The sequence below is a fragment of the Rufibacter roseolus genome, from assembly GCF_017916365.1.
In the GTDB taxonomy this organism is placed as follows: domain Bacteria; phylum Bacteroidota; class Bacteroidia; order Cytophagales; family Hymenobacteraceae; genus Nibribacter; species Nibribacter roseolus.
On sequence record NZ_JAFMSU010000001.1, the window covers coordinates 1,698,699 to 1,814,041 of the forward strand.

The window sequence follows — 115,343 nt, forward strand, 5'->3', positions numbered from 1 at the left end:
CACCGAGAAAAACGGCGGCCGGAACGGGCTGCACTTTGCCTGGAGCCGCGACAAGGAGAAGTGGTTCAGTATCGGGAGCGAGTATGGCTTCGTGCGGTCAGACTACGGCAGGTGGGGCGCCGAGAAGCGTATGCATACGCCGTATGTGTTCCGCAGACCCAACGGGGTCTGGCAGGCTGTGTGGAGCCTGAACGATCGGGAACCGCTTTTCGCGCACAGCGCCTCTCCGGACCTGGTGTATTGGGGACGGCAGAGCTACCCGATGGTGCAAGGAAGCGCCAATGTGCTGCGACCGGTGGTCCAGTATGAGGCCAAATCAGGGAACTACGCCATCACCTACGCAGACGCTTGGGGTAAGTATTACCGGGTCACCACCAAAGACTTCAAAGCCTTTTCGTCGGCCACGGAAGTACCGGCAGCCCAGTACCGGGACAACAGCCAGAAGGTGACCTTGCCGGAGGGCAACGCGACCGGGCAGGTACACCGCGTGGCCTGGGCGGAGGTGGACAGGCTGGTAAAAACGTATGAGCAGAAGCAGTTCAAAAGCAGCCAGTACAGTGAAACCATGGCGCAGGATGCACAGCGCTTTGCCGGGCTCAAACCGGTGGAGGCTAAAATCACGATAGAGGCGACCAAGGCAAAACCCATCAGTGATCTGCTGGTAGGCGTCTTCTTTGAAGACCTGAACTACGCGGCCGACGGCGGACTGTACGCCGAGTTGGTGCAGAACCGCGGGTTTGAGTACTCGCCCAACGACAAGGAAGGTCACGATAAAAGCTGGACCAGCACCCACTCCTGGAGCCTGAAAGGCGAGAACACCTCGTTCACCGTGGAGACCGCCGCCCCGGTGCACCCCAACAATCCGCATTACGCGGTGCTGGAGACCAAAGCACCGGGGGCGGCGCTGGTCAACGCCGGGTTTGATGGCATCTCCGTCAAGAAAGGCGAGCGCTACAACCTCTCCCTGTTTACGAGGCATTTACAGGGAAAGAGCGCCAAACTAGAGGTGCGCCTGGTCAGCGAAAAAGAGGGTGTTTTGGCAAAAACTACCCTAAACGCTCCTGCGGGCAATTGGAAGAAACTCACCGCGGTGCTGACGCCCAATAAGACCGCCGCCGATGCGCGCCTGGAACTGCAGCCGCTCACCGAAGGAAAGCTGGCCCTGGATATGGTCTCTTTGTTTCCCCAGCAGACCTTCAAAGGCCGGAAAAACGGCCTGCGGGCCGATTTGGCGCAGACCATCGCTGATCTGAAACCGCGTTTTGTGCGGTTCCCAGGGGGCTGCGTGGCCCACGGGGACGGGCTGGAGAACATCTACCACTGGAAGAACACCATCGGGCCGCTGGAGGCCCGCAAGCCGCAACGTAACCTGTGGGGCTACCATCAGTCCCTAGGCTTGGGCTACTTTGAGTACTTCCAGTTCTGCGAGGACATCGGGGCCCGGCCGGTGCCGGTGGTCGCGGCGGGGGTACCCTGCCAGAACTCCGGCAGCGGTCCCCACGGCGGTGGCCAGCAGGGCGGCATCCCGATGAGCGAGATGGACGAGTACGTGCAGGATGTCCTTGACCTGGTGGAGTACGCCAACGGCGATGTGACCACCAAGTGGGGCAAGAAACGGGCCGAGGCCGGCCATCCCAAACCGTTCAACCTGAAATACATTGGCGTAGGCAACGAAGACCTCATCACCGATGTGTTTGAGGAGCGCTTCGCGATGATCTACAAGGCGCTGAAGGAAAAGCACCCCGAGATCACGGTCATCGGCACAGTAGGGCCTTTCTCCGAGGGGACCGACTACGTGGAGGGCTGGGACATCGCCGATAAGATGGGTCTGGCCATGGTGGATGAGCACTATTACCAACCGCCGGGCTGGTTCATCCATAACCAGGACTACTATGACCGCTATGACCGGACCAAGTCAAAAGTTTACCTGGGCGAGTACGCGGCCCATTTGCCCGGCCGCCCCAACAACCTGGAAACCGCCCTCTCCGAGGCCCTGTACCTGACCTCGGTGGAGCGCAACGGCGATGTGGTGCACATGACCTCTTACGCGCCGCTGCTGGCAAAGGAAGGCCACACCCAATGGAACCCCGACCTGATCTACTTCAACAACACCGAGGTAAAGCCCACCGTGGGCTACGAAGTGCAGAAACTCTTCGGCCAGAACGCTGGCAGCGAGTACCTGCCCAGCACTGTGAGTTTGTCCAACACCCAGGAGGCGGTGACCAAACGAGTGGCAGTATCGGTGGTGCGTGACCCCAAAAGCAAGGACGTGATCCTCAAAATGGTGAACCTGTTGCCGGTGACCGTCACCTCCTCAGTAGACCTGAAAGGTTTAGGTTCCTTCAACGGCAAGGCCACCAGAACCGTGCTGCAGGGTAACCCAGCGGATAAACTCCTGAAGCCGACGAAAACCATTGTGGCTCTAGCCGATCTGTCAAACACCGAGTTGCCGGCTTACTCCTGTACCATCATCCGCCTGAAGTCTAAATAGGCCTGGTAAGCCAGAGCCTCCGATCTAGAAGCAGCGCATCCTTTTGGGTGGGCTGCTTTTTTTATGGTTTTGGTATGCGGCATATGGAAGACTGTTCCGTTTCAGGCCTGATTTTTCCAAAATATCCTAAAACCGGGTAAGTAGGAGAGAGGAAGGCGGCTTCTGCATTGAGAACCCAAGCGTAGGAGTGGCTCCATGGAACGTTTTGAGCAAGACGTTTGCAGGCTACCTTAAAGACAAGCCATTGAAGATGGACAGGCATTTGAGGAAAGAAATTGTTGGGAAACCTTTTTCAGGCTGCTTTTCCAAAAACACCTCAATAACAGAGAAAGGGTGCGTAAGGTTGGTGCTATAAAACGCTGGTCAAGAGGTAAATCGGCTTTCGCCTCTTGCATGAGGGCGCCGTATATAAACTAAGTCTAAGGCGAATATATCCTCATTATCTAATACCTACCCAAGATGAAGAAAGTACTCAGCACCCTCCTGCTCCAATTGCTTGTGCTTTCCTGTTTTTGCCAGGATAAAGCCTCCATCGGCGGCACAAGTGGAACCACCAGCGGTCCTCCGGCCTGGATCATGCAGGGCAACATCTATGAGGTGAATGTCCGGCAGTACACACCGGAAGGCACCCTGAACGCTTTCGCCAAACACCTTGATCGCCTGAAAGGGATGGGGGTACAGACGGTGTGGTTCATGCCGCTTCACCCCATCAGCAAGGTGGACCGGAAAGGCTCGCTGGGGAGCTACTATGCCGTCTCTGACTACACCGCCGTCAACCCGGAGTTCGGCACGATGGCAGACTTCAAGCAGGTGGTAAAGGCTATCCATGACAAGGGAATGAAGGTCATCATCGACTGGGTACCCAACCATACCGGCGGAGACCACCGGTGGCTAACCCAGCACCCTGATTTCTTCGTGCGGGACAGCACCGGGAAGGCGGCCATGGCGGTGGACTGGGCTGACACCCGGCAGTTGGATTACAAGAACCCGGTGATGCAGGATAGCATGATCGCCGCCATGAAATACTGGGTCTCCAGCACAGGAATAGACGGTTTCAGGTGCGACGTGGCCTGGAACGTTCCTGCCTCCTTCTGGCGCCGGTGCATCCCCCAGTTGAAGGAGATGAAGAGCCTTTTCATGCTGGCCGAGGGAGACAGCGCCTATCTACCGAAGAGCGGCTTTGACGCGGTCTACCCGTGGCACATGTTCAAGATGATGGAGAAGGTGGCCAAGGGCGAAAGACCGGCCTTCAGCCTGGATAGCGTGAAGCAGGAGAGTGACCGGATGTACCCCGCCCATACCATCCAGATGTACTTCACCAGCAACCACGACGAGAACAGCTGGAACAAGGCAGACTACGGGACTTTCCCCGGCCCGGTGCATGCGCCGTTCGCGGTATTCACCCAAACCATGGCCAGCAGTGTCCCCCTGATCTACGGCGGGCAGGAAGAACCGGTCCTGCGGGCCTTGAAATTCTTCGACAAGGACCCCATGACCTTCGGCAAACTCCAAAGAGCCTCGTTCTATAAAACTCTGCTTAACCTCCGGAAAAGGAACGCCGCCCTATCCGCCGACGCGTCTTTCCAGAAAGTAAGTGCGGGGGATGAGAGGGCAGTGTATGCCTTCGTGCGGGAAAAAGGGAAGAAGAAGGTATTGGTGATTCTTAACTTTTCCGGTACCCCACAGCCGATCACCATAAAGGAGAAATCGTTGATCGGGAGTGCCTATAATGTTTTCAAGGGTGCAAAGGAGCCTGTAAGCAGCAAAAAATGGAATATGCGACCATGGGGTTATGCGGTGTATGAATACAATTCCAAATAAGCCATTGAAGGCCCGTTTATTTAAGCCAATGGAAAATTATAAGCACTTGAGGCTGCAGGCAGCTCAAATAAATTAGTTTATTGGTGGAGAGATTATGATTTGCTTTTAGAGCCTATTTTCCTAAAAATGATACAAAAACAGAAGTTGTAAGTCAGCAGTATTGCCAAAGAACAAACACCTGAACTTCAGCCTCGGCTGAGGGAACTCCGGAGCCTTTAGCCCAACAGTAAGTTAGCAGCAATTCATCTAATGATCATAATCTTAATGCTTGTTGCATATGGCAAAGACAATTAACCAACGCATGACTGTTAATCTGGAGGGCGATTTTGTGGTGTTCCTGATTGGAATGCGTATCAATCGCTTTTGGAAATTTCATAAATGGTTACCAGTGGCAAGAGCCATGCCTAAGATGCTGAAAGAGCTTTCTCAGAAACCGGAGAGGGGTTTTTTGGGCTTTCAATTTAACGGCGGCATTCTGCCGGTGATTGTTCAGTACTGGAAATCGTTTGAACAACTGGAGGCTTATGCCAAAGGCAGAACGGGTTACCATTACCCCGCCTGGAAGGAGTTCAACACCAAAATAAAAAGTAATGGTGATGTAGGCATCTGGCATGAAACCTACAAGGTCAGGGCCGGAGAGTACGAGTGTATTTACAACAACATGCCCAGATATGGCTTGGGTAAAGTTGGTGACTTAGTGCCGGCTGTTGGTAGTAGAGAATATTCTGCCCAAAGGATTTCCCTAAAAAGCACTGGCAGCCGCTAACGTATTGGCGCTTTATGAGTGCAAGCCTTATGTACCTATTTTCAACCGGGAACCGACATTAACAGGAGAACTAAATTTGAACTGAGATTTTCCCGATATGCCACCTTCACAAAGTGCTTGTCCAGGAGCTTGGCCTTCTACTCCCAGCCGTGAGGGAAAGGCCATGCTCCTGGACAAGCACTCACCTCAGAATTCCAGCCTCCAGACTTGGTTTGAAAGGGAAAATAGATTCCCTCCAAAGGTGGCACCCCCCGCCAGGTAGACTTCATTGCCAGCGGAGACGATAGTTTCATATTGGATCGCATCTTGGGGCAGTACCCCGATCGACCAGGTGCGGGTCCCCAGATCGTAAATATCGAACCGGTGGGTATCTTGCCCTATATTCCGGAAGAAGAGTAGCTTGTTATTCTTCAAAACGGCGTTGTTCGCCATAAACCCGGGAAGGGCGGGCTGGAACAGCGGGGCGAAGGAGATTTCCCCCGAGGTCGCGTTCCACTTCTCCATAGCGCAGCCTCCCAGCCAGTAGACATCGTCCGCCACGGCAAGGCCGGCCAAATGCCCCATAGTATAGTTCAGGGAGGCCGTGGACCAGGAGCCTGTGGCACCGTCATACACATCCACCTTGTTTGAGGGGGTTGGCTCCCACATGTTATCCTTGTACCCACCCGCAAAAAACACTTTCCCGCCCCCAGCTACGGCGGTGATAAGCCCTCGGGGCTCGCTCAGGGTGGTTGTGGACCATTGCTCGGTGGACAAGTCGTAGATGTCCACCCGGTCAGAAGGAGTGAAATTCGCATCCTTCTCCCCACCCGCGAAAAACACCTTGTCGCCAAAGGTCGCCGCCGAGACGTACGCCCGGGGCTCGCTCAGCGTGGCCACCGACCAGGCACCCGTGGCCGCGTCATAGATATCGACTGTGGAGAAATAAAGGTCGGGGGTGCCAATATCGCCACTGGACAGCCTGCCTCCGGCAAAAAACACCTTGCCACTGACTGCCGCCGCAGCAATGGCGGAGCGCGCCTCGCTCAGCCGAGCCGTCGACCACCGCCCAGTGGACGCGTCGAAGATATCCACCCGGGAGGAGCCTTGGCCGTTAATGCCCGCGGCCGACCATGAGGCGCCCGCAAACATTATCTTAGTGCCAACCGTCACTCCTGCCATCATGGCCCTCGCCTCTGACAGGGTGCCGAAGGGTACTAGCCGGGCGGTGACTAAGGGCCGGCCGGTGCTATCGCAGGAGATATCTACGAACCCTGAGTTCACTGTCACCTGCACGGTGTCCCTGGCCACCCTGCCCGCCGCGTCCCTCACGGTCAGGACAAATCCGTAGTTGCCTGGGACAAGGTTGTAAACCTCAGTTCTAGCGGTATTTTTGGATTCTATCCGGAAATAGTCTGGACCGTAGGTTTTAGTCCAATCATAGCCTGTGATCTGTGAGTTGAGGCTGGTGGAGTTGCTGCCGTCAAGAACGACACTGTTCGGCGGGGGGGTGATGGTTTGGTCCGGGCCGGCGTCTGCTTTCAAGACCATATCCGGTCCAGTGCCTTCGTCATCATCATTGCAGGAGGCAAAGGGAAGGATCGCCAGCAGCAGGGCCATGGATGCTTTCAAGAGTGGTTTCATAAAAGCGGCTTTTTAATGTGCTTCGGTTGAGGAGAATGGCATGAAACAATCCGCCTTGGCGATGCAGAATGGCATTTCAGGGAGGCTGAAGGGTACTCAATAGGCAAGCCAGAAGCGGAGCTGGTTGCCGATATATCCGTCAAACTGGGGTAGTCCCTACTTTGTGCCGGCTACTGCTTTTGCCGGTTTCCTGTCGGCCCTCTGGTAGGTCGCACCCCACTCATGCACCTTGCCGGCCAGTGTGGTGACAATGAATTTCATCACATACCTGTCTCCCTGGATTCTGGTGGTTACGTCTATTTTGTCTGTCTCATTTGCCGGTGGGTGCGCCAAAATGAACTTAGGCACCATCTTTTTCCCGGAGAGGGTGTAGGAGCCTAGGATCACTGCTTTTACCTCTTCCCCGTTTCTCCCGACCAACATGAAGTGCGTGGGGGTAATAAGCTGAAATTCCTTGCTGACCGGGTCGTTCACCCTCTTGCCGTTCTCCATATGGTAGGAGGAGACCAGGTTCCATGCCCCCACCAGTGACTTGTCTGCGTTGGGGGTGCCGTTCACCTTCCGGTACACCTCGTGGAGTTCCACTTTCTTGCCATCGGGCAGCAGGATATGGCCGTCCTGGAAGAGCCTGTCTCCCTCGACCCGCATGGTGAAGGCGGTGGTGGTGGGGTCGTCCAGTTTCTCGACGTACTTGTTGCCTGTCAGGGTGTAGGTTCCATAGCCACCTCCCATCCGCAGGGTGTCTCTTACCATGCCCTTCACCACGTACATCCAGTGGGTGGGGGTGATGACCTTGTATTGCTTCACCGCGTTTACGTCCCGATTAATGGGTTCGCCGTCTTCGTTCTTCCCGGTCATGGAGAGCATCTCCCAGGTTCCTACGATGGAAGGGGAAGTTTGGGCTTGCAGCTGTGCTACGAAGACACAGAGCAATACCACAGCGAGAATGGTTGTCCTTTTCATGATACTGCTTTTTTTAACTGTGAATGGATCCTGTGATCCCTTATATAATTTACAGATAAGATTTGACAGATGAAAGGTAATTGTAGGCTATCTTGTCTGCTATTCAGTAAGTTATAAGGTGGAACCTTTGCGAAAGGAAGGGGGCGTTGCGAATGTAGGTAGCGGGTGTGTTGATGTAAGGGCGGAACAATGGGAACCGATTCCTGCAGGGATTGCGGAGCCGCAATCAACTGAATGATAGGATTGGTTTGTGTGCAAAATGTGTGCAAACAAAAAAGCCACTCACAAGTTTGTTCTCGTAAGTGGCTCGTTCTTAAGTGGTCGCGTAGGAACATCACCTTTCTGTCAGTAAGCGTAATTCCTGCTATCCACGATTCTTCTATCTCAGAACTCAAGCCTCCAAACCTGATTTGAAAGGGAAATTAGATTTCCTCCATAGGTGGCGCCCCCCGCTAGGTAGACCTCGTTGCCGGCGGAGACAATGGTTTTATAATTTATCACATCCTGGGGTAGCACCCCGATGGACCAGGTGCGGGTAGCCAGGTCGTAGATGTCGAACATGTGGGCGTCATCCCCGGCACCCCTGAAGAAGAGTATTTTGTTGTCCTTCACCACGGCTTGGTTATTCATTGGGTTAGGGGTGGCGGGTTTGAACAGCTGCTCAACAGAGGTTTCGCCCGTCCTCACGTTTCTCCTCTCCATCGTGCAGCCCCCCAGCCAGTATACCTCATCCGCCAACGCAAGGCCGTTCAGGGACCCCATCGGATACGTTAGGGAGTCTGTGGACCAGGAGTCACTCGCCCCATTGTACACATCGATCCTGTCGGAAGGCACGGAGTCCCATAAGCTCTCCTTTTGCCCACCCGCGAAGTACACCTTGCCTCCGGCCGATACGGCGGCGATAAGCCCCCGGGGCTCACTTAGGGTGGCGGTGGACCATTGGCCTGTGGAAAGGTCGTAGATGTCCACCCTGTCTGAGACTGAATAGTTTGCACCCCTCTCCCCACCCGCGAAGAACACCTTGTTCCCCAGGACCGCAGCCGAGACAAACGCCCGTGGTTCGCTCAGTGAGGCCACTGACCAAGTGCCCGTCGCCGTGTCATAGATATCCACCGTGGAAAAGTTCAGGTCAGGGGTGCCGGTGCCGCCGCCGTGCAGCCTGCCTCCGGCGAAGAATACCTTGCCTCCGGCGGCGATGGCCGCAATAGCAGAGCGCGCCACGCTCAGCCGGGCCGTTGACCAGGTGCCGGTGGCAGCGTCGTAGATATCTACCCGGGAGGAGCCGTAGCCGTTGATTCCGGCGCCGGAAAAGGCGGCGCCCGCGAACAGTACCTTAGTGCCGGCCGCCGCCGCTGCCATCCCTGACCTTGCCTCCGAGAGGGTGCCGAAGGGAACGAGGCGGGCATTGACGACGGGACGGTCCGTTTGGTCGCAGAGGGGCTCGACGTCCCCTTGATTCACCGTCACCTGCACAGTGTCGCTGGACACCCTGCCTGCCGCATCCCTGACCGTAAGCGCGAATCCGTAGATACCCACGACAAGGTTGTATACCTCAGTCTTGGCGGAATCTTCGTATTGTATCCGGAAGTCGTCTGGACCGTAGGCCTTGGCCCATTCATAGCTAGTGACACGCGAGTCTGGGCTGGTGGAGTTGCTGCCGTCCAGGCGGGCAGGGCTGAATAAATTGATGGTTTGGTCGGGGCCGGCGTCCGCTTTGAGCATAGTTTCAGGAACGGTGCCTTCGTCGTCGTCATCGCAGGAGGCGAAGGGGAGGGCCGCCAGCAGCAGTGCCATTGATGCCTTTAGGAGTGATTTCATAAAAGCGGCTTTTAAATGTGCTTCGGTTGTGGAGAGTGGCACGGAACAAGCCGGACTTGGGGGAATGGCTTTCCAGGGAGGCCGACGGGCACATAAGAGGCAAACCGGGAACTGAGGCGGCGCTGTTTGCCGATCTGCCCGTCAACGGGAAGAGGAGACGGCAGCTATATAGCTTGAATTTTGATTGAGGAATTGATAGGAGCTTCCTATTACATATACGTTTTATTTAATACAATATACTAAATAATACCAAAATATGCTATACTCAACATACCATCCTCAAAGACCAATCCCTCAGCAGGACCCATACAACCGAGCCTGCCGGAACTTAGGCCCACCGGCGTATACACCCTCTCCTAATTGAATAGACGCTCGCTGGAGGGTGGCTACTGTCATGTTCGGCCAAGGTGATGAAGGTAAATCCTCCAAGTGGTGCAAAGGGCTGCCTGATCTTGTATGCACTAATGTGTCAGCGGAGTAGCAGAACATCCGTTTTTCCTTTCTAGCGTACATCCATTAAAGGTCGGCCTACTCTTTCCATGAAAATGAACTGCCCTGCCGAAATCCGATCTACCAGTCTGACCCAAAGCGTTTCTATCGGGGAAACACGCCCACCCTCAAATACAAGCTACCGGGGTATGTCACTATGCTGCGTAAAAAAGGGAAGATGCGTAGAAAATTATGCACTCTAGGACATAGCTTTTTAAGGGATGAAATGCCGCAGGGAAGCAAAAGTTGTACGTGTATGTGTACGCACTAAAAGAAAAACGCCTGTAATGCATTGCAGAACAGGCGTTTATAAATTTCTATGTGGTCGCGTAGGGAGTCGAACCCCAAACCTTCTGATTCGTAGTCAGATGCTCTATCCAGTTGAGCTACGTGACCATCGTTTGATTTAGTGTTGCAAAGGTATACCCTTCTTTTGGTTTGCGCAAGTCTTAGGGTGAAAAAAACTTCAGAAAAATGCTATCTGCTTCTGTTTAAGGCTTTTTTAATTGCGTTGTTCAGTAAAAAATATAGGCCTGCCAGGGAAATCACCACCAAACCGCCCAGTAAAAGCTTGCCCGAGGTGCCGGCATTGGGGTCTTTCAGGAGGGCCAGCAGGTCCTGGGCCTGGGTGCCCATCCAGAAAAAGAAGATGGTGCGCGGCAACATCCCCAGCATGCTGGCCAACAGGAACCGGCCGCGGGGCACTTGCACCAGCGACAAGACAAAGGTCATAAAGGCAAAGGGTAGCACCGGCGAGATGCGCGTGAGAATGATCAGGCTGAGGCTGTGCTCCCGCAGTTCGTTCATCACCCCCTCGGCCTTGGGGAACTGGTGCAGGAAAGCCGTCATCTTGCCATGGTCAATGAGCCTGGCCACCGCATAGCCAATCAAAGCCGCCACGCCATAAGAGATCACCACCCCCGGGAAAGAACCCCATCCGAAGAAGAAGCCGGTGGCCAGCGCCACAAACGTGGTGGGCGTGATGGCAAAGGCCATGGTGAGGGAGACAACCAGGAAATAGAGGATCTGCTGCAGCGGGGAGAGGGATTGGAGCAGTTCCTGGTTATGGTAAAGCCAGAGTGCCAGCCCGGAACTGGCCAAAACCGGGATCACCACCAGCAACAGGGAATAAAGAAGCGTACCAGTATTTTGTTTCAGGAGTTTCTTCCACATAAGCGCCGAATATCGGGTATTTTCTGGAAAGTACGGGAAAACCGCCTCGGTCGCCGAACAAACCCGAACTGGAAACTTGCCTTCAATTCTCTAACTTGCGCCGCTACTACCGTATAAGACTTCTATGAAATTCGGAACCAAGACCATACACGCTGGCGTGATGCCAGACCCAACCACCGGCGCCATCATGACGCCCATCTACCAGACATCCACCTACGTGCAGCGCTCCCCCGGCGACCACCAGGGCTATGAATATTCGCGTACCCACAATCCCACCCGCAGCGCCCTGCAAAGCTCTATCGCGGCGCTGGAGAACGGAAAACACGGCCTGTGCTTCGCCTCGGGTATGGCTGCCACCGACTGTATTATCAAGATGCTGAAGCCCGGCGATGAGGTCATTGCCACCAATGACCTCTACGGTGGCACCTACCGCATCTTCACCAAGGTATTCCAGGAGTACGGCATCAAGTTCCAGTTCGTGTCCATGGCCGATATCAGCACCATTGAGCAGTATGTGACCGAGAAAACCAAGATGGTGTGGGTAGAAACGCCTACCAACCCGCTGCTCAATATTATTGACATCAAAGGCGCCGCCGAGATCTGCCAGAGACGCAACCTGCTGCTGGTGGTAGATAACACCTTCTCAACGCCGTACCTGCAGACCCCACTAGACCTGGGCGCCGATATTGTGATGCACTCCCTTACCAAGTACATGGCCGGTCACTCAGACGTGGTGATGGGCGCCATTGTGGTAAAGGACGATGAACTGGCCGAGCGCCTGGCGTTCCTGCAGAATGCCTGTGGCGGCACGCCCGGTCCGCAGGACTGCTTCCTGGTGTTGCGCGGCATCAAGACCCTGCACATCCGTATGCAGCGCCACTGCGAGAACGGTCGCAGGATTGCCGAGTACCTGCGCCAGCACCCCAAAGTGGGCAAAGTGTTCTGGCCGGGTTTCCAGGATCATCCTAACCACCAGATCGCGCAGGACCAGATGCGTGATTTCGGGGGGATGATCTCCTTTGAGCTGAAGGACGACCAGATCCAGGCTGCTATCCAGGTACTGGAGAAACTGCACTACTTTGCCCTAGCCGAGTCACTGGGCGGCGTGGAGTCGCTCTGCGGGCACCCGGCCACCATGACGCACGCCAGCATTCCGCAGGTAGAGCGCCTCAAAGGCGGCCTGTCTGATTCGCTCATCCGCCTTAGCGTGGGCATTGAAGACGTAGAAGACCTCATCGCCGATCTGGAGCAAGCGATTGGGTAATGGTTGAATGAGAGATTGAATGATTGAGTGAATTTGGGTGACTGAATTCCTGTCAATAGAGAGAAAAGCCTGTCTGGTGTTAATGCCGGGCAGGCTTTTTCGTTTTAAGCCGATTTTCTGAAAAACAGACTTGAAGCAGCCGCTGTTTGTGTGTCTTGTAGGGGCAATCCCTTGTGGTTGCCCTTGCGCAATTTACCGCAGTTCTGGTTATTGGTGAGAACACGCAACAACGGCGGCAACCGTGGTGCGCATTTCGTCCCCTTTGAAGGGGGTAGGGGGATGATTGCTCGTGCTGGTTTTGGCGTTCCCGAGTTACATTATGAATCGTTTCATGGCTGATGTAGATGGTTCTTCAAACGGCCTTGTCATCCCCCTACCCCCTTCAAAGGGGGACGGAATGCGTGAACATCGGATGCCGTTGTTGGTGTTATCATGGGCAAACGAAACTGCACTCAGCACCGAACAAAGGCAACCACAAGGGATTGCCCCTACATATCATCATTAGACACTGAAATAGTTTTTGGGCCGGCTTTCTGAAAAGAGGGCTAAAACAGCTAAGGAGCCAGATTACAGCTTCTGGTGGATAACCTTCCAAAATTCAATCCCGTTTTTATAAGGAAAGAAGATAAGGACTTTCGTGCTTATCAGAATTCAATTTTGTATATTCAGTTACCCAATGGAAAGGAGCGTGACCGATGGTATTAGCCAATTGCCGAGCTCAATTCACTGCCAATGATTTTGATTTCGTGGCCAGCGTGTTGTCCAGCCAAAAGGGGCAGCGCATCAGTCTGGTAGAACTGCTCAGCGACCCTGAGTGCCGAGACGAGATGCTGGACCATGAGGCCCTGCCCAAAGCCCTGCTTTCCAGGGAAGGGCAAGTAGCGGTATCGCAGCAGCTGTATTTCTATGTGCTGGCCCGCACGGTACTGCGGCGGCAGGGCATAGAAGACCGCGAACTCGCCGATTACATTGGCGCGCTGCTCTGGCAATTCTCCTCGGTGCAGCGCATGCACTCGCCCCACGAGAAAATGCCCCAGCAGTTCCATTACATCGTGGAGATGCTGGAGGCGCTGTCCAAGGCCTCGGCCGCTGAGGCCTTTCTCATCAGGGTCCACATCGGGAATTACGCGCTTTTCCTCTCCGGCATGTTCCACGCCTGGATTGAGAAACGGCAGCAGCGCGGTGCCCCGGATTCTTCTTTCTATGAATCGGTGGGCAGGTCCAGTTTCAAGACGGCTGCCAACCATAAACTCGCCTACCAGCTGGAACTGGCGCAGGTGTACGCCCTCCTGGCCGAAGGTTTCAGAGGCACGCGTTTGGCTTTGAACGAGCTGGCCCAAACCATCTGGAGAAACCAGGAGAAACCACCGTTCACGCTATAAAGGAAGTAACTCCATCCTGAAGGTTACGTCTTAGGTAGGCCGATCCATTCTGTAGTGAAGCTTCCTTTTCCAAATCGGCGGAGCCAGTTTGAGGCCGTCGCCTCACGAGATTTGCAAACTTCCGGGCAATGTAGGTCCAAGTTGAAAACTTGAACCAGGGTTTGTGCTTGAACCAGGATTTCTACTGGAGGAAACAGCCAGAGCCGCTTCTGTTAATCTAGTCTATCCCGTAGGTGGCGTGACAGGTGCTGCTGAAAATGATGAGGTCCGGGGTCATGCGCAGCCCGGTAGTGCCTATGCCTTTGGCCTCCAGCCGCATATTGGTCTCCTCGGCCATTACCGCATCGCCAACCATGGAACGGCCTCTTGAGTTGTAATTAGCCATTTCCAGCAGTTGGCCCTTGCTCACGTTTGAGGTGCGGCACAGTTGGTCGGCGGTTTTGGAGGCTTCCTTGAGGGCCAGTAAATCGGCTTCTCGCTGCAGGCTGTCGGCTTGGGTGTGGGAGTACCGGATGTGCTGGATGCGGTTGATGCGGGTTTTCAGCAGGCCTTCCATGAAAGACTCCAGCCGCTTGAGGTTGGTAAGTTTGATGGTGATGGACTGCGAGGTGTTGTAGCCGATGAATTTCTGTTGGTCCCGCAAATATTGGTATTCTTTGTTTGCCGAGACACTGCTGATCCTGATGTCCTCGGGCTTGGATGTGAATTGCCGGGACAGGGCCAGCACCTCCTCGGTCACCAGCTTCATCTCCTGCACGGCATCTCTCATGGCGGGTTTGGTAAAGGAAGATTCCACGGTGATTTCGGCCAGGTCTGGGTAAGAAGTAACGCTGCCGAAGCCCAGCACCTTTACGTTCCGGGGCGGAGCCGCCGCCTGCGGACTGCAAGCTGATAGTAGGGCCAATACTAGAAGAGGCCACACCTGGAGTGCGGCGAACGGTCGGAGAAGATATCTTTTCATATGGCAGGGAGAAAGAGGTTTAGATCAACCACCATGATGCTGGTTTGCGCCGTTTTCCATAAAAACGATGAAGAAATGTTTAGCGGCGCCACCCCCCGCAAAGGAATTCCAAACCAGCAGAAGGGTGCTACAAGAAGAATGGCTATCTTTAGATACACCAAACCCCTGAGCCAATGAATCGTCACGTGAGCAGATGTCTGAGCCTCCTGAGTATTTTCCTGATGGGCTGTTTGGCTTCCGCCCAGGCGCAATCCAAGGATGAAAAGCAGGTGGCCGCCGCCGTGGAGCAATTGAAAAAGGCCATGATCACGGGAGAGCGCCCGGCGCTGGAAGCGATGGTGGCGGATGCCCTGAGCTACGGGCACTCCAGCGGGAAAGTAGAAAACAAAGCGGCCTTCGTGGAGGCCATTGTGAGCGGTAAGTCTGATTTCGTGACCATGGACCTCACCGAGCAAACCATCCAGGTGACCGGCAAGACCGCCATTGTGCGGCACAAGCTCTATGGGCAGACGAATGACAGCGGCACTCCCGGAAGCGTGAAGTTGGGCGTGATGCAGGTGTGGCAAAAACAGGGCAGTGCCTGGAAGCTCCTGGCCCGCCAGTCTTACAAACTGTAAACCGATTTTTCTGATCAAGCCATAAAAGCAAAAACGCCAGCTACTATAGCTGGCGTTTTTGCTTTGTTTTCCTGAAAAGAGCCATAAAACTTAAGGCTTGGTTCGGGCCTTCAAATTAGTGTCTTCTACAGCGAGGAGAGGTTACAGGAAGCTGGTTTGGTTTTCACGGTCTTGACTTTAGAGTAGGTCTCACCTTTGTGCTGGACTTTCTCCCGCACCTTGCCGGGTTTCTTGCCCCAATTGATGACTACCTCCGGAGAGTTCTGCCTGCTCACCAGGGTTGCTCCTGAGGGAAGTTTCCAGTTGTAAGTGGCGTTGGCCAGGCGGCTGGCTCTGAAGGTGAAAAAGATGACCTGCCTGCAGCCGGAGGCCAGCGCAAAACCAATCTCACCTGGGTATTGGCTAAAAGAATTGAGAAGCTTTTCTTTCATGAGCCGTCACTTTCAGGTGGTTTTATTTGCCGCCTGTATAGGTAGGCAGGCTGAACGGATACGCTACGCAAGAGGCTACATCAAATGGGCCTGGGCCACTACATCAGAATAATACAGGCAGGGAAGAAAGGCATTTTGGGTGTAGTTGTGTTGGTTTATTAAAAAACTTAAACTTATAATTAAATATCCATAAATACATCATTACATTTATAGACTAAAATTCTAAAGTTGCATTAAGTATGCGAAGCAAAGGGGTTCTGTTACGGTTAGTTCTGGTCTGGCTGATGATGGCGGTCACCTCAACAGTCCAGGCCCAGCATTACTTCTTCGGCAATCCTATCATCCGGAATTACAAGCCCGAGGAGTTCAAGGGAGGCATCCAGAGCTGGGGCATTGTGCAGGATGACCGGGAGGTGCTGTACATCGCCAATAACTTTGGTTTGCTGGAATTTGACGGTGCCACCTGGCAACTGCATTCTTCCAAAAACGGCATTAAAATGCGGGCTGTGTATGTGGGCAAGGATAACCGGGTCTATGTGGGCAGCCAGGCCAACTTCGGGTTCTACAAGCCCAATAAGCAGGGCATACTCCAGTACTTCTCTCTCGCCGACAGCCTGCCCCAGAAGTACCGCAACTTTGACGAGGTCTGGCGCATCTATGAGCAGGATGGCCAGGTGTACTTTTTCACCTTCAAGAATATCTACGCCTATACCCCGGGCAAAAAGCTTCAGGTCATAGCGCCGGGCAGCCCCTTGAGTTTCTCCTACCAGGTAAACAAAGAGATCTATACCCTCATGGTGGGCAAGGGACTGGGTCTGTTAGAGAACAATAAACTGCGTCTGCTGCCCGGCACAGGCTTCTTCGCGGAGAAACCCATTGCCTCCATTCTGCCCTTCGCCAAAAACCAGCTTGTCATCTTCACCATCCGGGATGGGGCTTATCTGTACGACGGTCAGTCCGTGACTCCGTTCCAGATGGCGCCGGACCTGACCGGGGGCGGGCTCATCATCAACCAGGCGCTATTGCTCAAAGACGGGAATTTTGCCCTGGCCACCCAAAACAAAGGGCTGGTGCTGGTGAACAACCAGGGGCAGTTGCTCTTGAACACCACCATGCAGGAAGGCCTGCTGGACAATACCATCCACACCGTGTACCAGGACACCCAGGAGAACCTTTGGCTGGGCCTGAACAACGGGATTGCCATGGTAGAGCTGAGCTCGCCCTTTAGTCGGCTGGATGGCACCACAGGCTTGTCTGGAACCGGCTATGCGGCCCTGCAGAAGGGGAATGCCTTGTATGTGGGCACCAACAGCGGCTTGTATGTCTCTGAGGTATCAACCAATAAGAAGCGTTTTTCCCTGGTGCCCAACAGTACCGGACAAGTCTACCACCTGGACCAGGTGGGAGGGCAGGTGCTCATGGGCCACCACAACGGGCCTTATCTGATCAAAGACGGGCAGGCTACCCTGCTGAATGCGGCCACCGGAATAGGAGCCTGGGAGTTTGTGCCGCTGCCCAACGCACCGGATAAAGTGGTGATGGGTGGCTACAATGGCATAGGCCTGCTTTCGGCCACGGAGCAGGGGGTAAGTTTCCTCCGGAACCTGCCGGGCCTGGATGAGTCGTCCAGGGTGCTGGCCTTTGACAAAGACGGCGAACTCTGGATGGCCCACGGCTACAAAGGCATTTTCCGGATAAAGCTGGACCAGAAACAGGAGAAAATCGCCTCCGTTAGGTTCTACAACTCCAAAAACGGTTTGCCCTCAGACCAGTTGGTGAACATGGAGAAGATAGGCAACGAGCTCATCTTTCCCGCGCTCGTTGGCGTGTACCGGTTTGACAAGGCCAAAGACCGGTTTGTGGAGGACAAGCAGTACTCAAAGTTATTTGCCCCCAATGAGCACGTGATTGAGATGGAGCAGGACGTGCAGGGCAACATCTACTTTATCTCTAACCAGCGCGTGGGCAAGATCACGTTTGATAAATTCGGGAAACCGACGCTGGAGGACCAGCTGTTCAAGAACCTGCGCGAGCAACTGAATGATGACCTGAGCTCCATCCAGGTGCTGGACATCAACAACGTGCTTTTCGGGGCCAAGGAAGGATTCATCCATTACAACGCGGCCAAAAGCAAGCGCATGGTGCCGTTTCATACGCGTCTGGCCCGGGTGTACACCATCTCCAACGAGGCAGATTCGCTCTTGCTCTCCGGGCGCCTGCTGGACAACGCCGCTGATACCGAGCTGCCTTTCGCCCTTAACTCGCTGCGATTTGTGTATGCGGCCTCTTTTTACGAAAAGCCCGAGAAAACGCAGTTCCAATATTTCCTGCAGAACTTTGACACTGGCTGGTCTGAGTGGACCACCAAAACCGAGAAAGAATACACCAACCTGCCCGAGGGGACCTATGTTTTCCAGGTGCGGGCGCGTAATATCTACGGTACCGTGAGCCAGGCCAAAAGCTTCACGTTTGTGGTGAATCCGCCTTTTTACCGTACCACCTGGGCCTATATGGTATACACCATTGTGGGGCTGCTGCTGCTGGGAGCGGCGTTCTACCAGTTAGACAAGCGGTTCAAGAATGAGAAACGCCGCATTCTGCTCGACAAAGAGCGCAAGTTGGGCCAGAAGGAAATTGAGATCAGGCACATCACCAACCAGAGCGAGCAGGAAATTGACCGCCTGCGCAACGAGAAGTTCCAGGCCGAGCTGGACCACAAAAACCGTGAGCTGACCTATTCCACCATCCACCTCATCAACAAGAACGAGCTGCTGAGCAACGTGAAGCTGGAACTGCAGGAGATCCTGAACAACGGCGGGTCCGTTGCCCCGCAGGAGGAATTGAAAAAGATCATCCGAAGCATTGACCAGAACATCACCAGCGAGGTAGACTGGAAGCAGTTTGAACTCCACTTCAACCACGTGCACGGCGATTTCATCCACCGGCTCCAGGACCAGTTCCCCAACCTCACCCCGCAGGAAATCAAGCTTAGCACCTACCTGCGCCTGAACCTCACCACCAAAGACATCGCGCAGTTGCTGAACATCTCGGTGCGGGGCGTGGAAATCAGCCGCTACCGTTTAAGGAAACGTCTGTGCCTGGACCGTAGCGAGAATCTCACCGATTTCATGCTGAAGTTTTAAGCCATTTCTGGTTTTCGCGTTAAACAAACCGCCCTCGGTTTCAGGCCTGTTTTACAGAAAACAGGCCTGAAACCGAGGGCGGATGCATATTACCTACAAGGTAAAGTCTTAGGTAGGTTTTAGTCACGGGCTCTTTGGTATTGCGGCGGCCACTCCAGGTCCACGCCCAGCTGTTTGGCGGCCCTAAGCGGGAAGTAGGGGTCTCTGAGTAATTGGCGGGCCAATAGTACCACATCGGCCTGGCCGCTGGCCACTATGTTTTCCGCTTCCTGCGGGGTGGTGATCATGCCCACCGCACCTGTCATGATACCGACCTCTTTCCTGATTTTCTCCGAGAACTGCACCTGGTAGCCAGGCCCTACGGGAATGCGTACCTTGGGCACGTTGCCGCCGGTGGAGGTGTCAATGAGGTCCACCCCTTTGTCTTTGAGAATGCGGGCCAGTTGCACAGAATCATTTTCGTTCCAGCCGTCTTCTACCCAATCGGTGGCCGAGATGCGGACCCATAGCGGGTAATCCTGCGGCCAGACTTCCTGCACGCTGGCCACCACCTCCAGCAACAGCCGGATGCGGCTTTCAAAAGAGCCGCCGTATTCATCGGTGCGGTGGTTACTTAGCGGGGAGAAGAACTGGTGCAACAGGTAACCGTGCGCGCCATGAATTTCCACCACCTTGAAACCAGCTTCCAGTGCCCTGGCCGCCGCGGTTCTGAAGTCTGTTATCACCTTTCGGATGCCTTCCTGGTCCAGTTCCAATGGCGTGATGCCACCTTCCTGGAAAGGGATGGCACTGGGCGCCACGGTGGTCCAGGCGCCTTCTTCGCCGGGGTGCAGGGCAGAGCCTCCTTTCCAGGGCGAGCGGTAGCTGGCCTTTCTGCCCGCGTGCGCCAACTGAATTCCGGCCACCGAGCCGTTCGCCTCCAGGAAAGAGACAATTCGTTTCAGGCCGGGCACGTGATCGTCTTTCCAGATGCCTAGGTCGTCTGGGGTGATGCGGGCCTCCGGCGAGACGCCCGTGGCTTCCAGGATGATCAGGCCGGCGCCACCCACGGCCCGGCTGCCCAGGTGCACTAAATGCCAGTCATTGGCAAAACCATCCTGGCTGGAGTACTGGCACATGGGTGAGACCACAATGCGGTTTTTGAGTTGTATGCTTTTTATCTGCAGGGGAGAGAAGAGAGTGCTCATAGAAATGTGAATTGGCAAGGTTGATTTATTCCCAGTGCTTACGAGTTTGATGGCGGCTTGTGTATGCAGGATGAACTTTTAATGCCCGAAAAGGGAAATCCGTTTTAGGGTTGTTTTGTAGAAAACAACCCTAAAACGGATTTCCCAAAGGTGGACACTCGGCAAGTTTAGCCTACGTATTGTTCCAGTTCGCCTTTCTCAGAGGCCTTGATCACTTTCTTCAGCTCGCCGGTTTGCTTCACCTTGTAAGTGGGGTTGGTGCTGTAAGTCACCAGGGTTTTCAGCGCATTCAACTTGACGGCTTTGGCGTCTTTGGCCAGGCTGCGGTTCTCAATGCAGAATTTAGAGGCACAGGCCAGGTACAATCCCAGTAGGTCAGAGTTTCCGCTGGAGATCTTTACCGGGGTTTCGTCAATCTGGAAGGTGAAATCCGGGGTGCCTTCCATCCACTTCAGAATAAACTGCATGGCCCGGAGCCGTTCCGGATTATTTTTGTCAAAAGGCGTTGAGATAAGGTAATCGGTGGCTTGCAGGACGGTGCTTTCGGCTTTGGCGTAATCTTCTTTGGCCGCCAGCGAGACAGACGAGTAGTTGGGTACTTCCTGGGCAAACACGGTGAGGGTGCAGACACTTAGCACCAGCAGGAGGAAAAGTTTTTTCATGAGGGTTTGGGTTTAGTAGGGGAGGTAAAATACAAAACGGGAGGAGAAGTCTGATAAACCGGAAAGAAAAATTGCCGGAAAAGCAATTAAGGCGCTTCGCCGGCAATTTTGTTACAACTTATCAGAAAATGTTCTGATGGCGTTTCCTCTTTCCAGGGAGTGGTGTTGTTCCCACTGGTCCCGGGCTAGCAGAGCCGCCTGTTGGAGGTGCCAGTGCCGAAGCTTTTCCTGCAGGCGCTCGCGGGCCTCGGTTTTGTTCTGGTGCTGAGAGCGCCTTTCCGAGGCTACCACCGCAAGTCCTGACGGCAGGTGCCTGGCCCGCACCGCAGACTCGGTCTTGTTCACGTGCTGACCGCCTGGTCCCGAGGCCCGCATGCTTTCATATACCACATCCTTCTCCTGCCAGGTGAAGGCCTGTGCGGCGTCAATGGCCTGAATACCTATAAACCAGTTCTTGCGCTTGTGATACTTCCGGAAGGGACTGGCTGATATCCACTGTACGGTGCCTTGCCACTGCTTCAGGAATTCAGTTACGCCTGGCCCTTTCACCAGAATAAGCGAAGACAGCAGCGTGTTGGGCAAATGGCCCGGCACAGATTCCAGTACTAGTACCTGCAGCCCTTGCGCGCGGGCTACTTTGAACAGAATTTCCTGCACCTGGGCTACCACGCGCCAGCATTCTTCAGGCCCTCGGCCCGAGGTGATTTGCATGATCATTTCCATCTCTCTCATGGGTTATTCTTTGTTCATGCGTACCACCTTCGGTAAAAACCTGCCCTGAATGTCTACCAACTGGGTCTGTGCCTGTATCACCGCTTCAATGTCTTTGTAGGCCAGCGGGAACTCTTCGGTACTGCCCCCAATGAGGGTGACACCCGCGCCCGCAATCGCCTTCTTCATCGCCGACATGGTAAAGCTCTCTTTGGCCCTGCCCCTTGATAATCTGCGGCCTGCGCCGTGCGAGGAAGAATACAGCGCATCGGCGCAGCCTTTGCCGCTGACCAGGTAACCTGCCGTGGTCATGCTGCCGGGGATGATGCCTAACTCACCCGCGTGGGCCGGTGTGGCTCCTTTGCGATGGATGATCACCTTCCGGCCATCGGGCAGGGTGTCTTTCCATGCGAAGTTGTGGTGATTCTCTACCCGCGCCAGCGGTTTCTCACCCATGGCTTTGGCTAGGTTCAGGTGGATGCGGTCATGGCAGGCTCGGGCGTAATCACCGGCCAGGTTCATGCTGAGCCAGTACTCCTGTCCGGCCTCGCTGTCCAGGGAGAGCCAGGCCAGTTGCTGCGCCTCGCGGGGAAGTTTGCAGGTATCCACGGCCAGGTTGGTGTAATGCTTGGCCACCGCAGCGCCCAACCCACGGGAGCCGGAATGCGACAGCAGCGCCACGTATGTCTGGGCCGGTAAGCCCAGACTGTTGTTCTCGGCCATCTCAATCAGGCCGAACTCCACAAAGTGATTGCCTCCGCCTGAGGAACCCAATTGTCTCACCGCTTTGCCGTGCAGTTTCCGGAGCAACTCGGTTTGCTGAAATTCCTTTCGGTCCAGCACCTCGTGTTCCTGCGCAAATTCCAGTCCGCCGGTAATGCCAAAGTGGGTGAATTCCTTCAGGGCTTGCTTCAACTGGTAAGTGTTGCTCTGCAGGTACCGCTCCGGCAGATCGAAAATGGAAAGCGCCATGCGGCAGCCGATGTCCAGCCCCACCGCGTACGGCAGCACCGCATTCTCCACGGCCAGCACGCCGCCAATGGGCAGTCCGAACCCGGCGTGCGCATCGGGCATGAGGGCACCTTGTACCGCCACCGGCAAGCGCATGGCCAGCTCCATCTGCTTTTTGGCCGCGGCTTCAATGCCCTGGTTTCCGTAGATTTTCACGGGTCCGGCGGTGGGCAGTAGCGTGTGCGACGTTAAGGATTTCTGTTTCTGAGGCGGAGCCAGTTTCAAGGCCAACGGGGCCAGGAACGGATGCTCCTGATAAGCATCGGGCTGCAGCAGTACCTCCTGCAGCACCTGTATTACTTCTTCTTTGGGGGCATGCTTGAAATGACGGGCGGCTAGGTTCATAGCCAATCCTCTTGCCACATCATCGCGGTACCCGATTTTACTTAAGTCCTTCGACTTGATAGAATATTTGCCCATAGGCGATGTTTGATTCTTCCGTTATCTGTTTCTTTTGATTGAACAGCCTTTGCATTTTGCGGCTGTTTTAGAGAAAACAGACCGATTTCTGAAACCAGGTCTGCCGATTTTTGAGGAATGACCAACATAGCGGTAAGGTGTTATAGGTTAAACAGGATTGATAAACAGGTTTGTTAACCGGCATTTTGAAAAGCCCCGTTGCCGGTAAATACCTATCAAGATAGACCACCTGATGCGCTGAGATAAGCACAAAAGTGCGTAGCCAGGCTATAAGCAAGTAGGGAGAGAGGATAGCTCTATTGTAGAGTAAAATGAGATGTGCTACCTGGGCGATGAATTAACTCATCCGTTCTTTTCGTAAAGAAAGGCACAGAGGGCCTGTTTTCTTGAAAACGAAGAATTAGTCATCTGCCTGGAAAGCAGCCGGCAAAGCACACGGAGGCTATTAGCTAATCAGAAAAGGTCTGAAAATATAGGTAATAGAGGTTGCCTTGCTGTTACTAAGCAATGAGCAGGAGGGGCGATATGTTGCGTACTTCTAGCATTGTTTTTCCTCCTGTATTTATAAGGGTTGCACTTAAGAGAGGAATAATAGGAGCGCAAATCTAGACTTACGGATTTATATTGGCAAGTAATTATCAGTTTTTAATTGAGCAGATACTAGCGTATAAAAGAGGGGCATGTGCAAAAAAATAGTGCGCAACCATAGCTGCGCACTATATAAAACTTGTAAAGGGTTTGCCTTAATTGAAATGGTACAGGAACGTGATGATGCCGTTGAAAGCCGGTTTTTTGCTGCCTTCAATCTCCATGGTCACTTCCAGGCGGGCCTTGATCACACCCCTCAGGTCTTTGGCCGAGAGCAGTTTCACGCGTAGGCGCAGGGCGCTGTCTACGGTTACGGCCTGGTTGAAGCGCAGGCTCTCAATCTCATAGTTCACCTGCATTTTGAGGTTCTCAATGGAAATGATCTGGCCCCAAAGGAAAGGCAGCAGCGATACCGTGAGATAACCGTGCGCGATGGTGGTTTTAAACGGTGATTCTGTTTTCGCCCGCTCAGTGTCCAGGTGAATCCATTGGTGGTCTAAGGTGGCGTCGGCGAAGAGATTGATCTGCTCCTGGGTAATGGTGTGGTAGTCAGACACACCTATTTCAGTTCCTTCGTACTGCTGTAAGTCCTGGAAACTGCGGATGGTAATCTTGCTCATGAAATCTCTTTTTCTTACTGGAATTTGCGGGGATGAAGGACTAAAGGTAACCTCTTTTATGTATTTGTGAAAGTTTAGCCGAAGAACCCCCTGAAACTAACGTTCCCAGCTGGGCAAATAGCTAAAAAGGAAGAGCCAAAACGCCAGTGAATGTTACCGGCGTTTTGGCTCTCTTTTCGGGAAAACGACCTTTAAGCGTCCTTCCAAATGTCCTCCTGTTCTACTTGTCATCCTGAAAGGAACTTGGTCGCGAACGGTAAAAGCGTGTATTCTCTGCTTTTCTAGCTTGCCCACAAGATCCTTCCAGGATGACAAAGGGAAAGAATGGACAGCCTACCTATTAAAGCAATTTGAGACCTTTTCGAAATTAGTTCGCCTCCAGAATCTGGAAGAGTTCATCCAGCTTAGGCGTGAGGATGATCTCGGTGCGGCGGTTTTTCTGGCGGGCATCGGCGGTTTTGGCTACATCCAAAGGCACGTTTTCGGCGCGGCCCGATGGGGTAATCTTGGTTCCGGCCAGTCCGGCGGTGGTCAGGATGCGGGTAATCTCGGTGGCGCGCAGTACGCTCAGGTCCCAGTTGTCCTGCATGCCGGCGGTGCCTCTAGCCACGGGTACGTCATCGGTGTGGCCTTCCACTACCACGTTCACGTCCTGTTGGTCTTTGAGGGCGGTAGCCAGTTTGCGCAGGGCGTCCTGTCCTTTCACGTCTACTTTGGTGGAGCCGGATTTGAACAGCAGTTGCTCAGAAAGCGACACGTACACTTTACCGTTGCGCACGTTCACCGACAGGTCTTTGCTGTTGAAGCCCAGCAGGGCGTTGCTAACCTTGGTGCGTAGGGCGTTCACCGCTTTGTCTTTCTCGGCCAGGATGCGCTCCAGTTCATTGAGGCGGTCTTCGCGGGTTTTGAGGTCTTTGCTCAGTTGGTCCAGCTGCGAGCGGTTCTTGCTCAGGGTTTCGTTCAGTTTGTTCAGTTCTTCATCGCGGCGCGAGAGGTCTTTAGAAAGTTTGGAGGACTCCAGCGCACTGTTGGCCATGAGGCGGTCATGGTTTTTGATGAGCTTGTCATAGGTGCTGCTCAGATCTGCGTAGAGGCTCTGCGTTTTCCTGAGGGTGCTGCCCAGCAGGGTGGTGTCGGCGGCCAGTTGGGAGCGGTACTCGGTGAGGTCAGCCACCTGCTTGGAGAGATCGGCGCTTTCCTTCTTTGATTTGGAGAGGGCACTCTGGCAATCGGCTTTGTCGCGCTCCAGCTTTACTTTCTGGGCCAGCACGGCGTTGTATTTCTTGGTAGTGGTACACGAGCCTAACAGGACCGTGCTCAGGAGGGCTACCCCGGCGTAGCGGAGCAAGGGTTGGTGAAACATGACAGGGCTTTGTAAAGTTAAAAATGCAAATTCAAGGGTTGTAGTGAGTTTGGGCCAGACGGTGAGGAGCAAAGAAACAAGTGCCTTGCCATCCAGATGCCGGCAGATACCCAAAGATAAGCAGGCAGGGATGTTAGCCAAAGCCGAGGCTCCGTTTTTAGGCTATTTTCCTTAAAAAGGGCCTAAAACGGAAGAAGCCGGACTTAGCGCCCGGCTTCTTTGATTAATGCTGTTTTGCAGCTTTCGTCTGTCTATTATAATAAAATCAGGACTATGGCCAGAAACTTAGTTGTTCTGGATCAGTTTCAGGATTTTGTCAAAGTTAGGCGCCAGGATGATCTCGGTGCGGCGGTTGCTTTGGCGGGCCTCCGGCGTACGGGTCATGGCCACAGGGGTGTACTGGCCACGGCCGGCAGGCACTACCATCTGGGGCGGTACCCCGTTGTTGATAAGCAGGCGGGTGATCTCGGTGGCGCGCAGCACGCTCAGGTCCCAGTTGTCTTTGTAGGTCACGTTGTCGGCGGCTACTGCTACGTCATCGGTGTGGCCTTCAATCATGATCTCGGTATCGCGCTGCGAGCGGATGGCGTTGGCCAGTTTACCCAGCGCACTCTGCCCGTTGGGGTTCACCTTGGTGCTGCCCGAGGCGAAGAGCAGTTTCTCCGGCATGGTCACGTACACCTTACCCTCGCGGATGGCCACCGTCAGGCCCTGCTCCTTGAAGCCGGCCAGCGCCTCGTTCACAGATTCGCGCAGCTCGTTAAGGATTCTTTCTTTCTGGGCTATCTGCTGTTGGTACTGCGCCAGTTTGGCGTCACGGTCACGCAGATCGGCGTTGGCTTGTTCCAGGCTGCGCTGAGCAGCGGTTTTCTCGTTTTCCAGCGCATTTTTACTTGCTTCCAACTCCTTGTACTTCTTACTAGAGACACAGGAACCCAGGACAGCTACTCCCAAAACTAAGGCGGCGGCGGATGAGGCGAAACGTGTTTTCTTCATAGGTGCTTATTTTATACTAATGGTTTGGTGACGACGTAAAAGAGCCCGGCGGGGGCTGGTTGGCTACCCCCTGAGACCCGGCTTTGAAACGGACGCAAATAAATAATAATTGCCTTAAGTATTCTAATTTACTTTCTGTTCGTTGTAAAGTATTAAGTAAGTGAGGTTTATGGAAGACGCATTCCGGAACCCGGCAGAAGCTTAGGCGTAAACGGCAATTCCAGGAAGACGGGCATTCCGGGGAAGACCCGGACAATGCACTTTCTGTTTTCAGGGTGGTTTCATGAAAACAGCCGCAAAAGAGCGCGGGTGCCAGGAGGGATGAGGGGGAGAGCGAGGCAGAAAAACCCAATCCGTGGAAAGCTTATTTCTTCTGGCACAAGGGAAAACAAATAGGACGGAAAACGGGTACAACTTCTCTGCACAGAGAAAGAGTTGGTTTTGGATGGTAAACTAGGGAGCTATCTTTTCTTTTTTATCTTTGCACGCGTATTGTAACTGCTTGCGGTTTCCCCACTGGAGGCTTCATTGTTGATAAAAACCTTTAGAGCATCATATGGCTTGGTTTAAAAGAGTAGAAAAAGGGATCGTCACCCCAACGGAGCAGAAAAAAGAAACCCCAGACGGTCTGTGGCACAAATGCCCCGAGTGTAAGACCGTCATCAGCACTGCCGAGCACCGGCAACAGCTGTATACGTGTGCCAAATGCGATTACCATGACCGCATCAACTCACAGGAGTACTTTGAGGTGCTGTTTGACGAGAACGAGTTCCAGGAGCTGGATGCCAACCTGAGCTCCTCAGACCCGCTGCACTTCGTGGATACCAAACCTTATCCAGACCGTATCAAGGCCACTCAGCGCAAAACCAACCTCAAAGACGCCGTCCGTACCGCCCACGGTACCATCAACGGCCTTGACCTGGTGGTAGCCTGTATGGACTTCAACTTCATTGGCGGGTCTATGGGCTCAGTGGTGGGTGAGAAGATCGCCCGCGCCATTGACTACAGCCGCGAGAACAAGATACCGTTCCTCATGATCTCCAAATCGGGCGGCGCCCGGATGATGGAAGCCGGTTACTCGCTCATGCAGATGGCCAAGACCTCTGCAAAGCTGGCCTTGCTTTCTGAGGAGAAGGTACCTTATATCTCTCTGCTCACCGACCCAACTACCGGAGGGGTAACTGCCTCTTTCGCCATGCTGGGAGACTTCAACATCTCAGAGCCGGGTGCCCTCATTGGGTTTGCCGGGCCGCGCGTGATCAAAGAAACCATAGGAAAAGATTTGCCCAAAGGCTTCCAGAGCGCCGAGTTTGTGCTGGAGCACGGGTTCCTGGATTTCATTGTGCACCGGAAAGAATTGAAAGACCGCATCCATAGCCTTTTAACCCTGCTTAAGCCCGAGGAAATTCCGGCGCCGGTGGAGAATGAAAAGAAAGCTGTAACGGTGAAATAAGCCTTTCTGGGCCCAGAAAATCAGAGAAGACCCGTCTCCGGAAGAGGCGGGTCTTTTTATTTCAGGTCTGGCACGATTATTATTGCACTCCCAATAGACAGGGGATGATTGGGAACATTTTATTTAAAATTCAGTATGTATCCCCGATACTAACCAACTTTAAGCTTACGTTTACAACCAAAAACCAAGACTATGAAAATTTTAAAAGGAACATTCACCGCCATGTTAGTAGGAAGTTTGCTTTTCTCTTCCTGCAAATCTAGCCAGACGGCAACCACTGATACGACCACGACTACCCAGAAAAAGGGCATGAATAAAACAGCCAAGGGCGGTATCATTGGAGCTGGTGGCGGTGCTATCTTAGGAGGTATCATTGGTAAAGCCACCGGGAACACTGCCCGTGGTGCTATCATTGGGGCTGCCGTAGGAGGTGCCACTGGTGCTGTGATCGGACGCCGGATGGATAAGCAAGCCGAAGAACTTGAGCGCGAGATGAAAAATGCCCAGGTAGAGCGTGTGGGTGAAGGTATCAAAGTAACTTTTGACGCTGGTCTTCTTTTCGCTACTAACTCTGCAGAGCTGCAGGCTTCTTCTAAACAAGACATCCAGAAACTGGCCGAGACTTTGAAGAAGTACCCAGGTACCAACGTACTCATTGAAGGTCACGCTGATAACACTGGTACCGATGCCATCAACCAGCCTTTGTCTGAGCGCAGAGCTCAGGCCGTTGCCAACTATGCTACTTCCCTTGGCGTAGAGCCTAGCCGTCTGCAGACCCGCGGTTACGGTTCAACCCAACCAGTGGCTGATAACTCAACTGCCGCCGGCCGTCAACAAAACCGCCGCGTAGAGGTTGCCATCTTCGCCAGCGAAGAACTGAAGAAAGCCGCTGAGCGTGGCGAGATTAAATAAGGAAACTGATCTCTCTTTATAATAAAGGCTAGCCAAACGGCTAGCCTTTTTCTTTTTGCTCAAGCCAAACAGCCGCCAAGGCAGTTCCAGCATCAATAGCGCTGCTAAGCGAATTCTCCCTCCCTGGAGGGGCAGGGGGTAGGTCTGTCCATTCTTGGAAATGAGCCCAATCCGCAACCATCATCCCAAACCCATTTTCAGCATGTTTTTCCTAAATCAACGCTGAAACGGCTTGGTAGCCAGGCAAGGCGGGGCTAACCTCGCGCGGTTTTCCGCGTTTAGGGGAGGAAACCAACAAAGCGAAGAGAATGGGAAAATTAACGAACGGGCTTTTTCTGGTGCTTTTTCTTTCTGCATTGGGGGCCTGCGACCGGGTCAAAGAAAAGGAAGCGGTAGCCGATCTGCCTAAAACCTCAACGGAAGATACGCTGGTTCTCACCCCGGATACCCTGGAAGTGGATACTGTCTTGTCAGAGACCGACACAGCCGACTATGCCGGCACAGGGGACTACGAGGAGTATGGAGAAGAGGAAACAGCCTCCGGTGCCGTGGCCAATAGAGGAACCGCAACGGCTACCTCCGCAAATTCTTCTTCCGCAGCTCCCGCTGAGAGCGGAGTGGCCAGGTCTTCTTCAGCCTCTGGTTCTGTCCCAAAGGCCACCGCCAGCAAAGGAACTACCGCCAAAAGAAAATACGTAAGGCCTACCCGGGCGCAGTTGCAGCAGGCCCTGGCGCGGGATGCCCGGCGGTCAAACCAGATGGATCTGCCCCAACTGAGAAACTACTGGCTCCGGCGGCAGCACTATTACCGGCGCGCCTCCAAAGACGTGAAGTACGTGGCCGGTGACACCAAAATCAAAATATCAACCGAGGAAACCAAGATTGAAACCCCGCGCGGGAAAGTGAAGATTGAGGGGAACGATATCAAGATCAAGTACGATGATTAAGCTCCGCTGAAGGCGGCAGGCTTTCTGCGCCGCTGATTTGTTTTGAAGCCGTTTTAACAGAAACAGGCGCAAAACAGATCAGCGGCTTTCTTTTTTGCGGGAGAAGCGCACCGCAGACATGGTAATGGCAGCGCCCAGCAGCGCCACGGCAATGTCTTTCTGGGCATCCCAGACATCGCCCTGGGTGCCCAGGTAGGCCATGCCGCGGGTAGGGAAAAAGACATCGGCCACGGCCCATTCAATCAGTTCATAGATGGCTCCCAGGCTAATGGTCAGTTCAATGGGCAGAATGTAGCTGAAGAAGGGACTCACCTTGGTTCGGGTCTTGAAGATCTCATGCATAGGGTAAGACAGGAGAAACCCGAACCCGAAGTGCACCAGACGGTCATAGTGGTTGCGTTCCAGGTGCAGCTGGTCTTTGACCCAGTACCCGAAAGGGTTCTCGGCGTAGGTGTACTGGCTTCCGTAGACGTGCAGCATCATGAACAGAAACATGCAGGTATAGCTAAAATCTGAGAACTGGAAGTATTTGTAGTAGGCCACCAGGAAAATGACCGCACTCAGGGTAAGCGTGTTCTCCAGCCACCAGTTCTTCAGGTCTGGGGTGTTAAAGCCGGTATAGGTCCAGAAAGCTCCAAAAAGGACAGCATACAGGATAAGGAGCGGGTTTCTAAGGAAAGAGGTATGGTGTTGATCGGTCGCGAAGGTGAAGGCCATGCCGAAGGAGGTCTTTTTCTGTACAAGATATCAGAAGCGGCCTGACAGCAGGGGCCGGCTCCTGGGGAATCTCTTAGGTGAACGATGAAGTTGTAAATGGGTTAGCCTACCGCTTCCTCCAGCCGGGAAGAAAGCAGTAGCTCCGGCCGGTGATATACCAGGGGCAGTGGATTGTCCTCCGGGTTCTGGGTAGGGTCACAGTGGTAGCCCAAGATGTGGTAGTCCTGCGCCAGCGGAATCAGTTTCTTATAGTGCGTGTGGGCGGGGTTCCCCTCAGAGAAAGTGATGTCATGGAAAACCGTGGTGGCTTTGGGCGGCATGCCCCGAAGAAACGCAAACAATGACTCGGGTTGACCCAGGTCTCCTGAGAAGACAATTCTTTCTCCGTTTTCTTCAAATATGTAAGCGTATGATTGTAGCCGCTCCGCGTGCTGGCCAAAGGTGTCCACGGCGGTGATGCCCGGCAACTCTGATAGCGGGATAAAATCGGCGTACTTCTCTGGTTTTTGTATCTGGAGCCGCAGGAACTCATAGATCTCATCCCGGAAATCATCATCGGGGTAAAGAATAGAGGGCCGGCAATGGGTGTTGAAGTAGTGGCAGTGCAGCAGAATATTGGCCAGGCTGCCTGTATGGTCATTGTGCAGGTGCGTGAGCAGAATGTATTCAAGGTTGCGGGTGAGCTGGTGCTGCCGTAGCGTGGGGTATACGGTAAAGCCACAGTCCAGCAGAATGGAGTGCCCTTTAAATTCCACAATTGCCGCGGAGTTGCCGTAGACCACGTCAAAAGCTCCGCCTGTCCCTAAGAAGGTGAATTTCATAGTCGTTTGTTCTTCAAAACACGCATTTGTACTCAAAGTGGAAGAGTATTTGACGCAAACCTTACCACCGGGGGACCGTTTAGAGGAGAAAATAAAAGATTATGGCTGAAGCGCATCAGCAACTTTCTCCTGCTGAAAAGATATGGCAAGTTCATATACGGCTGAATGAAGTTTTCGGTCATCTTTCCGGGCATCCGCGCCGCGATCCCATGCGCGAGCTTATTTCCACCATGCTCTCGCACCGCACCACCCATGCTAACGAAGAGAAAGCCTATTTTCAGATGCTGGAGAAATTCCCTTCCTGGCAGCAGGTGATAGACGCGCCGGTAGAGGAGCTCACCCAGGCCCTGGCGCCCGCCGAGTTCCCGGGGGCCAAAGCGGTAAACATACAGAAAGCGCTGCGCCTCATCCAACAAGACCACCCAGACTTTTCCCTTGATTTTCTCCATGACCTAGACGTGCCCGAGGGCATGGCCTGGCTTATGTCTTTGCCTGGGGTCGGGCTCAAAACCGCTACCCTGGTGCTTTTGTTTAATTTCCATAAGCCGGTGTTCCCGGTAGACACGCATGTGCACCGCATCAGTCAGCGGGTGGGGCTCATTGGTGCCAAGGTCACCCATGACAAAGCCCACCAGATTCTGCTGGACCTGCTGCCCAAAGATGCGCTGGTGCTCTATAACCTGCACCGGCACATGCTCAAACACGGCCAGAAAATCTGTACCTGGCGTGCGCCCAAATGTGAGGTCTGCGTGCTGCAAGACCTCTGCAACTACTACCATGACGTGCGCCTGAAAGGTCTGGATTAAGGAAGAACCTACTTCATCTTGATGGCAAAAAATGGATAAGGCTTACGTTGTTTTCTAAGCCCCTGTATTTATTGGCTGGTTTTCAAAAAGTAGTGCCAAAGGGTTTTGCAGTACTGCGCTCTATTCGTTTGGGCCTTTTAAATACTGGGCAAACAATTACCTCCCGTTCTGGTTTGCCTTCTAAAGGCTCCTGCTCTTCTTTCACATCACCATGCATAGATTTTACGCGCTCTTTTTCCTGATTTCCTTTTTCCTTGTTTTTCAGGCGCAGGCCCAAAACACCGGCAGAATCACCGGCGTGGTGCGCGATAGAAACACCCAGGAACCGGTGATTGGCGCCACGGTGACATTGGAGGAAATTACTCTTGCCGTCGCCACTGATGCGCAGGGCCGGTACCGGCTGGAGAATGTGCCCACGGGCAACTACAACCTCAAAGCTTCTTACCTGGGCTATGAACCGGTGACGCGGTATAACGTGCCGGTGACCTCGGGCAACGCCCTTACCCTCAACTTGGAGATTACCCCCAGCCAGAATAAGCTGCAGGAGGTGAACATCACGGCAGACCGGTCCATTAGGGCCGCAACGCTGGAGACCCCGCTGTCTATCCAGAGTCTGAGCAGCGAGGAAATCAAGAGCAACCCGGGCGGTAATTTTGACATCTCCCGCGTGATTCAGACGTTGCCGGGCGTGGCCGGGGCAGGTAGCACGGGCGCCGGTTTCCGGAACGACATTGTGATTAGGGGCGGCGGACCCGGCGAGAACGTCTTCTTTCTGGACGGGATTGAGATTCCGGTGATCAACCACTTTTCTACGCAGGGCAGCAGCGGGGGGCCGCAGGGAATTTTAAATGTGTCCTTTATTGAGGATGTGACCCTGAGCACCAGCGCCTTTGATGCCCGCTATGACAATGCCCTCTCTAGTGTATTTCAATTTAAGCAGCGGGACGGCAACCCCGACCGTCTGCAGGGTAACATTCGCATGAGCGCCACCGAGCTGGCTGGTACCCTGGAAGGTCCGCTCGCGCCTAAAACCACGTTTTTGGCCTCAGCGCGTCGCTCTTATCTGCAGCTGTTGTTCAAAGCCATTGATTTACCTATCAGGCCTAACTACTGGGATTTTCAGTACAAGGTCACGCACCAACTGGATTCCAAAACCACTCTCACGGCCTTGGGTATTGGAGCCATTGACGAATTCAGGTTTGGTATACCCAAAAAATCATCACCGGAAAATGAGTACATATTGCGGTCTAACCCACTCATTGACCAATGGAACTACACCGTGGGCGCCAGTCTGAAGCGCTCACTGGAAAACGGTTTTGTGCAGGTGGCTCTGAGCCGGAACGTGTTTAAAAACGGCCTGGACCGCTTTGAGGACGCGCAGTACGGAGATGAATCCCGCAGGGTGCTCAAGGCCCGGTCGCAGGAAAAGGAGAACAAACTGCGGATAGACGTGAATAAGTTCGTGGGCGGCTGGAAGTTCTCTTACGGGGCCATCGGGCAGTACGTGGGATATACCAATGACTTCTACAGCCAGATACGGCAGGAAGTGCGCGACCAGAACGGCAACGTGGTGCAACCCCGCGTGGTTCTGGATTTTGATTCCGATTTGAATTTCTTCCGCTACGGCATATACGGGCAAGCGTCCAAAGGCTTTTGGCAGGACAAACTAAGCCTTTCCCTGGGCGTGCGCACCGATATGAACTCGTTCACCTCTGACGGAAATAACCCGCTCAAGACGCTTTCACCGCGGATGTCCGCATCTTACGCATTAGCCGAGCAATGGAAACTGAACGCCTCCGTGGGAACTTATTACCGTCTGCCCATCTACACGGTGCTAGGCTACAAAGATGCCACCGGCGCTTACGCCAACAAGAACAGCGATTACATCAGATCCACGCATTACGTAGCCGGTTTTGAGTTTCTGCCTACCATTGCCAACCGCCTTACCGTAGAAGGTTTCTACAAGCGCTACGCCAATTATCCGGTTTCGCTGCGCGATGGGATTTCCCTGGCCAACCAAGGAATTGAGTTTGGGGCGATTGGGAACGAGGCGGTGGCTAGCGTCGGCAAGGGACGTGCCTACGGGGCCGAGTTCTTTTTCCAGCAGAAACTTACCCGCGGCCTCTACGGCTCGATTTCCTACACCCTGGTGCGAAGTGAGTTCACGGGGCTGAACAATGATAACTACCTCGCCTCGGCGTGGGACAATAGGCATCTTGTATCGGGGTTGCTGGGTTGGCAGTTCGGCAGGAACTGGGAACTGGGCGCCAAATACCGCTTCGCCGGAGGCTCGCCCTACACGCCGTTTGACCTGGAGGCCTCGCAGCGGAACTATGCTTCTTTGGGCACCGGCCTGTTGGATTATGATCGGCTCAACACCCTTCGGCTGCGCTCCTTCCAACAGCTGGACGTGCGCCTGGACAAGAAGTGGAACTACAAACGCACTACCCTGGACCTGTACGTAGATATCCAGAACATCTTCCGGTTCAAGGGCCCCTCGTTGCCGCAATACACTTTTGAGCGCAACGCAGACAATACCGGCTTCGCTACCACAGACGGTCAGCCGCTCCAGCCCAACGGCGCCAATGCCATTCCGCTGATCCTGGATGAAGACGAGGTGACCTTTCTGCCTACCATCGGGTTTGTGCTGGAGTTTTGAGTTGAAGCCCTCTGGGTGTTGAGGCGTTTTAAGTCGTATTTTCAGAAAACAGGTCGAAAGCGGATCAGGCAAGAGTAAGGGCTGGGCACCGCCAGTAAGTTAAATCCGTAAGCAATGCGTACCTTGCAGGTGCTAAGGCAGCCGTTTACCAGAATATGCGCTTAATTTCCCACCCCGTCCTGTGCAATTACTACGTTACCTACCGGTGTAACGCCAAATGCTCATTCTGTGACATCTGGGAAAAGCCATCGCCCTATATTCAACTGGAGGATGTCAAAAAGAACCTGGCTGATCTGAAGAAACTGGGCGTGAACGTCATTGACTTTACCGGCGGCGAGCCTTTGCTGCACCGGCAGATAGATCAGTTTCTGGAGGTGGCCCAAAGCATGGGGTTCATTACCACCCTTACCACCAACGGCCTGCTGTACCCCAAATGGGCCGAGCGCCTCAAAGGCAAGGTAGACATGCTGCACTTCTCGCTGGACTCAGCGGATAAAACCGAGCATGACACCGGCCGCGGTGTGGCCTGCTTTGATTTCGTGCTGCAGTCTATTGAAGTAGCCAAAAGCCTGGGTGAGCGCCCCGATATCCTGTTCACTGTTTTCAAGCACAACCTGGACCAGATTGAGCGGGTGTACGAAGAGATTTGCCTGCCCAACAAGCTCATGCTGCTCCTGAACCCCGCCTTTGAGTACAACCAGGTAGAAACCGGGGATCAGCTTTCCCAGGAGGAACTGAATTACCTTTCTGCGTTCAGCAAAAAGAAGTGGGTGTACCTGAACGAGGCCTTTGTGCAGTTGCGCAAAGACGGCGGCAACCACATAGACAAACCCATCTGCAAAGCCGCCAGCTCTACGTTGGTTATTTCCCCGGAAAACGAACTGGTCCTGCCTTGTTATCACCTGGGCGCGCAGAAGTTCCCGGTGCAAGGAAACCTGTACGAGCTGTACAACTCCCCCGAGGTAAAGAAACTCATTGCACTGGAAGGTCGCCTGCCTGCCTGCGAAGGCTGCACCATCAACTGCTACATGCAGCCCAGTTTTGCCGTGGAAATGAACAGCTACTGGTGGAAAGCCCTGCCCAGCACCCTTAAGTACAGCCTCCGGAAAGGCACCTGGAAACGCATGCTTTCCTGAATCTCGTTTTCAGCCTATTTATTCCAAAGATGGCCTGCTTCATTTCCGGATTTGACCTAGAGAATTCCTCTATTTTCCCGTTTGAGGGCTCTTTTTCAGAAATATTCTAGAAACTGCAAAAGCGTATGGGGGTAAGCCGTGGTTCAACTGTCCTATAAAAGGCGTGGCTACACCTTGCCCGATACTTTTTTGCCTTTTTTCTGGCTTAAAGGCTTTGTGGGTGGTAGAACACAGGACGCTGGCGCAAACCAGAAGTATTGGCGTTGCGTCCCTAGACCTTTAATGATGATCCTAGTTTGTATGATGTTAGATTTACCAGACTAATTCTTTTTAAAGCACATTGCTCTAGAAAGGCAGGCCAAGCGATGTTGCCGGATTTAAGACTGCTGCTGTTTTAGGCCTTAATTCTTTAAACTGGTGTTAAAGGACAAATAAGTGTAACTTTCTAAAGCTCAGGTGGCCCGGGATTTTTCTTAACTAGGACGCATGAGTATGTGAACAAAGCCTGTGTATATAGGCCGTAGCATTCTTTTCAGGTATGATCCGGTTTATCAGAAAATGATGTTTTTATCCTGTATGTTTAGGGAGATATTCAGCTTTTGTTCCATTTAAACTTAGAATATGTCCTACATTTTACCTGTTAAAGGGGTTCACCCAGTTATAGGGGAAAATTGCTTTGTGGCTCCTAATGCAACTGTTGCCGGAGACGTGGTCATGGGTGACCAGTGCACCGTTTGGTTCAATGCCGTGGTACGCGGCGATGTAAACCAGATCCGCATCGGGAATAAGACCAACATTCAGGACGGTGCCGTCATTCACTGCACTTACCAGAAGACCGGCACTTTCATAGGCAACAACGTGAGCATCGGGCACAACGCCATTGTGCATGGCTGCACCATTGAAGACAACGTGCTTATTGGCATGGGGGCCATTGTCATGGATAATGCCGTGGTGCAGGAGCACTGCATTGTGGCGGCCGGCGCAGTAGTGCTGGAGAAAACCATCTGCGAGGGGGGCTTCATCTACGCCGGGGTGCCCGCCAAGAAAGTGAAAGCGCTCACCCAGGAGCAAATCTCGGGCATGGCCCAAACCGCCAGTAACTATGTGATGTACGCCAGCTGGTTCCAGGAAGGGGAGGAGAAGAAATAAGCCGGACTGAGGTGACCGGCCTGCTTCGGTGAGCTAGTAGAAGCGAGTGAGTTCAATAAAAATTAACAAGCATATACCATTTTGAATATTTAAATTGTCCCGTATTGGAGTTTTCCTCAAGCTTGCCCCTTACTCTATGATTATTCTCCCCCGCCAGCTATGGCTCTTCGTGCTGACTTTTCTTTTCTGCCTGCGGGGCTATGCCCAGGCACCCACAGAAATCCTTTTCACGGGCAGTTACCAACAGGCCCCCCTCACCCAGGTCCTGCAGGAAATCCAAGCCAAAACCCCGGTCAGGTTCTACTTCAAGCCAGAATGGGTAACCAACCTTAAGGTGACCAAAAATTTTGAGCGAGAGAAAGTGACCACCGTGGTGGAGGCGCTGCTGGAGAACACAGAACTGGAGGCGGCCTGGTACCATGATTATGCGGTGATGCTCTTCCCATCGGCGGCCCACCATCCGGCCATCGTCTACAAAGACAATGAAGGCAAACCCCTGAACCGGTTGCTCTTCGGGTTGCCTAAAAACGCCCAGGACGATAAAAAAGTGGCTCTGCGGGGCAGGGTTACCAGTGCCAAAACCGGAGAGCCCGTGGTAGGCGCTACCGTTTCTGTGCCGTCTCTGGCGATTGGCGACCAAACCGATGCCAATGGCGAGTACCGGCTTTTGCTGCCCATGGGCGAGCACTTGGTATCATACAAATCCATTGAGTTATTGCCCGAGGAAAGACAGGTGGGCCTCTATGCCGCCGGTACCCTGAACCTGCAGCTCTATCAGTCGGTGGTTGCCCTGAATGAGGTGGAGGTACGCGCCGATGGCCTGAATGACCGCAATGTGAATACTGTGCAGATGGGCATGAACAAACTGAACATAGGGGTGATCAGGAAGATGCCTACGTTCATGGGCGAGGTAGACGTGGTAAAGAGTGTAATGCTGCTGCCTGGGGTAAGTTCTGTGGGCGAGGGCTCGGCGGGCTTCAACGTAAGGGGCGGCGGCTCTGACCAGAACCTGTTGCTCATGGGCCAGATTCCTATCTATAACCCTTCGCATCTTTTCGGCTTTTTCTCGGTCTTCAACCCAGATGTGGTCAAGGACCTTAACTTTTACCGCGGCGGCATTCCTCCAAAATACGGCGGGCGCTTATCATCGGTGCTGGAGGTGCAGCAGAAAGAAGGCCAGAATACCAAACTCAAAGGCAACGGAGGCGTGGGGCCTATCACCAGCCGTCTGGCCCTGGAAGGCCCATTGTTCTCCCCAAAGACTACTTTCCTGGTGGCAGGCCGGGCTTCTTACCCCAACTGGGTTTTGCATAGCCTCAAAGACAAACAGTTAAGCCAGACCCACGCCGCCTTCTATGACGGCAACGCCAACGTGACCCATACGTTCAGCGCCAAAGATAAAATCAGTTTCAACAGTTACGTGAGCCATGATGCCTTCGGGTTCACCCAGGACAGTATCTATTCCTGGCAGAACATAGGCGCCTCGTTGAAACACACCCATTCCTTCAGTGAGCGGTTAGTGGGTTCCTTGAGCGGGGTGTTCAGTAAATACCGGTTCGGGATCGAGGACCAGGACTCTACCAATGCCTCTAAGTTCAGCAACGGAATATGGTCGGCGAGTATAAAGGCCGAAGGGAACTACGATGCCCGTCAACACCAACTTGCGTTTGGCGCGGAAGGGATTTACCATACCTTTCAACCGGGCAAACTGGAGCCGGCCTCGGCCAATTCCGGCGTGAACCCCATTGCCCTCACCCAGAACCAGGCCTTGGAAGGCGGCATCTTCGCCAGTGATGAATACACCATTACCCCGCAGTGGACCGTCATGCTGGGGCTGCGCTATTCTTTTTACCAGAACCGTGGGCCAGGGCAGGTGTATGTGTATGCGCCGGGCCAGCCCAAACAGGAGCGTACCATCATAGACACGCTGTCTTACGGGTCAGGGGAAGGTATTGCGTTCTACCATGGCCTGGAGCCCCGCGTATCCCTTAAGTACAGCATCACAGAGGTTAATTCTATTAAAGCCGGTTACCAGCGCATGCGGCAGTACCTGCATTTGATCTCAGGCGCTATGGCCGTGGCGCCCATTGATTTCTGGCAAACCAGCAACACGCACCTGAAACCGCAGGTAGCCGATCAGTGGTCTATTGGGTACTTCCACAACTTCTCGGGCAATTCCATTGAATTCTCAGTGGAGCCTTACTACAAGCGCATCCAGAACCAACTGGACTACAAAGAAGGCGCAGAGCTTTGGCTGAACCCCACCATTGAAGCTGATTTGTTACCCGGCAAAGGCCGCACCTACGGCGTGGAGGTGCAACTTGCCAAAAAGCAGGGCGATTTAACCGGGTGGGCCAGCTATACCTATTCCAGATCAGAGATTCAGGTGAACGGGGCTTTCCCAGAGGAGCAGGTGAACAAAGGGGCTTTTTACCCTACCAACTATGACAAGCCGCACACCGTGTCTGTGGTGGCCGCTTACCAGTTAACCAAACGCCTGGCTTTTACCTCCAACTTCATCTATAGCTCCGGACGGCCTACCACGGCCCCCATCGGGCTGTATATGGTTGGAGGGGTAGAGGTGCCGGTTTACGGTGACCGGAACCAGGCCCGCATCCCGGATTATCACCGCCTGGACCTGTCCATGACCATTGAGCCCAATCACCGGAAAGACAAAAAATGGGAGGGCCGCTGGAGCGTTTCGGTGTACAATGTGTACGGCCGGCAGAACGCCTACTCCGTCTTCTTCCGCCGCGATGTGGGCGCTCCGCCCCAAGGGTATAAGCTCTCTGTGGTGGGGGTGCCCCTGCCTTCCATTACGTATGACTTCAAATTCTAGTCCCCATGGCAACGTATAAATTTGGTTTGAAAAACAGCTTTCTTTGGCTTCTTGCGCTCGTGCTTATCTCCTGCGTAGAGCCCGTTGATTTAAAACTGCCTGCCAACGTGAGAAGTCTGGTGGTGGAGGGCTTGGTGACGAATGAACCCGGCCCATACACCGTGAAACTCGCCATGACCTCGCCCTACGGAAGACCAACCGGCCTGAAGGACCAGGAATTAGATAAGGCGCAGGTGGAAATAACCAGTAGTGCCGGCGAACGGGAAATATTAATGGAGCACGGATTGGGCATCTTCAAGACCTCTCCCAACGGATTGCGGGGGAAGGTAGGCGAAGCGTACACCCTGCGCGTGAAACTCAAAGATGGCCGGTCCTATACCTCTACCGCGCAATTGCTCACCGCCAGCCCTCCGGTAGAAAACATCCAGCTACAGTTCCAGAAGTTGCCCGTGAAAGAGGGAGAAGAGACGCCCAACTACCGCTACGAGGTCTCAGTGGATGTGACCGACCCCGCCCGGGAAAAGAATTACTACCGTTGGGAGTGGCAGGGAATTTTTGAAGTTTCCACCCAACCATGGGATTATGAGTACTGGCCACCGCTGGGCAATGGTCCTATTCCTATGCCCAAACTCTGTTGCAAGACTTGTTATGTTTATGATACCACCAAGGTCACCGAAGTGGGCGAAGACCGCTTGTTTGACGGCAACCGTTATCGCCAGATCATTGGGTACCTGCCTTTGACGGCCGAGAACATCAATGTGCGGTATCATCTGGAGGTGGCCCAGTACTCGGTTTCTGCCGAAGCCTATGATTTCTGGCGGGTTTTCATCAGCCAGACCCGCAATACCGGTTCTGTGTTGGATCCGCCTCCGGCCAACCCTAGAGGCAACCTGTCCAGCACCACTGATCCTGATGAAACGGTGTATGGGTTCTTCGGGGCTTCGGCGGTTACCAGAAAAGCAATCTTCATCAATCGGTCAGATGTGCCGGTGGTACCGCCCCTCTTGAAGTACCCCGATGATTGCCTCACCATGAAGTACAGTACTACCATTCGACCCCCTTTCTGGTAAAAGTATGAGCCCAAGCATTGCCTATAAAAAGTGTATGGAGAAGTCTAAACCAGCACTGTTGTTCCTGTTTCTTTTGCTCCCCTTAATGGCGTTCACCTGGCGGTCAGGTTCCTGGAAAGGGATATTGGCCGGCAGAGAGGGAGAAGGACCGGAACAGGTCCACGTGCGCTTTTCCCAGCCGTACTACGCCAGCGGCGATACCGTCAGGTTCAAAGCCTACGTGTTCGCGGCTGCTTCCCTGCAACCATCGTTTCAGAGCCAGATTCTGGAAATTGAGTTTAAAACGACAGCTCCGGGTACTACCCAGCACCTGCGGTTCCCCATTATACAGGGGATGGTAACCGGGAGCTTTGTCTTGCCAGACACCTTGTCTCGCGGCCAGTATGCCGTAATGGCTTACACCCCAGCGATGATTCCGGCGGGGAAGAAAGACGCTTTCCAGACCAGGTTAAGGATTCTGGGGCCTGCCTCCGCTAAAGCCAAAGTTGATCCTGAGGCTTTGAAAAAACAAATCTCCGTAAACTTGCAGGCCTACCCCGAAGGCGGGAAACTGGTAGCGCAGGTAGAGAATAGACTGGCCATCAAAGCCACAGACCAGGAGGGCAACGGCGTAGCCACCAAAGGCCTGATCATGGGTGCTGCAGGAGCCGCAACGGTATTCCAGACAAACCACGAAGGAGTGGCCCTGGTGCAGTTTACCCCGCAGGAAGGCCAGCAGTACCAGATGGTGCTGGAAAACAAAAACACCACGGCCGTTCTAAAGGGAAGCAAATTCCCCGCGGTAGAAGCCCAAGGCATCAGCCTGCGGATGCAGTCCCCAACCGATAGCGCGCTGCACATAAAATTACTCTCGAATTCGGCCTGGATTCAAAAAAGAGGCGATAAACGGGTGCAGGTCAAAGTGCTTGCCGGAAACAGGACGGTTCTGGCAACAGAAGAAAAGCTTAACCGCGCAGAAGGGGTTGAGGTCATGATTCCGCACGGGAAATTACCGGCCGGCTTATTAACCTTATCCGTTGCCAACGCAGAGGGACAAGTAGAGGCGCAGCGGTTCGTGCTGGTACAACATCCCAGGCAACTGCGAATCCAATTGAAAACAGACCGGATCAGGTATGGCCGCCGGGAGCCCGTGCGCGTGACTGCCCTGGTGACAGATGCAGCCGGCAAACCGATAGAAGCCTCCCTGGCTTTTGCGGTGCGGCCCCGCGCGCAGTCACAGGAACTGTATGCCTCATCCCTGGAACGGGAGATTTTCCAGGGCGTGGCGCCAAGGCAGAGTTTGACAAAGGCCATGGCGCCGGCGGTGGATTCTACCCTGGAGGTTGCGCTGCTGGCCCTGACGCCGTTTCGCAACTTTGTGGCTGGTCCAACCCAGCAGACGCCGCCAGATACTGCCCTTGCCTTGTCAATTGAAGGGAAAGTAGTAGATGACAAAGGCGCCCCGGTGCCTACTACCACCCTGCTGATGTTTGGCCGCGGCAGCACCGAGCCCATGCTCCAGACGCCCGGGCCAGAGGGCAGTTTTGTGTTTCAGTCCCCTGATTTCGTGCATCCAGACCAGTTCACGTTTGAGGTGCTGCGCTCCGGTGAAAGGGTCAAAGACGCAAACCTGGTGTGGACCAACCTGCCTTCCTTCACCAAGGCCACAGTCTTGCCTTTGGTTTTAACGGAGCCTGAGGCTCAGTACCTGAGACAGACCGCCCTGCGCAAACAAGCCACTGCGCTTTTCGGGGTGAAGGGAGGCATTGCCCAAGAAAAGGATAGTACCGCGGCCTTGCTGGAAGAATTGGGCACGCCAGACCAGTCTTTTGACATGAGTCAGTATGTGACCTTCAAAGATCTGGCCGAGGTGATAAAAGAAACCATTCCGCTGGCCAGTGTGGTGGAGAACGATAAAGGACGCAGCATCCGGATTTTCTCCCCCGAGCGGAACGGTGCCCGCTACAAAGAGCATCCGCTGTATTTCATTGACGGAGTACCCACCTTGAACAATGACTGGATGCTGCAACTGCCCGGCACCGCCATCAAGAAGATAGACCTGTTTTATGCCCAGCGCAAACTCAGAAACCTGGGTATGATAGCGCGCCACGGGGTGCTGTCTATCACCACCAATGCCCCGCATCCAAAACCAGCGGAGTTCCAGAACAACCAGACCCTGGCCTGGGCCGGTATAGCGCCGCTGCATCCTTTCAAGGTGCCTTCCTATGAATACAATATTCCCTCGCCGGCGCCAGATCTAAGGAGCATGCTTTTCTGGGCACCGGCTGTTGCCACAGATGCCAAAGGGCAGGGAACTATCAGTTTCTACACCTCAGATGATATTGGTGAATTTGAGATAGAAGTGGAGGCGTTCACCAAAACCGGGTCATTAGGCACCCAATACCTGCGGTTCTCTATTACCCCAAACCTGTAGCCCAGGAGAAGTTCCGGACATTCGCTACCACGTCCTTTTAAAACTTAAGGCAAGCGTGGTGGTTGTGAAGAGAGGCAGCAAAAGTATAAATCAGGCAAGGTCAGGCATTCTCCTGGTCTTTCCTGATTACTTTTGCGGCTATACCTGAAGGTGATTCCATACAGCCAACTAACCGGCAGAAACGTATTGTCCTTTTTGGTCTCCTGAACCTGTGAAACCGATGCTGTTATCCATTATTAAAATAGTGGCCCTGTTGTACGTGGCTCTCTGCGGGCTGCTGTATTTCTTCCAGGAGAAGCTTATTTACTTTCCTGTAAAGTACGGGAAAGATTACAGATTCAAATTTGGGCAGAAGTTTGAGGAAATCAGCATTAAAATCCCGGATAACCTATTGCTGAATGCCCTGCTGTTCAAGGCAGAGAAGCCCAAAGGCGTGATTTACTACCTGCACGGCAATGCCGGTTCCCTGGCCAGCTGGGGGATTGTAGCCGAGATTTACACTGATCTGCAGTATGATGTGTTCATGCTGGATTACCGAGGATTTGGAAAAAGCGAAGGCAAAATCAAAAGCCAGGAGCAATTCTACCAGGACGTGCAAACCGCCTATGACCTGCTGAAAACCCGATATGATGAAAGCCAGATCATCGTGTTGGGGTATTCCATTGGCACCGGACCGGCCACCAAGCTTGCCGCCGAGAATCGCCCCAATAGGTTGATTCTGCAGGCCCCGTATTATAGCGTCACAGAGCTCATGAGGCGGCGGTTACCCATTATTCCCACGTTTATCCTGAAGTATAAATTTGAGACGTACCAGTACCTGCCAAAGTGTACCATGCCCGTGGTCATTTTCCACTGCGAGCAGGATGAAATCATAGACTACGAGTCATCGGTTAAACTACACCAATGGCTGAAGCCAACAGATAAAGCCATCATCCTGAAGGGCCAGAGCCATAACGGCATGAGCACCCATCCGCAGTACATGAGTGAAATTAGGCAGGTCCTCCGGTGATCGCTTGTTTCTGAAGAGGCTTTTGGGGGTATTGTCTTTCCTGCATTTTTCTAAGAAGAGGCAACGGGCAGCTTTGTAGCTCGTAGTAGGCAATAATTCAGATTCTACGATATTCGGTGATCTTAATGAATTAAATCTTGTCAGTTGGAGGGCTGTGCCAGGCACTAATTACAAACCCTAACCAGCCTAAAAACACCGCTACTCAAACCCCCTAATGCCTGACGCTTGCCGTTTACCCGTGAGGCGCAGGCTACGTATGAAACTATGATAGAAGCAGTTAAATTCTGGAACGAACCAAACAACAAATCACACTGGGCTTACGAGATTGACCCCGAATGGAAGATTTTCGGGGAAATGGTGAGACTGGCCGCCAAAGCCTGTAAAGCCGAAAAGCCGGAGATTACCCGCGTGTTAGGAGGCATCTCGCCCATAGACCCGCATTTTATCAAGACTTTAGAACGCCACGGCACCCTGGAAGACCTTGATGCCGTAGCCGTGCACGGTTTCCCACTGGACTGGAACCTCTGGAACATCAACGAGTGGCCCGATAAAATCGCTGAGATTGAAGCCGTCACCAATTTGCCCGTGTGGGTAACCGAAGTGGGGATTTCTTCCTTCGGGGCCGAGGAAGTTCAGGAATTTGGGTTGCGCCGTACCGCCGAGTTGTTGATGGGCCGCGTGGACCGCGCTTTCTGGTACAGCCTCTATGACCTGCCTCAGGCCTGGGAAGCCACCACGCGCCACCGCGAGGCTGAGGGATCTTCTTATTACCGCCACTTCCACATGGGTCTGCTCAAGGAAGACGGTACCCCCAAAATCGCCCATAAACATTTCGCTGACTACACCCCTGAGTTCGGGATCTGCCAGTGGTTCCACTTTGAAGACCACCGCCTGGACGATGCCGTACAACACCTCCGCAACCTGGGCGTGAAGAAGCTGCGCACCGGTCTGAGCTGGGCCGATTGGCTGCGTCCGGATGCCGAGAAGTGGTTTGACCACGTCATGAAGAAGCTGGATGAATTTGACGTGACCGCCACCTTCTGCTTCACCCCAGAGCACAAAGGCGTACAGCCGCACCACACCAGCCCACCCCAGCATATTGAGGAGTTCGCTGATTTCTGCGCCCTTATGATGCGCCGTTACGCCTAGTACCTTTTATATCTGAATTCTGTAAAGCATCTCTGTTTAACGCCCGTTTTCTCTAAAACAGGGCTTAAACAGAGATGCTTCATTTCAAGAAAACATCAGCCGCCTTATGAGCCAGGAAACCCAGGAAGAAACCCCAGATGTTTGGATGCTGAACATGCGCCGGGGCACGTTTGAAGAAGCTTGGAAGCACAGCGATGCCGTTTTGAAAAAACGCGCCGGAAAACCCTGCTGGCACTGGCCCCGCCACTTCCAATACGTCTGGGACGGCTCCTCTTTGCAAGGTAAACGGGTGCTGGTGCGCTGCTACCACGGCCTGGGCGACACCATCCAGTTCATCCGGTTCGCGCCGCTCATCAAAGCCATCGCTAAAGAAGTTATTGTGTGGGCCCAGGCGCCATTGATCCCGCTACTGGAAACCATTCCCGCCATAGATAAGCTCTTGCCCCTGAATGACGGTACCCCCGAGGTAGAGTATGACGTGGACGTGGAAATCATGGAGCTAACCCATATCTTCCGGACCACCGTGGACACCATCCCGTCCCAGATTCCTTACCTCCAGGTAGAGCCCCTGCCGCTTCCCGGCAATCAGGAGAAACTGAACGTAGGCTTGGTCTGGAAACCCGGCGACTGGAATCCGCATCGGTCTATTCCGTTTGATTTTCTGCGGCCGCTGGCCGAGGTGCCAGGCATCAACCTCTATATCCTCCAGGAGAATGCCGCCAACGCCGGTTGGCAGGGAGGTTTCGGTATCCATCCCGGGGAGTTCAGTTTGTATGATTACGGGCGCGTTATCAAAGGTTTGGACCTGCTCCTTACCGTAGATTCCATGCCCGCTCACCTGGCCGGTGCCCTCAACGTCCCCGTCTGGACCCTGCTTCACGCCAATGCAGACTGGCGCTGGATGGATGACCGCGAAGACAGCCCCTGGTACCCTTCCATGCGCCTCTTCCGGCAAGAAGTAGCCGATGACTGGGCAGGCGTGATCAACCGGATAGTGGTTGAGCTGGAAAAGCTTACAAAGGAAGTGCAGGTGGCGAAGTAAGAAGTTGAACGTGCATAGGTTTTAGGCCTGCTTTTAGAAAAATAGGCCCAAAGCACAAAGAATAAAAAAAGCGGAGGGGAAACCCTCCGCTTTTTTTATTCTCCTTTCAACTGTTTATACCGGTTCTTTATCTCCCCAAGCTTACCCTGGTGATAGGCAAACCCATGATACGCTGCCAAAGCCATTGCGGCCCAATTGATGTACAGTTTAGGGGAGTCTAATTGTCGGGCCAGCCTGAACATCTTGTGGCTACCCATGGAAAGGTAATAGCGCATGCGGTAGATGAGCTTGCGCTGGGTAGTGGGGGTTTTGTCGTCTGGGGTGACGCGTTTGCGGGGTTGTACGCCGCTACGAGGCCAGGTGAGACGGTAAGCCAGACCTTCGCGGCGTTGCCGGAAGCCGGCGGCCTGGGTCTGCTCCACAAAGCGGGCATCTACCGGCTCCAGTTGCAGGCGCCCTGCCTGGATAGCATTGGTCACCAGTTTGTCTACCAGTGGCGAGCGGACCACCACTACGTTCGTGCCGCGGCCATCGGAGGAATACGGTTCCACCCAGGCATCGCCGAAGGAGATATCAGAGGTCTCTGCCACCACGTCATCGCAGTAATTGCAGGCCGAGTTCATGTAGAAGCCGGCTCCCCAGTCACCATCAGCCAGGTGCCACCAGTCGCGGTTCACGCTGGAGCCGTCGCGGAGGGTGAGTTTGGCGTTGTACCAGTTGGCTGGTCGGTTGGGGTCTTTCTGGCGGTACTCTACCCGTTCAACCTGGTCTACCGGCACGTTCATCTGCCAGGCGAAACTCTCCACAAAACGGGCGCTCTTCATGTGGCCACAGAAAAGCCCCAGGGTGTACTGGATGCGCTCGCGGTACATGGGGTTTTCCTGGCGCAGCAGCTGGATGGCTTTGATAAAACACGGAATGCCCACCACGGCGTAGCGGCCCGGCACCTCCCTGATCAAAGAAAGCACCTCAGACAGTTCAATGGGGTAATAGCGTGACTTGGCCCCCTCCCGGATCTCGGCCTCGGTACGCGCGATGCGGTAGCGGAAGTAACGGCCGTCTTCCTGCGGGTCTTTCGTGGCGATCACGTGGGCCACGCCGTCAATGAGGCCTTGGCGCATGAGCTCAGTGGCTACCCAGGTAACCATTCCTCCGGAGCTGCCTTGCATCCTGAAATCCTCTTCAGACACGTGGCCCACGTACGCCGCCTGAAAACGTCCCATGGCATTGTCCAGTATGGGGGCGGTGGGGAAGAGGTGGGCACCCAGGTAATCTTCGTTTCTGGACCCCGGCGAGAACGGGCAGGTTCTGGTGAAACTAGCCGACTCACGTTTGTACCAGGAGTTAGGGCCCTGGGGTTTCAGTTGGCCGTAGGCGTCAAAGTCCATCTGGGTGTCTGGCAGGTTGGCCTGGGCCACACAGCTGCCGCAGCCAATGCACAAGCCAGACTTCACAATATCACGGGGGCTCAGCAGGTCTTTCATGCGTATTGAACTTGTTTTAACGCCAGCGCCCTATCCAGATACGCATTGGAGGTTTGCCGCAGCTGCTGAATCTTCTGCGTGATCTGCGGGTTCAAAGGGGTACTCAGCAAGGTCTCGTACTGGGCGTAATCTGAGCCCTCGGGTAGCAGGTGATGCTCGCCGCCTATCTTGGCCATGAGCCCCTGCAGTTTATGCCTACGGTACGGCGATGACTCACACACAAACGGTTTGGCATTGCGAAGGGCAAAGACGCAGCCATGGAAAAAATTGGTGGCCACGGCTTCTGCTTTGGCCATGAAATGCGCGAAGTCATGCGGATCTGTGGTGATCCACTGCTCGTCGGCGAAGTCGTTGCGGTACCCGAAACTGATGAGCGGCAGGTTCCGGCTATCGGCGTACTGCCTGATCTCGCGGGCGAATGATTCTGAAAAGTTATGACCGTAGACCGCAATGTAGGGTTTCTGCAGCAACTCGTGGTCACGGTCCTCCGGTATGATGGGGAACTGCAGGCAAGGGTCCAGCACCATCTCGGGCTCAAAGCCTAGGGCGTCTTTGATGATGGTTTGGGAATTGGCGTCGCGCACGGAGATGGACTCAAAGTTCCGCAGCTTATCGGCCCAGAAAGGGTGCATGCCCCAGGAGGCGTCATAATTTCCGAAACTGGCGGCGTACGAGATCAGGTGCTGGGTTTTCAGGCCATCGCCGTAGAACAAGGGGCAGCAGCCGTACCACGGGTGCGAGAGGTTCCAGACCTCATCACTGCCTACCACCACCACATCGTAGTTTTCCATCTGGCTGGGGTCTTCCAGCGGGAAGCGGGGCGAAAGGGGCAGGGTATCAAAAACGCGGAAGAACTTCCGAATTTTCTCGCGGTACAATGGGCGGTCAGATGCGGGTACCGGCGTAGGCAACACCGGCTGGAAAGCGCATTTCCATTCTACCAGGTTTACCCGCTTAGAGTCATGGTCCAGGATCACGGCTTCGTGGCCGCGCGCCTGCAGCCCCTCGGCCAGGCAACGGGCCTGCCAGTAACTTCCATAATTGATGCAGCGGTGAAAGGTCAGGACCCCGATCTTTAAAACGTTCTTATGTTGTAGGTTCTCCAAAGCTTTTCTGAAATAAGGGTAGAAGCCGGGCCGGCAGGCTGCGCTGTAGGCACAGCCCACACCCGGGAAATGGTAATTCATGCCAACGGCATACATTTGGTTTAGGTTATATATTCATCTCCTTAAATTGCCACTGGGGCAGCGTGTTTGTCTTAAAGTGCAGAACCTCAAACCAGAAGATTAACCGGGAATAAATGGAGGCAAAAGGCAGGAAGCAGGGTTACTCAAAGAAAACGGTTTGCGGCTTTAGCCGTTTAAAGACACGGCTAAAATTTTCCTTTGCTTTTTTGCCTTGCATTTCAAAAAACAGGCGCTAAACTGCACGCCCGCGCTTTCAAAAACAGACTACATGACCAAAATTTTATTGATCCGCCACGCCACCACAGACTCAGTGGGCAAACGTTTATCTGGCCGCACGCCGGGTGTTTTCCTGAACGAGGAAGGAGTGGCACAGGCGCAGCAGCTGGCCCAAAGATTGGCTAATTTTCCCGTTGACGCGCTTTACAGCAGCCCTCTGGAGCGCACCCTGCAGACCGCCGATTTCGTTGCCCAGGCGCAGCAGCTGCAAACCATTCCCATGGAGGATTTCCTGGAGATAAATTTCGGGGAGTGGACCAATTGCACTTTTGAGGAGCTGAGTGGCGACCAGCAATTTCAACGGTTCAATTCCTTCAGAAGCGTGACCCGCATTCCGGGTGGTGAGCTGATGCTGGAGGCGCAAGCCCGTGTCATTGCGGGGCTGCAGAAACTTTGTGCGCAGCACCCACACGGAACGGTGGCGGTGGTAAGCCATTCAGATTTGATCAAAGCCGCGGTGGCCTATTACGCCGGCGTTCATCTGGACATGTTCCAGCGCCTGGAGATCAGTCCGGCCTCAGTGAGCATAATTGAAGTTTACGAAGAAACCGCTCGGATTCTGCTAATAAATGACACCGGAGAATTAAAACCTTAAAGCGGTAAATGGAGTAATGCGGGTTAAAGCGGTGGTACAAAGCTTGGCCTACAGGTGAAAACTAGGTAAAACCTTCTTTTAGAGCCCTCAGCCGCGGTCATTTACATTACCCTTGTCTTATCGCATACCACTGATGTTTTCGTTTAAGGGCTGTTTTTTGAAAACGGCAAGAGAAAAAGAATTTGTCTTTTACCTGCCTCGGGTCTGTGCCTGCCAAACTACAATTGATGCCAGAACCGAGGTGAATTGAAAACATCTTCTCTCAAAAGCCAAGGCCGATGGGAGACACCACCAGTAGCTTATAACCTAATACTACACTCTTTATTACCCACCCATAAACTCGTGTTACATGCATAATGTCGTAGAAAAAGCAGAAGGAAAACTAGGTTTGTTGATGCCCGGTTTAGGCGCCGTGGCCACCACCCTCATTGCCGGGGTAGAAGCCGTTAAAAAGGATCTGGCGCAGCCGGTTGGTTCCCTCACCCAGATGGGAAGCATCAGGTTAGGAAAACGCACCGAGAACCGGTATCCTAAAATCAAAGAGTTTGTTCCGCTGGCTGATCTGAATGATATTGTTTTCGGGGGCTGGGACGTGTACTCAGACAACGTGTTTGAGGCGGCTATGAAAGCCAAGGTATTGGAGCCCATGATGCTGCACGCCGTGAAAGCCGAACTGGAAGCCATTAAGCCCATGAAAGCGGTTTTTGACAAGGCCTATATCGCTAACCTGGACGGCGACCACATCAAGGAGGCGGCCACCAAAGCTGATTTGGCCAAGGCCCTGATGGACGACATCGAGAACTTCAAGGAAGCCAACGACTGCGCCCGCCTGGTGATGGTGTGGTGCGGTTCCACCGAGAAGTATATTGAGGAATCTGAGGTACATCAAAGTATTGAGGTTTTTGAAGCAGGGCTGCAGAACAATGATCCGGCCATCGCGCCATCAATGATCTACGCCTACGCCGCCATCAAACTGGGCGTGCCGTTCATGAACGGGGCACCTAACCTTACCTGCGATATCCCTGCGCTGATTGAACTTGCCAAGCAAACCGATACCCCTATTGGAGGTAAGGATTTCAAGACGGGCCAGACCCTGATGAAAACCATCCTGGCCCCGGGCCTGCACGCCCGTGCTTTGGGCGTGAAAGGCTGGTTCTCCTCTAACATCTTAGGTAACCGCGACGGGTTGGTTTTAGATGCCCCTGAGAACTTCAAGACGAAAGAGGTCTCCAAGCTGAGCGTGCTGGACGAGATCTTCCGCCCCGAGTCCAACCCCGAGTTGTACGGAGATATGTACCACAAAGTACGCATCAACTACTACCCACCGCACGGCGACAACAAAGAAAGCTGGGACAACATCGACATTTTCGGATGGTTAGGCTACCAGATGCAGATCAAGATCAACTTCCTGTGCCGCGACTCCATTTTGGCTGCGCCATTGGTGCTTGACCTGGCCCTGTTCAGTGACCTGGCCAAAAGAGCCGGTATGTCTGGCATCCAAGAATGGTTGTCTTTCTATTTCAAGTCACCTCAGACCGCCGAGGGCCTCAACCCTGAGCACGATATTTTCAAGCAATTGATCAAACTGCAGAACACCCTGCGCCACATGATGGGCGAAGACCTCATCACGCACCTAGGCATGGACTATTACCAGGATCTTGTAGAGGCGATGTAAGCAGAAGTCTTAATACTTTTTAATCATCCTGTAAGGATTTTGTGGGCCATCTGGAAAACGAACAACCAAGCGGTTTTCCCTCTGCCAGCAGGATCTTTCCAGGACGATAAAAGTCTGAGTTAAGCCTTAACTAATAGCAATAGCTCCTTTGTTTTAAAGCCGATTTCATGAAAACGGCTTTAAAACAAAGGAGCTATTTTTTTCCGTAAACGAAGGGAAATCCTAAGTAAATTGTAGCCAGGCAAATCAACCGCAACTCTAGAAAAGCAGAAGCCAAATGGACTTTACCACTTTCCAAAAAAGCATCTCCGCGCCATTGCCCCCGGCAGGAGCTTCCGTCTACCTGCAGGCGCTGTGGCATGATGCCCAAGACAATTGGAAAGAAGCGCATGAACTGATCCAGGATTTACCGAATAAAAACGCCGCCTGGATTCACGCCTACCTCCACCGCAAAGAAGGTGACCTCTGGAACGCTGATTACTGGTACAAACGCGCGGGCCAAAAAAGGCCCTCTGGCACGTTGCAGGAGGAATGGGAACAGTTGGTGAAGGCGTTCTTATAGCCCAAATAGTCCCTTTACTTAACACACATTCCGTCCCCCTTTCAAGGGGGTAGGGGGATGATTACTCGTGCAGGTTACGCATTCCTGATATGTAGGGGCAATCCCTTGTGGTTGCCCTTGCAGGAGAAGCACCATTGAAGTCTCCGCTCTGTAGCAAAGCCAATGGTTCTACAAACGGCCTTGTCATCTCCCTACCCCCTTCAAAGGGGGACGAAATGCATGCTTGCCTATATCTGCTGTGATTACCAGCTTAGTGCTTGGGACAAACTTCAAGATACTTTCACCACTGCTACTGCTACATCCGTGCGTACTTCTGGGATGGAGAAACTGCAATTACCGCCATGCGCTTCAACTTGAAACTGTTCCCGCATGTTGCCTTCCAAGGTGTTCCAGGTGGTAATCTGGTAACAGCCATCTTGCAGGCCAGGGATCTGCACTTGTATTGTGAGAGCAGAAGCATTGGGATCCATTAAGCGCTTGCGTTGGTACAGGGCATCTTTCCGGAGAAGCCAGACCACGGCCTGCTGGTCATCGGCGCAGCCAAACACCGCGAAGGAGGGTTTTGAGACCTTGATCTCTTGGTTCAGGTTTTTCCGCCGGAAAGTGGGCCAGTGGATGAGCTCCAGGAAACCAGTCATGTTCTTCTGGGCTACGCGCATGCCGGGCGTGAGGGTATGCGGATGGCGGTTGGGCCAGCGCATGCCACCGCCGGCCGCCCCAGAGGCCAGGTGCGCCCATTGGATGTGCCGGAAATACTCATCGTCAAACTCGGGGGCAAGGGTGTGCTTCTTGTCTTTGAACAGGTGAATGGGGCCGTGCTCAGAGTCAAAGAAAGGGCGGTTGTCGGGGGCGTGTTCCAGGGCCTCGCGTACCAGTTCGCCTACCTTGATGGCCGAGTCTACCGTGTTCTTGGGGTAGTCAATGGTCTTGGCATCGTAGAAGTGGGTGCTTGCGAAATCAAGCAAGGGGTGCCGGAAAATGGTATCGGCGGTGTCTGGGTGCGTGTGCAGGATAGGCCCGAAGATAGACACGGTCTGGGGGTGGGAACGGCCGTAGAGGCGCAGTTCCAGTTCGCGCACGTGCTCGCTCAATTCGGTGGCTACCCTGGAGAAACCCTCTGAATTGTTGCCCATGTGGGCCGGGTGCATCTCGTTCCAGAGGTCCCAGGCAAAGAGTACACCACTGCTGCCCCAGCGTTCCACCACAAAAGTGAGCCGCGCCTTGATAACGGCCATGGTATCTGGGCAGAGGAGCCACTGACCGCGGCCGGCGCAGGGGCCACCCAGGCTTTTGTTGTAAGGGTGGTACTTCCACTTAAGCCACATCCAGAAGGTGTCATAGGGTGTGAGCAGGATGCGGAGGCCGTACTTAGCGCAGAGTGCGAAAAGATCGTCCCAGAGTTTGACCATACTGGGATTGAACGTGCCTGCGGGTTTCTCAAAGTAGCGGTGCTTTACCTGGGCGTATTCCAGCATGAGGCGAAGGCAGGTTACGCCGTGCTCTGCGAGATACGCCAGGTATTCTTCCACGGCGGCCAGATTCTTCCGGCGGAACAAGCCTTCCAGCTCGGGCCAGGTAATGGCATCGTTCTGGCCCACGGGCGTCCAGGGCTGACCGTCCTCGGTGATAAAATAGGGGGCGTCTGGAGCCACTTGGATCCAGGGCAGGGAAGCGATTTTGAGTGGGTTGGAAATCTTAGAAGCAGGAGCAGGTTTTAAGATGGAGGCTTGACGCATGTTTCTTTGCTTGCTATATATCGGTTAATCCTAAGCATAGGAGGGTGTACCCAACTGATGCTTTTGGTTTAAAGGTCTTGGGATATGGGACAATATTCTTACCGGCGAAAATAGAATTAGCCCGGCATGGTTTAACGTAAAGAGGAAGGTTGGGGATGATGAATAAATACTGTACTATGATAAGGGCAGGTGTTTAGTAGAACAACTGCGTGATCACGAAGGAGATCACCGACACCACAAAGCCCACCATGAAGAAGATGTAGGCAAACCGCAGGCTGGTGTATTTCTTCTGCAGCACCACGCCCAGGTGGTAGTTGTCTTTGATCATGCTGCCATACAGTGTTTTGGGGTTAGACATCATCTCAGTGATGCCTTCTTCATATTCCAGCAGGCTGATGCTGTGGAAATCCCCGAAGAACATGAGGTTAATCTTGTCTTTGCTCAAATCCCGGTTGGGCTGATCTTTCTTAATGCGGGGCATGGTTACCAGAATAGCCAGCACCATGGTGCAGAGGGAGGTGAAAAGAAACAGGATGGCCGGCACAATGAGCTGGGGTTCCGTGTCCAGTTTCCTGAACAGCACCGACAGCAAGATAGAAACAATGATAGAGTTGATGGTAAGCAGAATATGCGCCTTGTTGTCTGCCATGTCACTGAGCCGCATCTGGTTGGCGGCCGTGATCCGGAACATGGTTTCTGTGCCCCGCTGGGTTTTCTGTGCCTTATCTTTTTTCTTTTTTCCTTCAGGGAGTGCACCCTCGTTCACTTCAGCCATTGCGCTGCGGTCTTTTAGTATGGTGGGGATAAACGTAACCGCAGACCTGCAGAAGGCTGAGCTGCCAGAGTTCTTCCGCGGTTACATTTCCCTATACTTAGTTTTGGTGCTGTGGTTGAGATCTAGGGGTAATTTCTTTCGCGGCTCCGTCGATGAGATTGCTTCCCCGGTTTTTGCTATAACGCCTGTAGATGCCGCAGCGCCAGAAAGCACAGAGACACCGAGCCAGAAACGCAGATCTCTCCGTTCAGCACTTTGGGGAGCACCTGGTCCAGCGGCACCCGTACCACCTCAATTTCCTCGGTGACGTCTAAGGCCTGTTCCTGCTCCACGCGTACATTCTGGGCCAGGAAAAGGTGGATGCGGCTGGTGTCTTTGGCCGGGTTGTCATGCAGCACGCCCAGCGGCACCAATTCCTGCGTAAGGACGGCGCCGGTTTCTTCCAGCAGCTCGCGGGTGGCGGCGTCCTGGGCCTGTTCCTGGTCTGGGTAGAAGGAGCCGGCGGGCAGCTCCAGGAAAATCTTGCCGGCGGCGTGCTTGTACTGGCGCACAAAAAGCACCTCGTTTGCCTCCGTGATGGGGAAGACATAGGCGCCATCGGGGCGCTCGCTCACAAAGAAATCGTCTACCACGTGGCCGCTGGGCAGTTCCACCTCGTCGCGGCGCAGGGTGTACCATTTGTGTTTGTAAGCAATCTGGGAGCGAAGCAATCGCCAGGGGCGGGGGTAAGGCATGACTTTAAACTAAATGAAAACAAAGATGCTCGTTTTTGGCTTTCTTTCCAGAAAGAAAGCCAAAAACGAGCATCTTTTCTGTAAAAGAATTAGCGGGTGAGGGTGCGGTTTTTACCTTCCACTTTGGCGGCCACGGCCTCTTGCCAGGCCTGTCCGGTAGCCGAGAGCAGCTCAGAACTGTTCCAGGTGTGGGTGCTGTTCTGGTTCTCTGGGTCAGGCTCGCAGATGTAGATTTCGTGGTCTGGTTTCTGGGTTACTTTCAGGCCGCAGGAGCGCAGCATGGCCTCAATGCAGGCGTGGTTGGGCGCCCACCAGTTGGTGACATCGCCGGCCAGTTTATGCTCAATAAAAGCCATTTTAGGGTACCCTTGCTCCAGCATCACCTCGCGTTCGTTGAACTCAATATCAGCGGGTATCTCGGCCACTTCCTCGCCGGGCATGGTCAGGGTCTGGAATACCATCAGGCGCGTGGTTTTCTGCGAGAGAATGTCCAGCGACAACAGCGGATAACGCAGATGATACATCACGCCCATGTACCAGATGAGGTCAAATTTCTCCTGCAGATGAGCCACGTCATACACCTGCATTTGCCGGAACTCCACCTTGTCATCCAGCCCAAACTGCTGGGCCACCCAGGCGGCTTGCCGCAGGTAATGCGGGTCCACGTCAATGCCCAGCACCGAGGCGCCTCTCTTGGCCAGTTCCATGGTGTAGAAACCAGCGTTGCAGCCCACGTCCAGCACGCGCCAGCCGCTTAGGTCCTCCGGAATATATTTTTTGATGTGTTCCCATTTGAAGGACGGGAAATCGCCGAGGCTATGGTTGGGGGCGGTTTGGGTGCCGTCTGGCAGGTGCAGGTTATGAAACCAGGGGCCCAGTTGGGCTATTTCCTGAGTTAGGTCCATAGGGGATGATTGGGTTTGTTTGTGTTCACACGCTTGTACGGAAAACAGGATAGTAAAAGTTATATGTATGTGCGGCCTCTGCTGAAGGATTCTTTGGAGAAGTATATATTCTTTTGCCAGGCACCCAAGACCGTTTGTTTTTGGCTTGTTTTAGGAAAAATAGGCGGGAAATGCAGCGTTTATGGCCGAGTTCCTGTAACTTATGGCAAACTTGTTCTTCCAAATAAAAGCCATTCATACAAACATAATGATCCTGAAAAGAACCCTTACTTTCCTGCTCTGCCTCATGAGCGTCTCTGCTTTCGCGCAGGACTGGAATAAGAAGAAATGCGCCGTGGTCCTCACTTATGACGATGCCCTCAACACGCACCTGGACAAAGTAATCCCGGCGCTGGACTCTGTGAAACTGAAAGGCACCTTCTATCTCATCGCCTCCTCGCCGGCGTTCACCAAACGCCTGCCCGAGTGGCGCAAGGCCGCCGCCAACAAGCACGAACTCGCCAACCATTCGCTATTCCACCCCTGCGACGGCCGCCAACCCGGCAGAAGCTTTGTGACCCCGGATTATGACCTGGCTACCTACTCCGTGCGTCGCATCACCGATGAGATCAAGATGACCAACGCAGCCCTGGAAGCGGTAGACGGCAAAAAAGAACACACCTTCGCCTACCCCTGCGGCGATACCAAAGTGGCCGGCGTCAATTATATGGACGGTCTGAAGAACGACGTGTTTGCCGCCCGCGGCGTGCAGAGCGTCTACGTACCCAAAACGCAGACAGACGTGTACAATGTAGGCTCCTTTATGATCAACGGCCAGACCGGCGATGAACTCATTGCCATGGTGAAGAAGGCTATGGAAACCAACAGCATGGTTGTGTTCCTGTTCCACGGCGTAGGCGGCGAGCACGCCCTCAACGTCTCCCTGGAGGCGCACCACCAATTACTGCAGTTCCTGAAGAAGAACGAAAAAGACATCTGGAACACCACCTTCATTGAGGCTGCCAAACACCTTAAGGCAACAGCTTCGGCGAAGAAGTAAACGGGTATAGCTTGTAAAAAGCCCCGCTGCTTTCTGCTTGTTTTCGATAAAACAAGCAGAAAGCAGCGGGGCTTTTTATTTGTGATTAGTTAGAGCTAATAGGCTGGCAATATTTTGCCACGTTTTCTCTTATCTCTTCTAAGGTGTTTAGGGACAAACCATCTTTAGCGGAAGAAAGCACAAGCATGATTTTTCTGTTTCTATAGAACGTCAAAGTCAACGGGTTCCATTTTCGTTGGGACTTTGTAACAGGACTTGAAGCCTGGAGAGTTGTTTCGCTAAACGGTAGAACTTTCTTTTTGATAAGAAGGGGAATAGAGGTTGTTTCCAGAATGATTTCTTCCCGTTCTGTGTCAAAGGTCAACCGCAGTAGCCGGCTTCTTCCGAAAGCATCTATCAAAGCCATTAAAGCAAAAACTCCTGCCAATGGATAATAGCTATCCCAAACCAGATCGGTCTTAATGAAGAGGTCAACCAGAGGTAAAATAGCCAATGGTAAAAAGGTAAAAAGAACCTCTTTGATTGCTGCTTTTCTGAGTTTTCGAATATCTGATGTATAAACCAGCATCTGGTAGAAAACCTAAATTATCCCTTCTTAAAAATACGCTGCGTACTCTTTCGGCAGCTCGTCTAGCTCCTTCAGCAGGATGTCTTTGTAGTAAACCTCGGCGGCTTCGCTTTGGATCTGGATTTTGCCTTTGGTGAGCGGAGTGGTTTTGTCGTTTTCTACGTAGCGGGAGTTCTGCAGCACCATCACCACCTGGCCGTTCACAATGTGCAGGCTTTTGCCTTTGTAGCAGATCAGTTCAATCTGGGTCCAGTCGCCGTTTTTGCTTTCACGGTTTTCGCTGCGTAGGCACAGGCCGTCTCGGCCGGAGCCCCGCCCGAAACCCAGGAACGGCTGCTTCGCATCAGCCACGGAGTTCATCATGCCCTCGGGGAGAAACGCCCTAATGTCAATGGCGGAGTTGGCGATGCTCCAGTAATCACCGGTGTGGCCTTCCATGATCTGGAATTCCTGCGAGAGCATCCAGGCGCGCCAGTAATCTTTCCCGCTTTCCCCAATGGAATGGTACAACACCCCCGAGTCTTTGAGCAGGTCTTTGCGGGGTTCAAACTTGTTCTGGCCCCACCTGTATTTGAGCTTGAGGTGGTAGTTCTCGTACTCCTGTTTGGTGTAGACGCAGCCGTAAATCTCGCCGCTCACCTTCAGAATTGGTTCGCCTTTTTCCTCCATGTACGTGAACACCGTCTGGCCTTTCTGGTTGTACCCGATGGGCGCGATCTCCTTGCCTTGCGCATCCGTGGGCACTTTGCCGTTGTAGCCCAGTTTATGCCGATAGCTCAGGTACGTTTCCCACTGCGTGAGATTCTTGTCCAGCAAAGGCGTCCATTCTTTTTTGGGCAGGAAGGAAGATAATCCAAGACAAGTGAAGAGTAAGGCGGTAAACCAGAGGGTAGGTTTCGTTTTCATAGTGGGGTTGGGTTGATAAAATCTGGTATCTCTTTTTGAGGGTGTTTTTCAGAAATAAGGGCTAAAGTAAGCATAAAAAGAGAAAGCCATCTGCCAGAAAAAGAAGCTCTTGAAAAGCTGCGTTCTGACAGATGGCTTTACCGGGTTATGAGGGAAGTGAAGGGTTATTTCTTAGCGTTCAGCTCATCAAGGAGCAGGTAGCGGCCGCGGTTTTTCTCGGTGACGGTTTTGGTGTTCACGTCAATGACCTGGTACTGCGCGGCGTTGCCGGTGGCAGTAGGCCATTTTGGTAAGTTGCCGCCGTTGGGGTTACCGGTTTTTATAAAATTGGCGAAGTACTCCTGCATGGTCTTGGAGACTTTGTAGTCCTCCGGAGTCCAGGCGAAGACCTTGTTCGTGGCCAGGTTGCCCATGGCGTACTCAATCTCGGCAGAGTGGACGGCACCCGTGGCGGGCGGGGCTTTGGGCGCGTTGGAATCCTTTACCACGCCGCCTGCCAGACCGGCGGTGGCGTTGCCCATCTCGGGTACCATCTCAGGACGAGGGCGGGAGTACAGGTAACGGTACACGGGTTTGCCGCTGGTTTTGCCGTGCAGGTCAATCCATTTCCAGGTGCTGTAGGCGATGAACCGGTCCCCGGACAAGTCAGTAGCCACCTGCGCAACCTCGGCATCAGAAGCGGCGGCATATTGTTTCAGGACATCCTCGGCCCGGGGACCATACAGTTTCTGCACTAGTTTGGTGTAGTTTTCCTTCGTAGGGGCATCCTGCCCGAAGAGGGCGCGGTAGGTCATTTCCTCTGAGTTCCAGCCAGCCAGGAGCGGAACATTGGCCTGCTCACCCGCCGCGAAAACGGCCGCAGGGGATTTAGTGAAGAAGTAGCCGTCCAGGGTAGGCAGGAAACGGCCCATGCCTGGTTTGCCAGCCTCGTTCAGAAGCTGTTTGGCGTCCATGGCCCGCAAGGCTGCCAGAGAAGTAGCCCCGATGCTGGTGGCAAACTTCACGCCGTTCTGCTCAGCCTCGGCCAGCGGAATTGGATCGAGGCCCGAGTTCACCAAGGCCCCGCTTTCCCCAATAGCGCCGGCCATGAGGTTCTTAGACAACGGAGACGCCATCTGTGCACTCACCGAGATAGACCCCGCCGATTCCCCGGCAATGGTTACCCGGTTTGGATCTCCGCCGAAGGCCGCAATGTTCTCTTTGACCCAGCGCAATGCCGCCGCCTGGTCCAGGAAACCGTAGTTGCCCGAGCCCTTGTAAGGAGAGGCCTGACTTAGCTCCGGGTGCGCGAAGAACCCGAACACGCCCAAACGGTAATTCACCGTAATGGCCACAATACCTTTCTGCGCCATGCTCTCGCCGTCATAGCGCGGCTCAGATCCGTCGCCGGCAATAAAGCCCCCGCCGTAGAAGTACACCAGCACCGGCAGCTTCTCTTTCCCGGTTTTGGCCGGCGTCCAGACATTGAGGTATAGGCAATCTTCGCTCACGCCATTGCTCCGGAAATTCATATCCCCGAATACCGGCAACTGCATGGCCCTCGGCCCGAATTGCGTTGCCTTGCGCACGCCCTGCCAGTTCTTCACCGGCTGCGGTTCGCGCCAGCGCAGCTCGCCCACCGGCGGCGCGGCAAACGGCACCCCCTTGAACGAGCGGATGCCACTCTTCTCCAAAGTGCCTTCTACCAGGCCGTTGGCGGTTTTTACCTGGTTCATGGTGGTGGAAGCTCCAGCGGTTTTGCTTTTGGTTTGCGCCCCTACCGTGGGTGCTAACAGCACAGCCACGAGGAGCAGGAGGAAGATTTTGTTTAGGCGACGTTGCATATGTTAAAGCTGTTTTTCTAGATGAAATGATGTGTTCACAAAGATGGCAGTTCATGCCCAAACCCCGGAAAGAGGAATAGACATAAAGGTACCTGCTATCAAGATCAAGATATAAAATTAATCAGGAAGGCAATGAATACGGACTGATTTTCAATACAGAATTATTGGCAGCACACGATGCTTCAGAAAGTAAACCTTACTTCTTCAGATAGATGTCTCTTCTGCCAACCCAGGTATTATTTGCGTTCTTCTGAACGTTCACAATGCCCGTGCCTCCTACGTCTGTAAACAAAGATGCCAAGTATTTGGCATTCACCAGGTTATCGTCTTTGAATACAAAATCACTGATGTAAAAGGGAGCGCCATTCTCTGGTTTTATGGCCGCGTGGATGTGGGCGGGCATGGAGTTATCTGGGTAACGGGCGGGCCTGATGGATTTGATCTCATAAGAACCGTTTTGGTCTGTCTTGCACCAGCCATGCAGGCGCCCATGCCATTTCTGGACGCCGGTTTCATTTCCTTTCTTGGCGTAATGGCCGGTATTGTCTGTGTGATAGGCGTAAATGATGGCGTTGGAAAGCGGCGTATTACCGTCCTTTTTGAAAATTCGGCCGGAAATCACCAGCCGTTCCCCGGGCTCTGCCGCACCCGCGATAGTCATGGTGCGGGTGAGTTTCTGGGGCATGTTCAGGAAACAGCATTCTATGGCCGCATCGGGATTGTCGCAACTGTCAGCAACGGTTTGGACAGTCGCTTTCTCTGGCTGGTGTTGCGTCTGCGAGGAAGAAGATTCACAGGCGGAACCCAGCAAAAGCAGCAGGAAGCTACTCACCCAAATGTGCAGTTTTGTTCCCATGATCTTCTTTATACGTGTAAAAACCAAGCGAATCTATTCCTTGCCAAAACAATCAAAGAGGCGGAAAAACTATGTCCACTAAGCCGATCAAAGGTGACAGTAAAAGCCAGGATTAGGCGGGCCTAAAAACGTTTTCGGCCTGCTTTTTACAAAACAGGCCGAAAACGACATTCACGTATTTTGAAGCAGAACTAACTTCCCAACTCTATTTCCTTTGTCTCACTCAGGACTCCAGACTCAGAACTCAGGACTTCCAGAATATAGCTTTCCAGCTCCTGCGCGCGGTGCGCGGCGGTGTGGTGGGCCAGGACTTTCTGGCGGGCGCGTTCGGCGATGGCTGTGCGTTTGTCTTCCGGTAAATGAATCAGGAAATTAAGTGTGTCCTCAGCGGAGTAGGAGACTAGGATCTCTTTGTTGAACTCAAACAGCTCATCCAGGCCGTCCCAGTAATCGGAGATGATGGGGGTACCACAGGCGGCGGCTTCAAAGAGACGCACGCTGGGCGAGTAGCCGGCCTTGATCATATCGGCGCGGGTGATGTTTTGGGTGAAGCGCTGCTGGTTGTAGAATTTGCGGTGCTCAGCGGGTGGCAGGTGATGGATGTACTCACAGTTCTCGGGCCATTGAATGGAATCTGGGTACTGCGGGCCCGCCACTACGAAGGAGCCCAACGGCCACTCACGGGCGGCGTCCAGCATGAGTTTCTCCAGCGGCGGCTGACGGTCATCGGAGTAGGTACCCAGGTAGCCTAAGTCCCACACTTTCTCTTCCTGCGGCTCTGGGAAGTAAAGCTCCGGGTCAAACGAGCAGTACAACGGACGCGCCATAGGTGAACCGAACTCCTTCTCCAGTTTCTCCAGGGTTGGTCCGCCGGTAAACGACAAGTACATGTCGTACTGCGGGATTAGGCGCGGGTGCAGGTACTCGTAGTCTTCGCGGGCCAGTTTCGCCAGGGTCACTGGCGTATCGATGTCGTAGAAACCGGTGACGCCCTGCGCCGTTTGGATGGCCCATTCGCCCACGGCTACTCCCTCGGGTACGTACGAACCTACCAGCACGAAATCAGCGGTGCGCACCTGCTCCGTGAAGCGGGTCTGCAAATCTTCCAGCGACTGGTACAACTCGGTCTGGCAGTATTCAGGGTTAGGTAAATCACGATTAGAAGCGTACCACGGCACATCGCGCTCCAGGAACAGGATGTGGTGACCGCGGTTGCGCAACTCGCGCACTAGGCCTCTAAACGTGGTGGCGTGCCCATTTCCCCAACTAGAGGTAATAGACAAGCCCAGAATGACTATGTTCAATGGTTTTTGACTCATGTGGAAGATGTTAGTATCTAGATGTTAGATGCTAGACTTTTATTTTTCACTGGCGCGAGCGTCCCGCTCGTGTCCGCACGCTTTCCAAAGGATGTTTGATTCAAACACTCCTGTCATCTTGGAAATACCTTATGGGCGAACTTTAAAAGCATTAATGAAACGCTACTACCGTTTGCTCACAAGGTCCTTTCAGGATGACAAAAAGGTGAACTAGAATGCGTGCGGACACGAGCGGGACGCTCGCGCCAGCGGCTCAGCTATGTTCTGGGGCTGATTTCTGAAAATCAGCCCCAGAACAGAAATCAGGTTAAGACACCAAAGCGTCTGCCGAGGAAGGAGCAGCCGTAGTGGTGCGTGGAGTGGTCAAAAGCAGTTGCTCCAGTTCATCGGCGCGGTGGTCATAGGTGTGTTTGGCCAGTACTTTTTGGTAGGCGGCTTCGCCGATGGCTTTGGCGCGCTCTGGCGTTAAACCTTGCAGTAGCGTAGCGACTTCAGCTCCGTCTTTGGCTACCAGAATTTCAGTCTCGGGTTCGAAGAAGAAGTCAATGCCTTCCCAGTAATCAGTGATGATGCAGGCGCCAGCACCGGCGGCTTCAAACACGCGGGTGGCCGGGGAGAAGCCGTAACGGGCCATGCTTTCGCGGCTGATGTTCAGGACGGCTTTAGGCGTGCAGTTGAAGGCGTTGTGCTCTTTGGTGTACACGTGGCCGATGTAGTTCACGTTCGCGCTCATGGGTTTGTCGCCCCAGCCGCTGCCGCCAATGATGAACTGCTGCTCGGGTAATTTGGCGGCCACGTCTAGGAAGAACTGCTCTACACGAGCTTCGCGGTCAGGGAGGCGGTTGCCTAAGAAGGCGAGGTCGCATTGGAAACGCTCCTCGGGCTCTACTGGGTAATGTGTGGCGGTGTCCAAAGCATTGTAGATAGGAACACACTTCTTCGCGCCTAATTTCGCGTACGCGTTGATGACCGGGTCTCCGCCGCCGTAGGTCAGAATGAGGTCATATTGCGGAACATGGGCTCTGAATGGGTCGGCGGGGTCGTTCTCTACGCGGTCCAGGGTGGCGGGTGCGTCAACGTCCCAGAAAATCACGAGGCAGTTCTGGCTTTGTAGTTTCAGCACTTCGGCTTCGAGCAACTCGTCAAAGACACCTACGCCGCTGGCTTTCACCACCACATCGGCCGAGGCCGCATCTTCCAAGGCTTTATACACGGCTTCCTCGGTGGCCGGATACACGACTACTTTGGCGTACTCGGGGTCCGGAATGTCGCGGTTTTCCTGGCGCTGGTAGGCATCAGGCTCGTAGAAAGTGACCTGGTGGCCACGGTCATGCAGCGCCCGCACGATACCGCGGTAGTAGGTGGCGGCACCGTTCCAGTACGCGGAAACCAAACTAGAACCGAAGAAGGCGATGTTGAGCTTTTTATTCTGCATGGGTCACAGGAGATTTTGAGGATGGATAAATTTTTTCGGGCGCGATGCCCAGTTCTTCGCAGATTTCCTCCAGCTCGTTCACGCGGTGCGAGCAGGAGTGTCTGCGGTTGATGGTGCGCAGGCCGTCAGCCACCATGTCCTGGGTGCGCCGGGTGTCTTGCAGTACGCTTTGCAGGTGTTTTTTCATTTCGGCACCGTTTTTAGCGACCAGGAAATCTTCGCCGGGCGTGAACAGGTTCTCGGCATCTTCCCAAGGCGCGGTAATCAACGGAATACCGCAGGCCAGCGCCTCAAACGGACGGATAGTTGGAATACCAGGCAGCGCCTCTACGTATGGTCTCCGCGGTACGTGCACCGTCACTTTGTACTTGGCGAACACCTCAGGGGCTTTGTAATTGGGCAGCCACTCACCGTATTCAATTCCGGCCTCAGCCAGTGATTTAATGGCGTGGTCTGGGTAGCGTACGCCGTACACCTTGGCTTTCAGGCCGAGTTCTTTCACGGGGTTCAGCAGGAATTCGTGCAACTCGGCGGTGCGTTCTTCGTCGCCCCAGTTGCCAATCCAAACCAAATCACCTTCTTTCTCGGTGGAGGTGCGCGGATAGAAAATGCGGGTATCGGCGGCTTCGTGCCAGGTCCAGGCTTTCTTTGTCCAGCCTTCGTTCAGGTACAGTTCTTTGATGACATTCCCGAAGGCCAGCACGCCGTCATAGTGGCTGAGGTCATAGGCGGCCATGCTCTCGCGCTCGGTTACGGCGCGGTGGTGGGTGTCATGGAACAGCAGGCGGTAGTTGTTTTTGCTGCGGTGCTCGCCCACCAGACGTACCAGGTCATGGTCGTTCCATTCGTGCACCAACACCAAATCGGCACCGGCCAGCACCTCGTCTAAATTGAGGGTATCCAGTTCGTAGAAATTGGTGTCCAGGCCCGGGTAGTATTGGTGCAGTTCCTCAATTTTCTCCTCGCCGTACTGCGAGATGAGGTTGCTAAGGCTCCAGCCGTCTTTGGGTTCGTAAACCTGCACGTCATGGCCACGGCTCTTAAGTTCCTGCACGATGCCGCGTAGGAAGTGGGCGTTGCCGTGGTTCCAGTCTGAGAGCAGGGAGTGGTAGAATAATACCAGTTTCATAGTTTTTGGTTAGATGCTAGTAGTTGGAGGTTAGATACTAGACTTATTTGATTCTTTCATTTTACACGCATTCCGTCCCCCTTCAAAGGGGGACGAAGGAGAGGTTGGATTTACAGCGTCTCCACCTGATCAGGCGCTTTGGGTTTCACGCGAGTGGGCAGGGTGGCGTAGGCTTGCAGGTACTCTTGGGCCATGAGCGCGGTGGTGTAGTCCTGAGCTTTCTTCACCGCCCGACAGGCCATGATGTTGCGGAGGAATTCATCGTCAATGAACTTATTGATGACGGTGGTGAGGCCTTCCACATCGTTGGTGTCCACGTACTCCGCCGAGGTGCCCCAGATTTCCTTGAGGCTGTTGATCTTGCCCAGCACCAAGGCGCAGCCCGAGAAAGCGGCTTCCAGAATAGACAACCCGAACGGCTCATACTTGGCGGGCAGCACGTACAACGAGGCGCGGGAAAGCCAATCGGCTACTTCGCGCTGGGAGAGCTTGCCCAGAAAATGCACGTTCTTGAATAGCTTGCTGTCGCCGGTGGCCGGATGCACGGCATCGCCGGCGATGTAAATGGGCCAGTCCACGGCATCGGCTACCTGGGTGAGCAGGGCGATGTTTTTGGCTTCGTCCCACACGCGGCCCATGCTGAAGATGAACGGCTCCTTGCGCCCGAAGTGGAAGGCATGTGGGTCGCGGCCGTTGTTTATGACCTGTTTTTGGGAAAAGGTGCCGTAAACGGTTTCCGCTTCCTGAAGCATGGCCTCAGTGGGAGCAATCACCAAATCGGCGGCGTGCAGTCCATCGCGCACGCGCTCAAAGTAGTAGTTTCTGTCGGCGGGGGCGTTCTCGCCTTTCATGGCGCGCCACCAAGTCTGCACGCAGGAATGGATGACCATGAGCACCGGTTTGTTCCAGGGCAGATGGCCTTGGCAGAAGTTGTTCAGGTGGATGAGGTCGGGGTTGAGCTGTTCGTTCAGTTCCAGCAGCCATTGGCCCGCCAGGTCTACTTCGGTCCAGGGATTGTCCATCCATTCCAGCTGATATTCGCTTTCGTACACGGTCACGTTGGTGAGCGCCGCCAGTTCCTGCCGTTGCTGTAGGGTGATGGCCGCGCCCATGGTGGCGAGGTAAAAGTGCACGTTGTAAGGCGCCATCGCGCGGATGAGCTCCAGACTGTAGGTCCAAACCCCGCCCACGCTGTCGGTGGTCATGAGTACGCGCCGATGCGGTTTATCTACCATAAATTCTGTCTAGTACCTCTGCTACTTTCACAAACTGCTCGGCTTCTTCGCTGAACTTCTCGCCGTTGGCGACGCGCTGCGCCCATTCCACACCGGCCCGTCCGCCCCAGGCATCTGGCGGCGAAACCAAGGTTTCGGTGTTGGTGCCCCAGAAGCGCTCGGCCACGAAGTCATAGAAAGAGCCGTTCACGTTTTTGAAGGCCGCGCCGCCTTTGGTGCCGTAGAAAGTGGCGCTGATGATGGCTTCCTGACCGGCGGGCAAGTTCCAGGAACAAGTCAGCTGCACGTGCGGACCCGTCGCTAACTGGATGCTGGCAGTGGCGTAATCCTCCACGGCATCTGCAGAAGACGTCAGGCGTTTCCCTTTAGAGAACAGGCTGCTGGTTACGCTTTCCACTTGGGGGAAGTCTAAGGTCCAGAGTGCCAAGTCCACCAAATGCACGCCCAGGTCAATCACGCAGCCACCGCCGGAGAGTTTGGGGTCATAGAACCAGGGTTTATCGGGGCCATAAGCATTATGGAATACCAGCTCCACGCCGTAGATATCGCCTAGTTCGCCGGATTTCACCAGGTCATACACTTTGCGCATGGCCACGGTGCTGCGGTAAGAGAGGTCCACACCCAAGAGCGTATCGGCTTTTCGGGCGGCTTCTACTACGCGCCGGGTTTCCTCGGCAAAACGGCCCAAGGGTTTCTGGCAGAAAACGGCTTTCCCGCTTTCCAGGGCCTGAATGGATTGGTCGGCATGGAACGCACTAGGGGTGGCAATGACTACGCCGTCTATTTCATCAGTCAGTAAGTCTTCAATGGTGTTGCCCACTTTGGCGGCCGGAGCGGTTTTTTGGGCTTCCTCTACGTTTTGCGGGGCTGGGTCTACCACGGCGGTTACCTCGGCTACGCCGGCATTGGCGATGGCTTCCATGCGGTTACGGCCTATCCAGCCGATGCCCAGGAAGCCTAATTTCAAAGTATCTGTAGAAGCAACGTTGGGGGCTGCTGCTTCTTGGATGGGTTCTAGTAAAGTGTCTTCAGCCATAGGTTGAAAGGGTTTGTTTCCAGGTTATTCAGCTTCTTTGTAGAAGCAAAAGGTTTCCCACCTGTTTTGGAAAAAGAGGTGGGAAACGGGTTTGTGTCTTTATTGAACGTCCCCCTTTGAAGGGGGTAGGGGGATGATTACTCGTACTGAGTAAAACATTCCAGATATTAATTTTTCAGGTCTTTCCTTGTAGCCGGAGCTAGTTGGATCTTGAGCGGCTTTGTCATCCCCCTACCCCCTTCAAAGGGGGACGGAATACGTACTTACATCGTCACAATCGCCTTCATGAATCCGTCTGGGCGGTCCGTTAAGGCAGCAAATGCCTCTTCCATGTTTTCCAGCGGGAAGGTATGGGTGTAGAGCATCTCGGGTTTCAGGCGGCCGCTTTCCACGGCTTCCACGGCTTCTTTGATGCCGTCTAAGTACATTTGCGGGTCGCGTTCGTGGGCGTTAATCACGTCCAGGCCGCGCCAGTTCCAGAGCTGAATGTTCACCTGGCGCATACCGTCCTGGTGGAACCCGGCAATGATGAGGCGTCCGCGCTCTTTGCACAGTTCGCCGGCCAGGTTCAGGGGCCATTCTTTGCCGGTGCACTCAATTACGCGGTCGCAGAAAACTTCGCCGGTGAGTTCTTTCACGCGCTCAATGATTTTGTAGTGGTCATCCATCGGGATGATTTCATCAGCGCCGCACTGTTGGGCGATGTCCAGAGAGAACGGACGCTGGGAGATGGCAATAACCCTGGCGCCCGCCTCTTTGGCTAATTGTACGAGTAAAGCCCCCAGAAACCCGATGCCCAGAATGGCCACGGTCTGTCCGGCTTTGATATCAGAGCGTTTGAAGATGTTCATGGCGCAGCCCAGCGGCTCACCGGGGAACGGTTTGCCCGCCAATGACTCCGGCAACTTCACTACTGAGGTGGCTTCGGCTACGTCATAGGCGGCGTAGGAATTATAGGAAAGGGCGGCTACGCGGTCGCCCACTTTCAGGTCTTTCACCTCGGCGCCCACGGCGTCAATAATGCCCCAGCCTTCGTGACCGGGGTTACCGGCCGGAATAGGGTAGGAGAACCACTCGCGGCCTTCCCACACGGGAATGTTGGAGGCGCACAGGCCGCAGCCTTCCAGCTTGATGCGCACTTGAGTGGCACCTAGTTCGGGCAGAGCCACCTCCTGGATTTCTACTTGTTTAGGAGCGGTAATCACCGCCGCAGCCATATTGGTGGCCGCGGCGGTGTCAAGGGTTTCTTGGAATAGATCGGTTTGCATGATAGGGTATTAAGCTACTGCTACGTTATCGGTTTCTTGTTCCATAGCCACGGGAGCTTTCAAAGATACTTCAATGCCTCTGGTCTCGCACAGCCACTGGTAGAGTTTGGCTACGCCTTCCTGCACGCTGTTTTTAGGGTACCAGCCGGTGGCCTCGTGGAACTTGCGGATGTCAGACACATAGTAGTGCTGGTCACCAGGACGCCAATCGCCGAAGCTTAGGTTCACTTTTTTGCCGCGGTAGGTGCCAATCAGGTCCAGCAGTTCCAGCAAACTAGTGGTGTTTTTCACGCCGCCGCCAATGTTGAAGGCCTGACCAGACAGTTCCTGGATGTTTTCCTGCGCCAGTAAAAATGCGTCTACCAGGTCTTCCACGAACAGGATGTCGCGCACCTGCTTGCCATCGCCGTAAATGCTTATGGCTTTGTTCTCAATGGCTCTTATGGCGAAGTGCGCTACCCAGCCCTGGTCTTCGTTGCCGTACTGATGCGGACCGTAAATGCAGCTCATCCGGAACACCACCGCAGGGATGCCATAGGTTCTAGCGTAGTCAACCACATACTGATCTGCGGCGCCTTTGGAGCAACCGTAGGGGCTGTGGAAATCCAGCGGACGGGCCTCTGAGATACCATTGGCCTTGATGTGTTTGTCTGAGGGGTTGTAGCGGGTACCGTTCGGGATGAAGCGCAGGTCTTCCAGGCCGCCGTACACTTTATTTGTAGACGTGAATACCAGCGGTGGCGGATTATCCTGGGCTCTGATAGCCTCCAGCACGTTCACCACGCCTCTTGCGTTGATTTCAAAATCCTGGATTGGTCCGGTCAAGGAGGTAGTCACTGCTACCTGCGCCGCGAAATGGTAGACCTCGTTGGCGTACTTCATGACGCGTTTTACCGCCTGTAAATCACGGATGTCGCCTACGTACACTTCCAGCTTGTCGCCGTAGTTCTGGTGCAGCCATTGCAAGTTGCGCTCTACGCCCATGCGGGAAAGGTTATCGAAAATGAGGACGCGCTTGCCTTGCTCCAAAAGACGCTTGGCTAAGTTGGTGCCCACAAAGCCGGCCCCACCGGTTACCACGGAGTAGCGCTCCTGGTCAGAGAAGTCTTCTTTGCGGCGGATGAAGTTGAACTTGTCCAGTCCATCCAAGCCGTTTTCAGCCCATAATCTGTAAAGCAGTTTAGGGCTGCCGTCCACGTTCTTCAACCCGAAGTGGTATTTCCGCTCATCGGCATGAAACTCCACTGAGCTGTTCAAATCCAAATCCTGCACGCTTGACCAAAAGACTTTGGTAACGGGCGCTTTGCACACTTTACGGAACTCCTGGAACTGCTTGAGTTCATCGTGTTGCCAGGTAGAGAAACCGGCTTCGGTTATCCAGATTTCGGCTTTTGAACCCGTGTTGCTCAGCACTTCGCGCAAACGCTGAATGTTAGCATCCCAGCCTTCCCACTCGTGGTCAAAGACATCGGGGAACCCGTGAATGCCTACCGCGTCAATGTGCTCCAGCACCCCGCGGTTATACATCAATTGCAGCCAGTTGGGGTCAATGGGGCTCATGCCGCCCAGCACGGTTTTCTTGCCACGTTGCTTGACTACCTGCGCGGCCACGGCAATCATCTGGGAGAACGTATTCCAGTTCTGGTCCAGGGTGTAGTCGTATTGGGCTTTGTTGTTAGGCTCGTTCCAGAGTTCAACCCACTCAAAGTGAGTGCCTAGGTTCACTAACACGGTGTCCAGGAACTCGGCAAAAGCAGTTGGGTTTTGCGGCGGGGCAGAGGTCTTGGGAGCTGCCGCCAAAGCAGCCGGAGTCTCATGAAAGCAAGGTAACACCTGTACTTGCTTAGCCAAGGTTGGGATGAGCCAGCTGTACCAGGCTTGGCCTTCCTCAGTGGAATAGGCGGCCCAGGAGATGCCGGTGCGCAGTTCCGTGACGCCCAACTCCTTTACCTCCGCCAGAACAGTTTCTACGCGGGCGTGCTCACCAGGCTGGAACCATTGTACCAAGCCGATGGTGGGGGCGGCCAGGGGGGTATGTTTAGGATGTGTTTTGGCGATTCTTGTCATACGGTTTTAAGCTTCTTTTTAGGAAAACAGGTCAGAAACGCAGCGCCTAGACGGTCAAGCCCCGGGAGGCTAACTCGGCGCTCGCCTCATTGACGCGGTCGTACGCAATCTGTCCCTCCAGCCAATCGGCCAGCTCAGTTAAACCGCTGTTGAATTCTACTTGTGGATAAAAGCCCAATACTTCTTTGGCCAGGCTGATGTCTGCGTAGCAGTGGCGGATGTCGCCTACGCGGTACTTGCCAGTAATCTCAGGGGTTAATTCCTGTTTGCCCATGACCTCAGCGAGGCGCTCACCTATTTCCCGGATGGTGTAGTTGTTGCCGCTACCCACGTTGAAGACCTGTCCGTTGGCTTCTTCTTTTTCCATGGCCAGACGGCATGCCAATGCCACATCGCGCACGTGCACGAAATCGCGCTGCTGGTTTCCGTCCTCAAAGATCATGGGGGCATTGTTGTTCAGGAAGCGAGAGGCGAAGATGGCCAGCACACCGGTATACGGGTTAGACAACGCCTGACGCGTACCATACACGTTGAAGAAGCGCATGGCCACCGTTGGTATGTTATAGGCGCGGCCCACCATCAGGCAAAGGCGCTCCTGGTCATATTTAGACAGCGCGTAAACGGATGACAAACACGGGATCTTAGATTCTGGCGTAGCCACCGGCGTCAGCACATCGCCTTGCTCACTTTTCAGTTCCCAGTCACCGGCTTTGAGTTGCTCCAATCCACGCTCGGCGGCAATCACTTTCTCGCCGGTGGCGGAGGTGTACAGCCCTTCGCCGTAGATGCTCATGCTGGAAGCCACCACCAGTTTGCTTACCGGTTTCTCAATCAGGCACTCCAAGAGAACGGCGGTGCCGATGTTGTTCACATCGGTGTATTCCTTGATTTCATACATGCTCTGGCCCACACCCACCATGGCGGCGAAGTGGAACACGGCATCTACGCCTTCCAGCGCTTTTAGTACCGCCGCTTTGTCGCGCACGTCACCTACCTGCAATTCAACCTCGGGGTTAAGGTATTCTGGGCGCGTGCAGTCTTTGCCGTGAACCTGCTCTGACAAGTTGTCCAGGGCGCGTACTTCATATCCAAAATTGATCAGCTCATCTGCCAGGTGCGACCCGATGAAGCCTGCACCGCCCGTTATCAATACTTTCTTTTTCATAGTTGTTAGTAGGTGGTTTTAAGGGTTACAAATGGTGCGGAGCGGAACTGGGTTTTCCCAGAGGGAGCGTAGCGGGTGCCGTATAGGAAACCGCCTCGGGAGGTCGCCTTCTTAGGGTTCAAGGCTCCGGACCAGATGAATTCAAATGTGTTATTTACAGGATTGGTGTTGTAAAAGACGCCAGGGCTGGTGAGTCCCTGGAATTGGATGGCAGCGTAAGGGAGTTTTTCTATCTTTGGGGTACCCATCAAAGGCGCTTTGCCTTTTCCGCTGCCTGCCATACCCTTCCCCGCTATGGCCTTACGTATTCCGCACGCGCCGCCACATAAGGCGGAAACAGACGTTAAAGGAACAGAAAGGCTTTTAACCATAGTAGAAGATGCTGAGGAATTAATATATAGCTTTTATTCATTTTTATGGAAAGGAACGAAGAACATCCTCCTTGGGTTATGTTTCGCTATTTTCTTGGTACTTATACGGATATTAAATAAGTAGTTTTACTTGAAAGAAGTGGGTTTGACTTGGCTGTGAATAGATGAAAATTACGATTGATATTTAGGAAGATAGCGCCTAGAGGGCATAAGAAGGCTACGGATGATTTCAGTTTCCGCAGTGTGGAGAAAGTTTACAATGAAGGGTGAAAGAAGTATTTGTGGTATTTGAGAATACCTCTTTAGTAGAAAACCTCAGCCAAAATCAGGGTTTATTATTTTGGCTAAGGTTGTATTATCTTATGCATCTACTTGGCTTTGACAAACCAATATGCAAAGGCAGGCATAAATAAAAGGTGCGTAATGTTACCCTAAGAAGGATAGCCTTATAGGCTTCGGTTTCTTTCCTTATGAAAGCTTGATTTTACAAGTTTGTAGCCCAAAAAGAAGCCTGTAATCCTTAACACCCAGGTTAAGGAAAGTTCTACCAATCTTTGTTTCCAGTAAAGGCAAAAGAGATTCCTTCATTCAGCTTTGAGGTCAGGTAAACTAACCATAGAAACAAAAGGAATAAGGCTAATATTCTTAAAAGCTTGAAGGCAATGATTTGCACCTCTCTTTCAAGGAGCAAGAAAAACAAAAAGGTAAGTAAAACAGGAGGAATTGAGTTTACAAGCAGGATATAAATCAAGCCTTTGTCAAAGTCTTCTCGCAAAAGGTGGCCGTAGCCTTTCATGAAAGCCTCTCCTCCATGGAGGAAATAGGCATTTAAATAGAGGTTCATCAACACCCAGAACCCAGCCAGCACGGCAATAGGAATTCCAAACGCTACAGCGGTTTTAAGATGCGGTTTTAAGAAGCCCTTCATAGGAAATTTCAGATTCTGTTTAGGGCCTGTTTTCTTAAAAACAGGCCCTAAACAGCCTACAGGATGTCGTCGCGTTTGTCTTCGGTGACGGTGAGCAGGACGGATTCTACGTTGCGCTCGGTTTTCTCCAGGATTCTGAACTCGTAGACGCCGTGTACCGCGGTTTCGCCTATCTCTGGGATGCGGCCGTAGATCATGTTTAGGTAACCGCCTACGGTTTCGTAGTCTTCGCCCTCGGGGAGCGGATAAGGCAGGTCATCGTTCACATCCAGGATAGAGGCTGAGGTGTCTACCTTGAATTCAAAGTCGTTCAGTTTCTCTACCAAGGGGGTTTCTTCATCGTACTCGTCCTGGATCTCGCCTACCAGTTCTTCAATGATGTCCTCAATAGTGACAATGCCTGAGGTGCCGCCAAACTCATCTGAGACCACGGCAATGTGCATGCGGTTGCGCTGGAAGTCTTTGAGCAGTCGGCTGATTTTTTTGGTCTCAGGCACAAAGTAGGCCTGGCGCATGAGTTTCTCCAGGTCCACCTTCTCGCCGGACCGCAGCACTACCAGCAGGTCTTTCACGTACATGATGCCCACGATATTGTCAATGGAGTCGCGGTAGACGGGCATGCGGGTGTAGCCTTCGTTGAATACCACCTCAAAAATCTCTTCCTCGGTAGAATCAATGTCCAGGGCTACCAGTTTGGTGCGGGGCACCATGATCTGCTTCACCATGCGCTCGTTGAACTCAAACACGTTCTCAATCAACTCCTGCTGGCTACCGCCAATTTCGCCGCTTTCGGCAGACTGTTCAAAAAGGAGGCGTAATTCGTCGGCGGTGTGTACCTCTGAGCCGTGCATAGGCGTGATGCCTACCCGCTTCAGAATGAAGTTGGAGAGACCGTTCAGAATCCAGATGAAGGGAAGCAGCACGAAGTACACCAGGCGCAGCGGAACCGCTACCGCCAGTGTGGTGGATTCAGGCCGTTGGATGGCCAGCGATTTTGGGGCCAGTTCCCCGAAAACAATGTGTAAAACGGTAATTACGGCGAAGGAAACGGGCAGCGCGATCTGGTGGGCCAGCTCCGGGTCTGGGGCCGCCCCAAAGGCATGCATGGCCCCAATGATAATCTCCGATACCACGCCCTCGCCAATCCAACCCAGGCCCAGTGAGGCCAGCGTGATCCCTAACTGGGTGGCGGAAAGGTAAGCATCCAAGTGCCCGATCATGTGGTGGGCTATTTTGGCCAGTTGGTTTCCGGCCTGCGCTCTAAGTTCAATCTGAGAGGCTCTTACTTTTACCAGGGCAAACTCGGCGGCCACGAAAAAACCATTCAGGGCAACCAGCAGAAGGGTAAGGAAGATGTTTAGGATCATAGTGGGAGGCGGTCCTTTAAGGGTGTAAAAGGGTCGCTTGCATCAAATTTAATGGTTTATCAGCACTATCAAAGTGTTGAGACACGTTTCCTCTACGTGAACCGCGGTAGAAAGTAGGCGCTTGGTATCCTTTAAAAGGCAGGCTTTGTACTGGTTTGTTCGGGTTTACGGCGGATTTGTAGTAATTTGCCACTCTTTACCAGAAGCTGAAAATCAAATGATAATTGTTTGGAAACGCGTTGTGCCTTTGCTGCTGCCTTTGCTGTTTTTGGTCATTGCGGCCCAGGCCCAGGTGCTCAAACCTTCTACCTGGAGTTATGACGTGTCTGCCCAAGAAGTGAAGGTAGGCGAGGAGGTGGAACTCATCTTCAACGTCAAAATTATTCCGGAGTGGTATCTCTACTCCTCAGACTTTGACCCTGACTTGGGGCCGATTGTAACCACCTTTACTTTCCAGAAGCATCCTTCTTATGCGCTGGTAGGCAAGATTAAACCGGTGAACCCCAAGAAGAAGTTTGACCAGACCTGGGGCGGCGAGTACACTTATTTTACCAAAACGGCCCAGTTCCGGCAGAGGATAAAGGTATTGCAGCCCACATTGGTGGTAAAAGGAAACTATGAGTTCCAGGTTTGCTCTGAGGTGAACGGCCAGTGTATTCCAGGGGAGGGCGATTTTAATTTCGCTCAGATAAAGGTATTGCCCGGGGCAGCGCCTGCTACGAACACCCCCGCCCCAGATGCCGGCGCCAATAAAGGCGGCTCTGCGCCAAACGCTTCATCACCCGCGGGCGGAAACGGTACCAATGCGCCAACCTCCGGTACGGTAGCACCCATCGCACCATCGGCTACAGCGTTGTCAACAGATACTTCCGGGCTAACCTCCGATGTCTCGACTACCGCTTTTCCCCAGGCCAGCGACAGCAACCGCGCCGTGGCTTCGGTTAACCCGCAACCTAAAGCTGATCTGGCCGGAATGGCTATGGCTTCAGATGGGCAAGCGGCGCCTATTGGTTTATGGGAGTTTATGATCGGGGCCTTCCTGTCGGGATTGGTGGCTTTGCTCACGCCTTGTGTGTTTCCTATGATACCTATGACCGTGACCTTCTTCACCGGCGGAAGCGCGAACCGTTTCAAGGGTATTATCAAGGCTTTGGTCTACGGCTTGTCCATCATCGCTTTCTATACCCTCATTGGTACCTTGGTGTCTAAACTGGCCGGTCCTGAGGTAGCCAATTTCCTGAGCACGCACTGGTTTCCTAACCTGCTGTTCTTTGTGGTGTTCCTGCTGTTTGCCATGTCTTTCTTGGGCATGTTTGAGATCACGTTGCCGCACTGGTTAGTGAACAAAGCCGATGCCCAAGCTGATAAAGGAGGTTACTACGGTGTGTTTTTCATGGCCATTACGCTGGTGCTGGTGTCTTTTTCCTGCACCGGTCCCATTGTAGGTTCCATCCTGGTGATGTCGGCGGGCGGGGAGACGTTGAAGCCTATCTCCGGCATGTTTGCTTATTCCATGGCCTTCGCGCTGCCGTTTACCTTGTTTGCGGTTTTCCCCAACTGGCTTAGTTCTTTGCCCAAATCTGGTGGCTGGTTGAACTCGGTGAAGGTTTGCCTGGGGTTCATTGAGCTGGCGCTGGCGCTTAAATTCCTGAGCATCGCCGACCAGGTGTACCACTGGCGGCTACTGGACCGGGAAGTGTACCTGGCTTTGTGGATCGTGATTTTCACCCTTATGGGGTTTTATCTGTTGGGCAAACTCAAATTCTCCCATGACTCAGACTTGCCCTATTTAGGGGTACCCCGGCTGTTGATGGCCGTTGCAACGTTTGGCTTTGTGGTGTACATGGTGCCTGGTTTGTTCGGGGCGCCTTTGAAAGCGCTGTCCGGGTACCTGCCGCCGCAGGCCACGCAGGACTTCAATCTCACTGCCGGTATGTCGTCGGGCGGAAGCACCGCCAGCACCATCTGTGAGCAACCCAAGTACGCCGATTTCCTTAAACTGCCCCACAACCTCCAAGGCTACTTTGACCTGGAACAGGCCAAGAAATGCTCTGAGGAACAAGGCAAACCTATCTTCGTGGATTTTACCGGCCACGGCTGCGTGAACTGCCGTGAGATGGAAGCCAACGTGTGGTCAGACCCCGAGGTGCTGAAACGCCTTCGCGAGAACTTCGTGATTGTGGCCCTATACGTGGATGACAAGAGCGAACTGCCCCAGAGCGAGTGGTATACCAGCACCTACGACCAGAAACAGAAAACCACCTTGGGCAAGAAGTACGCCGATTACCAGATCACCAAGTTCAACGTGAATGCGCAGCCTTACTACGTGCTCATGGACGGCAGCGAGAACCCCCTGGTAACGCCCATCGCCTACGAGCCCAACGTGCAGAACTTCATCAAATTCCTGGATGCCGGCGTAGCGGCCTACAAAGCGCGTAAGCAGCCGGTGATGTAGATTGAGCTTCAGAAACTCCAATACCTTTTGGGCTTCTGTTTTGCGGGTGTTTCACAGGAAACAGCTTCAAAACAGAGGCCCAGTTTTTTGGTCTGGCCAAGCCTTCTCTTTCACTCCTGACCAGAGCTGCGGCGTTTTGCGCCCCTTTTTGAGAAAATAAGCGTGAAACTACTTCTCATAGTATCTGTCCCGGAACCCCTGTTTCTGCCGAAGGTACTCGGGGTGGTCTTTGGCTTTGAACCAATAGTCTTTGAAAATGGCGGCGGCCTGCGCTTTCTCATTGGTGAGGGCGTCTGACTCCTGCGGGAGAACCTCATTTCCTTTGTGGGCGCTGCCCGAGGAATAAGGATAGGGCAAGCCTTCGTTGTGCGCCTCTGGCGAGGGTGTGTATTTGCGGCCGCCTTTGTGGTTGGCGTAGCGGCGCGCGCGCGTGAAACCCATCTGCAGGAACTTGCGGGCCATGTCGGCGCCTACAAAATCATGCTGGGCCAGGTACGCCTCAAACAGCCCGTAGATTTTCTCGGCCGAGGTCTGCGCTACCTCCACATTCCTGAACCGCCAGTGGGGCAGGATCTCGCTTTTATAGGGTTCCACCAGCAACACGCCTTGCTCGCCCACTCCTACCCGGTACAACTCGGGATGTTGCCGGAAATCGGTGGTTTTGAAGTCCAGGGAATAGTTGAAACCGTTTTTTGCCATGTACATTTGCGCCAGCCATTCAATAGCACCCAATCTGCCTTGGCTTGCGTATGGGAGGTGACTACATTCCTGTTTTACTATGAAACGAGCAAATCTGTTTTCCATAAACCTGATGGCGGTTCCCTGCCTGCTGCTCACGCTGCTGCTGACCGCCTGTGACACCACGCCTAACCAACGCAAGGAGATGGCCTCCCGCGAACTGGACAAACTGGACGAAAAAGCCAATGCCGCCGCCGTCAAAACCAAAGATGAACTGAAGGAGGCCGGCAGAGCCCTGGCCAGGCAGCGTGCCGAGCGTAAATTGAGGGAAGCCCGCGGCCCCGTAGCCGGAAAGCAGGCGCAGATGGAAAGGGAACTACTAGGCGACTACCGCAACTTGTCCCAGTTATCGGCCGACAGTATCCGGGACGCCTATGTCCATTTCCTGCAGCAGGTGCGCGCCCGCAAAGAAGTCTGGACCACCGAGGACTGGGACTACGCTAACGCCATCTACAAACGCCTGAATGACCGCGAGCGCGCCCTCCACGGTGACATTATCCTACGGCACGCCACCAAGATCAAAGCTCTCCAGGCAGAGTATGTGGCTATGGAGAACAAAGCAGATCTGAGAGATTACCAACGCATCAAGAAAGAGCAGGCAGGGCAGTAGTAATGTGCTAATTGTTCAATGTGCTGATGTGTTAATGTGTAGATTGGGAGATGTGAAGATTTGAGAATTGCGGTTGTTGCTTTATACTAAGGAGTGATTCTTGGTTGAGCTTGTGTTAGAGTTACTTTCAATAAAAAAGGCCGGAAATGAATCCGGCCTTTTTGCTTTTATCTTAAGCTGTCTTTGGGTAACACGAAAAGTTTCACCTTTCCTTTCTTGTCTAGAAGCTTTACCGAGGGGAAAAGTGGGAGAATGTCTTTTTCCCGTTGCCGGATCATCAACTCAGGATGTTCCAGTACCCCGTTATTGATTAAAAGGAATATGGTGTCAACTGATTGTGGCTTGAGGGCGGCAGGATCAGTGTAGCCTTGGAAAGTGTAGTTCCTGGGTACATCAAAGCCATAGAAATACTCATAACGGTCAAGCATTACTGAATCCATAAGCACCATATACTTCCCTTGTGGGTGGTTTAGGTGTTGGTCAACTATTTCCTTCTGCTCAAAATAATAGGAGACCGTCGGTTTCAGCATAAAGTAAACTGGTCTAATGGCTAATACGCCTGCTACTGCCACTAACCCCAGCCAATGTGGCCACGGCCGATCCCAAAGAAACAACCCGGCAAAGAAAAGGGCCAGTGGCGCATACATCACCATCATCTTCTGATCTGAGAGCAAAGCACAAGCGCCAAAAAGCAGGGTCAGCAGGAGAAATTTTGAGCGTTTTCCCCAGGTTTGCTCTAAGGCCAAACCGGCCACCAGGCAGAAGGCAGGAAGCAGCGGGTGAAACATGCGCGGCAACAGCGGCATGGGTTTGTAGTAGTCCAGGGAAACGGATCCAAACCAGATGGGCAGCAGCATGCTAAGGGCGGCTAGGGCCCAGAAGGTAAGCGAGTGAGATAGCCGGAGGGAACCACTTCTGTTGCTGAAGAGCACTGTTATTGCAAAAGCCACCGGGAAAGCCAAGCCAGAACCCACGAAGAACAGCAGTGGCCCAATCGTAAGCCGTGGCAACAGCGAAGCGGCACGGGAAGCGAAATATTCCTCCCCGGTGTCTGCCCTTCCGGCTGTGGCTATGTCTTTGAACCTTTGCAGGGCATCGCCGGAGAAAATCTTGTATAGGAGGAAATATCCCGCCAGAAGAAGTATCCCTGTGATCCCGGCAGCTAGCCAAAACCGCAGGTTCTCCCGCTTAATTACTTGCACTACCAAAAGGCACAGGTAGAAAGGAACCGAATAGACAATGGTCTCTTTGGTGAGAAAAGCCAGCAGGTTGAGGCCGGCGAAGGTTATGCCCCAGAAGATTTCCTGTTTGGCGGTTGGGAATGGGTTTCTGGCTTTGTACAGCACCAACAGGCAGGCCGTGGTGAAAAACAGCAGGATGTTGTCTGGGTACAGGTAGTTGACGGTGTTCAGCTGGAAGTAATACAGGCCTAGTAGCACCAGAGCCCAACTGGTGGCCACCGGATGGGTTTTCCGGAAGGTGAGATACAGCAAGAGCAGCGTGCCCAGGGTGCATAGGAGGGGCCAAAAGGTAGTGGTGTACACGTTCATGCCCCATAGCCAATAAAACAAGGCTGTAGGCACAAACACCATGAACCGATGGCAGAAAGAGTAATCGTCAAAGTGGAAGCCGCCATGCAGCAGCTGGTGGGCATAGAGGCTGTAGGAGTAATCGTCTCCGTAGTAAAAGCCTTCGTGTGCCAGAAAGAAATAAGCCAGGGTAAAGCCAATTACGGCCAGGAACCAGAAGCGGGGAGAGGAGAGCGTGCGCTGAAACAGGGAAAAAAGCTGGGGCACTGTTTGTAGTATTCTTTGAAAAGGAAAGGTCGGGAGAAAGAATACACAAAGCAACAGGCTATTCCTTTGGCAATGGGCAATTTAGGAGCGAACTTTGTGGTAGAGACACGCGTTCAGGCCACCAACCTGCGTTATCCAGGAACAGATACCAAAACCAGTGCATACATGAAGTCAAGCCTTACCCGCTTCCTGCTGCTTTTTCTGGTGCTGTGCGCCTTCACGGGCCAGGCACAGGACATGATCCAGACCCGTTTGGGCTACAACTACTTAGATAAGTTTGAGTTCACCGATGAGTGGCAGTACCTAACCACCGACATGTACCTGTTCAACCCCGGGCAGTTCTCCCGGGTCATCAACGAGCTGGAACAGGGTACCACCAAAGCCCGCCGCCGCGACTACATCAACCTGGAGTCGCTTTTTATCTCGGCGCAGCTCAAGAACGCCAAGCTTTTCGGGCAGGAGCCGGTGGTGTACCCATTGTACAATTTTGCCATTGAGCCGGCTAACAATAACAAAAACTACTCCTCGCGCATCTCCGATAACATTGAGGCCATCCGGATCATCGACAAGCTGCCCCTGGCCGCCGATGAGCGCAACATAGACGCTACCGTAGAGGCCAAACTGTTCACCTCAGACAGCCGTGAGGTTTTCTTCAGCCTCATCGCCAACCAACTCACCAACATCTCCAAACTGATGACCCCGCAGGCGGCCATGCTGTCTCTGGTGGGCGAGTTCGGGAACCTCATCAGAAACGCCGCCCAGCGCAAGGAATATAAATTCAGTTCTACCATCAGGCTTTACGAAGGGCAGAACTTTGACACGCGGCTGCACTCGGTGCGGGTGTACGTGTTTGTGCCCTCTTTCGCAAAATTGCCCGCTTTACGCACGGTTCGGCTCACCGAATTGCTGAGCAACAGCCCGCAGGGTTTTGAGCGCCAGAAACTAGAGGCTGCCCTCAACTTCAAAGATTACCCGGTGCTGGTGGTGGCCAACTACAAATCGCTCTACAAGATGGATGCCCTCACCGGCAGCGACATCACCTCTGAGACCATTGAGAAACGCCGCATCCGGATAGAGCAGGCCTTTGCCGCCGGCCTGGTCACCGAAGACGCCTACAAGCAGGAAAAGCTGTTTGTGGAGTTCCTGCGCAACTTCAGCGACCTGAAACAGAACCTGAACAACTATCGCCTGAACTACAAAAACAACAGCCCCGAGGCCAACGCCAAGACCATGTTTGCGGTGGTGCAGGACTACAAACGCCTGAAAACGCTGGCCTATCAGCGCGAGCGCGAGTTCTCCCGCAACTACACCTACCAGCGTATTTTCAAGAGCGAGTACAACTCCATCCTGGCCAACGCCGACAGCTACATGGAATCTGACTTCAACCTGAAAAACGGCAAGGAAATGGTGAACACCCTTCTGGACCTGGACCAGGAGCAGGCCAAAACCTACTCTGTGGCGCAACGCGAGCAGTACCTGAACAAACTGTACTCAGTGGAGCTGCCCAACCCCGAGTTCCTGGCCAGTACGCTGGAGGGCGAAGGCTTGTCACGGCACCTGAACCGGCTGGAGTCTACCCTGTACAATGATGTGTACGCCAAAGAGGTATCGCGCCTGCGTGACATGGCGCCAACGGAGGAGAACATCAGTTTCAGGAACAACCTGCTGGAGAAAGCGAACTCCACCAAATGCCGCACCTGCCGGGAGGAGGTGAAGCAGGCTGCTCGCCTGTTCAACCAGCGCCTGGATGAGCAGCAACTGGAAAAGGAAAAAGCCCGCTTACTGGACCTGAACCAACAGGTGGAGCGCAAAATCCTGGCATACCTGAAGCAGGACGCCTGCATGGACAATGCCTTCAAAACCCAATACCCTGCTGAGGCCCTGCCTGAGTATGTGCAGCGTTTGTACGAGAAGAAACTGGAGCTCCGGAAAGTAGTAGGTGATCTGGAAACTGCCCAGAAAACACCACCCACTGAGATGAAACTGGACCCTGTAAAAGAGCATAACCAGCGCCTCAGTGGTCTCCTGCGGCGCCTGGATCAAGGCTACGCCGATATCTGTGCCGCCGAGAAGAACCTCTGCGGCTGTGACTAGCCAAAGAAAACCTCACAGTCTCCTTTAGGCCTGTTTTACTTAAAACAGGCCTAAAATAAGAAAGCCGCCCCTGAAAAGGAGCGGCTTTCTTCGTTATATTAAAGCAGGTAATGCTTACGCTAACTGGCCTTCTAATTTCTGGGCCAACACGTTTTTAGGAACAGCACCTACTTGTTTGTCTACTACTTGTCCGTTTTTGAAAACCAACAGGGTTGGGATGCTACGGATACCGAATTTGGCGGAAGTCTGTGGGTTAGCGTCCACGTCTACTTTTCCTACCACCACACGACCTTCATAGTCGCCGGCCAGTTCTTCTACTACTGGGCCTACCATGCGGCAAGGTCCGCACCACTCTGCCCAAAAGTCTACCAGAACAGGTTTATCTGAATTGATGATCTCCTCGAAGTTCGCATCGGTGATCTCGATTGCTTTATGTGCCATAATTGTCTGTTTATATAAGTATCATGAATGATGAAAGTCTCAGTTCAAAAATAGAACCAACTCCAATGCAACAGTAAATCTAACGCTTTTGTGTCATGTTTGCCGCTATCCTAGAGGATACCGTTTTAGCATCGGTTTCTGAAAAGCGGGCCAAAAACCTAGTATATCTACTGAATCATAAGGAAAAGGTTGGGGCTGAGGAAGAAAGAAGCTTAAATGACAGAATGGCGGAGCTTTTGGCCTCTGTGGACAGGCTTCTGCCTTTTCAGGAGGCCTCTTCCAGTACCTTCCTGGCCGGTTCAGGCTTCTTTTCTGCCCCGGTAAGCAGCGTAGGCAAATGCCGGAAGGTAAGCCCCAGAACCAGCAGCCACAGGGCATTCCAGACATTCACCAGCACCGGGCTTCCCAGGATTCCCTCACCAGCTAAGACACCTTTGTGGAGTAGCCCATTGGCCAGCCTGTTCATCAACACTGATTCTGCCAGCAGCGGGACCGTCAAAAAGCCCACAAAGACGAAGAACCGGTACCTGGGGTGCAGCAACTGCCAGGCCCTGATCAGCACCGGAACGGTGAGCAGGAACACAATGGCCATCTCCGTACCCCAGGACATCACCGTCATAGACGTTTTCTGGATAATCTGACGGGTGATAAAGGATTCATCTCCCTCTCGGTCCAGCACCGGCAGAATACGCCCCAGCGGCAGATTGGCAAACAGCAAGGCCCATCCCAGAACCTGTTGCCTCGCTGTTTTACGGGAGGACATGAGCCAGAAAGCCACCCACATGAGCCCATAGGTAAGGAATGGCCCTGCAAAGGTGATCCAGGGAATGGTAACAGTGGGTGGACAGGCTGTACAAACCTCCCATCCCTCAAAGTCCCGCTCCCCAAAGCAGCCGCACAGAAAATACCCGGCAAGAATATGAACCAGTTCGTGCAGCTCATGGCAGATAAACAAAAGCGCCAGAAACGCAGTGGTGTTTTTGAGGGTAAGGGAGAGGCGCATGGCGGTACCACTTTGGTTCAGAAGTGCTTAGGAAATATAGAAGAAATACTATAAAGTAATATGTTCAAAGGAATTGCTTTTCCTTTATTGCCTGTTTTCTCCAAAACAGCCCTAAAATAAGAATCCCAACCAATGAAGGGCACCTCGGTTGAACTTCCTGATAGGTGTTCTTTTGGTTCTGTAGAGTTATTTTACCTGAACGGTCTCACTCCCGGGTGATGTTGAAGATAACCTCAGTCACCGTGGCTTTTCTCCTGTTTATGTGCTCCACAATGTAGATTTTCCTAAGCTTGCCAAAGTAGGCGCCACTATCATAGCCGCCGTAGAACTTAGGGAAGCTGGCCGCTATGAACTCCCGCAGCTGGTCAATAGTCACCACGGGTAACCGTTTCAACTCTCGACCTGAGATAATTTTGGTGTTCAGTTCCCGTTTGTAGGAGATGAATTCAATCGGAAATTCATCGTAAAGAGCGCCAGAGAAGGCATAGCTGGTTTCTTGGCGATCCAGCTTTTCTTCAGGATAGTAGCGCCGAGTGTCTCCCTTCATTTCCCCAGCCATGCCAGACCTATAATATAAATACAGGGTAGTATCTCCAATAGCTTGACAAGCCGCTGTTGGTAGGTATAACAGAAAGAATAAAGGGAGTATAATTGTAAGTTTTTTCACAAGTAGTTTTCGAAGTTGGGAGTGAATTTGTCTCTCCAATCCCTAAGCTAATACAGGCCAGCCTTTTATTTTTAAAAATCAGAAGGCTGAAGAAGCTGATTAAAATAAAAATCCTAGGGTGAGGGTTAATTTACGCTTATCGCCTAGTTTTCCCAAAACAGCCCCAAAACAGAAAGCCCCACCATGAACTGCTTCTATGGTGGGGCTTTCACAAGGTCATGTTACTTGATCCGTGCTACCTGCTACTGATTAAATCAACTGGCAAGTCGCCACTTCCAAGTCTTTCACGTTGTTCAGGAAAGCCTTGGGGTCAATGCGGTAACGGCGGGAGAACAGTTCCACGGAAAGTCTTTCGCCAGGCTCCGTTAAGACCAATTCTAGTTTCTTTTGGCCAGGGCTGTTGATGGCGGCTTCCTCCAGGCGATCAATGAGCATAGCGTTGATGTTCCGGATGTCAATATCCATGCGCACGCCTTTGGCCATTTTGTCAGCTACATCTGAAAGCAGCTGCATGGAGATAGGCTTCAACTCCCACTGGTCCTCAGACTTGTAGCGCAGCGTCACTTTGGCCCGGATGAACAGGTACATGCCTTCTTTCACGTAGGGCGAGAACTTCACGAAATCTTCTCCGAACAGGGCTAAGCCCATGGTGTTGTCATAATCCTCCAAAGAGAAGAGCAGGAACGGGTTGCCGTTTTTACCGGTGCGCATGACCACGTTGCTGATGATGCCCGCCACGTTCACATCGCGGTTCTTGAACTCGGCAATGCGGTCCAGGCTGCAGGTGCAGTACGAGTCAATTTCCAGTTTGAACTGGTCCAGCGGGTGTCCTGAGAGGTAGAAGCCGATTACCTCTTTCTCGCGGCGCAGCATCTCGGTCAACGTCCAGGGCTGTACGTCCGGTACCTTCGGTAAGGGCATGTCTACGGCACCGCCTCCGCCGAAGAGCGACTGCTGGGCCGCGTTCTTCTCGGCCTGGAACTGGTTCCCGAAGCGCACGGCCTTTTCAATCAGGTTGATGCTTTCGCCTTCGGGTGTCTCTAAGTACTGGGCGCGGTGGTAGCGCTCAAACGAGTCAAAGGCACCGGCCTGGGCCAGGCTTTCAAAGGTTTTCTTGTTCACGGCGCGCAGGTTCACGCGTTTCGCGAAGTCAAAGATATCGGTGTACGGGCCGTTCTTCTCGCGTTCCTCAATAATGGCTTCCACGGCGGCTTCACCGGTGCCTTTTACGGCCCCCATCCCGAAACGGATCTGTCCCTGCTGGTTCACGTTGAACTGGTGGATGGATTCATTCACATCAGGACCCAGTACCTGAATCTGCTGCTTGCGCGCTTCCTCAATAAAGAACGTCACCTTCTTGATGTCGTTCATGTTGTGGGTCAGCACAGCGGCCATGTATTCGGCGGGGTAATGCGCCTTGAGATAACCGGTCTGGTAAGCGACCACGGAGTAAGCGGCGGAGTGCGAGCGGTTGAAGCCGTACTGCGCGAACTTCTCCATCACGTCAAACACCTCGGAGGCGTGCTTGGCGGGGATATTATGAATCTCTTTGGCTCCGGCCACGAATTTTTCGCGCTCCTGGGCCATTTTCTTCATGTCCTTCTTACCCATCGCGCGGCGCAGCAAGTCGGCACCGCCCAGGGAGTAGCCCGCCAGAACCTGTGCCGTCTGCATGATCTGCTCCTGGTACACCATGATGCCGTAGGTGTTTTTCAAGAGCGGCTCCAAAAGGATGTGCGGGTATTCCACCTCTTCCTTGCCTTGCTTCCGGTTGATGAAGTTCGGGATGAACTGCATCGGGCCCGGACGGTACAAGGCGTTCATGGCAATTAAGTCTTCGATGTTGGTCGGCTTCAGGTCCTTGAGGTACATGCGCATCCCCTCAGACTCGAACTGGAACGTCCCGATGGTATCGCCGCGCTGGTAAAGGGCGTAGGTTTTCTCATCGTCCAGCGGAATGTTGTCGATGTCTATTTCCACGCCGTGGTTCCGCTTAATGAGGGCCATGGCATCTTTCAGGATGGACAGGGTCTTCAGGCCCAAAAAGTCCATCTTCAGCATGCCCGCGCTCTCAATCACCTTTCCGTCAAACTGCGTCACCAAGAGGTCAGAGTCTTTGGAGGTAGACACCGGAATGTAGTTGGTAATATCATCGGGCGCGATGATCACCCCCGCCGCGTGGATACCGGTGTTCCGCACCGAGCCTTCCAGCTTTTCGGCTAGTTTCAGGGTTCTGGCTTTTAAATCGTTGCCGTCCCGGATGGCAGCCAGTTCCGGCGATTCAATAAAGGCTTTGGCCAGCGTGGTGCCCGGGGCTTCCGGTACCATTTTGGCCAGTTCGTTCGCCTCGGAAAGCGGAAGATCCAACACGCGAGCTACGTCTTTGATAGACGACTTGGCGGCCATGGTACCGAAAGTGATGATCTGGGCCACCTGCGTTTTTCCGTACTTGTCTACCACGTAGTCAATTACGCGCTGGCGGTTCACGTCATCAAAGTCAATATCAATATCGGGCATGGACACCCGCTCCGGGTTGAGGAAACGCTCAAACAGCAACGAGTACTTGATAGGGTCGATGTTGGTGATCCCCACGCAGTAAGCCACCGCGGAACCAGCCGCCGATCCCCGGCCCGGACCAACCGCCACACCCATGCTGCGGCCTTTGTTGATGAAGTCCTGGGTGATGAGGAAGTACCCCGCAAAACCCATGGTTTCAATAATGCCCAACTCATAGTTCAGGCGTTCCTCTACCTCCGGAGTGATTTCATGGTACCGTTTTTTTGCCCCTTCAAAGGTGAGGTGGCGCAGGAACAAGTCGGCGGTGGGGTGCTCCGGAGGAAGCGGGAAGTTGGGCAACAGGATGTCGCGCTGCAGCTTGGGCGGCGTGATCTTGTCTACGATCTCGTTGGTGTTGTCTACGGCAAACGGAACATCAGCGAACAGCTGGTTCATCTCTGCCTGGTTCTTGAAGTAGAACTGGTCATTGGGGAACCCGAAGCGGTCTTGCGGACGTGGTTTCTGTTGCTCTTCTTCAATGCGGTACAACATGCGGCGCACGTTCTCGTCGCCTCCGTAGGTGTTCCGGATGTTAGTTAAGGTGTCATAGATCACCTCGCCGCTACCCGACATCATTCTAAAGTACTGCGTCTGGAAATCGCCTACGGGCACGGTTTCCTGCTCGCCGGTATTCACGCACAGCAGAATGTCGTGCGCGTTCCAGTCAGATTTCTCCACGTAGTGGGAGTCGTTGGTACAGATGACCTTGACGTTGTATTTGATGGCCCACTTGAGCAGCACCTGGTTCACGTCTTCCTGAGACAGGCCGGTACCGTCAATGTTCATGAGGCCGTGGCGCTGAATCTCAATGTAGAAATCGTCTCCGAACAGATCCAGCCACCATTTGAGCAACTTCTCGGCTTCTTCCTCGCCTTTCCAGAGGATGGCCTGCGGAAGTTCGGCGCCTATACAGCAGGACGTGGCGATGAGGCCCTTGTGGTATTTCACCAGCAGTTCCTTGTCAATGCGGGGCCATTTGCTGTACAAACCGTCAATGTAGGAGTAGGAGCAGAGCTTGGCCAGATTCTGGTAGCCTTCCTGGTCTTTGGCCAGCAATAACTGGTGGTGGCGCACGTCTTTCTGCTCCTTAGAGAAGCTTTTCTGATGACGGTCCTGCACCAGGTAAAACTCACAACCCACAATGGGTTTCACGTTGTACTTGTTGGCCTCGGCCACGAAGTTGAACGCCCCAAACATGTTGCCGTGGTCGGTCATGGCGATGGCTTTCATGCCATCGGCCGAGGCCTTTTTCATGAGCGCGCCAATGCTGGCGGCTCCGTCTAGCAACGAGTACTGGGTGTGGGTATGGAGGTGGGAAAAATCTGGCACAGCGGTAAAAAGTAAAGAGTTCTGAGTCTTGGGCCCGGAGTTGAAAATGGACCCGAAACGGACTACGAAGATACAAAGAAAACACCGGAGCGCGGCGGAAAAGTTGCCCATTTAATCGGCGTTTTTACCCTGTTTTCCGGAAATCAGGCCCTAAACGGAATAGGGGAGAACCGGCCTGAAAATCCGGGTACCTAAGCAATTATCTGGCGGCCGTTGGGCAATAGGCGTGAGGTTTAGGCGCTTGTGGCGTACCTTTGGGTTTTCAAACATTTAAACTCATGCATTTCTCTTTTGATACTCCCCTGAACCGTTTCCGGTCCATTGCCATTTTAGAAGGTATCTCTTGGCTTGTTTTGCTCCTGGTAGCCATGCCTATAAAATATTTGGCAGGCATTAAAGAGCCCGTAAAATATGTGGGCTGGGCGCACGGGTTACTGTTTACTTTATTTGTGATTTTACTCCTGCAAGTTTGGGTGAAATACAAATGGACCTTCGGGAAGGTAGTGATCGCGTTTGTTGCTTCATTTATTCCGTTCGGCACATTTATCCTAGACAAAAAACTTGGGAACGAGGAGCGGGGGCGCTAACATTTAAGGGCTTTTTGTAGGAAATCGGCCTCTAAACAGAATCGTAACTTGCTTTTATTACATGCAGTAGAGGAAGTGGCGAAACAACCTTAGCGCCGGGTTGTTTTCCTTCAATACAATAAGTACCAAATTACACGCGTCTATGGGGCAGAAGATTTTAGTTGTGGAGGATGAGGCCAAGCTCGCCGATATGCTTCAGCGGGGTCTGAAACAGGAGGGCTATCAGGTGAGTGTGGCCATGAACGGCACCACCGGCCTGGAAATGGCGCAGGCCTTTCACTTCGACCTGATCATCCTGGACATCATGCTGCCCGAAATAAGCGGGCTAGAGGTCTGCAAGAAACTTAGGGAAGGCGCGCTGGACACGCCCATTCTCATGCTCACCGCCCTGGACTCGCCGGAGAACATTGTGACCGGGCTAGACAGCGGCGCCGATGATTACCTGGTCAAGCCCTTTGACTTTGCGGAACTGGGCGCCCGCATCAGAACCCTTACCCGTCGCATTCAGAACGGAACCTCCTCCAAGCACCTGCTGACCGTGGCCGACCTGGAAATCAATACCCAAAGCAAAACCGTGACCCGCGCCGGAAAAGCCATCACCCTAACGGCCACTGAGTACCGGTTGCTGGAGTTTTTGGTGCAGCGGCAGGATTTGGTGCTGTCCAGGATTGAGATTCTGGAGAATGTCTGGGACATAGATTTCAATCTGGGCACCAACGTAGTGGATGTGTACATCAACTATCTCCGTAAGAAAATAGACAAACAGTTTCAGCCCAAGCTCATTCACACCATCATAGGCATGGGGTATGTGCTCAAAGTAGGAGCCGAGGCATGAACATTCAGACCCGGGCCACGCTGCTGTTCTCTATTCTCACCTCCATGGTGGTGCTGCTGTTCAGCGGGTTCATGTACGGCATCATCAACCACTATGCCTTTGAGGATTTCTACAAACGCCTGGAGACCCGGGTGAACATTGCCGCCGATCTGCACCTGCAGACCAATACCTCGGTGACAGACCGGCAGAAGATACAGCAACTGCGCCAGGAATACCTGGAGAAACTCAAAGACGAGAAAACGTACCTGGTGGAGATCCCGGCCGGAAACTCCATAGGGAAACAAAACCTTGCCGGGCTGCCGTCTGAGTTTGTGGAAGAAGTCATTACCAACGGGAAAGCCCGCTTTCGGAAAGACCACACCTTTTACGCCGGCCATTTGCAACTTGCCAGGGGCAAAACGTACCTGGTGTCTGTGTCTGCCCGGGAACCGTTCTGGCTCCAGGAAATAAACAAACTCTCCAAGATCCTCATCGTGGGTTTCCTTATTCTGGTGGGAATCGTGTATCTCATTGGCCGTCGCTTTACCTGGCATACCTTCAAGCCCGTGCGCGACATCATTAAAAACGTGCAGGGCATCACCGCCGAGAACCTAAACCTGCGCCTGCCGCTGAGCAACAACAAAGACGAACTCACCGAGCTGGCCCAGACCTTCAATGACATGCTCACGCGCCTGGAGACCGCCTTTGAAACCCAGAACAACTTTGTGAGCAACGCCTCGCATGAACTGAGGACCCCCTTGACCATTATCAAAGGCGAGGCAGAACTCACCCTGGCCTCGCCCGGCCTTTCCCCGGAGCAGCGCCAATCGGTGGAGGTGATTCTGCAGGAGGCCCAGGTTTTGCGTGACATCCTGGCGAGTCTGCTGGGGATGGCCCAAAGCGGTTTTGACGGGAAAAAGCAGAACTGGGAGCTGCTGCGCCTGGATGAACTGCTCTGGCTGGTGAAAGCCTCTGCCGACCAGCTTTATCCGGGCAACAACATCCGGCTGGACTATAACTCGCTGCCCGAAGATGAGCGGCTGTTGCAGGTGCAGGGCAATGAGAACCTCCTGAAACTGGCCCTCAGCAACATCATGATGAATGCCTGTAAGTACTCCCACAACCAGGAGGTGACCGTGCGGCTCCAGCCCGAGAACGACACCATCACGGTGGTGGTGCAGGACAAAGGCATTGGCATTCCCGAGGAGGAACTGCCTTACGTGTTCGTGCCATTCTTCAGGGCCTCCAACACCACTGATTTTGAGGGCCACGGTGTGGGCTTGCCGCTGGCGTTAAACATCATCCGGCTGCACCGGGGCAGTATTGGCATTTCCACCCGCGAGGGCGCCGGAACCGAGATGCGGATTCTGCTGCCCGTGGCGCCCGCCTCTGCCTCTTCCTAAGTTCCTTTTTCCGGCCCCGGCCTTGGGTTGTTTTTAAGGCGTTTCCTGGAAAACAGGTTAAAAACTGCCTTCGCTTCTGCACTTAATTTCTAATAAGAAGCCTTCCTGAGGTGTATTTAATTTGCTGTCTGTAAGCTTTTAGTTCATGTTTTTTATAATTTAAATATTTGATAATCAATTGAATAAGAATAAAATTAAAAACGTGAATTCATTCTAATGGCATTTTAATTTGGCTCTTATAGTAGCCTAATGTGGCGCCCGTAGGTTTGGGTAAATCAAAAGCAAATTTACCTACGGCCATGATCCACGTGTTAATACCTTCCAACTTCAAGGCAGACTCTCTCCACTGCCTTTCTGAACTCACCGAGATTTTTCCGGGGCTGCCGCTCAAAGTCATTTACTTCCATGCCTTCGGGTTATCCAGCTCCATCACCGAGTTGCTCATGCTCTCGCGCCGCAGCAAGGAGGAGGAGCTGATCTGCTCGCATTTTACCCGCCTTTGCCGCCAAGTGCAGCAGGAGGAAGGATTGGTGCAGGCCATTGAACACACCTGGTTCTACGGTACCACCATGGCAGCCTTCCGGAATTTCCTCAAAGCCAACGAGATCAGCTTCATCGCGGTGCCAGCCAACTTCCGGCACCAGGCTTTGGGCAAACTGAGCCAGGACCCCAGTCCTTTCCTGCAGAAATGCGGTTTGCCGGTTATTTCCGTGGCGCCGCGGGTACCAGAAACCACGCAGGTGTTGGCGCACGCCGGGTAGGCGATTTCACGTCATCGCCGGAATTCAATTTTTCACCTTTACCTAATGAAATGCCATGTTGCTGAAGAAGAATATCCCTATTAGATATGTGTTTGGGAAGATAAAAGTAGAGGTATTGATGGTTTTTGTATACGCCCTGGTAGTAGCCGTGGCTTATGTGAACCTGCATTTTACCAGAATCTCCATTCCCATTGCGGTGCCAACCATGCTGGGTACCATATTGTCGTTGTTGCTGGCGTTCAGGTCAAACCAGGCCTATGACCGCTGGTGGGAGGCTCGTACGCTGTGGGGCGCCATCGTGAATGATTCCCGCACCCTCACCCGCCAGGTTTTGAACTTCGTGGACACCCCCTATAACTCCGTGGAGGCGCTGTACTTCAAAGAGATGTTTGTGAAGCGTCAGATTGCCTGGTGCTACAGCCTGGGTCAGTCGTTGCGGGACCTTTGCCCCGTGAAAGACATGGAGAAACTTTTGTTGCCAGAACAGCTGGCGTATCTGCAGGAGTACTCCAACAAACCCGTCGGGTTGATGCAACTGCACGGCGAAGACCTCAGACGGGCCTACAAAGAGGGCTGGATAAACAAATACCAGCAGGTGGAGCTGGACGGCACCCTTACCCGCCTGGTGAACGCCATGGGAGGCTGCGAGCGCATCAAGAAGACCGTTTTCCCGGCTACCTATAGCCTGTACACGCACCTGGCCCTGCTGTTGTTCATCCTCTTACTGCCATTTGGGGTGATCAATGATTTTGGCGTGATGATGGTGCCGTTTGTGGTAGCTGTGGCGTCTTCTTTCCTGCTCATTGAGAAGATGGCCATCCACTTGCAGGATCCGTTTGAGAACAAGCCCACTGATACCCCTGTGACTTCCATCGCCCAGACCATTGACCGTGACCTGAAACAGATGATGCGCGAATACAGTGAGGTAGAGGCGCCTAAGCCGCAGGACCATGTGGCCCGTTTCTACATTCTCTAGCCCTTTTCCAGCGGCCAGTACTTTGTTGGTTCGCTGCTGATAATCAACCTAATATTTGCGGCAGAAGAGCACAAAAATCTCCTGCTGCCACGGCCTTGGCGCTGCACCAAGAAAACGAAAGCAACCTGTTCCGGAGCTGTTTTTCCATAATCGGCCCTGGAACAGGTTTCTTTTTTACTGTACCTGAACTCTTTGGTACCCGGGAATTATGTATTTGTCTTCATCGCCCAGCAAGTGCACCTTCAGGCCTTTGGCCGTGAAAGGCTGGCCGTTGGCTATCTCATAGATGTTGGTTTCCGTGATGCCCATGCCGTCTACTACCGTTACCAGGCCGCTGCCCACTACTTCTACGTGGCCTCCGTCAGTGACCAGGATGGCGGTGTCTTCTTCCAGGCCAATGCCTATACACTCTGGGTTGGTGCAGATGGCTTGGGTCATGCGCACAATGCGGCCCCGGGTAAGAAAGTGCGTGTCAATGGCAACGTTCTTGAGTAGCTCCAGGCCGGTGGTGAGGCGCACATCGCCTTTGATATACCCACCCTGCGATTCTCCCTCGTAGATCATGGGCGTAGACATGGCAGTGGCGCCGGCGCTGGTGCCCGCAATGATGATATTGGTGGTAATGTACCGCTCTTTCATGGACCGCAGCACCTCGGTGCCGCCCAGAAGCGCCGTCAGGCGAAGTTGGTCGCCGCCGGTGAACATGATCCCAGATGCGTTCCTGATCATCTCCACCATTTCTGGTTTGTTTGCATCCTGGCGGGTCCGAATATCGGCTACCTGCACGTTATTGGCTCCTAGTTCCTTGAACAGCTTCACGTAATCCTCCGCCGATTCTTCCGGAATCTGGGAGGCCGTCGGGATGACCACCACCAGTGGATCCTCGCCCTTCAGTTCATTTACAAAGCGCTTCAGAATCTGCTCACTAATAAAGTTGATGTTTTCGACCTGGTCTTTGGGCTGACCACCTCCTTTGTTTTCTTTACCGCCAATGGCTAATAGTTTCCCCTTGGGAATAATTCTGGTGATTTTTGAGTCCGGGACGGAGGCGATGTTTGATTTAGCCATAATTGGTCGCAAAAGTTTAGGTGAAATGTAGGCAATGACTTTATTCTTAAGCCTTTTGGTATACGGATGTGTGGTATTCTGATAAGATTAAATAGCTGTATTTTTAATAAAAGATTCACGGTGCCTTACTTACCGGGCTTCATCATCCCATTGGGCATAAAATCAGCTTGCATTAAGTGAAAGTCTGGGCTAGAAGCCATTTCCCTTTTAGCGGCGATCTTTTAGAAAAAGCCCTGAAACAGCAGATTCCGGGCCTGTATTTAACCCTGATTATTTCAACTCTGCGGTAGGTTCTTCTCGTACACAGACACGGCCTCAAAGGCTGAGATTACATGGAAGAAACCCTCACCACCGATAAACCTTCGCGCCTGGGCGGCATGTTCCGGGCCCTGAAATACCGCAACTACCGCCTCTTTTTTATGGGGCAAAGTATCTCCCTTATTGGCACCTGGATGCAGCAGATTGCCATGAGCTGGCTTGTCTACCGCCTCACTGATTCCGTTTTCCTCCTGGGCATGGTCAGTTTCGCGAACCAGATTCCGTCTTTTCTGTTGGGGCCGTTCGCGGGCGTCATTTCAGACCGATTTGACCGTCATAGGGTGCTGCTGCTCACGCAGTTTCTCTTTCTGCTGGAAGCCAGCACCCTGGCCACGCTGGTGCTCACCAACACCGTCACCATCCACTACATTCTTATGCTGGGCGTCTTTGCGGGCATTGTGAACGCGTTTGACATGAGTGCGCGGCAATCTTTTGTGGTGCAGTTGGTGGAGAAACGCGAGGATATGAGCAATGCCATCGCCCTTAATTCCTCCATGTTCAACATGGCGCGCCTAGTAGGGCCTTCCGTAGCCGGCGGAATCATTGCCACGGTAGGTGAGGGGATGTGTTTCCTGGCCAACGCCATCAGTTACCTGGCCGTGCTGACTTCCTTGCTGTTGATGCGGGTACCCAAGGCGGAACGGCAGCGACAGGACACCCAGGTGCTCAAATCCCTGCGAGAGGGCTTTACCTACGCCTTCGGGTTTGCACCCATCCGCGATATCCTGCTCCTCATTGCCACGCTCAGCCTCTTCGGGATGCCTTTCACAGTACTCATGCCCGCCTTCGCCCGCGATGTCCTGCACGGGAACGCCAGTACTTTGGGCCTTCTGATGGGTGCCTCCGGGGTAGGTGCTTTGCTCGGTGCCCTGTACCTGGCCTCGCGCAAATCGGTGCTGGGGCTGGCCCGCGTCATCATCTTCGCCTCGGTGCTGTTTGGTATCGGGCTGACGGCTTTCGCCTTCACCACTACCTTGTTATTGGCCATGGTCAGCATCTTTGTGGTGGGCTTGGGTATGATCCTGCGGATGGCTTCCAGCAACACCCTTATCCAGACCATTGTGGACGAAGACAAACGCGGCCGGGTAATGAGTTTCTACTCCATGGCTTTTATGGGCATGGCGCCTATTGGTAGTCTCCTGGCCGGCTGGCTCGCGGAGCGGATTGGGGTGAGCTATACCTTACTGGGCTGCGGTATAATTTGCCTTTTGAGCATTGTGCCTTTCATCTTGAGTCTTCCCAGATCGCGGCAGTTGGTACGGCCTATCTACCAGCGGTTGGGTATTTTGCCTGAGATTGCCAATGGGTTGCAGACTGCGTCTGGGCTTTCTTCTCCTCCGGAGGGGGGAAGGATGTGAAGTTTTAAGTGCTTTTTTAGAGTTTTAGGCTTTAAACGGAAGCGTTCTTTGGAAGAGATTTGTCCTTTAAGGACGGCATCTACACAATTAGAGTTTTGCTGATTCTAGGGCTTTCGTAGTCCGTTTTAGCAGGCGTGGCGCTGCTGTTTGCGTGGGTTTATGAGCTTGGTTGTTGCATCGCTGGGCTCCGTGCGCTCACGGCCGCGAGGCCCCGCCTTCCGGCCTCGCGCTGCGCCAGCTTCCTTTGCTCTTTTCAGTCGCAATGCCTCACGGCACCGGAACCTGACAAGGCGCTTCACCGAAAGGCTGGAAAAGAAAATGCGTTTACAGGAACGTCCCAGACCTCACAGGTTTTCAAAACCTGTGAGGTCTTCTATTTATGACATGGTTCAAGTCTGTGACTTGGACCTACTTTGACCGGCAGTTTGCAACTGCCGTGAGGCGTTAGTCTCAAGAACACACTTGCCTTGCTTGCCTGCCAACCATGTCAATCCCAACGTTCGCAAAAAAATGTAGAGACCAGGCTCGCCTTGTCTTCCACGTGTCCTGCGCATTAGCCATTGGCAACCTGAATAGGCACCCTTAACAGGTGCCTTTGCAAAACACCGGTCATTGGCACAGACGCTCGCAGGACCTCCGGACGCTGCGAGGTCTTTTGAGCAGATGGTGCTACAGACGGTAAAAGATACACGCATTCCCGAAATTCCCCTCCTTGGAGGGGTAGGGATGGGTTTACATTCCTCGCCTTTTCCCCGCCGTTTTTGGTGTTATCAATAAAAACTAAAAATTTGACTTTAAAGGGGAGACCCTCACCTACTCCATATAATGATTATTACCCGTTTTCAACAAAACAGTCCTAAAACAGAAAGGCCCGCAATCTTGCGGGCCTTTCTGTTTTAGGACTGTTTTGTACCTTATTGTTTCGGTTTGATCACGAGGTTCTCACCTACTGACACATTGTAGTCGGTTTTGTTGTTCCACTCCTGGATCTGCTGGATGGTCACGCCGTATTTTTTGGAGATGCCATACATAGACTCGCCCGGGGCCACTTTGTGGGTAATGGTTTGGGTAGCGGTTGCAGGAGCAGCGGTGGCGCTATCAGTTGGCATAGCAGTCTGGATCTGGGCGGCGGCAGGAGCGGCTACTACCAGTTTCTGCCCGATGGCGATAGAACCGGTACCCAGGTTGTTCCAGGTCTGCAAATCCGCTACTGATACGCCGTACTTGCGGGAGATCGCATACAAAGTCTCGCCAGGGGCAACGGTATGTTCTGCTGCGGTTGAAGCAGTGCTCGTTGCGGCTGGAGTTGCTTTCACGGGAGCAGTGATGGTGGCAGGGGCAGCAGCCGTTGTAGCGGCGGCAGGTGTACTGTTAGTAGTGGCAGGCGAGGTGGTGGTGCCGGTCAGGGTCAGTTCTACACCCAATCCAAGCGGTGCGCTGCCATCCAGGTTATTCCAGGCCAGCAGGTCTTTCACCGGGATGCCGTATTTGCGGGCAATGGAGTACAGGGTCTCGCCTTTCTCTACCACGTGTTTGCCGGTGGCCGGGGTAGGCATAGGGGCAGGCTGGGCAGCGGTGACTTTTACATCAGAAATCACGGCTTCTTCAGGGGCTCTGCGCTCAATGGCTGGGGCTGGTTTATTGGCGGTAACCGGTGTTTTGGCAGGATAGGTGGCGGCAGGTGCCTCGTCCGTAGGAGTTTTCTTTACATAAGGCGGCACGCTGGTATCCTCTACTTCCACACTGATGGCGCCGGGCTTAGTGGTCGTTGCGGTGGTTTTAGGAGTAGTTGAAGTTGAGGTAGTTGCTTGAGAAGCTGCAGTGGTTTGCTGGGCCATTACTGGAGTAGCAGGGGCGGCTTCGTCCTCCAAAGGTCTTATCTCCACCGGAATGCTGCTAGGTCTGGTTTCCTGCAGCCAAACCACGCGGCCTGGCTCTGGGTTCTCGCCCTTCTGCATACGGTTTTTAGACAAGAGCTTGTTCAGCTTGATGGCGTATTTCTGGGAGATGTCGTGCATGGTCTCGCCGCGCTGCGCTACGTGGAACTCGGTGTCTTTGGCTTTGCCACGTTTGGCTTGCAGGTAGTACGGTTTGCCGGCCACAATGGCATCGGTGGCTTGCAGGTCGTTCACGCGCTGGAATTTGCCGGTGGAGATGTTCCCTTGCAGGGCCAGCATTTCTTTGGTGTCGCCGGGCTGCGATACCACCGATCTTGGCTCATACGTGTTGTTTAGCTTGGCCTTAAGGGTCTGGAAAAAGCCTTTGATTCTGCTCACGCTGTCCTGTGGCTTGCCTACTGTTGCGGTTCTAGCCGAAGTGCTGGATTTTCTCACCGGTCCGGCTGCTTGGGCCAGTATCGGACGTTGGGCACCGGATACGTACGGCACCATGACGGTGTATTCTTTGTCGGCGGGCACGGTGGAAGCCATGAGCCATTTGTTGTAGCGCTCCACTTCGGCGGCATCCGCCTGGGCGGCCATCGCAATCTCAGTCAGGGTTTGGCCAGGCGTGGCTTTTACCGGCTGCAGCGTGATAGTAGGGTTAGGGTTCTTCCCGATGGCGTTTTCATAGGCCACTTTATGGGCCAGGAAGGTGAGCAGGTATTTGTTTGTCTGGCTCGTGATCTCCATTTTCTTCACCCCGATGTCTGATGTCTTGGTGAGGGCTTTGGTGCCGTTGAGGCCCTGATAGTAAGAAAGCAGGGTGTTGAACCAGTTTTTATAGTAGGCATTGCTGCGCAGCATGTAACGGGCGGCGCCGTGGCTGGACGCGATGATGTGCTTGCGCTCATCCACGTTGCTGTTCACCTTAATGCCCAGTTCCGTAGCCGATCCTTCCTTGAACTGCCAGAAACCCACGGCGTTGGACGTGGACACGGCGTCAGAGACCAGGCCGCTTTCCTGCAAAACCAGGTATTTGAAATCGGCGGGCACGCCTTCTTCTTTCAGGGCCTGCTCCACAAACGGGAAATAGGCATCTGCCAGTTCTACTTTCTTCTGGAAGTAGCCGGGGTGCTTGGTGAGGGCATCCACTACTTTCTGGATCTCGGTGCGGGCACCCTCCTGAATCTGCAGGTGGATGTCTGCGAAGTACATATTGTTGGGAACTACCGGGCTTTGGGCTTGCGCCACCCAGCATAACAGGCTGAGTAACAGGAGCGATAATGATTTTTTCATCTGATTATCGTGGGGATTGGTAAAAGAATAGGAGAAAACCTATGTTCTTGTAAAACTGGAATTACGGCGGTATAAGTGGCTATCCGGTAACCAGTTGTAACACTAGGTTCTATACAAAGTAGGTGATTTTGGGAGGGGAATGGAAGGGAAGGGCAGGTAAAAATTTATCCACCCCCTTTTCCACGGGTTTGTCCACAAGTTGTGGATTACTTTTTCCGGGCCACCAGAATGCCGTCTCGGATGGGCAGGAGCAGGTTTTCCACTCTCGGGTCTTCGTGCACCTTGCGGTTGAAGTCCAGTACCAGCTCAGTGTCTTTATCCAGCTTGGGCCTGAATTTCTCTACCACTTTGCCGCTCCAGAGCACATTGTCCGTGAGGATGAAGCCTCCCGGCCGCACTCTGTCTATGACCATATCAAAATACAGACCGTTGCTCTTCTTATCGGCATCGATGAACACCAGGTCCCATTGCTCGTCCAGGGTGGGGATGACCTCGGCAGCTTGCCCTATGTGCAGCTGGATCTTCTCCTCCAATCCCGCCTCTGAGATGTACTTCCGGACCATGTCTTCCAATTCATCGTTCACGTCAATGGTATGCAGCACGCCGTCTTCGGCCAGCCCCTCGGCCAGGCAAAGCGCTGAGTAACCCGTGTACGTGCCTATTTCCAGAATGCGGCGAGGGCGCATCATCTGCGAGAACATGGCCAGCGTACGCCCCTGCAAATGCCCCGAGAGCATGCGCGGTTTCATCACGTTCAGGTGCGTCTCGCGGTTCAGCCGGTGAAGGAGTGGCGTCTCTGGCGTAGTATGGGCCTCTGAGTACGCGTGCAGGTCTGGGTCCAGGAAATCCATGTCTTTAATTAGGAATTTAGAATTAGGAATTAAGAATGGCAAAGGTAAAGCTGCGGAATCTTAGAAGTCTGGTTTTGGGGCTGTTTTCTGAAAAAGGCGCGCAAATCGTAAACCCACCCCTGCCACTCTCAGGAGGGGATTTCCTTTCTAAGCCGCTTTCCGTTAACCAAGGTCTTGATATCCTGTAGGGGCAATCCCTTGTGGTTGCCCTATTTGATTCCTGACCGCAGTTGGAGTTGTTGGTGATAACACCAACAACGGCGGGCGATATTACAGAAGCTCCCTGTACAGACGGCAGTTTCCAAGGCAAATGGAAAAGCCTGCCACAGAAAGGGCAGGCTTTAGGTCGGGTTTCTGTTTAGGGGCCATTTTTTGAAAAGCAAGCCTAAAACAGCATGCTCTTAGAAACGCTTAATGGAGCAGCCGGTGGCCCGGTTCTCTGAACTGGCCACGGAACGGCCGGCCAAGAGAGCATCCAGGGCGGTGGCCAGGTGGCGCTGCTTTACGAAGTTCTCGGCCTGCGGATTGTCATCAATGGCGCCTTTGTAGCGGAGGTAGAATCCATCAGCGGAGTTCTGTAGCACAAATACCTCGGGTGCTTTGGTGGCCCCAAACTGCTTGCTCAGTTGCTGCCCTTCGTCAATGAGGTAAGGGAATTTTTCGGTGCTGGGGCGATCTGGTTGCGGTTTGGCGGCCTGTCCGCCTTCCTCCAGACCAATGTTGGTATTCACGTACACAAACCGGGTGCCTTTGCCGGCATAGCTCTGGGCGAGGTTCTGCAGGCGGTTTTCGTAAAGTTTGGCGTAAGGGCAGTTCACGCTGGTGAACACCACCACCAGCAAGGGCGCATCTTTGAAGTTAGACAGCTCCACAGCCTGGTTCTGGGCATCCTTCAGGGTGAAGTTGTCTACTTTGGAGCCAATCCGGTATCCGCTTTGGGCAAAGGCCGCGCCGCTCAACAGCAGCGCCACGAGTAATGTAAAATATGTTTTCATAGTTTCTTGGTTTAAGGCCTCTGGGCTTATCATAATGCGCAGAGAGCCACTTTTACTATCTGGGCCCCAGCACATACGTGAGCACAAAATCCGGGTGCATTTCGTAATGCACCTCGTAGCTTTGGTCAAACGTATCGGTGACCACCCTTCCGGCGAAGGCGCCTGCTGGTTTTCTTTCAAAGTCCTGCAAGCGCAGATTCTCCTGGAAATCAAGCTTACGGTTGCGGTACACTTTGTAGAGCGTTTCTTTGGCGCTCCAGTAAAGGTGCACTTTTTCCGGGTCTTCTGCGGCGGCGGCCAATTCTTCCTCGTTCAGGAAGCGCGGGGCCAGCCGCGGCGCTTTACTGCCTATCATTTCAATATCTATGCCAACTTGGTGCGCGCAGGAAACCAGCGCGCCCACCCACGGCCCCGAGTGGGTGAGTGATACGTGCCAGGCATCGTCTGTACAGATGGGACCGCCTGTTTCCTGGGTCTGCAGATACATCTCCGGGGCCTCTAGTTTTTCCAGCAACTTGTACGCCAGGACGCGCGCCGCCAACCATTCCTTTGTACGGGTTTCGGGTTTGAACGCCGGGATTTCATGGTCTGGCCGCATGGAAAGCAGTTGCGCCCGCAATTCTTCTATGGATTCCTCTATTCGCCAAAGGCCTAGTAGTGAAGCAAAAGAGACGGGTTTGTGCTGGAAAAGGGGCATAGGGGCAAATGGGCGGAAACTGTTTTCAGGCTGATTTTGGTAAATTTAGGCAAAAATAGCTTTCGTCCCTTTTCCCGCACGCCATGGCCAGTCCCTTCCAGGTTCAGAAAATCACCACCCTCACCGGTCACCGCGACTGTGTTTACACCCTGGAACGCGCGCCTGAGCCCCAGAAGTTTTTCTCGGCCGGGGCCGATGGCATGGTGGTGCAGTGGGATTTGACCAACCCCGAGCACGGCGAACTGGTGGCCCGGGTGAGTTCCAGCGTGTACGCGCTCAAATACTTGCACGAGAAAAACTGGCTCCTCATTGGCCACAACCACAACAGCCTTGAGATCCTGGACCTAGCCATGAAAGCCATCGTGAAAACCATTCCTTTGCCGCCGGCCGCCATCTTTGATATCCAGTATTCCTGGGAGCGCCAACAGGCCTACCTGGCCCTGGGTGATGGTTCTCTGGTGGTGGTAGATCTTGAGAAGTTACAAGTAGTCAAGGTTTTGCTGTTTGGGGAGAAAAGCGTGCGCTGCGTAGCGGTGCACCCTGAGAAACCAGAACTGGCGCTAGGCCTGAGTGACTTCAGAATTTTAATTCTGGACCAGGAGACGTTCAGCGCAAAGAAGACGTTAGAGGGGCATACCGGATCGGTGTTCACGGTGGCGTACACGCCAGATGGCCAGTACCTGCTCAGCGGCAGCCGAGATGCCCATCTGCGGGTCTGGGACGTGGAAAACGGGTACCAGGAACACGCCAGCATTATCGCGCATCTGTTCACCCTGAACCACATCGCGTTCAGCCCCAACGGGCGGCTTTTTGCCACCTGCAGCATGGACAAAAGCGTGAAGGTATGGGATGCCCAGACCTTCAAATTATTGAAAGTGATTGACAAAGCCCGCCACGCCGGCCACGGTACGTCAGTGAACAAATTGTTTTGGTCGGCTCATTGGAATCAGTTAGTTTCGTGTAGTGATGACCGCAGCATTGCGGTTTGGGCGTTAACCTTGAAGGAAATATGAAGATTACTCCGTTAGAAATCAGACAGAAAACGTTTGAGAAGGCGTTTAGGGGCTTGGATAAAGAAGAGGTGCAGGCGTTCTTACTTACCTTGTCCCAGCAGTGGGAGAAGTTGCAAGACGAAAACAAAGACCTGCGCGTGAAGTTGGAAGTGGCCGGCCGCGAAGTCCAGAAACTGCGTGAGGTGGAATCATCACTTTACAAAACCCTCAAGACCGCCGAAGATACCAGCACCAGCATTGTGGAGCAGGCCTCCAAAGCCGCTGATCTACAAGTACGTGAAGCCCAACTCAAAGCCGATCAGGTGCTGGAGTCCGCCCGCCAGAAAGCCCGCAGCGTGCTGGAAAGTGCTTACATGCAAGCCGACAAAACCGTAGCAGAAATGCATGCCGAGGTGAAGAGCCTGGAGCAGGACTACCTGCGCCTGGAAGACTACCTGGAGAACATGGTGCGCGACCTGCAGAACCTGGCTTCTGATGCCCTTGATAAGGTAGAGAAAACCAGGTCAAAACCTAAAGCCTCTCTTGCCAGTATCTTACAAAGAGCCGCTCAAATTAAAGCGCAGCGGCCCGATGACGAAAAAGACACGGCCATGAACGCATTTGCATCAACCCCCATACCCGCTGTAACCCCAACGCCTAAGCAGGCCAATGTGCCGGTTTCAGCCTTTGTAGACCAACCGCAGGCAGACGGATACGAAATAGGAGGCGGTGGAAGCCGCGAGTCTATCCCGGCAACGCCAGGAACTATCCCGCCGGTGCATACGCCCAATCCGGCCCCGGATGTGCATCCTCGTACCCCCGAGATCGTGCCGCCGCATATCCCAACGCCGTCTATTGATCCTCCCAGAAGAGAAGAGCCTAAACCTGATATTCCGCCGGCCCCATCACCTTCGCCTGTGACAGAACCGGAGCCAGAGCGTGAGAATCCGCTACCCGAAAAACCAGAGGTGCAGCCTCCGGGAACAAGCCAGGCCAAGCCTGCCCCTGCGGTAGCTGCCGGCGGCGGTTCTTTCTTTGACGAAATCTAGTCTCCTTAAAGATGGGGCAGATTGCACTGGAAGGCATGGAGTTTTTCGCCTTTCACGGGTTTTATGACGAGGAGCAGAAAATAGGCAACAAGTACGGTGTGGACCTCTACATCCAGACGGACCTGCACGCCGCCGCCGCCTCTGATAACCTGGACGAGACGGTGAACTATGAGAAACTATACAAACTGGTCCTCCACGAAATGGGCTCACCCGCCCGCCTCCTGGAGCACCTGGGCCACCGCATCATAGAAGGTGTTTACCAGGAGTTTCCCTTCGTGCAGCAGGTCAAAGTAAGCGTCTCCAAGTTCAACCCACCGCTAGGCGGCATCTGCCACAAAGCCAAAGTCACGCTGGAGAGAACCAAAGAGTAGCATAGCCTAATTGCAGTTTTAAGTCAGATTCAAAGAAAACAGGCTGAAAACGAATACAAACAAAAACGCCTCACCCGTTTTAAACAGGTGAGGCGTTTTTGTTTCTGGTTGTTTCTAGTTCTCTAGATAAAAGAATAAGCCTTTTACTTAAAGTTGATGGGCAACTAAGGAGGGATTCTCCCCTTGAGGGGAGATAAAGAGGGGTGTTTACACAGGGGAGCTATTTCTGCTGATGTTCATCAATCCAGTTTAGAATTGCTTGGACTTCAGTCTGATTCTGCTTTTTTACTTCTAAGTCATCAATTCTCAGTACCCGGATTCCATAGGCTACTAATTCCTGACTTCTCTGTTGATCATAGTCAAAATTATAGTTATGGCTGTCACCATCCACCTCAATGGCCAACTGCAGTTCATGACTATAGAAATCAACGATATAGTTAAGGAGCGGAACTTGGCGGTGGAATTGATAGCCAAGCTTCCGGTTCTTGATCTCTTCCCAAAGTAGCACCTCCGCCAGCGTGCTTTTGTTGCGCAGTTGTTTTGCTTTCTCCCGGAGGTCTGGTCGATATGGAATGATCCTGTTTGGCATCAGGGATGGTTTACGAAATGCGTGACTTGCAGGTGTAAATACCCCTCTTTATCTCCCCTCAAGGGGAGAATAAGTTCTTGGAGAAAAATCACGGTTTAACTTGATGAGAAGCAAATCCTTGTATAGTTTGTTCATCCTCATATCTCCGCATCTCCCAATCTCCAAATCTAATCCTCCCTTCCCCAACGGCCGCGTCCATTTCCTTTTTCCCTTCTTTTCTCCAGTTCTTTCTCCAGCTTCTTCTGCCAGTCCTTTTCGCGATCTTTCTCCTTGTTCTTTTTGTCCTTTTTGCCTTTGAAGAGGCGTTTAAAAAAACGCTCAATGCCTCTGTCTTCCTCTACTACCGGAGGAGCCTCTACTACGGGGCCTTGATAAGGTGGGCAGTTAAGGTAGCTCTGCAGGTGCGGCGGCAACGGGGCGAACTGGCTATAGGCGTAGCGGCGGAAGGCGCGGTCCTGGCTCAGGCGTTGGAAGAAGGTGCCCCAGATTGGCAGGGCAGTGTTGGCGCCCCCGCCTTGTTCCAGGTCCCGAAAACGGATGCGGCGGTCCTCGCCGCCCACCCAGGACCCGGCCACCAGATCAGGGGTGAAGCCTATGAACCAGCCATCGGCGTGCGATTGGGTGGTGCCGGTTTTGCCGGCGATGCCCATACCCAGACCGAAGTCGCGGCGGAGGCGGCGGCCGGTGCCCTCGTTGACCACATTCTCCAGCATGGGCCGCAGTAAAGCAGTGGTTTGGCTGGAGAGCACGTGCTGGCCTTGCCCGTTGGAATTGGTCTGGTCCAAGAGGACGGTGCCTTGCCGATTGGTGATGCGGAGGAGGTAGCGGGGCTTGATCTGATAGCCACCGTTGGCCAGCGCCGCGTAGGCCGCCACCATCTCCAGGAGGCTAGCATCGGCGGTGCCCAGAGCCAGGGAGGGCGTAGAGGGCAGTTCACCGGAGATCCCCAGGCTATGCGCCGTCTGAATCACGCTGGGCAAACCTGCCTGCAGCGCCACGTTCACTGATACCGTGTTGATGGAATGCGTGAGAGCGCCCAGCATGGAGTAAGATCCACCATACTGCTCATCTGCGTTTCGGGGTGACCAGTTCTCATACTCGGGGAAGACGCGGCGGTCATTTGAGAAGTAGGAGCAAGGGGCAATGCCTTTTTCCAGAGCCGTGGCGTACACCAAGGGCTTGAACGTGGAGCCCACCTGCCGGCGCGAGCGCACGTGGTCGTACTGGAAGTAATTATGGCTGATGCCGCCTACCCACGCCCGCACGTAGCCGCTGTTGGGTTCCATGGCTACAAAGCCGGCGTTGAGATAGCGTAAGTAGTGGCGCAAAGAGTCCATGGGGCTCATGGTGCGGGTGACCTCGCCGCGCCAGCGGAACACCTTCATCTTGCGTGGCGTGTTGAAGATCTCGGTGATTTCGTCCTCAGAGAGACCTGCCGCTTTGTGGCGACGGTACCGGAGCGACCGTTCTTTGGCTGCTTTCAGGATATCGGGTTGGCCCGACCAAGGGGCCTTTTTGGCCCAGTGCTTGTCAAAATCTATTTGCAGGGCCTTCATACGCTGCCGCAGGGCCAGTTCGGCGTGACGCTGCATGCGGCTGTCAATGGTGGTGTAGATTTTGAGGCCATCGGTGTAGAGGTTGTAAGGCTCCCCTTCAGCGTCTTTCTGCTGGGCTGCCCAATGGCCCAACTCCTCACGCAGGTGTTCCCTGAAATAGGCGGCCAGGCCGCTGTGGTGGGAGTAAGGGTTATATCTGAGTTTAAGCGGTAGCTTCTGCAAAGAATCTTTCTGGGCCGGAGTGAGATAGCCGTATTTGGCCATCTGGGCCAGCACCACGTTGCGCCGCTGCAAAGAACGGTCGGGGTACAGCTTGGGATGGTAAAAGGTAGTGCCCTTGAGCAGACCTATAAGCACGGCGGCCTCTTCGGTCTTGAGCGAGTCTGCCGAAGTGTTGAAGAAACGCCGCGCCGCCGATTCAATCCCGTACACGTTGCCGCCCATTGGCACGGTGTTCAGGTACAGCCCCAATATCTCTTCTTTGGTGTAAATGGCCTCAAAACGGCGGGCCAGAATGGCTTCGCGCAGCTTGTTCACGGGCATGGAAAGGTACCCCAGGCTTTTGCGCGGGAACAGGTTTTTGGCTAGCTGTTGACTGAGGGTACTGCCCCCGCCGGAGCTTTCTTCCTGCAGGAGCAGACTTTTAATGAGCACGCGGGCCAGGCTTCGGTAATCCACACCATCGTGCTCGTAGAACCGCACGTCCTCGGTGGCGATGAGGGCCTTGATGGCGGGCTCGGCAATCTTGTCGTAGGCCACGTTGGTGCGGTCCTGGATAAAGTAGCGGCCAATGAGCACGCTGTCGGCGGTGTAGACCTCAGAGGGCATGTTGTTCTGCACGGCTTTGAGCTGGCGCTTGGTAGGTAGCCACCCAAACACCCCGAAGTACACGGCCAGGTAGAATATAAACAGCAACAGCAGAATGACCAGCACGAATTTGCTTAGAATGCGGAGCCAGCCCTTCCGGTCCAGAGATCGCCAATAGGTCAGACTCAGCTTCTGCCCATGGCGGGCAATCCAGCGCTTGCGCCGGCTGTTGATCCAATCTGAGAAGCTTCCGAAATAAGAATTGAAAAAGGGCATGCGCTAAGAACGTATAAACTGCGGCAAAGGCTATGCTTACCTCAAGGATACTGCCAAGGTTTCACCGTTTTTGGGTCAGTTTACACAAATTGGCCGTAAAACAGAGGCAAAGCCCAATATCGGCATCCTTTGGAAGCCTCTTTGAAACCCAACCGACGCAGATGAAAGAAGCTAGAAAGATAAAATTGAGTGTGCTGGACCAGTCGCCGGTGCGGGAAGGCGGCACCGCCGAGCAGGCGCTGCAGGAAACGCTGGAACTGGCCAAACTGGCCGATAGATTGGGCTACACGCGCTATTGGGTATCTGAGCACCACAACTCCCTGGGCCTGGCGGGTCCATCACCGGAGGTATTGATTCCCTATCTGGCGGCGCATACGCAACATCTGCGCGTGGGCTCGGGCGGCGTAATGCTGCCCCACTACAGCGCTCTCAAGGTAGCCCAGAACTTCCGCCTACTTGAGGCCCTGTACCCCAACCGCATTGACCTGGGCATTGGCCGGGCTCCCGGCACCGACCGCAAAACCGCGGCCCTGCTCAATCCCTACAACCAATTCAACGAGCAGGATTTTGTGACGCAACTTATTGACCTGGACCGCTACCTGCAGGACGGTCTCAACGGCTCTGAGGCTGCCGAGGTGAAGGTGACACCCCGTTCAGCTACCACGCCGGAGTGCTGGCTATTGAGTTCCAGCGGCCAAAGCGGCGTGTTTGCGGCCCACTTCGGGATGGGTTTCTCTTTCGCACACTTCATCAATCCCAACGGCGGCCCTGAGATGATGCACAACTACCAGACCCGGTTCACGCCCTCGGCGATGCTCAAGAAACCTGCCGGTAACTTCGGGATCTTCGTGCTCTGCGCCGATACCGTGGAGAAAGCCGAGGAACTGCAGCTTTCCATGGACATGCTCATGCTGCACATCCGGCAAGGCAAAGCCGCCGGTGTGCCCTCACTGGAGAAAGCCAGAGCGTTCTATGAAGACCTGGAGGAAAGCGAACTGGCGCATATCCAATACAACCGCCAACGCATGGTAGCCGGTACCCCAGACCAGGTCAAAGCCAAACTAGACGCCCTGGCCGAAGCCTACAACGTGGACGAGATTGTGGTCGTCACCATCACCTATGACTTTAAAGATCGCCTGCGCAGCTATGAGCTGCTGGCACAAGCCTACGGGCTGGAGCCGCGGGGTTAGTTGGTGATTGTGAATTGCAAATGGTTGTTTCTGGGCTGTTTTTCAGAAGGGGGCAAGAAGATAATACAAGCGGTTCTGCCGCTATTCCGTAGCTTTGCCCCATTCACTAAGAATTGGTTCTATGGAGCAGCGGGTCATAACGGTTTTAAGCAGGGTGGAATACCCGAAGCCTGGCAACAACCAGATATCTTCCAACGATACCACCAGCCAGGTGGCGCAATTCCTGGAAAACGGGTTTGAGATACAGATGGTGTCTACCCAGTTGAGTCCCGGGGTAGACGAAGGGACCCGGCAAAACGCCATTTTGGCCACAACCTACCTGCTGGTCAGGCATTCTTCCTAAGGGAGAAGCGGCCGCAAAGGTTGGACAGATCAATACTGGGACCTGAGGAAGTCTTTTTTCCCTGGCAGAAAAGATATTCCGGTGAAGTCCCTAGGTTATCCGTATCTTTAAAGATGATGGAAAATCTATATCCCCAGGGCTCAGCCGTATTCGCCAAAGTAAATCCTACCGTAAGGTTAACCATAAGACGGTACGCCAAACGCGTGTATTACTGCACGGTGGCGGACAAACCCTCTCACCCCGATCTGGTGTACTATGAACGGGAACTTGTGCCACCCATCGGCGCAACGCAAGCATAAGAGAACGCAGCTAACGGCCTAAAAACTGTTAGCTGTTTTTTTTTACCAGTTCCTGCAGCCTGATGGCGTTGAAAGGCGCGTGGCTCCCAATGTCATTATCAAAATACACAAACACATCTTTGCCTTGATCAGCCCAGGTGCGGCAATGGGTCGCCCAGTGCTGTAGTGTCTCTTCTGAGTAGCTTCCGGCGTATTTTCCCTCGGGGCCGTGGAGGCGCACGTACACGAAATCGGCGGTGACTTCCAGGGGCGAAAGGTGGCCGCCCAGGTCATAGATGCAGAAAGCGCAGTTGTATTGCTCCAGCAAAGCGTTTACGTCGGGATGGTACCAGCTTTGGTCCCGGAACTCAAAGGTATAGCGGTGATAGGGCGGCAGGGCTTTGAGGAAATTCTGAAATCTTTCCAGGTTCAGCTTCCAGGCCGGTGGCAACTGAAACAAAATGGGGCCTAACTTTTCCTCTAGCGCCTGCGCATTGCCTAGGAACTGCGCCAGGCTCTGCTGCGGGTCCTTCAGCTTTTTCATGTGCGTGATAAACCGGCTGGCCTTCACGGCGAACAGGAAATCTGGGGGCACGCTGGTGCGCCAGGCGGCAAAGGTCTCTGCGGAGGGCAGCCGGTAAAAGGAGTTGTTGATCTCCACCGTCCGGAAGAAGCGGAGGTAATACTCGGTGAACTGCTTGGCGGTGACGCCCGGCGGGTAGAAATTGCCTTTCCAATGGTTGTAATGCCAACCCGAGGTGCCGATGTAAATAGTGCCTTTTTCCTGCATTGCCCTACTTATACGCAAGCGTGCGGGCAGGTTAGGAAAGCTGCAGCGTTTGGAGCGGCTTTTTGGGAAATCGGGCCTAAAGTAGGTGGAGGCTTATTTGTTCAGGAACCGATGGAAAAACCAGCCGCCTATGGCATAGAGGGCCCCATCCAGCAGATCACCGGTATAGCGCGGCATGAATCGGGGTAAGATCAGTTCGAAGACCAGGGAGACATACACCACCACAAACCCGATGTGATATTTGGTGAACCGTACCTGCGGGCCGTACAGCATCCGCATCAGAAACAAGGTGACCGTGAGCAGGAGAGGTAGGCAGAGGAGGTCATCCAGGTAAAACCGGATCCAGTAGGCCCGGGGCAATTGAAGCCAAGCTATGGTGCGGTGCGCGAGGTAAATGGCAGCCAGCGCGCAGAACAAGGGCGAAAAAGTAGCCCAGTTTAACCGGCCAACAACGCTAGAAGCCATAGAATAAAGGAGACGATGCTGACAAAGGCTATCTGGAAGCCCAAACCGATGCTTTTGTAAAACTTGGTGAAAGGCGGGTCTTTGGGATCAATCTGGATAAATTCTACCGTGAAGTGCTTTTTCTCTTCGGCCTGCCGCGCTACCTGAGCCTGCTGTCGGTCAAAGGCTCCTGGGTCCAGCAAACCCTGGCAATGTTCGCACCGGTCTGTGGCGTTGTGGTGCCAGCCAGACCATTGGCCGCAATGGGGACATTTCTTGCTTGCACTCATGCGGTGGCCTGGGGAGCAAGTCTTTCCAGGAGAGACTCCAGCGAGGGGGAAAGAATGGTGAGCAGTAATTCCAAAAGGTGTGGGTTTGGGAGTGATTTCTTATGCAACAGTGCCACTACACCCATCAGTTCATCAGAGGAGTTCATAAATGGTGCCCCAAAGTAACTGTCAATCCCGTACTCCCGCAAATAATTATCCATTGGAAAGCGGTCTTTCACCCCCGAGGCAAAATACAGCACCCCGTGGCGGGTCACATTGGCACAGGGCGTGCCCTCTATGGGGTAAGAGGCATTTACCGGAAGCACCTGTCCCTGGTGTAGAATGCGCAGAATCTTCATGTCGTCCCCCGTGCCGGATTTCTGGCAAATCATGATCACATCGGCGGCGGAGTGCTGGTACAGAAACAAAAGCACCTCAGATACATAGGAGGCCTGGTTCACGTTCTGGCTCAGCAGGACCGCGGTATCCAATACCACTTTGTCGTCAGCGGTCCAGACAACCTCTAATCTGGGGTTCCAAGTCTCAATCATCTTCAAGCCGTTTAGGTACGCTTTCAGAAAAGCAAAAGCCGTGCCTTTCAAGCGATTTTCCTTTGAATAAGGGCCTGAAAAATCAAGTATAAAACGAGGTCCGGCAAGGAGGGTCCAAGGTCTGGTAGAGGTTCTCCCGAATAGTCCTAAAAGTGTTGTTCCATCGTTTTAAAGCCATTTTCAGGAAAATAGCCCTAAAGCAGTGCTTCGGGTTAGTATCTGGCCAAGGAAAGGGAAGAGGTTTGAATAAGTTAAGTCCAACTACTCTGGATTTGGTCTTGTTTTGGAATTTGGGGCAGAAAGCGCCGGGGCAGATAAGCGCATTTAATTGAAGGCGGTAGCAGGCTATTTTTTATCTTTGCCTAAACCACTTTTGCCGTGTACAAAAAAATCATCCGTCCGTTACTTTTTCAGTTAGACCCCGAGCAGGTGCACCACCTTACCACCTCCGCGCTGAAGACCGGTTTTCAGCTGCCGCTGGCCAAATCCATCAGCCGGAGCGTGTTCCAGGTTTCAGATAAACGGCTGGAAAGAAAAGTCTTCGGGCTTACCTTCCCTAACCCGGTGGGTTTAGCGGCTGGTTTTGACAAAGACGCCCGCATGATTGACGAGTATGCCGAGCTGGGTTTCGGGTTCATTGAGATTGGCACGCTTACGCCCAAGGCGCAGACGGGCAACCCCAGGCCGCGTCTGTTCCGCCTGCCGCAGGACGGCGCCATCATCAACCGCATGGGCTTCAACAACGAGGGCGTGGACCAGGCCGTGGAGCGGCTGCGCAGCCGCAAGAGCAACGTGATCGTGGGCGGCAACATCGGCAAGAACAAGGTCACCCCCAATGAGCAGGCCCTACAGGATTACCTCTACTGTTTTGATGCCCTGTATGACGTGGTAGATTATTTTGTGGTGAACGTGAGCTCGCCCAATACGCCTGATCTGCGTGCGTTACAGGAAAAAGAGCCGCTGCGTGATCTGTTGAGCAACCTGCAGAACCGCAATCAGGGCAAAGCCAGGCCTAAACCCCTGCTCTTGAAAATAGCGCCAGACCTGAACCAGGCGCAGCTGGATGATATTGTGGAAATAGCGGCCCAGACCCAGCTTTCCGGCGTCATCGGGACCAATACCACCATCAGTCGGGAAGGGCTGCAGACCTCGGGCCAGAAAATTACTGAGATTGGGGCTGGCGGGCTGAGCGGAAAACCTCTGACCAGCGCCTCTACCCAGGTCATCCGCTACCTGCGGCAGCAACTGCCCCAGGAGATCAGGATTGTGGGCGTGGGCGGCATCATGACACCCGAGGACGCGCTGGAGAAACTTTCGGCCGGGGCCGATTTGGTACAATTATACACCGGTTTCATTTACGAGGGCCCCGGATTGATCAGGCAGATTAATGAGCGGTTACTCAGGTAAATACTATATTTTGAAAACCATATACTGGTAATTTGTTCAAGGCTTATTGAACGGAATAGTGTAGATTTGAAGTTTGGAGACAGCATGGCAACGAACACATATAAACGGGATGTAGGGACTGGTCCGCGGCCTAAGAATGCGCCCAGGATTCAGAATGAACCTAAGGGAAAGAGTGAGAGCAGAGCCCCCAAAGAGGCCAAACCCAGAAAGTCGCTTCCCAAACCCCAGTTATCCTTCAACTTTCTAAAAGACCGTCGGCTGCAGCTGTTCATCGGGTTTTTCTTCCTGCTTTCCTCGCTGTACCTCACCATCGCGTTTGTCTCCTTCCTGTTCACCGGCACCGCCGACCAGAGCATTGTGGAGTCAGTGACGCCCGAGGAAATGAAAGCTGCCGGGCTGGAGTCTGAGAACTGGCTGGGCCTGTTTGGCGCCTGGATCTCAGATTACTTCATCAACCGCTGGTTCGGGGTCGCCTCGTTTTTCTTTGTGCCGGTGGTGTTCTACATCGGCTATAAAATCGTTTTCCGGCGCACGGCCATCACCCTTTCCTCGGTGGTGACTTTGTGCCTTTTCGGATTGCTGTGGGGCTGCGTAACGGCCGGCTACCTGGTGCTCCTGTACCAGGCCACTGATACCTATGGCTTTATGAGCGGTGGCATCGGTTATGAGACCGCCCTGTGGCTGCAAAGCCTTTTGGGCTGGGGGACCGGCCTTCTGATGGGTTTTGCGCTCATTGCCTTTGTCATGTTCTTCTTCAATATCACCACGCTGGGCCGCCCAAGATTCCCTAAAACAGAGACAGCGGCTCCTGCGCCTGCCATGGCGGCTGTGGCCAGACCAGAAACCGGCGTGTACGCTTCGCCCTCTGCGGGCATGAACCACCTTACCAATCCCAGCGGCACCTTTGAGCAAGAGGAAGAACCCGCGTTTCCGGCCCCTTTTCTGGTAAAACAGGACGAACCGGAAGAAGAGGAGGAGGATTTTGACGACGAGCAATCACAGGACGAAGAGTTCTATGATGACCAGGACGACGAGGAATTTGAGGACGAAGAAGTAGAAGAGCCGCAGGAAGATTTGTTCACTGTGAATGAATTGCCGGTGACACCAAGAGCCTCCGTGCCGCTAGCGTCTGTGCCGCTGGCCCTGGAAGTAGAGCAGGACGATGTACTGCTGGAAGAACCAGAGGAGGAAGTAGAGCTGGACATTGCTAACCTGGCGCCTTTGGAAGAGGAAGTGGACAACCTGGAGGTGAGCGAGAACTATGATCCCACCCTAGATTTGCCGCGCTACCAATACCCGTCTATTGACCTGCTCACAGATTACGGCGTGGCGAAGGTGCAGGTAACCAAGGAAGAACTGGAAGCGAACAAAGACCGCATTGTAGAGACGCTTGGTAACTATAACATCGGTATCGCCAGCATCAAAGCCACCATCGGGCCAACCGTGACGCTGTACGAGATCGTGCCGGAGGCCGGTGTGCGCATCTCTAAGATCAAGAGTCTGGAAGATGATATCGCGTTGAGTTTGGCCGCCCTTGGAATCCGGATCATTGCGCCCATTCCGGGTAAAGGAACCATTGGTATTGAGGTGCCGAACAAGAAAAAGGAGATGGTGCCTATCAAGGCCATCCTGAGCACTGAGAAGTTTATGAAGAGCGAGATGGAACTGCCCATCGCCTTCGGTAAAACCATCACCAACGAGGTCTTCATCACGGATTTGGCCAAAATGCCCCACTTGCTTATGGCGGGTGCCACCGGTCAGGGTAAATCGGTGGGTCTGAATGCGATCCTAACTTCGCTGTTGTACAAGCGCCATCCTTCGCAGTTGAAGTTTGTGCTGGTAGACCCTAAAAAGGTGGAATTGTCCTTGTTCAACAAGATTGAGCGCCACTTCCTGGCCAAACTCCCCGATACCGACGAGGCCATCATCACCGACACCAAGAAAGTGGTGAACACACTGAACTCGCTCTGTATGGAGATGGACCAGCGCTATGATCTGCTCAAGGACGCCGGTTGCCGCAACCTGAAGGAGTACAACCTCAAGTTTGTGGAACGCCGCCTGAACCCCAAGAAAGGCCATAAGTTCATGCCGTACATCGTGCTGGTAATTGACGAGTTAGCCGACTTGATGATGACCGCCGGAAAAGAGGTGGAAACGCCTATCGCGCGTCTGGCGCAGCTGGCCCGCGCCATCGGGATTCACCTGGTGGTGGCCACCCAGCGTCCATCAGTGAACGTGATCACGGGTATCATCAAGGCCAACTTTCCGGCGCGTATCTCTTTCAAAGTAACGTCTAAGATTGACTCCCGCACCATTCTGGACACCGGCGGCGCCGACCAGTTGATTGGTCAGGGGGATATGCTGTTTTCCCTAGGCTCAGACCTGATTCGCGTACAATGCGCGTTCGTGGATACCCCGGAAGTAGATAGAATTTGTGATTTCATTGGTGAGCAGCAAGGGTATTCAGATGCCTATCTGCTGCCTGAGTTCCTGGGCGATGAGAGTGGCAACGAGAAAGCCGAGTTTGACCCCAGCAACAAAGATGCGATGTTTGAAGAGGCCGCCCGTATTGTGGTTACGCACCAGCAGGGCAGTACCTCCTTGCTGCAGCGCCGCCTGAAACTGGGTTATAACCGGGCTGGCCGTCTGATTGACCAATTGGAAGCCGCCGGCGT

94 protein-coding genes, 1 tRNA gene and 1 pseudogene (2 of these 96 cut by a window edge) are annotated in these 115,343 nt (G+C 53.6%); 41 read left to right on the plus strand and 55 right to left on the minus strand.

Annotated features, from left to right (window positions below; all coding sequences use genetic code 11):
• The 3 genes from J3P35_RS06670 to J3P35_RS06680 form a co-directional block, all read left to right on the plus strand.
• Positions 1–2,491, plus strand: partial view of an alpha-L-arabinofuranosidase C-terminal domain-containing protein gene (locus J3P35_RS06670; RefSeq protein ID WP_210463551.1) — the 3' portion only. Its footprint begins 119 nt before the window's first position; the window shows 2,491 of its 2,610 coding nt (coding positions 120–2,610); the start codon falls outside the window, past its left edge; the stop codon is at positions 2,489–2,491.
• A gap of 459 nt (positions 2,492–2,950) precedes the next feature.
• On the plus strand, positions 2,951–4,312 hold the full coding sequence (locus tag J3P35_RS06675; RefSeq protein WP_210463552.1) for an alpha-amylase family glycosyl hydrolase: 1,362 nt from the start codon (positions 2,951–2,953) through the stop codon (positions 4,310–4,312).
• A gap of 277 nt (positions 4,313–4,589) precedes the next feature.
• Positions 4,590–5,078 (plus strand): DUF4188 domain-containing protein, encoded by a 489-nt coding sequence (locus tag J3P35_RS06680; protein ID WP_210463553.1) that lies wholly within the window; start codon positions 4,590–4,592, stop codon positions 5,076–5,078.
• A 186-nt stretch (positions 5,079–5,264) separates the two neighbouring features.
• Here the strand turns inward: J3P35_RS06680 and J3P35_RS06685 are convergent, their stop codons facing one another.
• The 6 genes and pseudogenes from J3P35_RS06685 to J3P35_RS06705 all read right to left on the minus strand — a co-directional run bounded on the left by J3P35_RS06685 (position 5,265) and on the right by J3P35_RS06705 (position 11,144).
• The gene (locus tag J3P35_RS06685; RefSeq protein ID WP_210463554.1) at positions 5,265–6,059 is read right to left on the minus strand and encodes a Kelch repeat-containing protein; all 795 of its coding nucleotides are present in this window, start codon (positions 6,057–6,059) and stop codon (positions 5,265–5,267) included.
• 291 nt (positions 6,060–6,350) lie between these two features.
• Positions 6,351–6,701, minus strand: a pseudogene (locus tag J3P35_RS22285) (PKD domain-containing protein); the annotation flags it as partial.
• A gap of 156 nt (positions 6,702–6,857) precedes the next feature.
• Positions 6,858–7,664 carry a hypothetical protein gene (locus tag J3P35_RS06690; protein ID WP_210463555.1) on the minus strand — a complete coding sequence of 269 codons (807 nt, stop codon included), beginning with the start codon at positions 7,662–7,664 and terminating at the stop codon, positions 6,858–6,860.
• A gap of 384 nt (positions 7,665–8,048) precedes the next feature.
• A complete protein-coding gene (locus tag J3P35_RS06695) occupies positions 8,049–9,482 on the minus strand; it encodes a PKD domain-containing protein (RefSeq protein WP_210463556.1) in 1,434 nt (477 codons plus the stop codon).
• A gap of 811 nt (positions 9,483–10,293) precedes the next feature.
• Positions 10,294–10,367 (minus strand) — tRNA-Arg (locus J3P35_RS06700).
• An 81-nt stretch (positions 10,368–10,448) separates the two neighbouring features.
• Positions 10,449–11,144 (minus strand): TVP38/TMEM64 family protein, encoded by a 696-nt coding sequence (locus J3P35_RS06705; protein WP_210463557.1) that lies wholly within the window; start codon positions 11,142–11,144, stop codon positions 10,449–10,451.
• A 124-nt stretch (positions 11,145–11,268) separates the two neighbouring features.
• Here J3P35_RS06705 and J3P35_RS06710 point away from each other — a divergent pair, with 124 nt between their 5' ends.
• Together J3P35_RS06710 and J3P35_RS06715 are read left to right on the plus strand one after the other, a co-directional pair.
• A complete protein-coding gene (locus J3P35_RS06710; RefSeq protein WP_210463558.1) occupies positions 11,269–12,408 on the plus strand; it encodes a cystathionine gamma-synthase in 1,140 nt (379 codons plus the stop codon).
• Positions 12,409–13,103: 695 nt separating this feature from the next.
• Positions 13,104–13,790, plus strand: a complete 687-nt coding sequence (locus J3P35_RS06715) for a hypothetical protein (protein ID WP_210463559.1) — start codon at positions 13,104–13,106, stop codon at positions 13,788–13,790.
• A gap of 217 nt (positions 13,791–14,007) precedes the next feature.
• On the opposite strand, the gene J3P35_RS06720 is transcribed toward J3P35_RS06715, so the two are convergent.
• Positions 14,008–14,751: an SIMPL domain-containing protein gene (locus tag J3P35_RS06720; protein WP_210463560.1), complete on the minus strand. Its 744-nt coding sequence runs from the start codon at positions 14,749–14,751 to the stop codon at positions 14,008–14,010.
• A gap of 173 nt (positions 14,752–14,924) precedes the next feature.
• Here J3P35_RS06720 and J3P35_RS06725 point away from each other — a divergent pair, with 173 nt between their 5' ends.
• Positions 14,925–15,368, plus strand: coding sequence for a nuclear transport factor 2 family protein (locus J3P35_RS06725; protein WP_210463561.1), 444 nt, complete (start codon positions 14,925–14,927; stop codon positions 15,366–15,368).
• Between the two features lie 125 nt (positions 15,369–15,493).
• On the opposite strand, the gene J3P35_RS06730 is transcribed toward J3P35_RS06725, so the two are convergent.
• Positions 15,494–15,799 carry a hypothetical protein gene (locus tag J3P35_RS06730; protein ID WP_210463562.1) on the minus strand — a complete coding sequence of 102 codons (306 nt, stop codon included), beginning with the start codon at positions 15,797–15,799 and terminating at the stop codon, positions 15,494–15,496.
• 239 nt (positions 15,800–16,038) lie between these two features.
• On the opposite strand from J3P35_RS06730, the gene J3P35_RS06735 reads away from it, so the two are divergent.
• Entirely contained in the window at positions 16,039–18,942 is a 2,904-nt protein-coding gene (locus J3P35_RS06735) for a triple tyrosine motif-containing protein (RefSeq protein ID WP_210463563.1), read from the plus strand.
• 119 nt (positions 18,943–19,061) lie between these two features.
• Here J3P35_RS06735 and namA read toward each other — a convergent pair whose 3' ends face one another.
• The 7 genes from namA to J3P35_RS06770 form a co-directional block, all read right to left on the minus strand.
• The gene (gene namA, locus J3P35_RS06740) at positions 19,062–20,129 is read right to left on the minus strand and encodes an NADPH dehydrogenase NamA (RefSeq protein ID WP_210463564.1); all 1,068 of its coding nucleotides are present in this window, start codon (positions 20,127–20,129) and stop codon (positions 19,062–19,064) included.
• A 167-nt stretch (positions 20,130–20,296) separates the two neighbouring features.
• Positions 20,297–20,791, minus strand: a complete 495-nt coding sequence (locus J3P35_RS06745) for a hypothetical protein (RefSeq protein WP_210463565.1) — start codon at positions 20,789–20,791, stop codon at positions 20,297–20,299.
• Between the two features lie 111 nt (positions 20,792–20,902).
• Positions 20,903–21,523 (minus strand): peptide chain release factor H, encoded by a 621-nt coding sequence (gene prfH, locus J3P35_RS06750; protein WP_210463566.1) that lies wholly within the window; start codon positions 21,521–21,523, stop codon positions 20,903–20,905.
• Positions 21,524–21,526: 3 nt separating this feature from the next.
• Positions 21,527–22,933, minus strand: coding sequence for an RtcB family protein (locus J3P35_RS06755; RefSeq protein ID WP_210463567.1), 1,407 nt, complete (start codon positions 22,931–22,933; stop codon positions 21,527–21,529).
• 743 nt (positions 22,934–23,676) lie between these two features.
• Positions 23,677–24,141 carry a MaoC family dehydratase gene (locus tag J3P35_RS06760; RefSeq protein ID WP_210463568.1) on the minus strand — a complete coding sequence of 155 codons (465 nt, stop codon included), beginning with the start codon at positions 24,139–24,141 and terminating at the stop codon, positions 23,677–23,679.
• A gap of 367 nt (positions 24,142–24,508) precedes the next feature.
• A complete protein-coding gene (locus tag J3P35_RS06765) occupies positions 24,509–25,504 on the minus strand; it encodes an OmpA family protein (protein WP_210463569.1) in 996 nt (331 codons plus the stop codon).
• A 285-nt stretch (positions 25,505–25,789) separates the two neighbouring features.
• Positions 25,790–26,500: an OmpA/MotB family protein gene (locus J3P35_RS06770; protein WP_210463570.1), complete on the minus strand. Its 711-nt coding sequence runs from the start codon at positions 26,498–26,500 to the stop codon at positions 25,790–25,792.
• 556 nt (positions 26,501–27,056) lie between these two features.
• Here J3P35_RS06770 and accD point away from each other — a divergent pair.
• From accD to J3P35_RS06785, 3 genes are all read left to right on the plus strand, one after another.
• Entirely contained in the window at positions 27,057–27,953 is an 897-nt protein-coding gene (gene accD / locus J3P35_RS06775) for an acetyl-CoA carboxylase, carboxyltransferase subunit beta (protein ID WP_210463571.1), read from the plus strand.
• A gap of 192 nt (positions 27,954–28,145) precedes the next feature.
• Complete coding sequence (locus tag J3P35_RS06780; RefSeq protein ID WP_246850005.1) at positions 28,146–28,865, plus strand: OmpA family protein; 720 nt, start codon at positions 28,146–28,148, stop codon at positions 28,863–28,865.
• Between the two features lie 308 nt (positions 28,866–29,173).
• Positions 29,174–29,812, plus strand: a complete 639-nt coding sequence (locus tag J3P35_RS06785; RefSeq protein WP_210463572.1) for a hypothetical protein — start codon at positions 29,174–29,176, stop codon at positions 29,810–29,812.
• A gap of 78 nt (positions 29,813–29,890) precedes the next feature.
• Here the strand turns inward: J3P35_RS06785 and J3P35_RS06790 are convergent, their stop codons facing one another.
• Positions 29,891–30,529: a DUF2238 domain-containing protein gene (locus J3P35_RS06790; RefSeq protein ID WP_210463573.1), complete on the minus strand. Its 639-nt coding sequence runs from the start codon at positions 30,527–30,529 to the stop codon at positions 29,891–29,893.
• Between the two features lie 101 nt (positions 30,530–30,630).
• Entirely contained in the window at positions 30,631–31,350 is a 720-nt protein-coding gene (locus J3P35_RS06795; protein ID WP_210463574.1) for an MBL fold metallo-hydrolase, read from the minus strand.
• Between the two features lie 101 nt (positions 31,351–31,451).
• Between J3P35_RS06795 and J3P35_RS06800 the strand changes: the two genes are divergently transcribed.
• From J3P35_RS06800 to J3P35_RS06845, 10 genes are all read left to right on the plus strand, one after another.
• On the plus strand, positions 31,452–32,156 hold the full coding sequence (locus J3P35_RS06800; RefSeq protein WP_210463575.1) for an endonuclease III domain-containing protein: 705 nt from the start codon (positions 31,452–31,454) through the stop codon (positions 32,154–32,156).
• 211 nt (positions 32,157–32,367) lie between these two features.
• Complete coding sequence (locus tag J3P35_RS06805) at positions 32,368–34,815, plus strand: TonB-dependent receptor (protein ID WP_210463576.1); 2,448 nt, start codon at positions 32,368–32,370, stop codon at positions 34,813–34,815.
• 155 nt (positions 34,816–34,970) lie between these two features.
• Entirely contained in the window at positions 34,971–35,951 is a 981-nt protein-coding gene (locus J3P35_RS06810) for a radical SAM protein (protein ID WP_210463577.1), read from the plus strand.
• A gap of 621 nt (positions 35,952–36,572) precedes the next feature.
• A complete protein-coding gene (locus J3P35_RS06815) occupies positions 36,573–37,100 on the plus strand; it encodes a gamma carbonic anhydrase family protein (RefSeq protein ID WP_210463578.1) in 528 nt (175 codons plus the stop codon).
• Positions 37,101–37,236: 136 nt separating this feature from the next.
• A complete protein-coding gene (locus J3P35_RS06820; protein ID WP_210463579.1) occupies positions 37,237–39,939 on the plus strand; it encodes a TonB-dependent receptor in 2,703 nt (900 codons plus the stop codon).
• Positions 39,940–39,944: 5 nt separating this feature from the next.
• On the plus strand, positions 39,945–41,009 hold the full coding sequence (locus J3P35_RS06825; RefSeq protein ID WP_210463580.1) for a DUF4249 domain-containing protein: 1,065 nt from the start codon (positions 39,945–39,947) through the stop codon (positions 41,007–41,009).
• A gap of 4 nt (positions 41,010–41,013) precedes the next feature.
• The gene (locus J3P35_RS06830) at positions 41,014–43,422 is read left to right on the plus strand and encodes a hypothetical protein (RefSeq protein ID WP_210463581.1); all 2,409 of its coding nucleotides are present in this window, start codon (positions 41,014–41,016) and stop codon (positions 43,420–43,422) included.
• 220 nt (positions 43,423–43,642) lie between these two features.
• Complete coding sequence (locus tag J3P35_RS06835) at positions 43,643–44,431, plus strand: alpha/beta hydrolase (RefSeq protein WP_210463582.1); 789 nt, start codon at positions 43,643–43,645, stop codon at positions 44,429–44,431.
• 225 nt (positions 44,432–44,656) lie between these two features.
• Entirely contained in the window at positions 44,657–45,580 is a 924-nt protein-coding gene (locus J3P35_RS06840; RefSeq protein WP_262897542.1) for a glycosyl hydrolase, read from the plus strand.
• 106 nt (positions 45,581–45,686) lie between these two features.
• Positions 45,687–46,622 carry a glycosyltransferase family protein gene (locus tag J3P35_RS06845; protein ID WP_210463584.1) on the plus strand — a complete coding sequence of 312 codons (936 nt, stop codon included), beginning with the start codon at positions 45,687–45,689 and terminating at the stop codon, positions 46,620–46,622.
• Positions 46,623–46,717: 95 nt separating this feature from the next.
• Here the strand turns inward: J3P35_RS06845 and J3P35_RS06850 are convergent, their stop codons facing one another.
• Both J3P35_RS06850 and J3P35_RS06855 read right to left on the minus strand, forming a co-directional pair.
• Entirely contained in the window at positions 46,718–48,106 is a 1,389-nt protein-coding gene (locus J3P35_RS06850; protein WP_210463585.1) for a Coenzyme F420 hydrogenase/dehydrogenase, beta subunit C-terminal domain, read from the minus strand.
• Complete coding sequence (locus tag J3P35_RS06855) at positions 48,103–49,293, minus strand: polysaccharide pyruvyl transferase family protein (RefSeq protein ID WP_210463586.1); 1,191 nt, start codon at positions 49,291–49,293, stop codon at positions 48,103–48,105. The genes J3P35_RS06850 and J3P35_RS06855 overlap by 4 nt, the downstream gene beginning before the upstream one ends.
• A gap of 268 nt (positions 49,294–49,561) precedes the next feature.
• On the opposite strand from J3P35_RS06855, the gene J3P35_RS06860 reads away from it, so the two are divergent.
• The 3 genes from J3P35_RS06860 (at position 49,562) to J3P35_RS06870 (ending at position 52,401) form a co-directional block, all read left to right on the plus strand.
• Positions 49,562–50,164 (plus strand): histidine phosphatase family protein, encoded by a 603-nt coding sequence (locus J3P35_RS06860; RefSeq protein WP_210463587.1) that lies wholly within the window; start codon positions 49,562–49,564, stop codon positions 50,162–50,164.
• A gap of 349 nt (positions 50,165–50,513) precedes the next feature.
• Positions 50,514–51,839, plus strand: coding sequence for an inositol-3-phosphate synthase (locus J3P35_RS06865; RefSeq protein WP_210463588.1), 1,326 nt, complete (start codon positions 50,514–50,516; stop codon positions 51,837–51,839).
• Positions 51,840–52,116: 277 nt separating this feature from the next.
• Positions 52,117–52,401 carry a hypothetical protein gene (locus tag J3P35_RS06870; RefSeq protein WP_210463589.1) on the plus strand — a complete coding sequence of 95 codons (285 nt, stop codon included), beginning with the start codon at positions 52,117–52,119 and terminating at the stop codon, positions 52,399–52,401.
• Between the two features lie 269 nt (positions 52,402–52,670).
• On the opposite strand, the gene J3P35_RS06875 is transcribed toward J3P35_RS06870, so the two are convergent.
• From J3P35_RS06875 to J3P35_RS06890, 4 genes are all read right to left on the minus strand, one after another.
• Positions 52,671–54,137, minus strand: coding sequence for a glycoside hydrolase 5 family protein (locus J3P35_RS06875; RefSeq protein ID WP_210463590.1), 1,467 nt, complete (start codon positions 54,135–54,137; stop codon positions 52,671–52,673).
• A gap of 193 nt (positions 54,138–54,330) precedes the next feature.
• Positions 54,331–54,828 (minus strand): Pycsar system effector family protein, encoded by a 498-nt coding sequence (locus J3P35_RS06880; RefSeq protein WP_210463591.1) that lies wholly within the window; start codon positions 54,826–54,828, stop codon positions 54,331–54,333.
• A 260-nt stretch (positions 54,829–55,088) separates the two neighbouring features.
• Positions 55,089–55,646: an NUDIX hydrolase gene (locus J3P35_RS06885; RefSeq protein ID WP_210463592.1), complete on the minus strand. Its 558-nt coding sequence runs from the start codon at positions 55,644–55,646 to the stop codon at positions 55,089–55,091.
• A gap of 89 nt (positions 55,647–55,735) precedes the next feature.
• Positions 55,736–56,551: a TIGR04290 family methyltransferase gene (locus J3P35_RS06890; protein ID WP_210463593.1), complete on the minus strand. Its 816-nt coding sequence runs from the start codon at positions 56,549–56,551 to the stop codon at positions 55,736–55,738.
• Between the two features lie 247 nt (positions 56,552–56,798).
• Here J3P35_RS06890 and J3P35_RS06895 point away from each other — a divergent pair, with 247 nt between their 5' ends.
• On the plus strand, positions 56,799–57,590 hold the full coding sequence (locus tag J3P35_RS06895) for a polysaccharide deacetylase family protein (protein ID WP_246850006.1): 792 nt from the start codon (positions 56,799–56,801) through the stop codon (positions 57,588–57,590).
• Between the two features lie 85 nt (positions 57,591–57,675).
• Here the strand turns inward: J3P35_RS06895 and J3P35_RS06900 are convergent, their stop codons facing one another.
• The 15 genes from J3P35_RS06900 to J3P35_RS06970 all read right to left on the minus strand — a co-directional run bounded on the left by J3P35_RS06900 (position 57,676) and on the right by J3P35_RS06970 (position 75,063).
• The gene (locus tag J3P35_RS06900) at positions 57,676–58,158 is read right to left on the minus strand and encodes a hypothetical protein (RefSeq protein WP_210463595.1); all 483 of its coding nucleotides are present in this window, start codon (positions 58,156–58,158) and stop codon (positions 57,676–57,678) included.
• A gap of 27 nt (positions 58,159–58,185) precedes the next feature.
• A complete protein-coding gene (locus tag J3P35_RS06905) occupies positions 58,186–59,064 on the minus strand; it encodes a 3-keto-disaccharide hydrolase (RefSeq protein ID WP_210463596.1) in 879 nt (292 codons plus the stop codon).
• 164 nt (positions 59,065–59,228) lie between these two features.
• Positions 59,229–60,887 (minus strand): carboxylesterase/lipase family protein, encoded by a 1,659-nt coding sequence (locus J3P35_RS06910; protein WP_210463597.1) that lies wholly within the window; start codon positions 60,885–60,887, stop codon positions 59,229–59,231.
• A 196-nt stretch (positions 60,888–61,083) separates the two neighbouring features.
• A complete protein-coding gene (locus tag J3P35_RS06915) occupies positions 61,084–61,743 on the minus strand; it encodes a dioxygenase family protein (protein ID WP_210463598.1) in 660 nt (219 codons plus the stop codon).
• 191 nt (positions 61,744–61,934) lie between these two features.
• The gene (locus J3P35_RS06920) at positions 61,935–63,062 is read right to left on the minus strand and encodes a CgeB family protein (RefSeq protein WP_246850007.1); all 1,128 of its coding nucleotides are present in this window, start codon (positions 63,060–63,062) and stop codon (positions 61,935–61,937) included.
• Positions 63,063–63,369: 307 nt separating this feature from the next.
• The gene (locus J3P35_RS06925) at positions 63,370–64,497 is read right to left on the minus strand and encodes a CgeB family protein (protein ID WP_210463599.1); all 1,128 of its coding nucleotides are present in this window, start codon (positions 64,495–64,497) and stop codon (positions 63,370–63,372) included.
• On the minus strand, positions 64,487–65,626 hold the full coding sequence (locus tag J3P35_RS06930) for a CgeB family protein (RefSeq protein WP_210463600.1): 1,140 nt from the start codon (positions 65,624–65,626) through the stop codon (positions 64,487–64,489). Before J3P35_RS06930 ends, J3P35_RS06925 begins: the two co-directional genes overlap by 11 nt.
• A 110-nt stretch (positions 65,627–65,736) precedes the next feature.
• A complete protein-coding gene (locus tag J3P35_RS06935; RefSeq protein ID WP_246850008.1) occupies positions 65,737–66,861 on the minus strand; it encodes a glycosyltransferase in 1,125 nt (374 codons plus the stop codon).
• Entirely contained in the window at positions 66,851–67,897 is a 1,047-nt protein-coding gene (locus J3P35_RS06940; protein ID WP_210463601.1) for a Gfo/Idh/MocA family protein, read from the minus strand. Before J3P35_RS06940 ends, J3P35_RS06935 begins: the two co-directional genes overlap by 11 nt.
• Before the next feature lie 263 nt (positions 67,898–68,160).
• On the minus strand, positions 68,161–69,165 hold the full coding sequence (locus J3P35_RS06945) for an MDR/zinc-dependent alcohol dehydrogenase-like family protein (RefSeq protein ID WP_210463602.1): 1,005 nt from the start codon (positions 69,163–69,165) through the stop codon (positions 68,161–68,163).
• A gap of 9 nt (positions 69,166–69,174) precedes the next feature.
• A complete protein-coding gene (locus tag J3P35_RS06950; RefSeq protein ID WP_210463603.1) occupies positions 69,175–71,232 on the minus strand; it encodes an SDR family NAD(P)-dependent oxidoreductase in 2,058 nt (685 codons plus the stop codon).
• A gap of 46 nt (positions 71,233–71,278) precedes the next feature.
• Positions 71,279–72,397, minus strand: a complete 1,119-nt coding sequence (locus tag J3P35_RS06955; protein WP_210463604.1) for an NAD-dependent epimerase/dehydratase family protein — start codon at positions 72,395–72,397, stop codon at positions 71,279–71,281.
• Positions 72,398–72,402: 5 nt separating this feature from the next.
• Entirely contained in the window at positions 72,403–72,678 is a 276-nt protein-coding gene (locus tag J3P35_RS06960) for a hypothetical protein (RefSeq protein ID WP_210463605.1), read from the minus strand.
• Positions 72,679–73,312: 634 nt separating this feature from the next.
• On the minus strand, positions 73,313–73,696 hold the full coding sequence (locus J3P35_RS06965) for a hypothetical protein (RefSeq protein WP_210463606.1): 384 nt from the start codon (positions 73,694–73,696) through the stop codon (positions 73,313–73,315).
• A gap of 56 nt (positions 73,697–73,752) precedes the next feature.
• Positions 73,753–75,063: a hemolysin family protein gene (locus J3P35_RS06970; protein WP_210463607.1), complete on the minus strand. Its 1,311-nt coding sequence runs from the start codon at positions 75,061–75,063 to the stop codon at positions 73,753–73,755.
• Positions 75,064–75,280: 217 nt separating this feature from the next.
• Here J3P35_RS06970 and J3P35_RS06975 point away from each other — a divergent pair, with 217 nt between their 5' ends.
• Positions 75,281–77,518 carry a protein-disulfide reductase DsbD family protein gene (locus tag J3P35_RS06975; RefSeq protein WP_210463608.1) on the plus strand — a complete coding sequence of 746 codons (2,238 nt, stop codon included), beginning with the start codon at positions 75,281–75,283 and terminating at the stop codon, positions 77,516–77,518.
• A 168-nt stretch (positions 77,519–77,686) separates the two neighbouring features.
• On the opposite strand, the gene J3P35_RS06980 is transcribed toward J3P35_RS06975, so the two are convergent.
• On the minus strand, positions 77,687–78,217 hold the full coding sequence (locus tag J3P35_RS06980) for a DUF4385 domain-containing protein (protein ID WP_246850009.1): 531 nt from the start codon (positions 78,215–78,217) through the stop codon (positions 77,687–77,689).
• A gap of 79 nt (positions 78,218–78,296) precedes the next feature.
• On the opposite strand from J3P35_RS06980, the gene J3P35_RS06985 reads away from it, so the two are divergent.
• Entirely contained in the window at positions 78,297–78,866 is a 570-nt protein-coding gene (locus tag J3P35_RS06985; protein WP_210463610.1) for a hypothetical protein, read from the plus strand.
• A 167-nt stretch (positions 78,867–79,033) separates the two neighbouring features.
• Here the strand turns inward: J3P35_RS06985 and J3P35_RS06990 are convergent, their stop codons facing one another.
• The gene (locus J3P35_RS06990; RefSeq protein WP_210463611.1) at positions 79,034–80,662 is read right to left on the minus strand and encodes a glycosyltransferase family 39 protein; all 1,629 of its coding nucleotides are present in this window, start codon (positions 80,660–80,662) and stop codon (positions 79,034–79,036) included.
• Positions 80,663–80,827: 165 nt separating this feature from the next.
• Between J3P35_RS06990 and J3P35_RS06995 the strand changes: the two genes are divergently transcribed.
• Positions 80,828–82,756 (plus strand): hypothetical protein, encoded by a 1,929-nt coding sequence (locus J3P35_RS06995; RefSeq protein ID WP_210463612.1) that lies wholly within the window; start codon positions 80,828–80,830, stop codon positions 82,754–82,756.
• 114 nt (positions 82,757–82,870) lie between these two features.
• On the opposite strand, the gene trxA is transcribed toward J3P35_RS06995, so the two are convergent.
• The 4 genes from trxA to dnaE form a co-directional block, all read right to left on the minus strand.
• Positions 82,871–83,197, minus strand: coding sequence for a thioredoxin (trxA, locus tag J3P35_RS07000; RefSeq protein ID WP_149089150.1), 327 nt, complete (start codon positions 83,195–83,197; stop codon positions 82,871–82,873).
• 265 nt (positions 83,198–83,462) lie between these two features.
• On the minus strand, positions 83,463–84,200 hold the full coding sequence (locus J3P35_RS07005) for a hypothetical protein (protein ID WP_210463613.1): 738 nt from the start codon (positions 84,198–84,200) through the stop codon (positions 83,463–83,465).
• Positions 84,201–84,405: 205 nt separating this feature from the next.
• Entirely contained in the window at positions 84,406–84,747 is a 342-nt protein-coding gene (locus tag J3P35_RS07010) for a hypothetical protein (RefSeq protein ID WP_210463614.1), read from the minus strand.
• 369 nt (positions 84,748–85,116) lie between these two features.
• A complete protein-coding gene (gene dnaE / locus J3P35_RS07015; protein ID WP_317195364.1) occupies positions 85,117–88,752 on the minus strand; it encodes a DNA polymerase III subunit alpha in 3,636 nt (1,211 codons plus the stop codon).
• Between the two features lie 278 nt (positions 88,753–89,030).
• Here dnaE and J3P35_RS07020 point away from each other — a divergent pair, with 278 nt between their 5' ends.
• From J3P35_RS07020 to J3P35_RS07040, 5 genes are all read left to right on the plus strand, one after another.
• Positions 89,031–89,339 (plus strand): DUF3817 domain-containing protein, encoded by a 309-nt coding sequence (locus J3P35_RS07020; RefSeq protein ID WP_210463616.1) that lies wholly within the window; start codon positions 89,031–89,033, stop codon positions 89,337–89,339.
• Positions 89,340–89,481: 142 nt separating this feature from the next.
• Positions 89,482–90,174 carry a response regulator transcription factor gene (locus J3P35_RS07025; protein ID WP_210463617.1) on the plus strand — a complete coding sequence of 231 codons (693 nt, stop codon included), beginning with the start codon at positions 89,482–89,484 and terminating at the stop codon, positions 90,172–90,174.
• Positions 90,171–91,556 (plus strand): HAMP domain-containing sensor histidine kinase, encoded by a 1,386-nt coding sequence (locus J3P35_RS07030; RefSeq protein WP_210463618.1) that lies wholly within the window; start codon positions 90,171–90,173, stop codon positions 91,554–91,556. The genes J3P35_RS07025 and J3P35_RS07030 overlap by 4 nt, the downstream gene beginning before the upstream one ends.
• 299 nt (positions 91,557–91,855) lie before the next feature.
• The gene (locus J3P35_RS07035; protein ID WP_210463619.1) at positions 91,856–92,317 is read left to right on the plus strand and encodes a hypothetical protein; all 462 of its coding nucleotides are present in this window, start codon (positions 91,856–91,858) and stop codon (positions 92,315–92,317) included.
• Positions 92,318–92,372: 55 nt separating this feature from the next.
• Entirely contained in the window at positions 92,373–93,293 is a 921-nt protein-coding gene (locus tag J3P35_RS07040; protein WP_210463620.1) for a bestrophin family protein, read from the plus strand.
• A 174-nt stretch (positions 93,294–93,467) separates the two neighbouring features.
• Here the strand turns inward: J3P35_RS07040 and J3P35_RS07045 are convergent, their stop codons facing one another.
• Complete coding sequence (locus tag J3P35_RS07045) at positions 93,468–94,361, minus strand: cyanophycinase (RefSeq protein WP_210463621.1); 894 nt, start codon at positions 94,359–94,361, stop codon at positions 93,468–93,470.
• A 332-nt stretch (positions 94,362–94,693) separates the two neighbouring features.
• On the opposite strand from J3P35_RS07045, the gene J3P35_RS07050 reads away from it, so the two are divergent.
• Positions 94,694–96,037 (plus strand): MFS transporter, encoded by a 1,344-nt coding sequence (locus tag J3P35_RS07050; RefSeq protein ID WP_210463622.1) that lies wholly within the window; start codon positions 94,694–94,696, stop codon positions 96,035–96,037.
• 914 nt (positions 96,038–96,951) lie between these two features.
• On the opposite strand, the gene J3P35_RS07055 is transcribed toward J3P35_RS07050, so the two are convergent.
• The 4 genes from J3P35_RS07055 to J3P35_RS07070 form a co-directional block, all read right to left on the minus strand.
• A complete protein-coding gene (locus J3P35_RS07055) occupies positions 96,952–99,213 on the minus strand; it encodes a LysM peptidoglycan-binding domain-containing protein (RefSeq protein WP_210463623.1) in 2,262 nt (753 codons plus the stop codon).
• Between the two features lie 206 nt (positions 99,214–99,419).
• A complete protein-coding gene (locus tag J3P35_RS07060) occupies positions 99,420–100,064 on the minus strand; it encodes an O-methyltransferase (RefSeq protein WP_210463624.1) in 645 nt (214 codons plus the stop codon).
• A 401-nt stretch (positions 100,065–100,465) separates the two neighbouring features.
• A complete protein-coding gene (locus J3P35_RS07065) occupies positions 100,466–101,059 on the minus strand; it encodes a redoxin family protein (protein WP_210463625.1) in 594 nt (197 codons plus the stop codon).
• A 55-nt stretch (positions 101,060–101,114) separates the two neighbouring features.
• A complete protein-coding gene (locus J3P35_RS07070; protein ID WP_210463626.1) occupies positions 101,115–101,756 on the minus strand; it encodes a 4'-phosphopantetheinyl transferase family protein in 642 nt (213 codons plus the stop codon).
• A gap of 83 nt (positions 101,757–101,839) precedes the next feature.
• On the opposite strand from J3P35_RS07070, the gene J3P35_RS07075 reads away from it, so the two are divergent.
• The 3 genes from J3P35_RS07075 to folB are packed head-to-tail and all read left to right on the plus strand — an operon-like array spanning position 101,840 to position 104,168.
• Complete coding sequence (locus tag J3P35_RS07075) at positions 101,840–102,769, plus strand: WD40 repeat domain-containing protein (RefSeq protein ID WP_210463627.1); 930 nt, start codon at positions 101,840–101,842, stop codon at positions 102,767–102,769.
• Positions 102,766–103,797 (plus strand): DivIVA domain-containing protein, encoded by a 1,032-nt coding sequence (locus J3P35_RS07080; RefSeq protein ID WP_210463628.1) that lies wholly within the window; start codon positions 102,766–102,768, stop codon positions 103,795–103,797. The genes J3P35_RS07075 and J3P35_RS07080 overlap by 4 nt, the downstream gene beginning before the upstream one ends.
• Before the next feature lie 11 nt (positions 103,798–103,808).
• Complete coding sequence (folB, locus tag J3P35_RS07085) at positions 103,809–104,168, plus strand: dihydroneopterin aldolase (protein ID WP_210463629.1); 360 nt, start codon at positions 103,809–103,811, stop codon at positions 104,166–104,168.
• Between the two features lie 220 nt (positions 104,169–104,388).
• On the opposite strand, the gene J3P35_RS07090 is transcribed toward folB, so the two are convergent.
• Positions 104,389–104,757, minus strand: a complete 369-nt coding sequence (locus tag J3P35_RS07090; RefSeq protein ID WP_210463630.1) for an endonuclease domain-containing protein — start codon at positions 104,755–104,757, stop codon at positions 104,389–104,391.
• A gap of 167 nt (positions 104,758–104,924) precedes the next feature.
• Positions 104,925–107,396, minus strand: a complete 2,472-nt coding sequence (locus J3P35_RS07095) for a penicillin-binding protein 1A (protein WP_210463631.1) — start codon at positions 107,394–107,396, stop codon at positions 104,925–104,927.
• Positions 107,397–107,557: 161 nt separating this feature from the next.
• Here J3P35_RS07095 and J3P35_RS07100 point away from each other — a divergent pair, with 161 nt between their 5' ends.
• The 3 genes from J3P35_RS07100 to J3P35_RS07110 all read left to right on the plus strand — a co-directional run bounded on the left by J3P35_RS07100 (position 107,558) and on the right by J3P35_RS07110 (position 109,228).
• A complete protein-coding gene (locus J3P35_RS07100) occupies positions 107,558–108,586 on the plus strand; it encodes an LLM class flavin-dependent oxidoreductase (protein ID WP_210463632.1) in 1,029 nt (342 codons plus the stop codon).
• A 121-nt stretch (positions 108,587–108,707) separates the two neighbouring features.
• Positions 108,708–108,929 (plus strand): hypothetical protein, encoded by a 222-nt coding sequence (locus J3P35_RS07105; protein ID WP_210463633.1) that lies wholly within the window; start codon positions 108,708–108,710, stop codon positions 108,927–108,929.
• A 113-nt stretch (positions 108,930–109,042) separates the two neighbouring features.
• Positions 109,043–109,228 (plus strand): hypothetical protein, encoded by a 186-nt coding sequence (locus tag J3P35_RS07110; protein WP_210463634.1) that lies wholly within the window; start codon positions 109,043–109,045, stop codon positions 109,226–109,228.
• Positions 109,229–109,256: 28 nt separating this feature from the next.
• Here the strand turns inward: J3P35_RS07110 and J3P35_RS07115 are convergent, their stop codons facing one another.
• The 4 genes from J3P35_RS07115 to J3P35_RS07130 form a co-directional block, all read right to left on the minus strand.
• Positions 109,257–110,015, minus strand: a complete 759-nt coding sequence (locus J3P35_RS07115) for a DUF72 domain-containing protein (protein WP_246850010.1) — start codon at positions 110,013–110,015, stop codon at positions 109,257–109,259.
• A gap of 75 nt (positions 110,016–110,090) precedes the next feature.
• A complete protein-coding gene (locus tag J3P35_RS07120) occupies positions 110,091–110,462 on the minus strand; it encodes a hypothetical protein (RefSeq protein WP_210463635.1) in 372 nt (123 codons plus the stop codon).
• On the minus strand, positions 110,435–110,731 hold the full coding sequence (locus tag J3P35_RS07125) for a TFIIB-type zinc ribbon-containing protein (protein WP_210463636.1): 297 nt from the start codon (positions 110,729–110,731) through the stop codon (positions 110,435–110,437). The genes J3P35_RS07120 and J3P35_RS07125 overlap by 28 nt, the downstream gene beginning before the upstream one ends.
• Positions 110,728–111,261 (minus strand): GAF domain-containing protein, encoded by a 534-nt coding sequence (locus J3P35_RS07130; protein ID WP_210463637.1) that lies wholly within the window; start codon positions 111,259–111,261, stop codon positions 110,728–110,730. Before J3P35_RS07130 ends, J3P35_RS07125 begins: the two co-directional genes overlap by 4 nt.
• Positions 111,262–111,639: 378 nt before the next feature.
• Here J3P35_RS07130 and J3P35_RS07135 point away from each other — a divergent pair, with 378 nt between their 5' ends.
• Entirely contained in the window at positions 111,640–112,668 is a 1,029-nt protein-coding gene (locus tag J3P35_RS07135; RefSeq protein WP_210463638.1) for a quinone-dependent dihydroorotate dehydrogenase, read from the plus strand.
• 84 nt (positions 112,669–112,752) lie between these two features.
• Positions 112,753–115,343, plus strand: partial view of a DNA translocase FtsK gene (locus J3P35_RS07140; protein WP_210463639.1) — the 5' portion only. 91 nt of this gene lie beyond the right edge of the window; only the first 2,591 of its 2,682 coding nucleotides appear in the window; it begins with the start codon at positions 112,753–112,755; the stop codon falls past the right edge of the window.

Coding starts and splice junctions, on each gene's coding strand:
- J3P35_RS06675 (WP_210463552.1), top strand. CDS start 2,951: ATGAAGAAAGTACTCAGCACCCTCCTGCTCCAATTGCTTGTGCTTTCC.
- J3P35_RS06680 (WP_210463553.1), top strand. CDS start 4,590: ATGGCAAAGACAATTAACCAACGCATGACTGTTAATCTGGAGGGCGAT.
- J3P35_RS06690 (WP_210463555.1), bottom strand. CDS start 7,664: ATGAAAAGGACAACCATTCTCGCTGTGGTATTGCTCTGTGTCTTCGTA.
- J3P35_RS06695 (WP_210463556.1), bottom strand. CDS start 9,482: ATGAAATCACTCCTAAAGGCATCAATGGCACTGCTGCTGGCGGCCCTC.
- J3P35_RS06705 (WP_210463557.1), bottom strand. CDS start 11,144: ATGTGGAAGAAACTCCTGAAACAAAATACTGGTACGCTTCTTTATTCC.
- J3P35_RS06710 (WP_210463558.1), top strand. CDS start 11,269: ATGAAATTCGGAACCAAGACCATACACGCTGGCGTGATGCCAGACCCA.
- J3P35_RS06715 (WP_210463559.1), top strand. CDS start 13,104: ATGGTATTAGCCAATTGCCGAGCTCAATTCACTGCCAATGATTTTGAT.
- J3P35_RS06720 (WP_210463560.1), bottom strand. CDS start 14,751: ATGAAAAGATATCTTCTCCGACCGTTCGCCGCACTCCAGGTGTGGCCT.
- J3P35_RS06725 (WP_210463561.1), top strand. CDS start 14,925: ATGAATCGTCACGTGAGCAGATGTCTGAGCCTCCTGAGTATTTTCCTG.
- J3P35_RS06730 (WP_210463562.1), bottom strand. CDS start 15,799: ATGAAAGAAAAGCTTCTCAATTCTTTTAGCCAATACCCAGGTGAGATT.
- J3P35_RS06735 (WP_210463563.1), top strand. CDS start 16,039: ATGCGAAGCAAAGGGGTTCTGTTACGGTTAGTTCTGGTCTGGCTGATG.
- namA (WP_210463564.1), bottom strand. CDS start 20,129: ATGAGCACTCTCTTCTCTCCCCTGCAGATAAAAAGCATACAACTCAAA.
- J3P35_RS06745 (WP_210463565.1), bottom strand. CDS start 20,791: ATGAAAAAACTTTTCCTCCTGCTGGTGCTAAGTGTCTGCACCCTCACC.
- prfH (WP_210463566.1), bottom strand. CDS start 21,523: ATGAGAGAGATGGAAATGATCATGCAAATCACCTCGGGCCGAGGGCCT.
- J3P35_RS06755 (WP_210463567.1), bottom strand. CDS start 22,933: ATGGGCAAATATTCTATCAAGTCGAAGGACTTAAGTAAAATCGGGTAC.
- J3P35_RS06760 (WP_210463568.1), bottom strand. CDS start 24,141: ATGAGCAAGATTACCATCCGCAGTTTCCAGGACTTACAGCAGTACGAA.
- J3P35_RS06765 (WP_210463569.1), bottom strand. CDS start 25,504: ATGTTTCACCAACCCTTGCTCCGCTACGCCGGGGTAGCCCTCCTGAGC.
- J3P35_RS06770 (WP_210463570.1), bottom strand. CDS start 26,500: ATGAAGAAAACACGTTTCGCCTCATCCGCCGCCGCCTTAGTTTTGGGA.
- accD (WP_210463571.1), top strand. CDS start 27,057: ATGGCTTGGTTTAAAAGAGTAGAAAAAGGGATCGTCACCCCAACGGAG.
- J3P35_RS06780 (WP_246850005.1), top strand. CDS start 28,146: ATGAAAATTTTAAAAGGAACATTCACCGCCATGTTAGTAGGAAGTTTG.
- J3P35_RS06785 (WP_210463572.1), top strand. CDS start 29,174: ATGGGAAAATTAACGAACGGGCTTTTTCTGGTGCTTTTTCTTTCTGCA.
- J3P35_RS06790 (WP_210463573.1), bottom strand. CDS start 30,529: ATGGCCTTCACCTTCGCGACCGATCAACACCATACCTCTTTCCTTAGA.
- J3P35_RS06795 (WP_210463574.1), bottom strand. CDS start 31,350: ATGAAATTCACCTTCTTAGGGACAGGCGGAGCTTTTGACGTGGTCTAC.
- J3P35_RS06800 (WP_210463575.1), top strand. CDS start 31,452: ATGGCTGAAGCGCATCAGCAACTTTCTCCTGCTGAAAAGATATGGCAA.
- J3P35_RS06805 (WP_210463576.1), top strand. CDS start 32,368: ATGCATAGATTTTACGCGCTCTTTTTCCTGATTTCCTTTTTCCTTGTT.
- J3P35_RS06810 (WP_210463577.1), top strand. CDS start 34,971: ATGCGCTTAATTTCCCACCCCGTCCTGTGCAATTACTACGTTACCTAC.
- J3P35_RS06815 (WP_210463578.1), top strand. CDS start 36,573: ATGTCCTACATTTTACCTGTTAAAGGGGTTCACCCAGTTATAGGGGAA.
- J3P35_RS06820 (WP_210463579.1), top strand. CDS start 37,237: ATGATTATTCTCCCCCGCCAGCTATGGCTCTTCGTGCTGACTTTTCTT.
- J3P35_RS06825 (WP_210463580.1), top strand. CDS start 39,945: ATGGCAACGTATAAATTTGGTTTGAAAAACAGCTTTCTTTGGCTTCTT.
- J3P35_RS06830 (WP_210463581.1), top strand. CDS start 41,014: ATGAGCCCAAGCATTGCCTATAAAAAGTGTATGGAGAAGTCTAAACCA.
- J3P35_RS06835 (WP_210463582.1), top strand. CDS start 43,643: ATGCTGTTATCCATTATTAAAATAGTGGCCCTGTTGTACGTGGCTCTC.
- J3P35_RS06845 (WP_210463584.1), top strand. CDS start 45,687: ATGAGCCAGGAAACCCAGGAAGAAACCCCAGATGTTTGGATGCTGAAC.
- J3P35_RS06850 (WP_210463585.1), bottom strand. CDS start 48,106: ATGAAAGACCTGCTGAGCCCCCGTGATATTGTGAAGTCTGGCTTGTGC.
- J3P35_RS06855 (WP_210463586.1), bottom strand. CDS start 49,293: ATGAATTACCATTTCCCGGGTGTGGGCTGTGCCTACAGCGCAGCCTGC.
- J3P35_RS06860 (WP_210463587.1), top strand. CDS start 49,562: ATGACCAAAATTTTATTGATCCGCCACGCCACCACAGACTCAGTGGGC.
- J3P35_RS06865 (WP_210463588.1), top strand. CDS start 50,514: ATGCATAATGTCGTAGAAAAAGCAGAAGGAAAACTAGGTTTGTTGATG.
- J3P35_RS06870 (WP_210463589.1), top strand. CDS start 52,117: ATGGACTTTACCACTTTCCAAAAAAGCATCTCCGCGCCATTGCCCCCG.
- J3P35_RS06875 (WP_210463590.1), bottom strand. CDS start 54,137: ATGCGTCAAGCCTCCATCTTAAAACCTGCTCCTGCTTCTAAGATTTCC.
- J3P35_RS06880 (WP_210463591.1), bottom strand. CDS start 54,828: ATGTTCCGGATCACGGCCGCCAACCAGATGCGGCTCAGTGACATGGCA.
- J3P35_RS06885 (WP_210463592.1), bottom strand. CDS start 55,646: ATGCCTTACCCCCGCCCCTGGCGATTGCTTCGCTCCCAGATTGCTTAC.
- J3P35_RS06890 (WP_210463593.1), bottom strand. CDS start 56,551: ATGGACCTAACTCAGGAAATAGCCCAACTGGGCCCCTGGTTTCATAAC.
- J3P35_RS06895 (WP_246850006.1), top strand. CDS start 56,799: ATGATCCTGAAAAGAACCCTTACTTTCCTGCTCTGCCTCATGAGCGTC.
- J3P35_RS06900 (WP_210463595.1), bottom strand. CDS start 58,158: ATGCTGGTTTATACATCAGATATTCGAAAACTCAGAAAAGCAGCAATC.
- J3P35_RS06905 (WP_210463596.1), bottom strand. CDS start 59,064: ATGAAAACGAAACCTACCCTCTGGTTTACCGCCTTACTCTTCACTTGT.
- J3P35_RS06910 (WP_210463597.1), bottom strand. CDS start 60,887: ATGCAACGTCGCCTAAACAAAATCTTCCTCCTGCTCCTCGTGGCTGTG.
- J3P35_RS06915 (WP_210463598.1), bottom strand. CDS start 61,743: ATGGGAACAAAACTGCACATTTGGGTGAGTAGCTTCCTGCTGCTTTTG.
- J3P35_RS06920 (WP_246850007.1), bottom strand. CDS start 63,062: ATGAGTCAAAAACCATTGAACATAGTCATTCTGGGCTTGTCTATTACC.
- J3P35_RS06925 (WP_210463599.1), bottom strand. CDS start 64,497: ATGCAGAATAAAAAGCTCAACATCGCCTTCTTCGGTTCTAGTTTGGTT.
- J3P35_RS06930 (WP_210463600.1), bottom strand. CDS start 65,626: ATGAAACTGGTATTATTCTACCACTCCCTGCTCTCAGACTGGAACCAC.
- J3P35_RS06935 (WP_246850008.1), bottom strand. CDS start 66,861: ATGGTAGATAAACCGCATCGGCGCGTACTCATGACCACCGACAGCGTG.
- J3P35_RS06940 (WP_210463601.1), bottom strand. CDS start 67,897: ATGGCTGAAGACACTTTACTAGAACCCATCCAAGAAGCAGCAGCCCCC.
- J3P35_RS06945 (WP_210463602.1), bottom strand. CDS start 69,165: ATGCAAACCGATCTATTCCAAGAAACCCTTGACACCGCCGCGGCCACC.
- J3P35_RS06950 (WP_210463603.1), bottom strand. CDS start 71,232: ATGACAAGAATCGCCAAAACACATCCTAAACATACCCCCCTGGCCGCC.
- J3P35_RS06955 (WP_210463604.1), bottom strand. CDS start 72,397: ATGAAAAAGAAAGTATTGATAACGGGCGGTGCAGGCTTCATCGGGTCG.
- J3P35_RS06960 (WP_210463605.1), bottom strand. CDS start 72,678: ATGGCAGGCAGCGGAAAAGGCAAAGCGCCTTTGATGGGTACCCCAAAG.
- J3P35_RS06965 (WP_210463606.1), bottom strand. CDS start 73,696: ATGAAGGGCTTCTTAAAACCGCATCTTAAAACCGCTGTAGCGTTTGGA.
- J3P35_RS06970 (WP_210463607.1), bottom strand. CDS start 75,063: ATGATCCTAAACATCTTCCTTACCCTTCTGCTGGTTGCCCTGAATGGT.
- J3P35_RS06975 (WP_210463608.1), top strand. CDS start 75,281: ATGATAATTGTTTGGAAACGCGTTGTGCCTTTGCTGCTGCCTTTGCTG.
- J3P35_RS06980 (WP_246850009.1), bottom strand. CDS start 78,217: ATGGCAAAAAACGGTTTCAACTATTCCCTGGACTTCAAAACCACCGAT.
- J3P35_RS06985 (WP_210463610.1), top strand. CDS start 78,297: ATGAAACGAGCAAATCTGTTTTCCATAAACCTGATGGCGGTTCCCTGC.
- J3P35_RS06995 (WP_210463612.1), top strand. CDS start 80,828: ATGAAGTCAAGCCTTACCCGCTTCCTGCTGCTTTTTCTGGTGCTGTGC.
- trxA (WP_149089150.1), bottom strand. CDS start 83,197: ATGGCACATAAAGCAATCGAGATCACCGATGCGAACTTCGAGGAGATC.
- J3P35_RS07005 (WP_210463613.1), bottom strand. CDS start 84,200: ATGCGCCTCTCCCTTACCCTCAAAAACACCACTGCGTTTCTGGCGCTT.
- J3P35_RS07010 (WP_210463614.1), bottom strand. CDS start 84,747: ATGAAGGGAGACACTCGGCGCTACTATCCTGAAGAAAAGCTGGATCGC.
- J3P35_RS07020 (WP_210463616.1), top strand. CDS start 89,031: ATGCATTTCTCTTTTGATACTCCCCTGAACCGTTTCCGGTCCATTGCC.
- J3P35_RS07025 (WP_210463617.1), top strand. CDS start 89,482: ATGGGGCAGAAGATTTTAGTTGTGGAGGATGAGGCCAAGCTCGCCGAT.
- J3P35_RS07030 (WP_210463618.1), top strand. CDS start 90,171: ATGAACATTCAGACCCGGGCCACGCTGCTGTTCTCTATTCTCACCTCC.
- J3P35_RS07035 (WP_210463619.1), top strand. CDS start 91,856: ATGATCCACGTGTTAATACCTTCCAACTTCAAGGCAGACTCTCTCCAC.
- J3P35_RS07040 (WP_210463620.1), top strand. CDS start 92,373: ATGTTGCTGAAGAAGAATATCCCTATTAGATATGTGTTTGGGAAGATA.
- J3P35_RS07045 (WP_210463621.1), bottom strand. CDS start 94,361: ATGGCTAAATCAAACATCGCCTCCGTCCCGGACTCAAAAATCACCAGA.
- J3P35_RS07050 (WP_210463622.1), top strand. CDS start 94,694: ATGGAAGAAACCCTCACCACCGATAAACCTTCGCGCCTGGGCGGCATG.
- J3P35_RS07055 (WP_210463623.1), bottom strand. CDS start 99,213: ATGAAAAAATCATTATCGCTCCTGTTACTCAGCCTGTTATGCTGGGTG.
- J3P35_RS07060 (WP_210463624.1), bottom strand. CDS start 100,064: ATGGATTTCCTGGACCCAGACCTGCACGCGTACTCAGAGGCCCATACT.
- J3P35_RS07065 (WP_210463625.1), bottom strand. CDS start 101,059: ATGAAAACATATTTTACATTACTCGTGGCGCTGCTGTTGAGCGGCGCG.
- J3P35_RS07070 (WP_210463626.1), bottom strand. CDS start 101,756: ATGCCCCTTTTCCAGCACAAACCCGTCTCTTTTGCTTCACTACTAGGC.
- J3P35_RS07075 (WP_210463627.1), top strand. CDS start 101,840: ATGGCCAGTCCCTTCCAGGTTCAGAAAATCACCACCCTCACCGGTCAC.
- J3P35_RS07080 (WP_210463628.1), top strand. CDS start 102,766: ATGAAGATTACTCCGTTAGAAATCAGACAGAAAACGTTTGAGAAGGCG.
- folB (WP_210463629.1), top strand. CDS start 103,809: ATGGGGCAGATTGCACTGGAAGGCATGGAGTTTTTCGCCTTTCACGGG.
- J3P35_RS07090 (WP_210463630.1), bottom strand. CDS start 104,757: ATGCCAAACAGGATCATTCCATATCGACCAGACCTCCGGGAGAAAGCA.
- J3P35_RS07095 (WP_210463631.1), bottom strand. CDS start 107,396: ATGCCCTTTTTCAATTCTTATTTCGGAAGCTTCTCAGATTGGATCAAC.
- J3P35_RS07100 (WP_210463632.1), top strand. CDS start 107,558: ATGAAAGAAGCTAGAAAGATAAAATTGAGTGTGCTGGACCAGTCGCCG.
- J3P35_RS07105 (WP_210463633.1), top strand. CDS start 108,708: ATGGAGCAGCGGGTCATAACGGTTTTAAGCAGGGTGGAATACCCGAAG.
- J3P35_RS07110 (WP_210463634.1), top strand. CDS start 109,043: ATGATGGAAAATCTATATCCCCAGGGCTCAGCCGTATTCGCCAAAGTA.
- J3P35_RS07120 (WP_210463635.1), bottom strand. CDS start 110,462: ATGGCTTCTAGCGTTGTTGGCCGGTTAAACTGGGCTACTTTTTCGCCC.
- J3P35_RS07125 (WP_210463636.1), bottom strand. CDS start 110,731: ATGAGTGCAAGCAAGAAATGTCCCCATTGCGGCCAATGGTCTGGCTGG.
- J3P35_RS07130 (WP_210463637.1), bottom strand. CDS start 111,261: ATGATTGAGACTTGGAACCCCAGATTAGAGGTTGTCTGGACCGCTGAC.